The organism is Pseudomonas sp. EL_65y_Pfl2_R96, assembly GCF_963970905.1.
In the GTDB taxonomy this organism is placed as follows: domain Bacteria; phylum Pseudomonadota; class Gammaproteobacteria; order Pseudomonadales; family Pseudomonadaceae; genus Aquipseudomonas.
Window position 1 is genome coordinate 1 of the sequence record NZ_CAXAQH010000005.1, and the last position, 113,251, is coordinate 113,251.

Annotated in this window: 112 protein-coding genes and 2 pseudogenes (1 of these 114 cut by a window edge); 62 read left to right on the forward strand and 52 right to left on the reverse strand. The window is 59.5% G+C overall.

The genetic code is table 11. The features are described 5' to 3' along the window. Positions 1-210 precede the first annotated feature (210 nt). Together AACY49_RS07380 and AACY49_RS07385 are read right to left on the reverse strand one after the other, a co-directional pair. Positions 211-1,431: a CaiB/BaiF CoA transferase family protein gene (locus tag AACY49_RS07380; RefSeq protein ID WP_339522708.1), complete on the reverse strand. Its 1,221-nt coding sequence runs from the start codon at positions 1,429-1,431 to the stop codon at positions 211-213. Between the two features lie 13 nt (positions 1,432-1,444). Further along, positions 1,445-2,626 (reverse strand): acyl-CoA dehydrogenase, encoded by a 1,182-nt coding sequence (locus AACY49_RS07385; protein ID WP_258698428.1) that lies wholly within the window; start codon positions 2,624-2,626, stop codon positions 1,445-1,447. A gap of 157 nt (positions 2,627-2,783) precedes the next feature. Here AACY49_RS07385 and AACY49_RS07390 point away from each other — a divergent pair, with 157 nt between their 5' ends. The 11 genes and pseudogenes from AACY49_RS07390 (at position 2,784) to AACY49_RS07440 (ending at position 13,004) form a co-directional block, all read left to right on the forward strand. After that, positions 2,784-3,683: a LysR family transcriptional regulator gene (locus tag AACY49_RS07390; RefSeq protein WP_339522711.1), complete on the forward strand. Its 900-nt coding sequence runs from the start codon at positions 2,784-2,786 to the stop codon at positions 3,681-3,683. Positions 3,684-4,116: 433 nt separating this feature from the next. Beyond that, positions 4,117-5,238, forward strand: a complete 1,122-nt coding sequence (locus AACY49_RS07395) for a Re/Si-specific NAD(P)(+) transhydrogenase subunit alpha (RefSeq protein WP_258698426.1) — start codon at positions 4,117-4,119, stop codon at positions 5,236-5,238. Between the two features lie 15 nt (positions 5,239-5,253). Continuing rightward, positions 5,254-5,577, forward strand: a complete 324-nt coding sequence (locus AACY49_RS07400; RefSeq protein ID WP_003187010.1) for an NAD(P) transhydrogenase subunit alpha — start codon at positions 5,254-5,256, stop codon at positions 5,575-5,577. Beyond that, complete coding sequence (locus AACY49_RS07405) at positions 5,577-7,013, forward strand: NAD(P)(+) transhydrogenase (Re/Si-specific) subunit beta (RefSeq protein WP_320392872.1); 1,437 nt, start codon at positions 5,577-5,579, stop codon at positions 7,011-7,013. The genes AACY49_RS07400 and AACY49_RS07405 overlap by 1 nt, the downstream gene beginning before the upstream one ends. 188 nt (positions 7,014-7,201) lie before the next feature. Further along, positions 7,202-8,695 (forward strand): acetyl-CoA hydrolase/transferase family protein, encoded by a 1,494-nt coding sequence (locus AACY49_RS07410; protein WP_258698424.1) that lies wholly within the window; start codon positions 7,202-7,204, stop codon positions 8,693-8,695. Between the two features lie 319 nt (positions 8,696-9,014). Continuing rightward, entirely contained in the window at positions 9,015-9,230 is a 216-nt protein-coding gene (locus AACY49_RS07415) for a DUF1127 domain-containing protein (protein ID WP_008018491.1), read from the forward strand. A 261-nt stretch (positions 9,231-9,491) separates the two neighbouring features. Next, positions 9,492-9,695, forward strand: a pseudogene (locus AACY49_RS07420) (DUF1127 domain-containing protein); the annotation flags it as partial. A gap of 147 nt (positions 9,696-9,842) precedes the next feature. Then, entirely contained in the window at positions 9,843-10,160 is a 318-nt protein-coding gene (locus tag AACY49_RS07425) for a DUF2388 domain-containing protein (RefSeq protein WP_105342757.1), read from the forward strand. A 219-nt stretch (positions 10,161-10,379) separates the two neighbouring features. Then, complete coding sequence (locus AACY49_RS07430; RefSeq protein ID WP_258698423.1) at positions 10,380-10,697, forward strand: DUF2388 domain-containing protein; 318 nt, start codon at positions 10,380-10,382, stop codon at positions 10,695-10,697. Between the two features lie 28 nt (positions 10,698-10,725). After that, a complete protein-coding gene (locus AACY49_RS07435) occupies positions 10,726-11,046 on the forward strand; it encodes a DUF2388 domain-containing protein (RefSeq protein ID WP_258698422.1) in 321 nt (106 codons plus the stop codon). Beyond that, positions 11,043-13,004 carry a DUF4105 domain-containing protein gene (locus AACY49_RS07440; RefSeq protein WP_258698421.1) on the forward strand — a complete coding sequence of 654 codons (1,962 nt, stop codon included), beginning with the start codon at positions 11,043-11,045 and terminating at the stop codon, positions 13,002-13,004. The genes AACY49_RS07435 and AACY49_RS07440 overlap by 4 nt, the downstream gene beginning before the upstream one ends. 165 nt (positions 13,005-13,169) lie before the next feature. Here AACY49_RS07440 and AACY49_RS07445 read toward each other — a convergent pair whose 3' ends face one another. From AACY49_RS07445 to trpB, 3 genes are all read right to left on the reverse strand, one after another. Next, positions 13,170-13,625: an anti-virulence regulator CigR family protein gene (locus AACY49_RS07445; protein ID WP_339522727.1), complete on the reverse strand. Its 456-nt coding sequence runs from the start codon at positions 13,623-13,625 to the stop codon at positions 13,170-13,172. A gap of 121 nt (positions 13,626-13,746) precedes the next feature. After that, positions 13,747-14,559, reverse strand: a complete 813-nt coding sequence (trpA, locus tag AACY49_RS07450; protein ID WP_339522729.1) for a tryptophan synthase subunit alpha — start codon at positions 14,557-14,559, stop codon at positions 13,747-13,749. After that, positions 14,559-15,794 (reverse strand): tryptophan synthase subunit beta, encoded by a 1,236-nt coding sequence (gene trpB / locus AACY49_RS07455; protein WP_258698418.1) that lies wholly within the window; start codon positions 15,792-15,794, stop codon positions 14,559-14,561. The genes trpA and trpB overlap by 1 nt, the downstream gene beginning before the upstream one ends. A 112-nt stretch (positions 15,795-15,906) precedes the next feature. Between trpB and AACY49_RS07460 the strand changes: the two genes are divergently transcribed. Further along, complete coding sequence (locus tag AACY49_RS07460) at positions 15,907-16,800, forward strand: LysR family transcriptional regulator (protein WP_258698417.1); 894 nt, start codon at positions 15,907-15,909, stop codon at positions 16,798-16,800. Here the strand turns inward: AACY49_RS07460 and AACY49_RS07465 are convergent. Then, positions 16,797-17,123, reverse strand: a complete 327-nt coding sequence (locus AACY49_RS07465; RefSeq protein ID WP_007902771.1) for a DUF883 family protein — start codon at positions 17,121-17,123, stop codon at positions 16,797-16,799. The genes AACY49_RS07460 and AACY49_RS07465 overlap by 4 nt on opposite strands. Positions 17,124-17,280: 157 nt before the next feature. Between AACY49_RS07465 and AACY49_RS07470 the strand changes: the two genes are divergently transcribed. Together AACY49_RS07470 and AACY49_RS07475 are read left to right on the forward strand one after the other, a co-directional pair. Next, entirely contained in the window at positions 17,281-17,496 is a 216-nt protein-coding gene (locus tag AACY49_RS07470; protein WP_007902773.1) for a dodecin, read from the forward strand. A 130-nt stretch (positions 17,497-17,626) separates the two neighbouring features. Further along, positions 17,627-17,851: a DUF1161 domain-containing protein gene (locus tag AACY49_RS07475; protein WP_258698416.1), complete on the forward strand. Its 225-nt coding sequence runs from the start codon at positions 17,627-17,629 to the stop codon at positions 17,849-17,851. Between the two features lie 64 nt (positions 17,852-17,915). On the opposite strand, the gene AACY49_RS07480 is transcribed toward AACY49_RS07475, so the two are convergent. Beyond that, positions 17,916-18,917 (reverse strand): LLM class flavin-dependent oxidoreductase, encoded by a 1,002-nt coding sequence (locus tag AACY49_RS07480; RefSeq protein ID WP_339522734.1) that lies wholly within the window; start codon positions 18,915-18,917, stop codon positions 17,916-17,918. A 238-nt stretch (positions 18,918-19,155) separates the two neighbouring features. On the opposite strand from AACY49_RS07480, the gene AACY49_RS07485 reads away from it, so the two are divergent. Both AACY49_RS07485 and AACY49_RS07490 read left to right on the forward strand, forming a co-directional pair. Further along, the gene (locus tag AACY49_RS07485) at positions 19,156-19,587 is read left to right on the forward strand and encodes an OsmC family protein (RefSeq protein WP_339522736.1); all 432 of its coding nucleotides are present in this window, start codon (positions 19,156-19,158) and stop codon (positions 19,585-19,587) included. Positions 19,588-19,764: 177 nt separating this feature from the next. After that, positions 19,765-19,998 (forward strand): DUF1161 domain-containing protein, encoded by a 234-nt coding sequence (locus AACY49_RS07490; protein WP_258698414.1) that lies wholly within the window; start codon positions 19,765-19,767, stop codon positions 19,996-19,998. A 6-nt stretch (positions 19,999-20,004) separates the two neighbouring features. Here the strand turns inward: AACY49_RS07490 and AACY49_RS07495 are convergent, their stop codons facing one another. Further along, positions 20,005-20,424 (reverse strand): PA0061/PA0062 family lipoprotein, encoded by a 420-nt coding sequence (locus tag AACY49_RS07495; RefSeq protein WP_339522738.1) that lies wholly within the window; start codon positions 20,422-20,424, stop codon positions 20,005-20,007. Positions 20,425-20,464: 40 nt separating this feature from the next. Next, positions 20,465-20,881 carry a PA0061/PA0062 family lipoprotein gene (locus tag AACY49_RS07500; RefSeq protein WP_339522740.1) on the reverse strand — a complete coding sequence of 139 codons (417 nt, stop codon included), beginning with the start codon at positions 20,879-20,881 and terminating at the stop codon, positions 20,465-20,467. 58 nt (positions 20,882-20,939) lie between these two features. On the opposite strand from AACY49_RS07500, the gene AACY49_RS07505 reads away from it, so the two are divergent. Next, entirely contained in the window at positions 20,940-22,016 is a 1,077-nt protein-coding gene (locus AACY49_RS07505; protein ID WP_339522742.1) for an aminopeptidase, read from the forward strand. Positions 22,017-22,138: 122 nt separating this feature from the next. Here the strand turns inward: AACY49_RS07505 and AACY49_RS07510 are convergent, their stop codons facing one another. Both AACY49_RS07510 and AACY49_RS07515 read right to left on the reverse strand, forming a co-directional pair. Next, on the reverse strand, positions 22,139-22,789 hold the full coding sequence (locus tag AACY49_RS07510; protein ID WP_339522744.1) for an HAD family hydrolase: 651 nt from the start codon (positions 22,787-22,789) through the stop codon (positions 22,139-22,141). Positions 22,790-22,834: 45 nt separating this feature from the next. Then, the gene (locus AACY49_RS07515; protein WP_007902790.1) at positions 22,835-23,380 is read right to left on the reverse strand and encodes a gamma carbonic anhydrase family protein; all 546 of its coding nucleotides are present in this window, start codon (positions 23,378-23,380) and stop codon (positions 22,835-22,837) included. A gap of 62 nt (positions 23,381-23,442) precedes the next feature. Here AACY49_RS07515 and prlC point away from each other — a divergent pair, with 62 nt between their 5' ends. Then, the gene (prlC, locus tag AACY49_RS07520) at positions 23,443-25,533 is read left to right on the forward strand and encodes an oligopeptidase A (protein WP_339522747.1); all 2,091 of its coding nucleotides are present in this window, start codon (positions 23,443-23,445) and stop codon (positions 25,531-25,533) included. Further along, positions 25,530-25,817 carry a YheV family putative zinc ribbon protein gene (locus AACY49_RS07525; protein WP_258698409.1) on the forward strand — a complete coding sequence of 96 codons (288 nt, stop codon included), beginning with the start codon at positions 25,530-25,532 and terminating at the stop codon, positions 25,815-25,817. Before prlC ends, AACY49_RS07525 begins: the two co-directional genes overlap by 4 nt. A 46-nt stretch (positions 25,818-25,863) precedes the next feature. On the opposite strand, the gene AACY49_RS07530 is transcribed toward AACY49_RS07525, so the two are convergent. After that, the gene (locus tag AACY49_RS07530; RefSeq protein WP_258698408.1) at positions 25,864-26,508 is read right to left on the reverse strand and encodes a dual specificity protein phosphatase family protein; all 645 of its coding nucleotides are present in this window, start codon (positions 26,506-26,508) and stop codon (positions 25,864-25,866) included. Positions 26,509-26,725: 217 nt separating this feature from the next. On the opposite strand from AACY49_RS07530, the gene AACY49_RS07535 reads away from it, so the two are divergent. From AACY49_RS07535 to AACY49_RS07545, 3 genes are all read left to right on the forward strand, one after another. Further along, entirely contained in the window at positions 26,726-27,784 is a 1,059-nt protein-coding gene (locus tag AACY49_RS07535) for a PA0069 family radical SAM protein (protein ID WP_339522750.1), read from the forward strand. Positions 27,785-28,028: 244 nt separating this feature from the next. Next, positions 28,029-28,760 (forward strand): carbonic anhydrase, encoded by a 732-nt coding sequence (locus tag AACY49_RS07540; RefSeq protein ID WP_038980324.1) that lies wholly within the window; start codon positions 28,029-28,031, stop codon positions 28,758-28,760. Positions 28,761-28,840: 80 nt separating this feature from the next. Next, positions 28,841-30,367, forward strand: coding sequence for a SulP family inorganic anion transporter (locus AACY49_RS07545; protein WP_258698406.1), 1,527 nt, complete (start codon positions 28,841-28,843; stop codon positions 30,365-30,367). Positions 30,368-30,486: 119 nt separating this feature from the next. Here AACY49_RS07545 and AACY49_RS07550 read toward each other — a convergent pair whose 3' ends face one another. Continuing rightward, the gene (locus AACY49_RS07550; RefSeq protein ID WP_258698405.1) at positions 30,487-31,137 is read right to left on the reverse strand and encodes a hypothetical protein; all 651 of its coding nucleotides are present in this window, start codon (positions 31,135-31,137) and stop codon (positions 30,487-30,489) included. A gap of 372 nt (positions 31,138-31,509) precedes the next feature. Between AACY49_RS07550 and coxB the strand changes: the two genes are divergently transcribed. From coxB to AACY49_RS07570, 4 genes are all read left to right on the forward strand, one after another. After that, positions 31,510-32,637 (forward strand): cytochrome c oxidase subunit II, encoded by a 1,128-nt coding sequence (gene coxB, locus AACY49_RS07555; protein WP_258698404.1) that lies wholly within the window; start codon positions 31,510-31,512, stop codon positions 32,635-32,637. 82 nt (positions 32,638-32,719) lie between these two features. Beyond that, the gene (gene ctaD, locus AACY49_RS07560) at positions 32,720-34,312 is read left to right on the forward strand and encodes a cytochrome c oxidase subunit I (RefSeq protein ID WP_339522754.1); all 1,593 of its coding nucleotides are present in this window, start codon (positions 32,720-32,722) and stop codon (positions 34,310-34,312) included. 132 nt (positions 34,313-34,444) lie between these two features. Next, complete coding sequence (locus tag AACY49_RS07565; RefSeq protein ID WP_258698402.1) at positions 34,445-35,002, forward strand: cytochrome c oxidase assembly protein; 558 nt, start codon at positions 34,445-34,447, stop codon at positions 35,000-35,002. A 33-nt stretch (positions 35,003-35,035) separates the two neighbouring features. Next, the gene (locus AACY49_RS07570; protein WP_258698401.1) at positions 35,036-35,923 is read left to right on the forward strand and encodes a cytochrome c oxidase subunit 3; all 888 of its coding nucleotides are present in this window, start codon (positions 35,036-35,038) and stop codon (positions 35,921-35,923) included. A 16-nt stretch (positions 35,924-35,939) separates the two neighbouring features. Here the strand turns inward: AACY49_RS07570 and AACY49_RS07575 are convergent, their stop codons facing one another. Further along, positions 35,940-36,143, reverse strand: coding sequence for a twin transmembrane helix small protein (locus AACY49_RS07575; protein ID WP_030129650.1), 204 nt, complete (start codon positions 36,141-36,143; stop codon positions 35,940-35,942). 70 nt (positions 36,144-36,213) lie between these two features. On the opposite strand from AACY49_RS07575, the gene AACY49_RS07580 reads away from it, so the two are divergent. The 5 genes from AACY49_RS07580 to AACY49_RS07600 are packed head-to-tail and all read left to right on the forward strand — an operon-like array spanning position 36,214 to position 40,122. Beyond that, the gene (locus tag AACY49_RS07580) at positions 36,214-36,954 is read left to right on the forward strand and encodes an SURF1 family protein (RefSeq protein WP_339522758.1); all 741 of its coding nucleotides are present in this window, start codon (positions 36,214-36,216) and stop codon (positions 36,952-36,954) included. Next, positions 36,920-37,513, forward strand: a complete 594-nt coding sequence (locus tag AACY49_RS07585) for a hypothetical protein (protein ID WP_320392847.1) — start codon at positions 36,920-36,922, stop codon at positions 37,511-37,513. The genes AACY49_RS07580 and AACY49_RS07585 overlap by 35 nt, the downstream gene beginning before the upstream one ends. A 10-nt stretch (positions 37,514-37,523) precedes the next feature. Next, positions 37,524-38,603 (forward strand): COX15/CtaA family protein, encoded by a 1,080-nt coding sequence (locus AACY49_RS07590; protein WP_339522760.1) that lies wholly within the window; start codon positions 37,524-37,526, stop codon positions 38,601-38,603. Continuing rightward, positions 38,591-39,490, forward strand: a complete 900-nt coding sequence (gene cyoE / locus AACY49_RS07595; protein WP_258698397.1) for a heme o synthase — start codon at positions 38,591-38,593, stop codon at positions 39,488-39,490. The genes AACY49_RS07590 and cyoE overlap by 13 nt, the downstream gene beginning before the upstream one ends. Next, the gene (locus tag AACY49_RS07600; RefSeq protein ID WP_258698396.1) at positions 39,487-40,122 is read left to right on the forward strand and encodes an SCO family protein; all 636 of its coding nucleotides are present in this window, start codon (positions 39,487-39,489) and stop codon (positions 40,120-40,122) included. Before cyoE ends, AACY49_RS07600 begins: the two co-directional genes overlap by 4 nt. Positions 40,123-40,363: 241 nt before the next feature. Here AACY49_RS07600 and AACY49_RS07605 read toward each other — a convergent pair whose 3' ends face one another. From AACY49_RS07605 to zur, 7 genes are all read right to left on the reverse strand, one after another. After that, positions 40,364-41,137, reverse strand: coding sequence for a MetQ/NlpA family ABC transporter substrate-binding protein (locus tag AACY49_RS07605; RefSeq protein ID WP_008076235.1), 774 nt, complete (start codon positions 41,135-41,137; stop codon positions 40,364-40,366). Between the two features lie 71 nt (positions 41,138-41,208). Continuing rightward, positions 41,209-41,883 carry a methionine ABC transporter permease gene (locus AACY49_RS07610; protein ID WP_258698395.1) on the reverse strand — a complete coding sequence of 225 codons (675 nt, stop codon included), beginning with the start codon at positions 41,881-41,883 and terminating at the stop codon, positions 41,209-41,211. Continuing rightward, positions 41,883-42,890 (reverse strand): methionine ABC transporter ATP-binding protein, encoded by a 1,008-nt coding sequence (locus AACY49_RS07615; RefSeq protein ID WP_258698394.1) that lies wholly within the window; start codon positions 42,888-42,890, stop codon positions 41,883-41,885. Before AACY49_RS07615 ends, AACY49_RS07610 begins: the two co-directional genes overlap by 1 nt. A 248-nt stretch (positions 42,891-43,138) precedes the next feature. Then, positions 43,139-43,855: a PA5502 family lipoprotein gene (locus AACY49_RS07620; protein WP_339522767.1), complete on the reverse strand. Its 717-nt coding sequence runs from the start codon at positions 43,853-43,855 to the stop codon at positions 43,139-43,141. A 37-nt stretch (positions 43,856-43,892) separates the two neighbouring features. Next, positions 43,893-44,681: a zinc ABC transporter permease subunit ZnuB gene (gene znuB / locus AACY49_RS07625; protein ID WP_258698392.1), complete on the reverse strand. Its 789-nt coding sequence runs from the start codon at positions 44,679-44,681 to the stop codon at positions 43,893-43,895. Next, complete coding sequence (gene znuC / locus AACY49_RS07630; protein ID WP_258698391.1) at positions 44,674-45,459, reverse strand: zinc ABC transporter ATP-binding protein ZnuC; 786 nt, start codon at positions 45,457-45,459, stop codon at positions 44,674-44,676. The genes znuB and znuC overlap by 8 nt, the downstream gene beginning before the upstream one ends. Next, complete coding sequence (gene zur / locus AACY49_RS07635; protein ID WP_258698390.1) at positions 45,459-45,941, reverse strand: zinc uptake transcriptional repressor Zur; 483 nt, start codon at positions 45,939-45,941, stop codon at positions 45,459-45,461. The genes znuC and zur overlap by 1 nt, the downstream gene beginning before the upstream one ends. Positions 45,942-46,007: 66 nt before the next feature. Here zur and znuA point away from each other — a divergent pair, with 66 nt between their 5' ends. Then, positions 46,008-46,928: a zinc ABC transporter substrate-binding protein ZnuA gene (znuA, locus tag AACY49_RS07640; RefSeq protein WP_258698389.1), complete on the forward strand. Its 921-nt coding sequence runs from the start codon at positions 46,008-46,010 to the stop codon at positions 46,926-46,928. Positions 46,929-47,045: 117 nt separating this feature from the next. Here the strand turns inward: znuA and AACY49_RS07645 are convergent, their stop codons facing one another. Together AACY49_RS07645 and AACY49_RS07650 are read right to left on the reverse strand one after the other, a co-directional pair. Next, on the reverse strand, positions 47,046-47,996 hold the full coding sequence (locus AACY49_RS07645; protein ID WP_258698388.1) for a homoserine kinase: 951 nt from the start codon (positions 47,994-47,996) through the stop codon (positions 47,046-47,048). Between the two features lie 61 nt (positions 47,997-48,057). Further along, the gene (locus AACY49_RS07650; RefSeq protein ID WP_008076254.1) at positions 48,058-48,345 is read right to left on the reverse strand and encodes a DUF2782 domain-containing protein; all 288 of its coding nucleotides are present in this window, start codon (positions 48,343-48,345) and stop codon (positions 48,058-48,060) included. Positions 48,346-48,419: 74 nt separating this feature from the next. Here AACY49_RS07650 and polA point away from each other — a divergent pair, with 74 nt between their 5' ends. Next, complete coding sequence (gene polA / locus AACY49_RS07655) at positions 48,420-51,191, forward strand: DNA polymerase I (RefSeq protein WP_258698387.1); 2,772 nt, start codon at positions 48,420-48,422, stop codon at positions 51,189-51,191. Between the two features lie 298 nt (positions 51,192-51,489). On the opposite strand, the gene yihA is transcribed toward polA, so the two are convergent. After that, entirely contained in the window at positions 51,490-52,131 is a 642-nt protein-coding gene (gene yihA / locus AACY49_RS07660; RefSeq protein WP_258698386.1) for a ribosome biogenesis GTP-binding protein YihA/YsxC, read from the reverse strand. A 191-nt stretch (positions 52,132-52,322) separates the two neighbouring features. Here yihA and AACY49_RS07665 point away from each other — a divergent pair, with 191 nt between their 5' ends. The 7 genes from AACY49_RS07665 (at position 52,323) to AACY49_RS07695 (ending at position 59,594) form a co-directional block, all read left to right on the forward strand. Further along, entirely contained in the window at positions 52,323-52,613 is a 291-nt protein-coding gene (locus tag AACY49_RS07665) for a c-type cytochrome (RefSeq protein WP_258698385.1), read from the forward strand. A gap of 46 nt (positions 52,614-52,659) precedes the next feature. After that, positions 52,660-53,271 (forward strand): c-type cytochrome, encoded by a 612-nt coding sequence (locus AACY49_RS07670; RefSeq protein ID WP_258698384.1) that lies wholly within the window; start codon positions 52,660-52,662, stop codon positions 53,269-53,271. Between the two features lie 198 nt (positions 53,272-53,469). Beyond that, on the forward strand, positions 53,470-54,111 hold the full coding sequence (locus tag AACY49_RS07675; RefSeq protein WP_339522776.1) for a thiol:disulfide interchange protein DsbA/DsbL: 642 nt from the start codon (positions 53,470-53,472) through the stop codon (positions 54,109-54,111). Positions 54,112-54,125: 14 nt separating this feature from the next. Beyond that, positions 54,126-54,986, forward strand: a complete 861-nt coding sequence (locus AACY49_RS07680; RefSeq protein ID WP_258698382.1) for an endonuclease/exonuclease/phosphatase family protein — start codon at positions 54,126-54,128, stop codon at positions 54,984-54,986. After that, positions 54,987-57,020, forward strand: a complete 2,034-nt coding sequence (locus tag AACY49_RS07685) for a diguanylate cyclase (protein WP_339522779.1) — start codon at positions 54,987-54,989, stop codon at positions 57,018-57,020. 104 nt (positions 57,021-57,124) lie between these two features. After that, complete coding sequence (locus AACY49_RS07690) at positions 57,125-57,904, forward strand: N-acetylmuramoyl-L-alanine amidase (protein WP_339522781.1); 780 nt, start codon at positions 57,125-57,127, stop codon at positions 57,902-57,904. A gap of 73 nt (positions 57,905-57,977) precedes the next feature. Continuing rightward, positions 57,978-59,594, forward strand: a complete 1,617-nt coding sequence (locus AACY49_RS07695; protein WP_320392836.1) for an EAL domain-containing protein — start codon at positions 57,978-57,980, stop codon at positions 59,592-59,594. Between the two features lie 12 nt (positions 59,595-59,606). Here AACY49_RS07695 and AACY49_RS07700 read toward each other — a convergent pair whose 3' ends face one another. Together AACY49_RS07700 and algB are read right to left on the reverse strand one after the other, a co-directional pair. Further along, entirely contained in the window at positions 59,607-61,397 is a 1,791-nt protein-coding gene (locus tag AACY49_RS07700; RefSeq protein WP_339522784.1) for a KinB sensor domain-containing domain, read from the reverse strand. A 10-nt stretch (positions 61,398-61,407) separates the two neighbouring features. Next, complete coding sequence (algB, locus tag AACY49_RS07705; protein WP_258698377.1) at positions 61,408-62,754, reverse strand: sigma-54-dependent response regulator transcription factor AlgB; 1,347 nt, start codon at positions 62,752-62,754, stop codon at positions 61,408-61,410. Between the two features lie 435 nt (positions 62,755-63,189). On the opposite strand from algB, the gene AACY49_RS07710 reads away from it, so the two are divergent. The 4 genes from AACY49_RS07710 to AACY49_RS07725 all read left to right on the forward strand — a co-directional run bounded on the left by AACY49_RS07710 (position 63,190) and on the right by AACY49_RS07725 (position 67,146). Then, a complete protein-coding gene (locus tag AACY49_RS07710) occupies positions 63,190-63,477 on the forward strand; it encodes a hypothetical protein (RefSeq protein WP_258698376.1) in 288 nt (95 codons plus the stop codon). 81 nt (positions 63,478-63,558) lie between these two features. After that, positions 63,559-63,723 (forward strand): DUF1328 domain-containing protein, encoded by a 165-nt coding sequence (locus AACY49_RS07715; RefSeq protein WP_003177151.1) that lies wholly within the window; start codon positions 63,559-63,561, stop codon positions 63,721-63,723. 747 nt (positions 63,724-64,470) lie between these two features. After that, on the forward strand, positions 64,471-65,802 hold the full coding sequence (gltP, locus tag AACY49_RS07720; RefSeq protein ID WP_258698375.1) for a glutamate/aspartate:proton symporter GltP: 1,332 nt from the start codon (positions 64,471-64,473) through the stop codon (positions 65,800-65,802). A gap of 114 nt (positions 65,803-65,916) precedes the next feature. Beyond that, positions 65,917-67,146 (forward strand): nucleoside recognition domain-containing protein, encoded by a 1,230-nt coding sequence (locus tag AACY49_RS07725; RefSeq protein ID WP_339522787.1) that lies wholly within the window; start codon positions 65,917-65,919, stop codon positions 67,144-67,146. Between the two features lie 117 nt (positions 67,147-67,263). On the opposite strand, the gene AACY49_RS07730 is transcribed toward AACY49_RS07725, so the two are convergent. The 9 genes from AACY49_RS07730 to AACY49_RS07770 form a co-directional block, all read right to left on the reverse strand. Further along, positions 67,264-67,890, reverse strand: coding sequence for an ABC-type transport auxiliary lipoprotein family protein (locus tag AACY49_RS07730; RefSeq protein WP_258698373.1), 627 nt, complete (start codon positions 67,888-67,890; stop codon positions 67,264-67,266). Then, on the reverse strand, positions 67,887-68,825 hold the full coding sequence (locus AACY49_RS07735) for an MlaD family protein (RefSeq protein ID WP_258698372.1): 939 nt from the start codon (positions 68,823-68,825) through the stop codon (positions 67,887-67,889). Before AACY49_RS07735 ends, AACY49_RS07730 begins: the two co-directional genes overlap by 4 nt. A 1-nt stretch (position 68,826) precedes the next feature. After that, complete coding sequence (locus tag AACY49_RS07740) at positions 68,827-69,630, reverse strand: ABC transporter ATP-binding protein (protein WP_258698371.1); 804 nt, start codon at positions 69,628-69,630, stop codon at positions 68,827-68,829. Further along, the gene (locus tag AACY49_RS07745) at positions 69,627-70,775 is read right to left on the reverse strand and encodes an ABC transporter permease (protein WP_258698370.1); all 1,149 of its coding nucleotides are present in this window, start codon (positions 70,773-70,775) and stop codon (positions 69,627-69,629) included. The genes AACY49_RS07740 and AACY49_RS07745 overlap by 4 nt, the downstream gene beginning before the upstream one ends. Before the next feature lie 55 nt (positions 70,776-70,830). After that, a complete protein-coding gene (locus tag AACY49_RS07750) occupies positions 70,831-71,859 on the reverse strand; it encodes a DUF5924 family protein (protein WP_339522792.1) in 1,029 nt (342 codons plus the stop codon). A 239-nt stretch (positions 71,860-72,098) separates the two neighbouring features. Further along, positions 72,099-73,478: a M16 family metallopeptidase gene (locus tag AACY49_RS07755; protein WP_258698368.1), complete on the reverse strand. Its 1,380-nt coding sequence runs from the start codon at positions 73,476-73,478 to the stop codon at positions 72,099-72,101. A gap of 56 nt (positions 73,479-73,534) precedes the next feature. After that, positions 73,535-75,193, reverse strand: a complete 1,659-nt coding sequence (locus AACY49_RS07760) for a Na/Pi cotransporter family protein (RefSeq protein ID WP_320392824.1) — start codon at positions 75,191-75,193, stop codon at positions 73,535-73,537. 213 nt (positions 75,194-75,406) lie between these two features. Next, positions 75,407-76,174: a TerC family protein gene (locus tag AACY49_RS07765; RefSeq protein ID WP_258698366.1), complete on the reverse strand. Its 768-nt coding sequence runs from the start codon at positions 76,172-76,174 to the stop codon at positions 75,407-75,409. A gap of 86 nt (positions 76,175-76,260) precedes the next feature. Continuing rightward, complete coding sequence (locus tag AACY49_RS07770) at positions 76,261-77,568, reverse strand: CitMHS family transporter (RefSeq protein WP_018927294.1); 1,308 nt, start codon at positions 77,566-77,568, stop codon at positions 76,261-76,263. A 318-nt stretch (positions 77,569-77,886) separates the two neighbouring features. On the opposite strand from AACY49_RS07770, the gene AACY49_RS07775 reads away from it, so the two are divergent. Continuing rightward, positions 77,887-78,288 (forward strand): GFA family protein, encoded by a 402-nt coding sequence (locus AACY49_RS07775; protein ID WP_320392822.1) that lies wholly within the window; start codon positions 77,887-77,889, stop codon positions 78,286-78,288. Here the strand turns inward: AACY49_RS07775 and AACY49_RS07780 are convergent, their stop codons facing one another. Continuing rightward, complete coding sequence (locus tag AACY49_RS07780) at positions 78,289-78,615, reverse strand: DOPA 4,5-dioxygenase family protein (RefSeq protein ID WP_258698364.1); 327 nt, start codon at positions 78,613-78,615, stop codon at positions 78,289-78,291. Between the two features lie 83 nt (positions 78,616-78,698). Between AACY49_RS07780 and AACY49_RS07785 the strand changes: the two genes are divergently transcribed. After that, positions 78,699-79,352 carry an NAD(P)-dependent oxidoreductase gene (locus tag AACY49_RS07785; RefSeq protein ID WP_258698363.1) on the forward strand — a complete coding sequence of 218 codons (654 nt, stop codon included), beginning with the start codon at positions 78,699-78,701 and terminating at the stop codon, positions 79,350-79,352. 69 nt (positions 79,353-79,421) lie between these two features. Here the strand turns inward: AACY49_RS07785 and AACY49_RS07790 are convergent, their stop codons facing one another. Continuing rightward, positions 79,422-80,372 (reverse strand): choline sulfate utilization transcriptional regulator, encoded by a 951-nt coding sequence (locus AACY49_RS07790; RefSeq protein ID WP_339522801.1) that lies wholly within the window; start codon positions 80,370-80,372, stop codon positions 79,422-79,424. 114 nt (positions 80,373-80,486) lie between these two features. Between AACY49_RS07790 and betC the strand changes: the two genes are divergently transcribed. From betC to AACY49_RS07805, 3 genes are all read left to right on the forward strand, one after another. Beyond that, entirely contained in the window at positions 80,487-82,001 is a 1,515-nt protein-coding gene (betC, locus tag AACY49_RS07795) for a choline-sulfatase (RefSeq protein ID WP_339522803.1), read from the forward strand. Positions 82,002-82,017: 16 nt separating this feature from the next. After that, a complete protein-coding gene (gene choX / locus AACY49_RS07800) occupies positions 82,018-82,950 on the forward strand; it encodes a choline ABC transporter substrate-binding protein (protein WP_339522805.1) in 933 nt (310 codons plus the stop codon). Between the two features lie 201 nt (positions 82,951-83,151). Then, positions 83,152-84,720, forward strand: a complete 1,569-nt coding sequence (locus tag AACY49_RS07805) for a SulP family inorganic anion transporter (protein WP_320392817.1) — start codon at positions 83,152-83,154, stop codon at positions 84,718-84,720. Between the two features lie 126 nt (positions 84,721-84,846). On the opposite strand, the gene aroE is transcribed toward AACY49_RS07805, so the two are convergent. Both aroE and hemF read right to left on the reverse strand, forming a co-directional pair. Continuing rightward, the gene (gene aroE, locus AACY49_RS07810) at positions 84,847-85,668 is read right to left on the reverse strand and encodes a shikimate dehydrogenase (RefSeq protein ID WP_339522808.1); all 822 of its coding nucleotides are present in this window, start codon (positions 85,666-85,668) and stop codon (positions 84,847-84,849) included. Positions 85,669-85,681: 13 nt separating this feature from the next. Then, complete coding sequence (gene hemF / locus AACY49_RS07815) at positions 85,682-86,596, reverse strand: oxygen-dependent coproporphyrinogen oxidase (protein ID WP_339522810.1); 915 nt, start codon at positions 86,594-86,596, stop codon at positions 85,682-85,684. Between the two features lie 180 nt (positions 86,597-86,776). On the opposite strand from hemF, the gene AACY49_RS07820 reads away from it, so the two are divergent. After that, positions 86,777-87,754 (forward strand): NADPH:quinone reductase, encoded by a 978-nt coding sequence (locus AACY49_RS07820; protein WP_258698357.1) that lies wholly within the window; start codon positions 86,777-86,779, stop codon positions 87,752-87,754. A gap of 111 nt (positions 87,755-87,865) precedes the next feature. On the opposite strand, the gene AACY49_RS07825 is transcribed toward AACY49_RS07820, so the two are convergent. From AACY49_RS07825 to AACY49_RS07835, 3 genes are all read right to left on the reverse strand, one after another. Beyond that, positions 87,866-88,423 carry an L-threonylcarbamoyladenylate synthase gene (locus AACY49_RS07825; protein WP_223489481.1) on the reverse strand — a complete coding sequence of 186 codons (558 nt, stop codon included), beginning with the start codon at positions 88,421-88,423 and terminating at the stop codon, positions 87,866-87,868. A 54-nt stretch (positions 88,424-88,477) separates the two neighbouring features. Beyond that, positions 88,478-89,578, reverse strand: coding sequence for a DNA-processing protein DprA (dprA, locus tag AACY49_RS07830; protein WP_258698356.1), 1,101 nt, complete (start codon positions 89,576-89,578; stop codon positions 88,478-88,480). 81 nt (positions 89,579-89,659) lie between these two features. Then, positions 89,660-90,685 carry a LysM peptidoglycan-binding domain-containing protein gene (locus AACY49_RS07835; protein ID WP_258698355.1) on the reverse strand — a complete coding sequence of 342 codons (1,026 nt, stop codon included), beginning with the start codon at positions 90,683-90,685 and terminating at the stop codon, positions 89,660-89,662. A 169-nt stretch (positions 90,686-90,854) separates the two neighbouring features. Between AACY49_RS07835 and def the strand changes: the two genes are divergently transcribed. The 5 genes from def (at position 90,855) to AACY49_RS07860 (ending at position 95,584) form a co-directional block, all read left to right on the forward strand. After that, positions 90,855-91,361 (forward strand): peptide deformylase, encoded by a 507-nt coding sequence (gene def, locus AACY49_RS07840; RefSeq protein WP_258698354.1) that lies wholly within the window; start codon positions 90,855-90,857, stop codon positions 91,359-91,361. 70 nt (positions 91,362-91,431) lie between these two features. Beyond that, the gene (gene fmt, locus AACY49_RS07845; protein ID WP_339522814.1) at positions 91,432-92,391 is read left to right on the forward strand and encodes a methionyl-tRNA formyltransferase; all 960 of its coding nucleotides are present in this window, start codon (positions 91,432-91,434) and stop codon (positions 92,389-92,391) included. Then, a complete protein-coding gene (gene rsmB, locus AACY49_RS07850) occupies positions 92,388-93,698 on the forward strand; it encodes a 16S rRNA (cytosine(967)-C(5))-methyltransferase RsmB (RefSeq protein ID WP_339522816.1) in 1,311 nt (436 codons plus the stop codon). The genes fmt and rsmB overlap by 4 nt, the downstream gene beginning before the upstream one ends. A 22-nt stretch (positions 93,699-93,720) precedes the next feature. Beyond that, a complete protein-coding gene (gene trkA / locus AACY49_RS07855; RefSeq protein ID WP_258698351.1) occupies positions 93,721-95,094 on the forward strand; it encodes a Trk system potassium transporter TrkA in 1,374 nt (457 codons plus the stop codon). Positions 95,095-95,290: 196 nt separating this feature from the next. Continuing rightward, entirely contained in the window at positions 95,291-95,584 is a 294-nt protein-coding gene (locus AACY49_RS07860) for a tetratricopeptide repeat protein (RefSeq protein ID WP_339523005.1), read from the forward strand. On the opposite strand, the gene AACY49_RS07865 is transcribed toward AACY49_RS07860, so the two are convergent. The 3 genes from AACY49_RS07865 to tag form a co-directional block, all read right to left on the reverse strand. Beyond that, positions 95,585-95,824 (reverse strand): PilZ domain-containing protein, encoded by a 240-nt coding sequence (locus tag AACY49_RS07865; protein ID WP_258698350.1) that lies wholly within the window; start codon positions 95,822-95,824, stop codon positions 95,585-95,587. It abuts the gene before it with no gap. A gap of 101 nt (positions 95,825-95,925) precedes the next feature. Then, entirely contained in the window at positions 95,926-96,813 is an 888-nt protein-coding gene (locus AACY49_RS07870) for a lysophospholipid acyltransferase (protein ID WP_258698349.1), read from the reverse strand. A gap of 40 nt (positions 96,814-96,853) precedes the next feature. Next, positions 96,854-97,411, reverse strand: a complete 558-nt coding sequence (gene tag, locus AACY49_RS07875) for a DNA-3-methyladenine glycosylase I (protein WP_339522819.1) — start codon at positions 97,409-97,411, stop codon at positions 96,854-96,856. Between the two features lie 81 nt (positions 97,412-97,492). Between tag and glyQ the strand changes: the two genes are divergently transcribed. The 4 genes from glyQ to AACY49_RS07895 all read left to right on the forward strand — a co-directional run bounded on the left by glyQ (position 97,493) and on the right by AACY49_RS07895 (position 101,902). Beyond that, positions 97,493-98,446 (forward strand): glycine--tRNA ligase subunit alpha, encoded by a 954-nt coding sequence (glyQ, locus tag AACY49_RS07880; RefSeq protein WP_003213601.1) that lies wholly within the window; start codon positions 97,493-97,495, stop codon positions 98,444-98,446. Beyond that, positions 98,443-100,497, forward strand: coding sequence for a glycine--tRNA ligase subunit beta (gene glyS / locus AACY49_RS07885; protein ID WP_339522822.1), 2,055 nt, complete (start codon positions 98,443-98,445; stop codon positions 100,495-100,497). The genes glyQ and glyS overlap by 4 nt, the downstream gene beginning before the upstream one ends. Positions 100,498-100,501: 4 nt before the next feature. After that, positions 100,502-101,041 carry a D-glycero-beta-D-manno-heptose 1,7-bisphosphate 7-phosphatase gene (gmhB, locus tag AACY49_RS07890; protein ID WP_258700825.1) on the forward strand — a complete coding sequence of 180 codons (540 nt, stop codon included), beginning with the start codon at positions 100,502-100,504 and terminating at the stop codon, positions 101,039-101,041. An 81-nt stretch (positions 101,042-101,122) separates the two neighbouring features. Beyond that, positions 101,123-101,902, forward strand: coding sequence for a lysophospholipid acyltransferase family protein (locus AACY49_RS07895; RefSeq protein ID WP_258698346.1), 780 nt, complete (start codon positions 101,123-101,125; stop codon positions 101,900-101,902). 182 nt (positions 101,903-102,084) lie between these two features. Here AACY49_RS07895 and AACY49_RS07900 read toward each other — a convergent pair whose 3' ends face one another. Both AACY49_RS07900 and AACY49_RS07905 read right to left on the reverse strand, forming a co-directional pair. Continuing rightward, the gene (locus AACY49_RS07900; RefSeq protein WP_339522824.1) at positions 102,085-104,397 is read right to left on the reverse strand and encodes a CHASE2 domain-containing protein; all 2,313 of its coding nucleotides are present in this window, start codon (positions 104,395-104,397) and stop codon (positions 102,085-102,087) included. Between the two features lie 18 nt (positions 104,398-104,415). Next, positions 104,416-105,159 carry a hypothetical protein gene (locus tag AACY49_RS07905; RefSeq protein WP_445262629.1) on the reverse strand — a complete coding sequence of 248 codons (744 nt, stop codon included), beginning with the start codon at positions 105,157-105,159 and terminating at the stop codon, positions 104,416-104,418. A 515-nt stretch (positions 105,160-105,674) separates the two neighbouring features. Here AACY49_RS07905 and AACY49_RS07910 point away from each other — a divergent pair. Continuing rightward, a complete protein-coding gene (locus AACY49_RS07910) occupies positions 105,675-106,394 on the forward strand; it encodes a response regulator transcription factor (protein WP_339522826.1) in 720 nt (239 codons plus the stop codon). Between the two features lie 377 nt (positions 106,395-106,771). Here the strand turns inward: AACY49_RS07910 and AACY49_RS07915 are convergent. The 4 genes and pseudogenes from AACY49_RS07915 to AACY49_RS07930 all read right to left on the reverse strand — a co-directional run. Then, positions 106,772-107,039: pseudogene (locus AACY49_RS07915) on the reverse strand (IS66 family transposase); the annotation flags it as partial. Positions 107,040-107,256: 217 nt separating this feature from the next. After that, positions 107,257-108,342 (reverse strand): aromatic ring-hydroxylating dioxygenase subunit alpha, encoded by a 1,086-nt coding sequence (locus tag AACY49_RS07920; RefSeq protein ID WP_339522828.1) that lies wholly within the window; start codon positions 108,340-108,342, stop codon positions 107,257-107,259. Continuing rightward, positions 108,327-109,928 carry a GH3 family domain-containing protein gene (locus tag AACY49_RS07925; protein ID WP_339522830.1) on the reverse strand — a complete coding sequence of 534 codons (1,602 nt, stop codon included), beginning with the start codon at positions 109,926-109,928 and terminating at the stop codon, positions 108,327-108,329. The genes AACY49_RS07920 and AACY49_RS07925 overlap by 16 nt, the downstream gene beginning before the upstream one ends. Further along, a complete protein-coding gene (locus AACY49_RS07930; protein WP_258698340.1) occupies positions 109,928-110,857 on the reverse strand; it encodes a fatty acid desaturase family protein in 930 nt (309 codons plus the stop codon). The genes AACY49_RS07925 and AACY49_RS07930 overlap by 1 nt, the downstream gene beginning before the upstream one ends. 106 nt (positions 110,858-110,963) lie before the next feature. Between AACY49_RS07930 and AACY49_RS07935 the strand changes: the two genes are divergently transcribed. Both AACY49_RS07935 and AACY49_RS07940 read left to right on the forward strand, forming a co-directional pair. Continuing rightward, a complete protein-coding gene (locus tag AACY49_RS07935) occupies positions 110,964-111,842 on the forward strand; it encodes a metal-dependent hydrolase (RefSeq protein WP_258698339.1) in 879 nt (292 codons plus the stop codon). Continuing rightward, the gene (locus tag AACY49_RS07940; protein ID WP_258698338.1) at positions 111,839-112,750 is read left to right on the forward strand and encodes a hypothetical protein; all 912 of its coding nucleotides are present in this window, start codon (positions 111,839-111,841) and stop codon (positions 112,748-112,750) included. The genes AACY49_RS07935 and AACY49_RS07940 overlap by 4 nt, the downstream gene beginning before the upstream one ends. Here the strand turns inward: AACY49_RS07940 and AACY49_RS07945 are convergent. Next, on the reverse strand, positions 112,738-113,251 hold the end of the coding sequence (locus AACY49_RS07945; protein ID WP_258698337.1) for a hypothetical protein. 602 nt of this gene lie beyond the right edge of the window; the window shows 514 of its 1,116 coding nt (coding positions 603-1,116); the start codon falls outside the window, past its right edge — the gene reads right to left on this strand; it ends in the stop codon at positions 112,738-112,740. The two genes, AACY49_RS07940 and AACY49_RS07945, sit on opposite strands and share 13 nt — an antisense overlap.

Here is a 113,251-nt window from a genome sequence, read left to right on the forward strand (position 1 = left end):
TGGCCTCGATGAACTGAAGCGTAACCGCTGCCGAAAACTGCGTAACTCATTGTTTACCAAGGAGTTTTCCGTTTCGACTGCGCCGGAAGTGGGGCGAATTATAGACGTCCAGAATCTGCCGTCAACCGTTAATTTGATTTTTCTATCAATGACTTGCGAAAAGCACCTTATAGGAGAGCAAAGCTACGCCCCTCTATATAGAAAGGCTCCTCAAAGCACTCCCGCCTCCTTTAGCGCAGCAACGACGCCGACATCCAGACCCAACACCCGCTGCAGAACCTCCAGCGTGTGCTCGCCTAATAAAGGAGGCGCGCTACGGTATTCCACCGGCGTCTCGGACAGGCGTATCGGGCTCGCAACCTGCGGCACCATCCCGGCCAACGCATGAGGCAGCTCAATAGCCAACCCACGCGCCTGAACCTGAGGATCGGCAAACACCTGAGCCAGATCATTAATCGGCCCACACGGCACGCCCGCCTGCTCCAGCTGCGCCACCCATTCGGCAGTGGTCTTGAACACTGTCGCCTGACGGATCAGCGGAATCAGCACCCCTCGATTTGCCACCCGCAACTTGTTGGTCGCAAAACGCGGATCATCCGCCCACTGCGGCTGACCAGCCACTTCCGCAAACTTGCGGAACTGCCCGTCATTACCCACCGTGAGGATGAAGTCGCCATCCGCCGTAGGAAAGTCCTGATAAGGCACGATATTCGGATGAGCGTTGCCCAAGCGCTTGGGCGCATTGCCTGTAGTCAGGTAGTTCATCGCCTGGTTGGCCAGACAAGCCACCTGAACATCCAGCAATGCCATATCAACATGCTGACCGCCACCGCCATGATCCCGGTGAGCCAGCGCAGCCAGGATCGCTACCGCCGAATAGAGCCCGGTCAAAATGTCTGTCAACGCCACCCCGACTTTCACCGGACCAGCGCCCTCATCTCCTTCGGGGCGACCAGTCAAACTCATCAGGCCGCCCAAGCCCTGGATCATGAAGTCATAACCCGCACGCTTGGCATACGGACCGGTCTGACCGAACCCGGTGATCGAGCAATAGATCAGCTTCGGATTGGCCACCCTGAGCGACTCGTAGTCCAACCCATAAGCTGCAAGACCACCAACCTTGAAGTTCTCGATGAGGATGTCCGACTTCGCCGCCAACTCACGCACCAACTGTTGCCCCTCTGGCTGCGTGAAGTCGATGGTCACCGATTGCTTGTTGCGGTTGGCGGACAAGTAATAGGCCGCCTCACTGGTGTTCTCGCCATAGGCGTCTTTAAGGAACGGAGGTCCCCAGGCGCGCGTGTCATCACCATTACCCGGGCGCTCAACCTTGATGACTTCAGCGCCAAGGTCCGCCAGGATCTGCCCGGCCCAAGGCCCGGCAAGAACCCGCGATAAATCCAGTACCCGTAGATGCGAAAGCGCGCCCATGGCCGTTCTCCTATTAATAGAACGCCTGGATGCCGGTCTGCGCGCGACCGAGGATCAGCGCGTGGACGTCATGCGTACCTTCATAGGTATTCACCACTTCCAGGTTGACCAAGTGGCGAGCCACACCGAACTCATCGGAGATACCGTTGCCACCCAGCATGTCGCGCGCCATGCGGGCAATGTCGAGGGACTTGCCACAGGAGTTGCGCTTCATCATCGAAGTGATCTCGACCGCAGCAGTACCCTCATCTTTCATACGACCCAGACGCAGGCAACCTTGCAGCGCCAGAGTGATTTCGGTCTGCATGTCGGCCAGTTTCTTCTGGATCAACTGAGTGGCGGCCAATGGACGACCAAACTGCTGACGATCCAGAGTGTATTGGCGAGCGGTGTGCCAGCAGAACTCGGCAGCGCCCAGTGCACCCCAGGAGATGCCATAACGCGCCGAGTTAAGGCAGGTAAAAGGACCTTTCAAACCCCGGACATCCGGAAAGATGTTCTCTTCAGGGACAAACACGCTGTCCATGACGATCTCGCCGGTGATGGATGCACGCAGGCCAACTTTGCCGTGAATCGCCGGAGCGCTCAGGCCTTTCCAGCCCTTCTCCAGCACAAAGCCACGAATGTCGCCCGCATCGTCCTTGGCCCAGACCACGAACACATCGGCGATCGGGCTGTTGGTGATCCACATCTTGCTGCCGGTGAGGCTGTAGCCGCCTTCAACTTTGCGCGCACGAGTAATCATCGCGCCCGGGTCGGAACCGTGGTCAGGCTCGGTCAGACCGAAGCAACCGATCCATTCACCCGAGGCTAGCTTCGGCAGGTATTTCTGCTTCTGTGCTTCGGTACCGAATTCGTTGATCGGCACCATGACCAGCGAGGACTGCACGCTCATCATCGAGCGATAGCCGGAGTCGACACGCTCGACCTCACGGGCAATCAGACCGTAGCTGACGTAGTTAAGGCCGCTGCCACCGTATTGCTCAGGAATGGTCGCACCCAACAGACCCACTTCACCCATCTCGCGGAAGATCGCCGGGTCGGTCTTCTCATGACGGAAAGCTTCGAGAACGCGCGGCGCGAGCTTCTGCTGAGCGAATTGCTGAGCGGTGTCGCGAATCATGCGTTCTTCTTCAGTGAGCTGTTGATCCAGCAGCAGGGGATCGATCCAGTTGAAGCTAGCTTTACCGCCCATGAGTGAGTCCTCTCGAATCGGGTCAAATAACGTGGGTTGATCCTAGGCCGGGTTCGGCGCCACGACAAACGAGGATTTTGCATACTGCTGTGCTAATTTCTCACTTCGAAACATCGCCAAATAGCCTTTATGCGATGCATTAGTGAGGTTGACGTACATGCGCAGGAAGATTCCCAGCACAACGGCCTTGATCAGCTTTGAAGCGGCAGCGCGCCACGAGAGCTTTACCAAGGCTGCCCAGGAGCTTTCTCTCACTCAGGGAGCGATTTGCCGACAGATCGCCAGCCTCGAGGAGTTCCTCAACGTCGAACTGTTCCGACGCTCGCGGCGCGGAGTGAAGCTGACAGAGGCGGGGCTTTCCTACAGCCGCCGAGTAGCCACCCAACTCGATGCGGTTGAACGGGACACCTTGTCAGTGATGGGCCAGCAAGGCGCCAACGTGATCGAGCTGGCGGTGGTTCCAACCTTCGGCACGCAATGGCTGCTGCCACGACTCAAAGACTTTCAGCACAAGCACCCGGAAGTGACGGTCAATCTCACCAACCGCACGCGCCCCTTCCTTTTTGCCGACACCGACTTCGATGCCGCGATCTATTTCGGCGACGCCGACTGGCCGGGCACCGAATCCCACAGGCTAATGGGCGAAAATCCGATGCCAGTGTGCAGCCCCACGTTACTGGGCAAAAAAGCGAACCTGAGCCCCAGTGAAATCGCCGAACTGCCCCTGCTGCAACAAACCACACGCCCTTATGCCTGGCGTCAGTGGTTCAACGCCCAAAACCTGAATATCCCGCGAGACATGACAGGGCCGCGTTACGAGCTATTCTCCATGCTTGCCCAAGCGGCGACGCATGACATGGGGATCGCTTTGATTCCGCCGTTCCTGATTCAGCGCGAATTGGCGGAGAGGCGCCTGGTGATTGCCAATCCCCAAGCTTTATCGAGCATCAAGGCTTATTACCTGATGATTCCCGAACGAAAGGTCGAATCAGCCTCTTTAAAGGCATTTCGCGATTGGCTGGTGAGCCAGGCACAAAGCTACAACCTGGAAGGATAAAGGCTGCACCCATTAATTGACCCCGTAGTCAGCAAAACAAAAGCACTACAGATGTACGTATTTGTCGCATGTTGACAGACTGTACCGACAAACAGCACAAACGTCCCACAAGCTACTGAATACGTGGCCTTGAGCCTCTATTGGTAAGCAATGGCGATTCATTCACCGCGCCGATGTGTAAATTCTTGAATTTCGGCCAAAATCCTTACAGGCCACGGCCTGCAATGGATTTAACCGGACAGTGCGACATTCGGTCACGGGGTGACTTGTAGTTAATTTTCCGTCACCCGTCATAATCCCTTGAAGGGCACAAAGTTCGCCTGCAAAATGCCGCGCCCCGCCCTGATTTGGCGGGATCGTGCTGATCGGCCGCCCCAGACGCACCATCCGAAGTGCCTGGGTTTACTCAATAAGATCACGCAGGAGATTTGACGTGCACATTGGTGTTCCTCTCGAAACCCAGACGGGTGAAACACGGGTTGCTGCAACCCCGGAAACCATCAAGAAGCTGATCGGCCAGGGTCATAAAGTCACTGTGCAAAGCGGCGCCGGTATTAACGCCAGCGTTGTCGACAGTGCTTATGAAGCGGCAGGCGCGACCATTGGCAGTGCCAATGATGCATTTGGCGCAGAGCTGATTCTCAAGGTGGTCGCCCCCAGCGACAGCGAACTGACGCTGATAAAAAGCGGCACCGTTGTGGTGGGCATGCTCAATCCGTTCAGCAATGAAACCATTGCCAAGCTGGCTGAGTGCGGCATTACCGCTTTCGCACTGGAGGCCGCGCCGCGCACCTCCCGTGCTCAGAGCCTGGATGTGTTGTCCTCCCAGGCGAACATCGCCGGCTATAAGGCCGTGTTGCTGGCCGCTCACTACTATCCACGCTTCATGCCAATGCTGATGACGGCGGCGGGTACCGTGAAAGCAGCGCGCGTGCTGATTCTTGGCGCTGGCGTAGCCGGTTTGCAGGCGATTGCCACGGCGAAACGCCTGGGTGCCGTGATCGAAGCGTCCGACGTGCGTCCTGCCGTGAAGGAACAGATCGAATCTCTGGGTGCGAAATTCGTCGATGTGCCGTACGAAACCGATGAAGAGCGCGAATGCGCCGTCGGTGTCGGCGGTTACGCGCGCCCAATGCCGGCCAGCTGGATGCAGCGCCAGGCCTTGGCCGTGCACGAACGCGCCAAGCAGGCTGACATTGTCATCACCACCGCACTGATCCCGGGCCGCAAGGCGCCGACACTGTTGAGCGCCGAAACCGTGGCGCAGATGAAGCCAGGCTCCGTGGTCATCGACCTCGCGGCAGCCCAGGGCGGCAACTGCCCGCTGACCGTAGCGGACCAGGTAGTGATCGAGAATGGCGTGACCATTGTCGGCCCGACCAACCTGGCCGGCGCGGTCGCGGCAGACGCGTCAGCGCTGTACGCGCGCAACCTGCTGGACTTCCTGAAGCTGGTCTTCAACAAAGAAGGTCAGTTCGAAGTGAACCTCGAAGACGACATCGTCGCCGCGTGCCTGATGTGCCGCGACGGCCAAGTCATCCGCAAAAACGCCTAAGCAGGGATTCAGACGATGGAAGAGCTTATCTCCCCCGGTATCTACAACCTGATCATCTTCGTGCTGGCGATTTATGTCGGTTATCACGTGGTCTGGAACGTTACACCTGCACTGCACACGCCGTTGATGGCGGTGACCAACGCCATTTCGGCGATCGTGATCGTCGGCGCCATGCTGGCGGCGGCTTTGACCGTGACGCCACTGGGCAAGACCATGGGCACCCTGGCGGTGGCTCTGGCGGCCGTGAACGTGTTCGGTGGTTTTCTGGTAACGCGTCGCATGCTTGAGATGTTCAAGAAAAAAGCCCCGAAAGCCGTAAAAGAAGAGGCGCCCAAGTAATGAGCATGAATCTGGTAACGACGCTCTACCTGATCGCGTCGATCTGCTTCATCCAGGCCCTCAAAGGCCTGTCGCACCCAACCACGTCGCGGCGCGGCAATGTCTACGGCATGCTCGGCATGGCCCTGGCGATCCTCACCACGGTCGGCCTCATTTATAAGCTAGGGGCAGAGCTCGCTACTGCCGGCATCGGCTACGTCATCGTCGGCCTGTTGGTCGGCGGTACCGCCGGCTCGATCATGGCCAAGCGTGTTGAAATGACCAAAATGCCGGAACTGGTCGCCTTCATGCACAGCATGATCGGTCTGGCGGCGGTATTCATCGCCATTGCAGCCGTGGTCGAGCCGCAGTCCCTGGGCATCGTTAAACAGCTGGGGGATTCGATTCCGGCGGGTAACCGTCTGGAGCTGTTCCTCGGCGCGGCCATCGGTGCAATCACCTTCTCCGGTTCGGTGATCGCGTTCGGCAAGCTGTCGGGCAAGTACAAGTTCCGTCTGTTTCAGGGCGCACCGGTACAGTTCAGCGGTCAGCACAAACTGAACCTGCTGCTGGGCCTGGCCACTCTGGCTCTGGGCGTCACCTTCATGCTGACCGGCAACTTCAGCGCATTTGCTCTGATGCTGGCCCTGGCCTTCGTGATGGGTGTGCTGATCATCATCCCGATCGGCGGCGCCGACATGCCCGTCGTGGTGTCGATGCTCAACAGCTACTCCGGCTGGGCCGCAGCGGGTATCGGCTTCTCGCTGAACAACTCTATGCTGATCATTGCCGGCTCGCTGGTAGGTTCGTCTGGTGCGATCCTCTCGTACATCATGTGCAAGGCGATGAACCGTTCGTTCTTCAATGTGTTGCTCGGCGGTTTCGGCAACACAGCAGATGCCGCTGGCCCGGCAGGCTCGAAAGAAGCCCGCCCGGTGAAATCCGGCTCGGCTGATGACGCCACCTTCCTGCTGACCAACGCCGATACTGTGATCATCGTTCCAGGCTATGGCCTGGCGGTAGCGCGCGCGCAGCACGCGTTAAAAGAGCTGACCGAGAAGCTGACCCACCGTGGCGTGACCGTTAAGTACGCAATCCACCCGGTTGCCGGCCGCATGCCTGGCCACATGAACGTGTTGCTGGCCGAGGCCGAAGTGCCTTACGACCAGGTGTTCGAGATGGAAGACATCAACTCCGAGTTCGGTCAGGCCGATGTGGTGCTGGTGCTCGGCGCCAACGACGTGGTGAACCCGGCGGCCAAGAACGATCCGAAATCGCCGATCGCCGGCATGCCGATTCTCGAAGCATTCAAAGCCAAGACCATCATCGTCAACAAGCGCTCGATGGCCAGCGGCTATGCTGGTCTGGACAACGAGCTGTTCTATCTGGACAAGACCATGATGGTTTTCGGCGACGCCAAGAAAGTCATCGAAGACATGGTTAAAGCCGTCGAGTAAAGCCCTTCGGCAACCTGAACGCCCCGACTCGTCGGGGCGTTTTTGTTTGTGGACGTTACAGATCCTGTAAAGGTGTTTTACCTGAAAGCACCGGAATAGACACCTCGAATGCGACCTTGGTCGCGGGTCGGGCAGCGATCAAATTCACTAGACTGCGCACTCTGCTTCCGTTGCCCGAGATAACAATCATGTACCGTGACCGTATTCGCTTGCCTTCATTGTTGGACAAGGTGATGAGCGCCGCCGACGCTGCCGCTCTGATTCAGGACGGCATGACCGTCGGCATGAGCGGCTTTACCCGAGCCGGCGAAGCCAAGGCCGTGCCTCATGCACTGGCCGAACGCGCCAAGGTCACGCCGCTGAAAATCAGCCTGATGACCGGCGCCAGTCTGGGTAACGACCTCGACAAACAGCTGACTGAAGCCGGCGTACTGTCGCGACGCATGCCGTTCCAGGTGGACAGCACCCTGCGCAAGGCGATCAATGCCGGCGAGGTCATGTTCATCGACCAGCACCTGTCGGAAACCGTAGAGCAACTGCGTAACCAGCAACTCAAGCTGCCGGACATCGCGGTGATCGAAGCCGTGGCGATCACCGAGCAGGGCCATATCGTGCCGACCACCTCGGTGGGCAACTCGGCCAGCTTCGCGATTTTCGCCAAGCATGTGATCGTCGAGATCAATCTGGCGCACAACCAGAATCTTGAAGGCCTTCACGACATCTATATCCCCACCTACCGGCCGACCCGCACGCCTATTCCACTGGTGAAGGTCGACGATCGCATTGGAAGCACCGCCATTGCGATACCGCCGGAAAAGATCGTCGCTATCGTGATCACCCATCAGTCCGACTCGCCATCCACGGTGTTGCCGCCAGACAGCGACACCCAGGCCATCGCTGACCACCTGATCGACTTCTTCAAGCAAGAAGTGGCTGCCGGTCGCATGACCAACAAACTCGGCCCGCTGCAAGCCGGTATCGGCAGTATTGCCAACGCGGTGATGTGCGGCTTGATCGACTCCCCCTTCGAAGACCTGACCATGTACTCCGAAGTGCTGCAGGATTCGACCTTCGACCTGATCGACGCCGGCAAGTTGAGCTTTGCTTCGGGCAGTTCGATCACCCTGTCGAGCCGGCGCAATGCCGATGTATTCGGAAATCTGGAGCACTATAAGGACAAGCTGGTGCTGCGCCCCCAGGAAATCTCCAATCACCCCGAAGTAGTGCGGCGCCTGGGCATCATCGGCATCAACACTGCGCTGGAATTCGACCTGTACGGCAACGTCAACTCCACCCACGTCTGCGGAACGCGGATGATGAACGGTATCGGCGGCTCAGGCGACTTCGCACGCAATGCGCACCTGGCGATCTTTGTCACCAAGTCGATCGCCAAGGGCGGTGCGATTTCCAGCGTGGTCCCCATGGTCAGCCATGTCGACCACACAGAACATGACGTCGACATTCTCGTGACCGAGACAGGCTTGGCCGACCTGCGCGGCCTGGCGCCGCGAGAGCGCGCCCGTGTCATCATCGACAACTGTGTTCACCCGGACTATCGCCCAGCCTTGAATGATTACTTCACCGCCGCTTGTGCCGTCGGCGGGCACACCCCACACATCCTGCGCGATGCCCTGAGTTGGCACATAAATCTGGAAGAAACCGGGCGCATGCTGGCGGTGTAATTGATACAGATAGCGGCTGACGCAAACACAGTTTCGTCAGTTCGCTGTGGCAACGTCCAATTTTGTCAAAAACTGTACTGCTGTATCGGTCTTTTCCTACCGTAATCGCCTACACTTTCTGGTCGAACGACCAAAAACGCACCATGTTAGTGCTCATAGGTACAGTTGCCTCAATTTCGACCAGTACACTGCCATTTAACAGTTAACTGGCCCCTCACAATACAGGTGAACTGTATCTACAGAGACTGGCCAAACGAGAGGATCATGGGCACCAGTCAAACCACTACCTAATCCCGCCACAAGCGGAAGGATGTCAACCATGGAACGTACACTCAGTTCCGAACTGTTCTTCGAAGACACTGCTGCAAAAACCCAGGCTTCCCTGCCTTTGCGCGTTATCGCCAACCTGATGCTGTGGCAGCGCCGCATCACCAGCCGCCACCAACTGGCTCGTCTGGATTCGCGTCTGCTGGCTGACGCCGGGATTAGCGAAGCACAACGCTACGAAGAGCTGAGCAAGCCGTTCTGGCGCTAAGTTAGCGTCGCTGGCTCTGACCCACCGGGTCCACCGCCAGCAACCCGAATTGAACAAACAAAACCCGTCGTGGGAAACTACGACGGGTTTTGTCGTTTTGGGGCTTCTTATTGGCTCGTGCAGAAGAGAAAGCCACCAACAGGTACAGTTTATGAATTATAAGAATTTAACCAGTACAATTTCATCAAGGTGTGTCTGTGTCCGCAGACGTCACGGGGTCACCATTGAATCCCAAATAGCTGGCAACACGGACTACCCCCCATGAATAGCTTGCTAAATATTTCCGTCGTCACACCTCAAACCAAGCCCCGCCTGGGCAGGCTTCGACGCTTATTGAGAGCGCTCGCTGACAGCCTGGAAAGAGCTCGAACCCGGCGTTTGCTGGGCCAACTCAACGATCAACAGCTCTCGGAACTGGGCATCAGCCACGCCGACCGGCTCAATGAATTGGATAAACCGCTCTGGGGCCAGGCTTTGCCATTCACAGACGGGACTGTTCTAACCGATGTGCTCAGGCCTAATATTTAGACAGAACGTGGCGAACGCTTTAAGACGACAGGCGTCTGATCCTGCGCCACCTCTCAATCGGTTCATCCAAAGGAGTTATCCCCCATGTCCCGTCTTCGCCTGCTCAGCGCTGCCGCCCTGCTTGCCATGGCTGCCAATGCCCACGCCACCAGCTTTATCGTGACCACCGATTCCATTGTTGGTGGACTGAAGGCTTCCTCCGACGCGACTTCGGATGTCTCCTCTTCCTTTCGCGACGACAAAATTGTCCGTGCTGCCCGTGACGACGCCGCCAGCTTCGTTGCCAGTGAAGGTGCCATCCGTGGCGTGAAGCTGGAAAGTGCACTCGACCATATCCGCCAACAGGCTCCTCAACTGAATGCGACCGACGCACAATTGGCCCAGGCCATCCTGACGATCTAGGCGACAGCTCTAAAGCGGGCGCCCTAATGCTGGTCAGTTGAACGCATTCCATGTGGGAGCGGGCTTGCTCGAGAAGGCCTCAGTACATCCAACATTGATGTCGCCTGACACACCGCTTTCGCGAGCAAGCCCGCTCCCACAGGTGTCCCAATGTTTCGGCGCTGGCTCTAGCCCGGGCATTGCGCTAGCCTTGGGACTCGCTTTCAGCTATCGAGCCTCATGCGTTTTCTTTCAAATCTGTTGATCACTCCGGTTTTTCTTGCGGCCTGCTGGTCAGGTTCGGCCCATGCTTTCGACGCTTTCAACCTGTCTACACAAGGCACCGTAGCCAGTGGTTACGCCACCAGCATGGTGACCTCCGCCCCCTTCGACCATAAACTGCTGATCGCCGCCCGGGATGACGCTGCGGCGTTCATCGCCAGTGACGGCCAACTGCGAGGAGCACAACTGGAATCGGCCTTGATCTATCTGCGCCGGACCCAGCCAAAACTTCATGCCAGTGACCTTGAACTGGCGCAGGCAATTCTCGTCCAATAGTTATCCCCAGTTCCTCCGGAGTCATTCCATGCGTAGCCCGCTGATTGCTGCCACCCTTGGCTTGCTGTTATTGGCCGATGTGACCCAGGCGCACACCTTGGTTGCCACCAGTAACATCATCATTCGTGCCACCCAGCGCACGCTTGATTTCACTTCCGATACCACCACGTCCATCCGTGATTCGAAGATCGTCCGTGAAGCCCACGACGATGCGGCCAGCTTCGTCGCCAGCGACGGTGAAATCCGTGGCGCACACCTGGAAGCGGCCTTCGACACCTTGCGCACCCGCGTACCGGAAGCCCGCGACGCCAGTGATCAGGTTCTCGCCGAAGCCATCCTCGCACTGTGAGGTCGCTAGGCACCTGGCTGCTGGCCGGGGTCGTGTTGCTGCTTGGCAACACGGCTCAGGCCGGCCTGCAATTACGACTCAAGACCGACGGTCTGAGCCCTGCGCAACAGCAGGCCAGTCAGGCGCTGCTCGATGAAGCCATGCAGGCGTTGCCGCCGCGTTTCATCGAGCAACTGGACCGGCGTATCGACGTCGGCTGGACCGACGACATGCCGAGCGATGCCTACGGCCAGGCGTCGCTTGTGTCCGAGCTCGACCTGAATCGCAACCTGCTCGCCAGTCTCACCGACGGCAGCGCTGCGACCAAAAAGACGTATCGTCCCCACGGCACCGTGCGCCGGGAGATGCTCGCCACGGTGTTGCACGAACTCACCCACATCTATGACCGTGCGCGCCTGTGGCCAGACGCCGAGCGCACGCTCATCCAGCGCTGCACGCAACGCAACAGCAGCTCCGGGCTGATCGGCATCCCGGATCAATGCCGCGGGCAGACCGCACGACGCTGGACCCTCAGCGACGACCCTCGCCTGCTCGATCTCGCCGGCTGGCCGCAATACGTCGGCCGACGCGGCGAACGTGAACAGCACAACCGGCAGATTGCCCGCAGCCCGGACATCTACGAGACGAGCAACCCGAAGGAGTTCGTCGCGGTCAACATGGAGTACTTCCTCCTCGACCCAAGCTATGCCTGCCGTCGCCCTGCGCTGTACCGCTACTACAAAGAACATTTCGGTTGGGCACCTGCCGCCAAAGATAAATGCGCCCAATCATTCGCCTTCCTCAATGCGGGTAACGACTTCGCCAAGCAGCCCCTGGGCCAGGTCGATCCGGAGCGGGTTTACGCTGTCGACTATCTGCTGGCCGAAGCCAACCAGAACTGGGTCAGCCGCTGGGGCCACAGCATGCTGCGACTGGTGATCTGCGCACCGGGTCGGCCGCGCGGGCCGGATTGTCGACTGGATCTGGATCAGCATTTGGTGCTGTCCTACCGCGCCTTCGTCGGTGACGTACAGCTATCGAGCTGGGATGGGCTGGTGGGTAAATACCCTTCGCGTCTGTTTGTCTTGCCCCTGGCTCAGGTGATCGACGAATACACCAAGACTGAACTGCGCAGCCTGGCCTCGGTGCCGCTGAACCTGTCGCGAAGCGAGATCGAAGACGTGGTGGAGCACGCCGCGGAGATGCACTGGAGTTATGACGGCAACTATTTTTTCCTGTCCAACAACTGCGCGGTAGAAGGCCTGAAGTTACTGCGCAGCAGCACCAACAATGCGCAACTGGTCGGCCTGGACAGCATCATGCCCAACGGTTTGCTGGAAGTGCTCAAGGGCCGCGGACTGGCGGACACCAGCGTACTGGATGATCCTCGCGAAGCGTTACGCCTGGGCTATCGCTTCGATTCTTTCCGCGAGCGTTATCAAGCGATGTTCGAAGTGCTGAAAAAGCATTTGCCGATCAAGCAGGAAAAGGTCGAAGACTGGCTGTCATTGAAAGCTGAAGAACGCCGCAAATGGATTGACCAGGCAGACTTGCGCACCAGCGCGGCATTGCTGCTGCTGGAGCAGGCCAGTTTCCGTCAGCAGCTGGTGCTGGCCCAGGACGAAGTGAAACAGCGGTACCTGGGCGCTCGAGAATTGAGCAACGGCGGTATGGATAAGGCCAACGCGACCTTGCAGCAGATTCTCGCCAATAGCGGCTTCCTCAGCCGTCCGGCCGAATTGCTTGGCACCGGTGGTTATGGTTTGCCGCAGCCGAACGAGTGGACGCGCCTGGAGTCGGAGAGCAGCCTGCGCCAGAAACAGCTGCAAGCGCTGACCGGGGACCTCGACAAGGAAGTGCGAGCACTGCTCGATCCGAGCCGTGCCGCCGAGATGGCCGCCAACGAAGCCAACCTGAAGCAGGTTGGCGAACATCTGAGGAAGTTGCACAAGGCTGCGGGTGGGTTGGAACTGCCCTGAGACATAAGACCCCGAGAGAGCAAAATCCTCTGTGGCGAGGGAGCTTGCTCCCGTTCGACGGCGAAGCCGACGCGATAGGGTGCCTGGTCGATTTTGGGGCCGCTTCGCGCCCCAGCGGGAGCAGGCTCCCTCGCCACAGTGGTCGCCTGATTGCTTAGCTGTGGGTCAATACAAAACACCATCCAGAATCTCATAAACAATCCCGGTGCCTACGGCGATCAGCACAATATCGCCGCCCGCACGACGCCACTCGTAACCCGGGTAATGCGGCAGTCGGCCCAACACGCGGTTATCCAGGCGCTCGCCGTAATACCCGTGAGGCAACGGCCGGCCACGGACCAGATGAATGCCTGGAGGTGGCGGCGCACCGCGTACAAAATAACCACGATTGTCGTGAATGGTCTGACGCACCGGGCCGAAATCCCGTGGCGGACCGCCGCGACGATTGTCCTGCGGGCCACGGTGCTCGTCGCCACGATTGTCACTGCGGTTATCGTAATGACCCTGCTGCGGGTCGCCGCGGTCGTGATCGTCACGCTGATCGGCGCTGGCGTGCAGCAACGGGGTCGCACCGAGCATCAGCACGCCCAGGCCGGCAATCAGACGTTTCGGCATTTTCATCAGGTCTTTCCTCACGGCACATGCAGCAAAAAGGGCTTCAGAACGTAGTCCTGAAGCCCTAGGTCTTGCTGTTTAGTCTGTGCCGCGAGGCGCTAATTCCTCTGTATCAGGAACTTTACCTTTAGCTGACCCGCGCTTTACGCACGCCGTCGGACAAGGCCGCACACAGGCTGAGTACGCCCTCCACGGCCGCGTCCGGCGTCGAGGCACTGGCGATGTGATCGATCAGCGCCGACCCCACCACCACACCATCGGCCAGACGTGCGATGGACGCTGCCTGTTCCGGTGTACGAATGCCGAAGCCGATGCTGATCGGCAGATCAGTATGACGACGCAGACGAGTAACAGCTTCTTCGACATGTTCAAGTGTCGCCGCACCCGCACCGGTCACACCCGCCACCGACACGTAGTAAACAAAACCGGAACTGCCATTCAATACGGTCGGCAGACGCACGTCGTCGGTGGTCGGTGTGGTCAGACGGATGAAGTCCAGGCCCGCAGCCTGCGCCGGGTCGCACAACTCAGCGTTATGCTCCGGCGGCATGTCGACCACGATCAGACCATCGACACCGGCCTCTTTGGCTTCAGCGATGAAACGCGGCACGCCGTACATGTGAATCGGGTTGAAGTAGCCCATCAGCACCAGCGGAGTCTGACTGTTGCCTTCACGGAACTCGCGAACCATTTGCAGGGTTTTCGCCAGGTTCTGTTTGGCGCCCAAGGCACGAATGTTGGCCAGTTGAATCGCCGGGCCATCGGCCATCGGATCGGTGAAGGGCATGCCCAACTCGATCACGTCGGCACCCGCTCCCGGCAAGCCTTTGAGAATCGCCAGAGACGTGTCGTAACTCGGGTCGCCGGCGGTCACAAAGGTCACCAGGGCGGCGCGGTTCTGTTCCTTGAGTTCGGCAAAACGCGTTTGCAGGCGGCTCATCAGTGTTTCTCCTGCTGGGATTGCTCTTGTTGAGAGTGTTCCATATGGTGCATCACGGTCTGCATATCTTTGTCGCCACGGCCGGACAGGTTGACCACCATCAGGTGATCTTTCGGCAGTGTCGGTGCGCGTTTGAACACTTCGGCCAGGGCATGGGCGCTTTCCAGTGCAGGAATAATCCCTTCCAGGCGACAGCATTTGTGGAACGCGTCGAGGGCTTCGTCGTCGGTCACCGAGGTGTACTGGACGCGGCCGATGTCGTGCAACCAGGCGTGTTCCGGGCCGATGCCCGGATAGTCGAGACCGGCGGAAATCGAGTGGGCGTCGATGATCTGGCCGTCGTCATCCTGCAACAGGAACGTACGGTTGCCGTGCAGCACGCCCGGTACGCCGCCGTTCAGGCTGGCCGCGTGCTTGCCGGTTTCGATGCCATAACCGGCGGCTTCGACGCCGATGATCTCGACGCTCTTGTCATCGAGGAACGGATGGAACAGGCCCATGGCATTGGAACCCCCGCCGATGCACGCCACCAGGCTGTCGGGTAGACGCCCTTCCTGGGCTTGCAACTGCTCGCGGGTTTCCTTGCCGATCACAGCCTGGAAGTCGCGAACCATGGCGGGATACGGGTGCGGGCCGGCCACCGTGCCGATCAGGTAGAAGGTGCTATCGACGTTGGTCACCCAGTCACGCAAGGCTTCGTTCATCGCGTCTTTGAGGGTGCCGGTGCCAGCAACCACCGGGATCACTTCGGCGCCCAACAACTTCATGCGAAACACGTTGGCCTGCTGACGTTCGATGTCGGTGGTGCCCATGTAGATCACGCACTCCAGGCCGAATCGCGCCGCCACGGTGGCGGTCGCCACGCCGTGCATACCGGCGCCGGTCTCGGCAATGATGCGTTTCTTGCCCATGCGCCGCGCCAGCAGAATCTGACCGATGCAGTTGTTGATCTTGTGCGCGCCAGTGTGGTTCAACTCTTCACGCTTGAGATAAATCTTCGCGCCACCGCAGAACTCTGTCAGACGCTCGGCGAAATACAGTGGACTTGGACGTCCGACGTAATCACGCTGGAAGTAGGCCAATTCTTCTTTGAATGCCGGATCTTCCTTGGCCGCTTCGTATTCGCGGGCCAGATCGAGGATCAACGGCATCAGGGTTTCGGCGACGTAGCGGCCACCGAACGCGCCGAACAGGCCGTTGGCGTCGGGGCCGTTGCGCAGATTAGTCTGGGTCATGGGTCGCTCCAGTTGTATTCGAGAGGTGACGATGGGGTTCACTCTACCCCTGACGTCCCACGCTGAAAACCGATAAGATCGCCGCAACCTGTCAGGAAAACTCACAGATTCCATGAGCCATGACCTTCCTCCGCTGAACGCCCTTCGGGCCTTCGAAGCCACTGCCCGCCTAAACAGCGTCAGTCAGGCTGCTGAACAGCTGCACGTCACTCATGGGGCGGTCAGCCGGCAACTCAAGGTGCTGGAGGAGCATCTGGGCGTGAGTCTGTTCATCAAGGATGGACGCGGCCTGAAACTCACAGATGCCGGCGTTCGTTTGCGTGATGTCAGCGGCGAAGCCTTCGAGCGCTTGCGTAGCGTTTGCGCCGAATTGACCCAGAGCACCGCCGATGCGCCGTTCGTGCTCGGCTGCTCGGGCAGCCTGCTGGCGCGCTGGTTCATTCCGCGTTTGGGGCGACTCAATGCGGATTTGCCGGATCTGCGCTTGCACCTGTCGGCTGGCGAAGGCGATCTCGATCCACGGCGGCCCGGCCTGGATGCCTTGCTGGTGTTTGCCGAGCCGCCATGGCCAGCAGACATGCAAGTCTACGAATTGGCCAGCGAACGCATCGGCCCGGTCATGAGCCCACGATTCGTCGGTTACGAAAGGCTGCAGAACGCACCGGCAAGCGCACTGTTGACCGAACCCTTGCTGCACACCACTTCACGCCCTCAAGCCTGGCCGAGTTGGGCACAGCAAAGCGGCCTCGACGCCAAGGCGCTGAAGTACGGTCAGGGTTTCGAGCATTTGTATTATTTGCTGGAGGCGGCAGTGGCCGGGCTGGGTGTGGCCATCGCGCCCGAGCCACTGGTGGCCGAGGATTTGAAGGCCGGTCGCCTGGTTGCGCCATGGGGTTTCTGTGAAACCCCGGCGCAACTGGCGTTATGGCTACCCAAGCGCGCCGCGGACGGGCGCGCTCGGCAACTGGCGCAGTGGCTTAAAAACGAACTGCGCCAGGCACCTTAATTACCGCGCTTGCACAGCAGATAGGCCGCCAGAAGACCCAGCGCACCGACTGCGACACCGGCTGTAGTCCAAGGGTGTTCCTGAGCGTAGTCGCGAGTCGCGATCCCGGTTTCACGGGTTTTGACCTTGACCTCTTCATAGGCATCGGAGAGCAGATGACGCGAATGTTTCAGCGCATTCTCAGCGTTGATTTTCAGCGTTTTAAGGGTTTTACGCGACTCGTCCGAGGCGTCGTCCTTCAGGCTTTCCAACGATTTCAGCAGACTCTCGATCTCGGCTTCCATGCTTTGCAATGAGGCTTTGCGTAACGAGGTGTTGGCCATGGTGGCTCTCCTGCATTGTTGATGAGTGGCGTGTGTTGGTTGGGACTTCAGGCGTTCGAGAAAGTGCAGTAAATCTGAACCTCCACCTCGAATTGGTCGACAGAAGAAATAAGAAAAATCACTGCTAGGCTGTATTTCACACCCTTAGGAGAACGCCATGACTGACCATCACACCTACAAGAAAGTCGAGTTGGTTGGCTCATCCACCACCAGCATTGAAGACGCCATCAACAATGCCCTGGCCGAAGCCAACAAAAGCCTAAAGTACATGGAATGGTTTGAAGTGACCGAAACCCGTGGGCACATCAAGGACGGCAAAGCTGCGCACTTCCAGGTGACGCTCAAAGTCGGGTTCCGGATTGCCAGTAGCTGAGTTTGAGCTAGTCTTCTGAACTTGCGCGCTGGCCGAATGCCATAGGGAATGGCAAAGCGCTAAGTGGTGAGCGAATCCGGCGGATAGCTGGATGCGCTCACCCTATTGATCCGACCAGGGAGTGCAACCCATGAAGAAGTTTATTTTGGCGGTAGGTTTGTTGAGCCTTGCGGGAACAGCCTTTGCCGAGGGCAAGCCGTGCGAAGAGCTGAAAGCCGAAATCGCAGCGAAACTGGATGCCAAGGGTGTTTCCAATTACACACTGGAGATCATCGACAAAGGCGCTGCTGCTGACGGAAAAGTCGTCGGCTCCTGTGAGAAAGGCACCAAGCAAATCGTCTACAAGCAGGGCTGACCGCCCTCGAAAATGAAAAAGCCGACGCAATGGCGTCGGCTTTTTTGTGGGTGCCGCTTGAACGTCAGCCCTTCATGACCTGCGCCAACAGCTCATAGGAATGCACGCGATCAGCATGTTCGTATAGATCACAGGTAAAAATCAGCTCATCCGCCTGGGTCTGCTCGATCAGCACCTCAAGCTTGGCGCGGATTTTCTGCGGGCTGCCGACCATGGCCAGTCCCAGGAAATCACCGACCGCTTCTTTCTCATGGGGCAGCCACAGCCCGTCCATGGTCTTCACGGGCGGGCGTTGCACCAGGCTCTGACCACGCATTAACGCGAGAATCCGTTGGTACACCGAAGTGGCCAGGTAATCGGCCTGCTCATCGGTGTCTGCCGCCACCAGCGGCACACCAAGCATCACGTAAGGCTTATCCAAAACCGCTGAAGGCTTGAAGTGGTTGCGGTAGACGCGAATCGCCTCATGCATGAAGCGCGGTGCGAAATGTGAAGCGAAGGCGTAGGGCAAACCGCGCTCACCGGCCAGCTGCGCACTGAACAGGCTCGAACCCAGCAACCAGACCGGGACGTTGGTGCCGGTACCCGGCATGGCAATGATCCGCTGATCCGGCGTGCGTGGGCCGAGGTAGCGCATCAGTTCGGCCACGTCCTCCGGGAAGTCGTCGGCACTGCCGGAGCGCTCACGACGCAAGGCGCGGGCAGTCATCTGATCGGAGCCGGGCGCGCGGCCCAGGCCCAGGTCGATCCGGCCTGGATACAGACTTTCAAGGGTACCGAACTGCTCGGCGATCACCAACGGCGCGTGGTTGGGCAGCATCACGCCGCCCGAACCGACACGAATGGTCGAAGTGCCGCCGGCCAGATAACCCAGTAGAACCGAGGTCGCCGAACTGGCGATCCCGTCCATATTGTGGTGTTCAGCAACCCAGAAGCGGTGGTAGCCGAATTTTTCGACGTGCTGCGCCAGGTCCAGGGAATTGCGCAAGGACTGCTCCGCGCTGCCGTTTTCCCGCACGGGCACCAAATCGAGGGTCGAAAACTTGATATCAGACAATCGTTTCATAAACCTGCTTCTCCAATGGGTAAGCAGGTTTTTTCACGAACGAAAACCTGCCGAGTCTATAAGCGTGTTCTCTGCAATGAGGGCATATACCCGAGTTTCAATAGGAGAGACAAAATTCCTGCGTAATCAGAAGACTGATCAGATGAGGTGAACTTTGCCCGACGGTCTATCCTCAGAACCCTGGTAACCGAAAACCACGAAGGCGTGACGGTTCGCGCCGGACCTTGAGGAGGCAGACATGGCCATCACAAAGAAAGCATCGGCTCATTGGGAAGGTGATCTGAAGACCGGCATCGGCTCGATTTCCACGGAAACCGGTGTACTCAGAGAAGCGCCCTACGGCTTCAAAGCCCGTTTCGAGGGAGGTAAGGGCACCAATCCGGAAGAGCTGATCGGCGCGGCTCACGCGGGCTGTTTCTCCATGGCGTTTTCAATGATTCTCGGTGAGGCCGGCCTCAAGGCCGACAGCATCGACACCAACGCCGAAGTTACCCTGGACCAGGTGGACGGCGGCTTTGCAATCACCGCCGTGAAACTGATCCTCAAGGCGAAAATCCCTGGGGCGACCCAGGCGCAACTCGAGGAACTGAGCAACAAGGCCAAAGAGGGCTGCCCGGTGTCCAAAGTATTGAATGCGAAAATCAGCCTGGATGCGACGTTGGTCAGCTAAACCGATAAAAGATCGCAACCTTCGGCAGCGCCTACGGGATCGAGTGGCCTGTAGGAGCTGGCGCAGCCTGCGATCTTTTTTGCGCTGAAACAAAACCTGGTTGGCGAAACTGTGGTCGAATAAATGACAGCAGCTTAAGCGCATCACTGTGCGCGCTGCCTCAAGGGAGCTTCAACCATGAAACGTTTTGCCTTGGCGGTTATCTGTTGTGCGCTGGCCACATCAGCCCTCGCGGCACCAAAATCCTGTGAGGAACTCAAGGCCGAGATCGAAGCCAAGATCCAGGCCAATAACGTCTCGTCCTATACCCTGGAAATCGTCACTAACGACGAAGTGCACGATCAGAACATGGTCGTAGGCTCATGCGAAGGCGGCACCAAGAAAATCATCTACCAAAAAAATGACCGTTGATTCGTCTCACATGACGCAATTAGCCAGTCGATCCTCGGCGACAATCTCCCGCTTGGCGTTGTACAGCCGGGCGCTGGGGGTGAACGCTATAGAACGCGCTTCCAGCAGATAACGCTGTCCGGCCTCGAAATGGTCGTAGTTGATGGTCAAGTAGCACAGCCGCTCCAACGGAGCATTCATCAAGCCCGAGCCACCACCCATCACTTCAAAATCGAAACGTACTCTCAGTTCATGCCTACCCGGGGTGACCTGGAAGTAACGCCCGTCGCTCAGACGCTGGTTATCCAGCCGATCGGCCATCAGCAATTTACCGCCAGGGCTCGGTGTAGCGAAGTCGACCCAGGCCATCTGCGGATCGACCGCCGGCAACGGACCCGCGCAACCGACAAAGGCGCCAGTAGCAAGCAATAGCAACAACCTGCGCATGATGAATATCCCAAGGACTGATCGTTCAGCATAGCGCCGATCAGGTACGTTGGCAGCCTGCCGGTGTGCCCTGCCCAATCACTTTTCGCTGCTGATCGTAGAGCTTTGCCCACGGCCGAAAACCGATATTCCCCGCTTGCAGCTGATACCGCTGCCCGGCGTTGAAGTCCTTGAATTTCACATTCAACTGACAGTCACGCCACAACGGCTCGGCGGCGGGGCCAATGTTGGTCGGCTGGACCGCGAACAAATAGCGAACCTTCAGCTCATGGCTGCCGGGTTGCACCTCGAAATAGCGCTTGTCGATGGAAGCCTTGTTATCGACTTCCAGCGCCTGCAGCGCGGTGTCTTCCTGCCGTGAATCCAGATCGATCCAGGCCTGCGAAGGATCAGGGGTGGGCAATCCGGCACAACCGGCCAGCATCAGCAGGCCTCCCGTCAGCATCAACTTGCGCATAGCGGAGCTCCAATAGGCGGGATAGTCTTGCGGGCAGACTTTCCAGGGATTTTTTATTTTGATCAGGCCGCGTCCAAGCCTTGGGTTACTTGATCGCGTTTTACGCATTTTGTTTCCGGGTGTTTTTCTTTTGTTGCTCAATGGCTGCGCGAGCGTCAGCTATTACGGCCAATTGGCCAGTGGTCAGCTGCACTTGCTGCGGGCTCGGGAACCGGTTGCCAGAGTGATTGCCGATCCTGACCGCGATCAGCAATTGCGTGCGCATCTGGCCCAATCACAAAAGGCCCGAACGTTCGCCAGCCAACACCTGCACCTGCCGGACAACCAGAGCTACCGTTTGTACGCCGACATCGGCCGACCGTTTGTAGTCTGGAATGTCTTCGCCACGCCGGAGTTTTCGCTGAAGCCGCAGAACCATTGTTTCCCCGTCGCTGGCTGCGTCGCCTATCGCGGGTATTACAGCCAGAGCGCTGCCCGCGGTGAGGCCGCCTTGCAACGCCTGCAAGGTATGGACGTGTCGATTGGCGGCGTCGAGGCTTATTCGACGCTCGGTTGGTTCAACGACCCGATCATGAGCTCGATGATGGGTTGGGGCGACGAACGGTTGGCCACGCTGATTTTCCACGAACTCGCCCATCAACGTTTTTATGTGAAAGACGACACCGAGTTCAACGAGTCCTTCGCCACCTTCGTCGAGCAGGAAGGCACTCGGCAATGGCGCGCATTCCGAGGCATGCCGCCGGATAATGGAGCTTTGGAGCAGCAACGCGATCAGTTCATCCAGTTGGTGCTGGACACCCGCACCAGGTTGGAACGGCTTTACGCCCTGCCGCTGCCTGCCGAACAAATGCGCGAGCAAAAAGCGGCAGAGTTCGAACAATTGCGCCGTGAATACCGGACACTACGCGACAGCCAATGGGCTGGGAACAAACGCTACGATGCCTGGATCAACACCCCGATGAACAATGCTCGACTGCTCCCGTTTGGTTTGTACGACCAGTGGGTGCCGGCATTTGCCGCGTTGTTCGGGCAGGTCGATGGGGATTGGGTGCGGTTTTATGCAGCGGTGGAGAAGCTGGGCGCGTTACCGGTTGAGGAGCGTAAGGCGGCGTTGAAGGTGTTGGCCGGATCATGAATTTTTGGTGACTGAACGGGCCTCTTCGCGGGCAAGCCCCCACATTAGGTCGGTGTATGCCGATGTCCTTTGGACAGACATATAACCCTGTGGGAGCGGGCTTGCCCGCGAAGGCGCACTGATCAGCGCTGCAAAAACGCCTGATGCATCTCCTCCAGCGTTTCAAAGTGATACGCCGGTGCTTCAGCGCTCAACTCTTCCCGGCTGCCAAACCCATAACCCACCGCCGCTGCGTCCAGTCCATTGCTGCGAGCGCCGATCAGATCGTGTTTACGGTCGCCGATCATCAGGGTATTGGCCGGGTCCAGATCCTCTTCGCTCATCAAGTGCGCAATCAACTCGACCTTGTTGGTTCGCGTGCCATCCAGTTCGCTGCCGTAAATCACCTTGAAATGCTTGGCAAAGTCGAAGTGCCGGGCGATTTCCCGGGCGAAAACCCATGGCTTGGAGGTCGCGATGTACAGCTGTCGCCCTTGCCTACCGAGGGTTTCGAGCAGCGGCATAACCCCGTCGAATACGCGGTTTTCATACAGGCCGGTGACTTTGAAGCGTTCACGATAAAAGTTCACCGCTTCCCAGGCCTTGGGCTCGTCGAAGTCGTAAAACTGCATGAACGCCTGCAACAACGGCGGGCCGATGAAGTGCTCAAGCTTGCTCAGGTCCGGCTCATCGATGCCCAGTTTGCTCAGGGCGAACTGGATGGAGCGGGTGATGCCTTCACGCGGGTCGGTCAGCGTGCCATCTAGGTCGAACAGTACGGTTTGGTAATGCATGAAAATTCCTGAGCAATAGCGAGACACTTTCCGTTATCAAGAGGTTTAGAGCTGATCGTAGCCTTCGGCCAGATGCAGGTCCTTGAGCTTTACGTAGTTCGCCGCGCTGTAGGTGAAAAAGGCTTTTTCCTTGTCCGTCAGCGGTCGGATCTGTTTCACCGGGCTACCGACATAGAGAAAACCGCTTTCCAGGCGCTTGCCCGGGGGTACAAGGCTGCCGGCACCGATGATCACATCGTCCTCGACCACCGCGCCGTCCATGACGATGCTGCCCATGCCGATCAGAATCCGGTTGCCCACGGCACAACCATGCAGCATGACTTTATGTGCGATGGTCACATCGTCGCCGATCAGCAATGGGAAGCCATCGGGATTGAACGGACCGGCGTGAGTGATGTGCAGCACGCAGCCATCCTGCACGCTGGTGCGCGCACCGATTCGGATGCGATGCATGTCGCCACGGATCACTGTCAGCGGCCAGACGGAGCTGTCTTCGCCGATTTCAACGTCGCCGATCACCACCGCCGAGCCGTCGACAAAGGCGCCTTTGCCCAGCAGCGGCGTGTGGTTCTGATACTTGCGAAGGGTCACGATAGGCTCTCTCTCTTTTGCTGATAGCTGCGGTCGGCGTCGATTGTAATTAAGATGGGGCCATGTTTCTTCCCGCATGTTTTCCAGCCAAGGTGCCAACCGTGAGCGTGAACAACCCTCTTCTGCAGTCCTACGACCTGCCGCCGTTCTCGGCGATCCGTGCCGAACACGTGCAACCGGCCATTGAAAAGATCCTGGCTGACAACCGCGCCGCCATCGTCGATATCCTCAAAACCCAGGGCAAACAACCGACCTGGGCCGGCCTGGTGCTGGCGATGGACGAACTCAATGACCGTCTGGGCGCCGCCTGGAGCCCGGTCAGCCACCTCAATGCCGTGTGCAACAGTGCTGAGTTGCGCGAGGCTTACGAGTCCTGCCTGCCGGCCCTGAGTGCCTACGCCACCGAGCTGGGTCAGAACCGTGAACTGTTTCAGGCCTATGAAGCGCTGGCCAACAGCCCAGAGGCTGCCGGTTTCGACGTGGCGCAAAAAACGATCCTGGAGCACGCCCTGCGTGACTTCCGTCTGTCGGGTATCGACCTGCCTGCACCTGAGCAAAAGCGTTATGCCGATGTGCAGAGCAAACTGTCTGAGCTAGCCAGTCACTTCTCCAACCAGTTGCTCGACGCCACTCAGGCCTGGACCAAACACATCACCGACGAAGCCGCCCTCGCCGGCCTGACCGAGTCGGCCAAAGCGCAAATGGCCGCCGCCGCGCAAGCCAAAGACCTGGACGGCTGGCTGATCACCCTGGAATTCCCGAGTTACTACGCGGTAATGACCTACGCCCAGGACCGCACCCTGCGCGAAGAAGTCTACGCCGCCTACTGCACCCGTGCGTCGGACCAAGGCCCGAATGCCGGTCAGAACGATAACGGCCCGGTCATGGAAGAAATCCTCGACCTGCGTCAGGAGCTGGCAAAACTGTTGGGCTTCGCCAGCTTTTCGGAGTTGAGCCTGGCCACCAAAATGGCCGAGTCCAACGATCAGGTGCTGAGTTTCCTGCGCGACCTGGCAAAACGCAGCAAGCCTTTCGCCGCCCTGGATCTGCAACAGCTCAAGGCCTACGCCGCCGAACAAGGTTGCCCGGATCTGCAAAGCTGGGACAGCGGTTTCTACGGTGAAAAACTCCGCGAGCAGCGCTACAGCGTCGCCCAGGAAACCCTTCGCGCGTACTTCCCGATCGACAAGGTCTTGGGTGGACTGTTCAGCATCGTCCAGCGCCTGTATGGCATCGAGATCGCCGAGCTGAAAGGCTTCGACACTTGGCACCCGGACGTTCGCCTTTTCGAAATCAAGGAAAACGGCCAGCACGTCGGCCGCTTCTTCTTCGACCTGTATGCCCGCGCCAACAAGCGCGGCGGTGCCTGGATGGACGGCGCCCGCGATCATCGCCGCACGATCAATGGCGCGCTGCAAAGCCCGGTGGCAAACCTGGTGTGCAACTTCACCCCGGCCGATAGCGGTAAACCAGCCCTGCTGACCCACGACGAAGTCACCACCCTGTTCCACGAATTCGGTCATGGCCTGCATCACCTGCTGACCCGCGTCGAGCACGCCGGCGTGTCCGGCATCAACGGTGTGGCCTGGGACGCGGTCGAGCTGCCAAGCCAGTTCATGGAAAACTGGTGCTGGGAGCCGGAAGGCCTGGCGCTGATTTCCGGTCACTACGAAACCGGCGAGCCGCTGCCTCAAGACCTGCTGGAAAAAATGCTCGCGGCGAAGAACTTCCAGTCCGGCCTGATGATGGTCCGTCAGTTGGAGTTCTCGCTGTTCGACTTCGAACTGCACGCCACCCATGGCGACGGTCGTAGCGTGCTGCAAGTGCTCGAAGGCGTGCGCGACGAGGTTTCGGTCATGCGTCCACCGGCCTACAACCGTTTCCCCAACAGCTTCGCCCACATCTTCGCCGGTGGTTACGCGGCGGGTTACTACAGCTATAAATGGGCTGAAGTATTGTCGGCCGATGCCTTCTCCAAGTTCGAAGAAGACGGCGTGCTCAATGCCGAGACCGGTCGCGCCTTCCGCGAAGCGATCCTGGCGCGCGGTGGATCTCAGGAACCGATGGTGCTGTTCGTCGACTTCCGTGGCCGTGCGCCATCGATTGACGCACTCTTGCGCCACAGCGGCCTGAGTGAGGACGCGGCAGCATGAGAGAGGGACCTGTGATTACCAAAAAACGCTTTATCGCCGGGGCAGTCTGCCCGGCCTGCAGCGAGCCGGACAAGTTGATGATGTGGAACGAAGATACCGTTCCACATCGCGAGTGTGTGGCCTGCGGTTATTCCGACACGCTGAATGAACAAGGCCTGTCGGTGCCCAAGGAATTGGGCACCCGGGTCAACACCTCGGCACTCAAGGTGCCGGACGCCAAGGTTCAGGCTGTGCAGTTTTTCCCGAACCCGAAACTGAAGAAAAAGCCTGACGAACAGCACTGAGTGCTGGGACTCACCTTCCACTGCGCAATGCAGTGGAAGGTGTTACTTACTCGACATGAGCCGATTTGAACCAGTTCTTCATCGAGCAACTGGCAAACGGACTGGTGCTGCAATCACCATTGGCCAGCGCCGTACGAAGTTTGTCTACATCGGCCTGCATCATGTAGCGAATGCCGTCCTTGAAGTGGGTGCTATCGCCAAAACCACCCTGGGTCATTTCACTCAGCGCGTCTTCCTTGCTCCAGCCCTGCACCACCACCCGGTACATCGCCGCCATCAGGCCCGTGCGGTCCGAGCCGTGTTTGCAATGCATAAGTACAGGGCCTTTGGCTTCGGCGGTCTGAATCGTGCGAAGCGCCTTGAGCACATCACTGTCGTCCACGTGATTGGTGCGGTAGGGCAGCTGAATCTGGGTGATTCCGGGCGTGGACAACCAGCTTGAGTCCGGTTCAGGCAGGAAGTTGATGACGGTGGCGACCTTGAGTTTTTCCAGCAGCGGCACCGCCCCGCTGTCTGGCAATGCGCTGCGATAGAGGGTCGGGGACATCTGATAGAGGTTGTACTGAACCTCCACCGATTGAGCCCAATCCGCTGGCCGAGGCAGTGGCGTATCGTCGGCCCAAGCCAGTGAAAGAGTAAAAAACGCAACCAACGACAGACAAATCGCAGGGAAAAGGCGGAATTGGGACATGCTCGGGCGACCGTATGGGAAGAGACAGCTGGATGACACTCAGATTGAGCCTTGAGCGGTCAAAGTCCCGTGAGCCACCTGTCAAAGAATCGTGAATATGCCGATCCGCGATAGGGGAAGTAACGAATATCGTCCGGGTTCGACCAAGCGCCCAGTGGCACTAGTCATATGAGTGACGCCCCTATACTGTATATAAAAACAGTACCGAGGCGTTTTCATGTCTACCCCTCTTCCCCCGCGCGGTCGCGGCACCGCCACCAACCCGCACAACCGCTTCGCGCCGAACCGTTCGGTGGCCGAGGATGACGGCTGGTATCAGGAAGCACCGATCACCCAAGGCACCGAGGTGCGCATCGAGACGGCAAAATCCATCATTACCCGCAACAATTCGCCGGACTTGCCCTTCGACCGTTCGATCAATCCTTACCGCGGCTGCGAGCATGGCTGCATCTATTGCTATGCGCGGCCAAGCCACGCCTATTGGGACCTGTCGCCGGGGCTGGATTTCGAAACCAAGCTGATCGCCAAGACCAACGCCGCCGATGTGCTGGAAGAACAACTGTCCAAACGCGGCTATCAATGCGCACCGATCAACCTGGGCTCCAACACCGACCCTTATCAACCGATCGAGCGTGAACACAGAATCACCCGCAAGACCCTCGAAGTGCTGCTGCGCTACCGTCACCCAGTGACCATCATCACCAAGGGTTCGCTGATTCTGCGCGATCTGGACCTGCTGGCCGAACTCGCCGAGCAAAGGCTGGTGGCGGTGATGATCAGCCTCACCACCCTGGACGATGAACTCAAACGCATCCTCGAACCCCGTGCAGCAGCGCCCAAGGCGCGACTGCGGGCGATCCGGGTGATGCGCGAAGCCGGGATTACCGTGGGCGTTTTGTGTTCACCGATGATTCCGATGATCAACGACAGCGAACTCGAAAGCCTGCTGACCGAAGCTCATGCGGCGGGTGCCCAGAGTGCCGCTTACATGATGTTGCGCTTGCCTCTGGAAGTGGCGCCACTGTTCGAAGAGTGGCTGGCCGCCCACTATCCCCAGCGCGCAGCTCATGTGATGAGCCTGATCCGCCAAAGCCGTGGTGGCGAGCTCTACGACAGCCGGTTTGGCGCCAGAATGCGCGGTGAAGGGCCGTTTGCCGATCTGTTGGCACAACGCTTCGCCAAAACCATCAAGCGCCTGGGGCTCAATCGTCGGGAAGGCTTCAACCTGGATTGCACAGCCTTTTGTCCGCCGGGTCGCCAGATGCCGTTGATTTAACGACAGTTGGCCCTATGGTGAGTAGAGAAAACGATACACCGCGTTTAGGCTGGTCACGTTTTTTTGTGACCTGGAACACCCGTTCTAGAGCGTTTTATTCAGTTTGAGTTAAGTTTCAACGACTACCTTGTTCATCGAGTGACTGACGGGTCTGGCTTTTCGACCTGGATGTTTTTTATACAGCCACTGGCTTCACATCGGACAAAACGGGAAAACTCCCTGACTCCGCCAAAGAGGATGAATCATGAGTGACAAGGATAAACAGCCGTTGGCTGTGTCGGCTTCAGCCCAACCCGAGGCGGAAACCGCCGACGCAGCGCTGCAGCATATCGTTGACGGCTTTTTACATTTTCATCACGAGATCTTTCCGCAGCAGGAAGAACTCTTCAAAAAACTCGCCACGGCCCAACGGCCTCGGGCGATGTTCATCGCGTGCGCCGATTCACGCATCGTTCCCGAACTGATCACCCAGAGCGCCCCCGGCGACTTGTTCGTGACCCGTAACGTCGGCAACGTCGTGCCGCCTTACGGGCAAATGAACGGCGGTGTTTCCACCGCCATCGAATATGCAGTGCTGGCCCTCGGCGTGCAGCACATCATCATCTGCGGGCATTCTGACTGTGGCGCCATGCGCGCGGTGCTCAACCCGCAGAGCCTGGAGAAAATGCCCACGGTCAAAGCCTGGCTGCGCCATGCGGAAGTGGCGAAAACCATGGTCCAGGACAACTGCCATTGCACTGATGAAAACGAGAGCATGCACATCCTCACCGAGGAGAATGTGATCGCTCAGTTGCAGCATTTGCGCACGCACCCGTCGGTGGCCTCGCGCATGGCCAATGGTCAGCTGTTTATCCATGGTTGGGTCTACAACATCGAAACCAGCGAAATCAAAGCTTACGACGCCGATCAGGGGTGTTTCCTGCCGCTCGATGGCAGTCATCCGATTCCGGTGGCGACGCCTAAAGCGCGCTTCTAAATCCTCCGTGTGGTTTAGCCGAGGCTGCTGATATTGCAGCCTGCTTTGCCATGCCTGAAGAAAACTTCGGGAGAGTCACCATGCGTGCTGCTCAACTAAAAGCTGTTTTGCCACGGGAGCTACTGGCTTCGGTGGTTGTGTTTCTGGTCGCCCTGCCCTTGTGCATGGGCATCGCCATCGCCTCGGGACTGCCACCGTCCAAAGGCCTGATCACCGGTATCATCGGTGGCCTGGTGGTCGGTTGGCTTGCCGGGTCGCCGCTGCAAGTCAGCGGCCCGGCGGCGGGTCTGGCGGTATTGGTGTTCGAACTGGTTCGCCAGCATGGTATTGCCATGCTTGGGCCGATCCTGCTGCTGGCCGGTTTTCTGCAATTGGTGGCCGGGCGTTTGAAACTGGGTTGCTGGTTTCGGGTCACGGCGCCGGCTGTGGTGTATGGCATGCTCGCCGGGATCGGAGTACTGATCGTGCTGTCACAGGTGCATGTGATGCTCGACGCCGTGCCCAAGCCGTCGGGGCTGGATAACCTGGCAGCCTTCCCCGCTGCGGTGATTCAGGCTTTGCCTTCGTTTGGCTGGCAAGCGGGCTTGCTCGGGCTGTCGACCATTGCCGTGATGTGGCTGTGGGAAAAATTCCGTCCGCACTCCCTGCGTTTCGTTCCTGGAGCATTGCTTGGGGTCGGTCTGGCAACGGTCGCCAGCCTCGTGCTCGCATTGCAGGTCAAACGTGTAGAGGTCCCGGCCAACCTGGCAGAAGCCATCGATTGGCTGCGCCCGGCGGACCTGCTCAATCTGGCAGACCCGACTCTGCTGATCGCCGCCTTCGCCGTGGCCTTTATCGCCAGCGCCGAAACCCTGCTCTCGGCCGCCGCCGTGGATCGCATGCACAGCGGCCAGCGCTCGGACTTCGACCGTGAATTGTCGGCGCAAGGTGTGGGCAACATGCTCTGCGGGTTGCTCGGTGCGTTACCGATGACCGGAGTGATCGTACGCAGTTCGGCCAACGTGCAGGCCGGCGCCACCACCCGACTGTCGACGGTGTTCCATGGTCTGTGGTTGCTGGCTTTCGTGCTGCTGCTTTCCAGCGTGCTGCAAAGCATCCCGGTGGCGAGCCTGGCAGGCGTCCTGGTTTATACCGGTTTCAAACTGGTGGACCTCAAGGCCTTTCGCGGCCTGGGTCGTTATGGCCGGATGCCGATGTTTACTTATGCGGCGACCGCACTGGCAATCATCTTCACCGACCTGCTGACCGGCGTGCTGATCGGCTTTGGCCTGACGCTGGCCAAACTGGCCTGGAAGGCTTCGCGCCTGAAAATCAGCCTGATCGATCTGCCGGCGGACGGTGAGATGGAGCTGCGACTGGTAGGGGCGGCGACCTTCCTCAAGGTGCCGGCATTGACCCAAGTGCTGGGGACCATTCCGGCGGGCACAACGGTGCATGTGCCGCTCAATAACCTGAGCTACATCGATCACTCGTGCCTTGAGTTGCTGGAGGAGTGGGGTCGGGCCAATGCGGCCAAGGGTTCGAAGCTGCTGATTGAGGCGCGGGGGTTGAAGCGCAGGCTTGAAGGACGGTTGCGTACGACCACCGGAGTAGGTTCAGCCGCTTAAAAACAGTGTGAGAGCGGGCTTGCTCGCGAAAGCGGCGGGTCAGTCGACATTAATGTTGAATGATTGACCGCATTCGCGAGCAAGCCCGCTCCCACAGTTGTTCGATTTCTACCGTTAAATCAAGCCGCTGGCTGATCCAGCTCCAGCTCCACGCCCAATTGGCGCGACAGGCACGGCCAGCGCTTCCACGCGGCGCCGGTGTCCGGGCTGTTGAGTTTCTCGCGGTAGGCCTCCACCGACTCCAGCGCGAAACTTTCATTGTTAAGCATCTCGTCCACAGCGTGATGCACCGCCTCATCCAGTTGATTGGCAAATTCTTCGCCGATCAGTTGGTGGGCAATCAGGTTGGCGACAGTCATGTCCAAGGGGATCAATGGCTGGCCAAAATGCTTGATGTACAGATCGTTGACCTCTTCGACCAACCGATGCGCCAGATAAGCTTCGTCCAGCAGGCTGTCCAGGCCGACGTGACCGGTCATGATCGCTGGCGGCTGAAGGAAAAACTGCTCGGCGATCTTCAGTACCGGCTTGATCTGCGATTCGATGCCCGCTTCCCTGGCAACTTCATTGGCTGCGTCCAGCAGGTCCGGCACTTGTTCTATATACGCGGCCACAAAACGCGTCATCACGCCGTTGGCGTCGACATCCGGCAATTGGATGGCGGAGTGAAGGTGCGGCAGTTGGGTTTCCAGCTGACGAGTCAGCAGGCCGGTCTCGGCCTCATGTTGTTGGGCTTTTTGGATCTGCTCGCGCAATGCGGCGGTGTTCATGAAAACTCCAGGAAACAAAGGCAATGAAATAGGGAAGACATAACTTAGCTGGGTTGCGAAAAAGGCTAAGACGCATTTGTCATAATTATTTCATCCTTGAGACATCTGCGTTATATCGATTTGCCACCACCCGTCTACATCCTTCTCCATTCGTGACCTGGAACGCAAGCCCAGGCTGTTTCAGTTGATTTACGCCATCGCGTTGCGAGGTGGCAGTCGCTGTCTATACTCGGTTCTGAATGGAGTTAGCTGATGACGCCCGACTGCATATGCAGCAAGGCTCGGCGATTCAAGTTCGTGGTCTGAAAAAGCCGCTCCCTTGCCGCAGGCGTTACGCCTACGGGATAACAAGAACGATAAGGGGAACCCGCAATGATGCGACATCCACATGTCTGGATGGGCCTCCTGTTGTGGTCGATTTTCAGTCAGGCGCAAGCGGCCTGGACTGTCAATATGGCGCCTGGAGCGACTGAGATCAGTCACGCAGTATTCGATCTGCACATGACCATTTTCTGGATCTGTGTGGTGATCGGCATCATCGTCTTCGGCGCCATGTTCTGGTCGATGATGGTCCACCGCCGCTCGACCGGGCAGGTGGCCGCCAAATTTCATGAAAGCACGACCGTTGAAATCCTCTGGACCATCGTGCCCCTGCTTATTCTGGTGGCGATGGCGGTTCCCGCAACGATCACGCTGATCAAGATGTACGACAACACTGAGTCGGACCTCGATATCCAGGTCACCGGTTATCAGTGGAAGTGGCACTACAAATACCTGGGTCAGGACGTCGAGTTTTTCAGCAACCTGAACACCCCCGCCGATCAGATCCACAACAAAGAAGCCAAGGGCGAACATTACCTGCTGGAGGTCGACAAGCCGCTGGTGCTGCCGATCGGTGCCAAGGTGCGCTTTCTGGTGACCTCCGCCGACGTCATCCACTCCTGGTGGGTGCCGGCCTTCGCGGTCAAGCGCGATGCGATTCCGGGCTTCGTCAATGAATCCTGGACCCGTATCGATAAACCCGGCATCTACCGTGGTCAATGCGCCGAGCTGTGCGGCAAGGACCACGGCTTCATGCCGATCGTGGTCGAGGTCAAGACCAAGGCCGATTACGAAACCTGGCTGGGCGAGCGCAAGGCGGAAGCCGCGCAGCTCAAAGAGCTGACCAGCAAGGAATGGACCCTCGACGAACTCAAGGAGCGCGGCGACAAGGTCTATCACACCACTTGCGTAGCCTGTCACCAGGCTGAAGGCCAGGGCCTGCCGCCGATGTTCCCGGCACTCAAGGGCTCGAAAATCGCCACCGGGCCGATCAAGGATCACCTGAACATCGTCTTCCACGGCAAGCCCGGCACCTCCATGGCGGCGTTCGGCAAGCAGCTCTCGGAAGTTGATATCGCAGCGGTCGTGACCTACGAACGTAACGCCTGGGGCAACAACAAAGGCGACATGGTCACCCCTAAAGAAGTGCTGGAGCTGAAACAGGCGGAAAGCAAATGACCCGGTCTATTGCGTACGTAAGGAATCGCTCGGGGCATGACGCTCCGCCCCGCCCAGCCCATCCGTTTGCAGGAGACAGGCCATGACAGTTGTAGTCGATGACCATGTTCATACCGGCACCGCCCACGCCCACGGCCCCGCCAAAGGCCTGATGCGCTGGGTGCTGACCACCAACCACAAGGACATCGGCACGCTGTACCTGTGGTTTGCGTTCACCATGTTCCTGCTGGGCGGCTCGTTCGCCATGGTAATCCGTGCCGAACTGTTCCAGCCGGGACTGCAAATCGTCCAGCCGGAGTTCTTCAACCAGATGACCACCATGCACGGTCTGGTGATGGTCTTCGGTGCCGTAATGCCGGCCTTCGTCGGCCTCGCCAACTGGATGATCCCGTTGATGATCGGCGCGCCGGACATGGCCCTGCCGCGCATGAACAACTTCAGCTTCTGGCTGTTGCCGGCAGCGTTTCTACTGCTAGTGTCGACCCTGTTCAGCCCCGGCGGCGGTCCGAACTTCGGCTGGACCTTCTATGCCCCCCTGTCGACGACCTACGCGCCGGAAAGCGTGACGTTCTTCATCTTCGCCATCCACTTGATGGGGATCAGTTCGATCATGGGGGCGATCAACGTGATCGCGACCATCCTCAACCTGCGCGCCCCCGGCATGACGTTGATGAAAATGCCGCTGTTCGTCTGGACCTGGCTGATCACCGCGTTCCTGCTGATCGCGGTGATGCCGGTGCTGGCCGGCTGCGTGACCATGATGCTGATGGACATCCACTTCGGCACCAGTTTCTTCAGCGCCGCCGGTGGCGGAGACCCGGTGCTGTTCCAGCATGTGTTCTGGTTCTTCGGTCACCCCGAGGTGTACATCATGATCCTGCCGGCCTTCGGTGCCGTCAGCTCGATCATCCCGGCGTTTTCGCGCAAGCCTTTGTTCGGCTACACCTCGATGGTCTACGCCACGGCGAGTATTGCGTTCCTGTCGTTCATCGTCTGGGCGCACCACATGTTCGTGGTCGGCATTCCGCTGGTGGGCGAGTTGTTCTTCATGTACGCCACGCTGCTGATCGCGGTGCCCACCGGGGTCAAGGTGTTCAACTGGGCCAGCACCATGTGGCAAGGCTCGCTGACCTTCGAGACGCCGATGCTGTTCGCCGTGGCGTTCGTCATTCTGTTCTCCATTGGCGGGTTCTCCGGGTTGATGCTGGCCATCGCCCCGGCGGACTTCCAGTACCAGGACACCTACTTCGTGGTCGCGCACTTCCATTACGTGCTGGTGCCGGGGGCGATCTTCGGGATCTTCGCCTCGGCCTACTACTGGCTGCCGAAATGGACCGGCCACATGTACGACGAAACCCTCGGCAAATTGCACTTCTGGCTCTCGTTCATCGGCATGAACATGGCGTTCTTCCCGATGCACTTCGTGGGCCTGGCGGGCATGCCGCGGCGGATTCCGGACTACAACCTGCAATTCGCCGACTTCAACATGGTGTCGTCGATCGGTGCGTTCATGTTCGGGGCCACGCAGATCTTCTTCCTGTTCATCGTGATCAAGACCATTCGTGGCGGCGAGCCGGCACCGGCCAAGCCGTGGGATGGCGCCGAAGGTCTGGAATGGAGCATCCCGTCACCGGCGCCGTATCACACCTTCACCACACCGCCGGAAGTGAAATGAAACGCCTCGGTCTTGTGGGAGCTGGCTTGCCTGCGATGAGCCGGGGTCGCGCTCGACCGACGCAGGGTGCCAGATGCACCGATATCGCGGGCAAGCCCGCTCCCACAGGATCGTGGGTGGAGGTTGGAAATCATGGCTGATTCGATTTCGATGAAAAAACTGGTCACCCGCCTGTTGCTGGTGGTGGCGGCGATGTTTGTCTTCGGCTTTGCCCTGGTGCCGATCTACGACGTGATGTGCAAGGTGTTCGGCATCAATGGCAAAACCGCCGGGCAGTATGAAGGCGAACAAACGGTCGACGCCTCGCGACAGGTTCGCGTGCAGTTTCTGTCGACCAACGCCGCTGACATGACCTGGGATTTCTATCCCAAGACGGATGAGCTGACCGCTCACCCGGGGGCGGTGAACGAGATGATTTTTATCGCTCATAACCCGACCGATCGACCGATGAGCGCCCAGGCGGTTCCGAGCATCGCGCCCAGCGCAGCCGCGGCGTACTTCCACAAGACCGAATGTTTCTGCTTCACCCAGCAGGTGCTGCAGCCCGGCCAACGAATCGAGATGCCGGTACGGTTCATCATTGACCGCGACATGCCCAAGGATGTGAAGCACCTGACGCTGTCCTACACGCTGTTCGATATCACCGCACGTCATCCGCCCGTGGCTGTTGCAGCAAGCACCGGCGGCTAGGCGTTAAAGCGTGCCCGATAAGGAGAACAATAAATGGCAACTCATGAACATTATTACGTTCCAGCCCAGAGCAAATGGCCGATCATTGCCACGGTCGGCATGTTCGTCACGGTGTTCGGCCTGGGCACCTGGTTCAACGACCTGAAGGCTGCGCGGCCGGAATCCCACGGCCCGCTGATCTTTTTCGTCGGCGGATTGCTGCTGGCCTACATGCTGTTCGGCTGGTTCGGTACGGTGATCAAGGAAAGTCGCCAAGGGTTGTACAGTGCACAGATGGACCGCTCGTTCCGCTGGGGCATGAGCTGGTTCATTTTCTCGGAGGTGATGTTCTTCATCGCCTTTTTCGGTGCGCTGTTTTATGTGCGCAACATCGCCGGCCCGGCACTGGGCGGTGAAGGCTCCAAAGGCCTCGCTCACATGCTGTGGCCGGCGTTTGAATTCACCTGGCCGCTGCTGAACAACCCAGACCCGAAACTCTTTCCCCCCCCCAAGGAAGTCATCAGCCCCTGGGGCCTGCCGCTGCTCAATACCGTGCTGCTGGTGAGTTCCAGCGTCACCGTGACCATCGCTCACCACGCCTTGAAGAAGGGCCATCGCGGCGCACTGAAAATCTGGCTGGCGCTGACCGTGTTGCTCGGTTGCGCGTTTCTCGGTTTCCAGGCCGAAGAATACCTGCACGCCTACCACGAGCTGGGCCTGACCTTGGGTTCCGGCATCTACGGCGCGACCTTCTTCATGCTCACCGGCTTCCACGGCGCCCACGTGACCATGGGTACCATCATTCTGTTCGTGATGCTGATGCGGATCATGCGCGGGCACTTCGATGCCGATCATCAATTCGGCTTCGAGGCGGCGAGTTGGTACTGGCACTTCGTGGACGTGGTGTGGATCGGTCTGTTCGTTTTCGTCTACGTGCTCTGAGCGTTGGCTTTCATGACTACCAAGGCACGTGAGACACCAACTGGCCACTGAAAAACCCCCAGGCGATCAAGCCGACAGTGGTGGCGGCCAGCGCAACACGAACACTCAAGGCGATGACCAGGCGATTGGAGTGGCTGTCGTCCTTGACCAGAAAAAACAGGCCGCTGAACAGGCTGACAACCGTGGCAATCAGCATCAGGACGATGGCTGCTTTGAGCATGGTGACACTCCGGGGGACGGGCGATGCATTTGAGTATAGCTATCGCGACTACCGACTTTATGGCAACGCCATGAAACGCTTCCGGCCGGGCCTCGTGCCGACCCTGGTGGTCGCGATGCTGCTGCCTTTGCTGGTGTCACTCGGGTTCTGGCAGTTGAGCCGGGGCGCGGAGAAAAGCGCGCTGCTGCAAAGCTACGCCGAGCGCCGGGCGGCCGAACCGATGGCCAGCACCGAACTGCAACACACCGAAGATCCGGCCTTCCGCCGGGTTCGCCTGCACGGCCAGTTCGATGCCGAACACAGCCTGCTGCTGGACAACCGTCAGCGCGACGGCAAGGTCGGGGTCGAGCTGCTGCAACCGTTCCAGGATCAGGCAACCGGGCTCTGGCTGCTGGTCAATCGCGGCTGGCTGCCATGGCCGGACCGGCGCACACCGCCGTCATTCACCACACCGACTCAGGCATTGAGCCTCGACGCCTGGGTCTACGTCTCCCCTGGCGCAACGTTCCAATTGCACGCCGACCCAAACGCCACGACCTGGCCACAGCTGATCACCGCCGTTGAGCCGGCCAGGCTGTGGACGGCACTTGAGCGTGACGGCTTCGCCTACGAATTACGCGCGCAAAGCGGTCCCGCGACCTACCGGGCCGATTGGCCGGTGGTGGCCATGGGGCCGGAAAAACATTTGGGTTATGCCGTGCAGTGGTTCGCCATGGCGATCGCACTGTTCGGCCTTTATCTCTATCTCGGCTTGCACAACGCAAAGGAGAACAATAATGGGAGTGGCCATGAATCCACCCGGCATGTCTGAGGCGAAAACGCCGGTCAATCGGCGGCGCGGGCGCTTGCAGTTGTTGCTGATCGTATTGGGGGTGATCGGTCCGATGATCCTCGCCACCGGCATGTACAAATTGCAGTTCTGGGTGCCAGAGGGCCGCAGTTATCACGGCGAACTGATCGGCAACGGCCAGACCCGCGCCGACATCGGCGTACAGGCGCAAGAAGACCGCTGGCAATTGCTGGTGACGGCGCCCAAGGACTGCTCGGTGGACTGCCAACAGCTGGTTTATCTGGCGCGGCAGATCCAGATCGGCCTCGGGCGCGATGCCCCTCGCGCCAGCCATGCGCTGGCCGCCGCGCAGCCGCTGAATAGCGATTACGAGACTAAACTTCAACGCGAGTACCCGCAGTTGCAACGCTATTCACTGGACCTGCCGACCTACACCAAAGGCGCGCAGAGCAATGACACACCGCACCTGTGGATCATCGACCCTCACGGCAATCTGGTACTGCGCTACGACCCGACCGTGAAGGGCAAGGACCTGCTCAACGACCTGCGCCACCTGCTGAAACTGTCGAACATCGGATAAGGGCATCGTCATGGCCAAACCTGGATTTCGCCTCGCGCTGTTTGCCACCTTGCTGGCACTGATTGTGGTGTTGCTCGGCGCCTACACGCGCTTGACCCACGCCGGCCTCGGCTGCCCGGACTGGCCCGGCTGCTACGGTTTTATCAGCGTGCCGAAGAGCGAAGCCCAACTGGCCCATGCCGAACTGCATTTTCCCGACACCCCGGTGGAAGCCCACAAGGGCTGGAACGAGATGGTCCACCGCTACTTCGCCGGCACCCTGGGGCTGCTGATCGCAGTGCTGGCGGGCCGCGCCTGGGTCCATCGTCATCATCCGGGGCAGCCGGTGAAATTGCCGCTTTTCCTGCTGGCATTGGTGATTGCCCAAGCGGCCTTCGGCATGTGGACGGTGACGCTCAAGCTGTGGCCGCAAGTGGTCACCGGGCATTTGCTCGGTGGTTTTGCGACCTTGAGCCTGTTATTTCTGCTGACCTTGCGCCTGTCCGGCGTGCTGCCGGCACTGACTGTGCCTCGACGTTTGCAGTACTGGGCGACCGCCGGCTTGCTGCTGGTGATCGGGCAGATCGCCCTCGGCGGCTGGGTCAGCGCCAATTACGCGGCGGTAGCCTGCATCGACTTTCCGACGTGCCACGGGCAATGGTTGCCACCGGCTGATTTCGCCAACGGCTTTCACCTGACCCAACACATCGGCCCGAATTATCTGGGCGGGCAGCTGGACAGCGATGCCCGCACCGCGATTCACCTGACTCACCGCATCGGCGCGTTGCTGGTCACCCTCGTTCTGTTTGGCCTGGCCTGGCAATTGAAGGTCGTCGGCATGACGCGCCTGGCCACCATGGTGCTGATCGCCCTGGCAGCACAAATCACCCTGGGCATCAGCAACGTGCTGTTTCATCTACCGCTGCCGATGGCCGTCGCGCACAACGCGGGGGGCGCGGCGCTGTTGCTGACGATGGTGCTGGTCAATTACCACGCGCGAACCAGTCTGGTTCGGGTCAAGCATCAGCCCCCTGTACGTTGGCGTCTCAGCCCGCGTAAACACTCGGCCGGGCCCATAACAATAAAAGGAGAGATGCCATGGCGACCCTGATCGGCGAACGTCACAGCCAGGCCATCTGGCGGGATTACCTGGAGCTGACCAAGCCGAAAGTGGTGGTGCTGATGCTCATCACCTCGCTGGTCGGCATGTTCCTCGCCACCCGGGCCGGGGTGCCATGGACGGTGCTGGTGTTCGGCAACCTGGGGATCGCCTTGTGTGCCGGCGGTGCAGCGGCGGTCAACCATGTGGTGGACCGGCGCATCGACGCGGTCATGGCCCGGACCCACAAACGGCCCTTGGCCGAAGGTCGGGTATCTCCGAGCGCGGCGCTGACCTTCGCCCTGGTGCTGGCGGTACTTGGCCAGGCCTTGCTGCTGGCCTTCACCAACCCGTTGACGGCGTGGCTGACGCTGGCGTCCTTGCTCGGTTACGCCGTGGTTTACACCGGTTTTCTGAAACGCGCGACGCCGCAGAACATCGTCATCGGCGGCCTCGCCGGTGCGGCCCCGCCGCTGCTTGGCTGGACCGCCGCCACCGGTCATGTCGGCGCAGAACCGTTGCTGCTGGTGCTGATCATCTTCGCCTGGACCCCACCGCACTTCTGGGCGCTGGCGATTCACCGCAAGGAGGAATACGCCAAGGCTGACATTCCGATGCTGCCGGTGACCCATGGCGAGCACTACACCAAAGTCCACATCCTGCTTTATACCTGTGCGTTGCTGGCCGTCAGCCTGATGCCCTACGTGATCCACATGAGCGGCGCGCTTTACCTGATGTGTGCCCTCGTACTGGGCGCGAGGTTTCTGCAATGGGCCGTGGTGCTGTACCGTGGCACTCGGCCGCATGCGGCGATCAACACGTTCAAGTACTCTATCTACTACTTGTTCCTGCTGTTTATCGCGCTGCTCGTAGACCACTACTTACTGTTGATCCTATGACTCGAACCCAGAAAACCGTCTTCATCCTCGTTGCCCTGATCGCGCTGATCCTGGGCCTGACCGTCAATAAAGTGCTGACCGGGAAAAACCAGGGCGACCCGACGGCGCTGATCGATGCGGGGATCATCCTGTTGCCCCAAAGCCGTAATCTGCCGGACGTGAAGATGACCGATCAGGACGGCAAGCCAGTGGCGGTCAACGAGCTGAAAGGCAAGTGGAGTTTGCTGTTCTTCGGCTACACCTTTTGCCCGGACATCTGCCCGACCACCCTCGCCCAGCTGCGACAGATCAAGAGCGAACTGCCGGCGGATGCGGTGGACAAGTTGCAGGTCATCCTGGTCAGCGTCGACCCGAACCGCGACACGCCCAAGCAACTCAAGCAGTACCTGGGCTACTTCGATCCGCAGTTCATCGGGCTGACCGCGTCATCGGTGGAAGACATTCAGAAACTGGCGAATGCGGTGAGTATTCCGTTCATTCCGGCGGACACCAGCAAGCCTAACTACACCGTCGACCACAGCGGCAACCTGGCGGTGATCGGACCGGACGGGGCGCAGCGTGGGTTTATTCGCGCACCGTTGAACAATCAGAAACTGGTGGCGCAGTTGCCGGTGATGCTCAGCCGCCAATAAGCACCACAAAACCCTGTGGGAGCGGGCTTGCCCGCGATGACGGAGCATCATTCAACATTGATGTCGACTGGTTCAACGCCATCGCGGGCAAGCCCGCTCCCACAGGTACGGTGTTTCAATGTCTAGTCCTGAAAATAGATTAGAGGTGTAAACCTTATTCAGGACGGGACAATTCAGGACGGGACACAGGCACAAAAAAGGGGCGCAGTGATTGCGCCCCTTTTTCGTTTACGTCAGCTGATCAGAACGCCGGCAATACCGCGCCTTTGTACTTTTCAAGAATGAAGGCTTTCACTTCCGGGCTGTGCAGCGCAGCAACCAGTTTCTGCATCGCCGCGCTGTCCTTGTCGTCTGGACGGGCAACGAGAATGTTCACATACGGCGAGTCGCTGCCTTCGATGACCAGCGCGTCCTTGGACGGATCGAGCTTGGCTTCCAGCGCGTAGTTGGTGTTGATCAGCGCCAGGTCGACCTGAGTCAGCACACGCGGGATGGTCGCGGCTTCCAGTTCACGGAATTTCAGGTCCTTGGTGTTCTCGGTAATGTCCTTGACGGTCGACAGGATGTTGTTCGAATCCTTCAACTTGATCAGGCCAGCCTTCGCCAGCAGCAACAGCGCACGACCGCCGTTGGTGGCGTCGTTCGGGATCACCACGTTGGCGCCGCCTGGCAGCTCGGTCAGCGCTTTGTACTTGCTGGAGTAAGCGCCCAGCGGCTCCAGGTGCACACCGGCAACGCTGACAAGGTTGGTGCCCTTGGCCTTGTTGAACTCATCCAGGTACGGTTGGTGCTGGAAGAAGTTGGCGTCCAGACGCTTCTCGGCCACCTGCACGTTCGGCTGGATGTAGTCGGTGAAGACTTTGACCTTCAGGTCCACGCCTTCTTTGGCCAGGGCCGGCTTAACGAATTCGAGGATTTCCGCGTGCGGCACCGGAGTGGCCGCGACGGTCAGTGTGTCGGCAGCGTGTGCGGAAAAGGCTGCAACGGCAGCGAACGCGACGAGTAGTTTTTTCATTCAGCTAACTCCTTGTGAGGCGCCAGTCTTCGGCGCCTGCCAGCGAATGGCCGGCTCATGTCTTAGTGACGTTATTTGCGGGAGAAATGAACCACCAGCTTGTCGCCGACGGTTTGCAGCACTTGAACCAGCACCAGCAGCAACACCACGGTGACCACCATCACGTCAGTCTGGAAACGCTGGTAACCAAAACGGATCGCCAGGTCGCCCAGACCGCCAGCGCCGACCACACCGGCCATTGCCGTGTAGGACACCAGTGTAATCGCTGTCACCGTAATCGCCGCAAAGATGCCCGGACGGGCTTCCGGCAGCAAGGCGTTGATGATGATCTGACGCGTCGTCGCGCCCATGGCCTGGGTCGCCTCGATGATGCCGCGATCCACTTCACGCAGGGCGGTTTCCACCAGTCGCGCGAAGAACGGCGTGGCGCCCACCACCAAGGGTGGAATCGCACCGGCGACACCCAGGGAGGTGCCCGTGATCAACACGGTGAACGGAATCATCACGATCAGTAGAATGATGAACGGCAGTGAACGCAGAATGTTCACCACCAGCGACAGCATCGCGTAAACGCCTTTGGCTTCCAGCAACTGACGCGGGCTGCACAGGAACAACAGCACGCCCAGCGGCAGGCCCAATAGCACGGTGAACAACAGCGAACCGCTGAGCATCAGCAGGGTGTCGCCGGTGGCCAGCCAGATTTCATACCAGTCGATATTGGAAAAGAAACTCATCAGGACTTCCATCAGCGCAGCACCTCCATGTGGACATCAGCTGCGGTGAAGTGAGCAAACGCCGCTTCCATGTCGCCACCGGTGACGGCCAGGGTCAATTGCCCGTACGGGACTTCTTTGATGCGATCGATACGACCGGCCAGGATGCTGTAGTCCACGCCCGTCTCCCGGGCGACGGTACCCAGCAACGGCGCGTAGGTCGCATCGCCCTGGAAGGTCAGGCGCACGATGCGCCCCGGTACGTGAGCGAAGTCGTCGCGCTGTTCGCTTTCGTCGATTTGCTCGTCTTCCTGCACGAAGCGCTTGGTGGTCGGGTGCTTGGGATGCAGGAACACCTCGGCCACCGAACCTTGCTCGACGATCTCGCCGGCATCCATCACCGCCACTTGATCGCAGACCCGACGAATCACGTCCATCTCGTGGGTGATCAGCACGATGGTCAGCTTCAACTCGCGATTGATCTCGGCCAGCAATTGCAGAACCGACGCCGTGGTCTGTGGGTCCAGGGCACTGGTGGCTTCATCGCACAGCAGGATTTTCGGCTTGGTCGCCAGGGCGCGGGCGATGCCGACACGCTGTTTCTGACCGCCAGACAGTTGCGCCGGGTATTTTTTCGCATGGTCGGCCAGGCCAACCCGCGCCAGCAACTGCGCAACACGCTGGTCAATCTCGCTGCGCGACAGCTCACCGGCGAGGGTCAGCGGCAACGCGACATTGTCAGCCACGGTCTTGGACGCCAGCAGGTTGAAGTGCTGGAAAATCATCCCGACCTGCTGACGGAAGCGACGCAGACTATTGGCATCCAGCGCGGTGACTTCTTCGCCATCGACGATGATCTTGCCGCCACTGGAGTTTTCCAGGCGATTGATCAGACGCAGCAAGGTACTTTTTCCCGCACCGGAATGGCCGATCAGGCCAAAGACCTGACCGTTCTCAATCGTCAGACTGGTCGGATGCAGGGCGGGAATATCCTTACCGGCGACGCGGTAAGTTTTGTGGACGTTTTGAAACTCGATCACGTAGCGAACCTTGTGGGGCGCGTTAGAAAAGGATCAGCGGTTAGCCGGGCGCGCATTTTAGCCTGTCCGTATAGAGGTTCTTAGCATTTATTTCGCTTTAAACCAGCGATTTGGCAATAAGGCGATCAAAGGTTAGGAACCTGGGACCAAGGCAATTCCGGCCTGATGCATTTAGAAAAGCAAAAGATCGCAGCCTGCGGCAGCGCCTACACGGTCCGTAGGAGCTGCCGCAGGCTGCGATCTTTTCTTTATGGCTTGCGAGGGCTCAAAACCATCTGCGCCGGGATGTTGCGCAGAATCTGCTTCTCCAGTTTCAGATCAAACCCCGAATCCAGCTTCTTCACCCGCTTGGTCAGCAACGTGGCCAGCCATGGGTAATCCTGGGTGCGAGGAGCCTGAATGCTCACATCGCACTGATAATTCACCACATCGGCGGCGATGGCATCCAGTTGACGACGAAGCTTGCTCATATCGGTGAGGTTCAACGCCACCGTCGTGCTTTCAGCCGTCGGGTCGATGACCTTGGCCTGCGGCTTGGCTTCGGCAGCCTTGAGGGCCGCTTCGGCTTTATCCAGCTCAGCCTTGCGCGCATGAACGATAGCGCTGTTGACGCCACCGGTCAGTGCTGGCGCCTTGGGCATCAACACCCGGGCACGGCTGAGGGCAGTGGCCGCCGCATTCACATCACCTTTTTGCAACACGATCTGGCTGCGCAGCAAATAGGCTTCGGCCAATTGCCGCTGGTATTGCTCAAGGGATTGATCGTTGGGCGACTCGGCCTGCAAGGCCGCCAATTGATCCTCGGCGGTGGCCAGCTCGCTGCTGGCCAGGCTTTGTTCCAGCTGTGCGATAGCCGTGGCCCGCGCATCGGGGGCCACGGTGGCCGCCGGTGGCGTGCTTTGACAAGCGCCCAGTAGCAGCGAAAATGCGACAAGGAGCAGATAACGGGAGGCGAACGGCTTCATTCCTGCGACTCTCTATTTGCGCAAAAAACGAGCAAGTCTACACCCCTCGACGGGGCAGGACAAAACTCAGCAGAAACAGCGCGGCGGCCGTCACCACAATCGACGGGCCGGCCGGGGTGTCCTTGAACCAGGACAATGCCAGCCCGCCACACACCGCGAGCATACCCAGCAGGCTCGCGCCCAGCGCCATCTGCTCCGGCGAGCGGGCGTGACGCTGTGCCGCAGCCGCCGGAATAATCAGTAACGAGGTAATCAACAGAACGCCGACAATTTTCATCGCCACCGCGATCACCACAGCAATCAGCAACATCAGGACCAGGCGCAACGCCGCCACCGGCAAACCTTCCACCTTGGCCAGTTCTTCGTGCACCGTGATCGCCAGCAAGGGTCGCCACAGCGTGACCAGCAATACCAGCACCGCCGCGCTACCGCCGAGGATCCAGGCCAGATCGGTCGGGCTGATCGCCAGCAGGTCGCCGAACAGATAGGCCATCAGGTCGATCCGCACTTCATGCATGAAGCTTAGTACCACCAAGCCCAGAGAGAGTGTGCTCGGTGCGAGAATTCCCAACAGCGTGTCAGACGCCAGTGGCTGCCGTTGTTGCAACGTCACCAGCAACACCGCCAGCAACAGGCAGCCTACAGTGACGGCCACGGTCGGGCTGACATCCAGCAGAAAACCCAGCGCCACGCCGAGCAGTGCGGCGTGCGACAGGGTGTCGCCGAAATAGGCCATGCGCCGCCAGACCACGAACGAACCCAACGGGCCCGCGACCAGCGCCAGGGCCAGACCTGCAAGCAGGGCGAAGAGCAGAAAATCAGCCATGCTTGCAGCTATCTCCATGAACGTGGGTAGGGGTCGAGGGGGTCGCGCTGACCACCGAGCCATGCAGGTCGTGGGCGTGGTCGTGATGGTGGTGATAAATCGCCAGGCTTTGGGCGTTCTTTCCGAACAACTCGACAAACGCCGGATCGCCACTGACCTGCTCGGGATGCCCGGAGCAGCAGACGTGGCGATTCAGGCACACCACCTGGTCGGTGGTGCTCATCACCAGATGCAGATCGTGAGAAACCATCAATACGCCGCAACCATGACGGTCGCGCAGTCGTGTGATCAGACTGTAAAGCTCGGCTTGACCGGCCACGTCGACGCCTTGCACCGGCTCATCAAGCACCAGCAACTCCGGCTCACGCAGTAACGCCCGCGCCAGCAGCACCCGTTGCATCTCACCACCGGAAACACTTTGCACCGGGCTGTCGATGACCTGTTCGGCGCCGACTTCCTTGAGGGCCGCCAAGGCCCGAGCGCGGTCCACACCAGGGACCAGACGCAAGAAGCGCAGCACCGAAAGCGGTAGGGTCGGATCGACATGGAGTTTTTGCGGCATGTAACCGACGCGCAACTTCGGCTTGCGCCAGACGCTGCCGCTGTCCGGTTTCAACAGACCGAGTACCGCGCGCACCAATGTGGTTTTGCCGGCACCGTTGGGGCCGATCAGAGTGACGATCTGCCCCGGCTCGACGCTCAGCTCGATGTTATCCAGCACGTTTTGCCCGGCAAAGGTGACGGCCACCTTTTCGAGGCGAATCAGCGCATTGCTCATCAAGCCCCCTGGCAACCCGAGCAGAGACCGATGACTTCAACGGTCTGGGCCTCGACGACAAATCCGACATCCTTGGCGCTACCGATGATCGCGTCGCTGATGGATTTCTGTTCGAGTTCGATGGCGGCATGGCATTCGCGGCAGATCAGGAACTGGCCCTGGTGGGCGTGTTCCGGGTGATTGCAGCCAACGAAGGCGTTCAGCGAGGAGATGCGGTGCACCAGACCGTTTTCCAGCAGGAAATCCAGCGCGCGGTACACGGTCGGCGGCGCGGCGCGGCGGCCGTCCTGCTCGCTGAGCACCGCCAGAATGTCATAGGCACCCAGCGGTTTGTGGCTTTGCCACACCAGTTCCAGCACCCGCCGGCGCAAAGCGGTCAGGCGCAGCCCCTGACGTGCGCACAAGGCATCGGCCTCAGACAATGCGCTATGGACGCAATGAGAGTGGTCGTGGGGACGGCTGGCAATCGGTGTTTTAGGCATGAGCGGCGACGAGTGTTGTGAGAGACGTTATTATGTTACCCGTTCTCGCCTCTTCGAGTGGTCATCGTGTCTCGACTTTTTTCTATCTTTGTCGCATTTGTCGCAAGTTTTCTGCTGACTGGTTCAGCTCAAGCCGAAGTCAAAGTCCTCACCAGCATCAAGCCCCTGCAACTGATCGCCGCGGCGGTGCAGGACGGTGTTGCGGTTCCGGAAGTCTTGCTCCCGCCCGGCGCCTCGCCGCATAACTATGCCTTGCGCCCGTCCGACGTACGGAAAGTGCAATCGGTGGATCTGGTGTACTGGATCGGCCCGGACATGGAAGGTTTCCTGCCTCGCGTGCTGAAAGGTCGTACGCTGCCCAGCGTCGCAGTGCAGGATTTGCCTGGCCTGAAACTGCGACATTTCGCCGAAGACAACCATTCCCACGCCGAAGATGCCGACGAGCATGACCACGATCACCGTCCTGGCAGCCTGGATGCGCACTTGTGGTTGTCACCGATAAACGCCCGAGTAATCGCCAGCAAAATGGCCGCCGATCTGAGTGCTGTCGATCCGGCCAACGCGGCGCGCTATCAGAGCAACCTCAAGGCATTCGATGAGCGTCTGGATGCTCTGGACCGGCGCCTGAAGGCCCGTCTGGCGGGTATCGCGGGCAAGCCTTATTTCGTGTTCCACGAAGCCTTCGATTACTTCGAAGACGCTTACGGCCTCAAGCACACCGGCGTGTTCAGCGTCGCTGCCGAAGTGCAACCCGGCGCCCAACACGTGGCGGCGATGCGCACGCGGTTGCAGGAAATCGGCAAGACCTGCGTGTTCAGCGAACCTCCATTGCGCCCACGCCTGGCAGAAACTCTGGTGGCCGGGCTGCCAGTGAAGCTGGCGGAACTGGATGCGCTGGGCGGGTACACGCCAGCGACCGCTCAGGGGTATGAGCAGGTATTGGAAAAGCTGGGGAATGATTTGGCGGGGTGTCTGGAGTCGTTGTAAGCGCTGATTTTCGGCGCCCCCACTCGCGGGCAAGCCTCGCTCCTACAGGATGAGTGCCGTTCATAATATTGGTGAACGACACAAATCCTGTAGGAGCGAGGCTTGCCCGCGAAGCTTTTAAAGCGCGAACGGCAACGGCGTGCTGACCTTCTGCCGTTGCGTCAGCCGCAACTGAAATTCCATCGGATCGTGAATCAACACGTCCTGCCCGGCGAAAGACTCCGCAGCGATCAAGCGCGACAACCAGAACCGTACGCACGCCACGCGCAGCATGGTCGGCCATAGCTCGGCTTCGGCAGCGGTAAACGGTCGCAGCGCGGCATACGCGCCCAGCAATGCCCGCGCCCGAGCGCCATCAAGCTGCCCTTGTTCGTCCGAGCACCAATCGTTCAAGGCAATTGCCACGTCATAGAGCATCGGCCCCGAACAGGCGTTGTAGAAGTCGATCAACCCGGTCAGGTGTGTGCCTTCGAACATCGCGTTATCGCGGAACAGGTCCGCGTGGATGTTGGCTCGCGGCAGCGCCAGAATTTTCGTCTTCTGCTGGGTAATTTCATCCAGCGCCCGTTGCAGCAAATCGCTTTGCTCGGCATTCAGGTGCGAGAGTAGCTGTGTGCCCTCTTCCATCATCCAATCCAGGCCGCGATCGGTTTTGCGTTTGATCATGTTGGCCTGGGTCGCCAGGTGCAGATGAGCCAGCAGCTCGCCGACCTGAGCGCAATGCTGCGCGTTGGCGTCCTTGATGTGCTTGCCCGCCAGACGCGGCTGCAACAGCGCAGGTTTACCGGCCAGCTCGCGCAAAGCGACGCCGTCGGTGGTACGCAGGGCATAAGGTACCGGCAGGTCAGCGTCGTGCAGTACATCGAGCAATTCGATGAAAAACGGCATTTCCTGCACCGGACCGCGCTCGACCAGGGTCAGGACAAATTCGCCCTGCTCCAGGCTGATAAAGAAATTGGTGTTTTCGCTACCGGCGGCGATCCCCTGGAAATCAAGCAGGCGGCCGAGCCCATAAGGGGCGAGAAAGGTTTCCAGCTCGGGCCGAGCCAGGGGGGTGAACACAGACATGGTTAAAACTGCCAGTACGGGCGCCGCGGTTGAGCCAGCGCCGATTAAAGTTAAGAACGGCTTACCACTCGAATATTTTCCACGACGGAATCAGCATATCCGGCTGATCCGAGCGAATGAAGTTACCGTCCGAGCCATCAGCGCGCACCAGGAAATACGGTTTACCGACCTTTGGGGTGACCTTGATGGCATACAAAAAGCCATTTTGCCGATATTCCTGAATGGTTTTATCGCCTTCCGTGCGGATCGTTACATCCGGGTCCGCCGAGGGCGCGTCGTCCGCCGCCATGACAGCCAATGGAGTGATTGCAAACAAGCCAGCCAGCAACAAGCGATTTAGTGTGCGCATGATAACCTTGTCCCTTTGTCGTCAACGGTCCCGCTATTCTAGCGCCGGACCCGCCGAAAAGGTTGATCCTGCTCATGAGCCAAGCCCCCCTCGTCCTGGTGGACGGTTCTTCTTACCTGTACCGCGCTTTTCACGCGTTGCCACCGCTGACCACATCCAAAGGCCTGCCCACCGGTGCGGTCAAAGGCGTATTGAACATGCTCAAGAGTCTGCGCAAGCAGTACCCGGACAGCCCGTTCGCCGTAGTATTCGACGCCAAGGGCGGGACGTTCCGCGACGCGATGTTCGCCGAATACAAGGCCAATCGCCCAAGCATGCCCGACGACATGCGGGTCCAGATCGAGCCGCTGCACGCCAGCGTCAAGGCCCTGGGCTTCCCGCTGCTGTGCGTGGACAACGTTGAAGCGGACGACGTGATTGGCACCCTGGCCCGCAGTAGCGCGGCCGCCGACCGCCCGGTGGTGATCTCCACCGGCGACAAGGACATGGCGCAACTGGTCGACGGGCACATTACCTTGGTCAATACGATGACCGGTAGCGCGCTGGACGTGGAAGGCGTGAAGGAGAAATTCGGCGTCGCTCCCGAGCAGATCATCGATTACCTGGCGCTGATGGGCGATTCGTCCGACAACATTCCAGGCGTTCCGGGTATCGGTCCCAAGACCGCTTCCGGCCTGCTGGTCGGCGTGAACGGCGGCCTGACCGAGCTCTATGCGCAGCTCGACATCGTCCCGACCCTGCCGATTCGCGGCGCCAAAACCCTGCCGGCCAAGCTTGAAGAGCACAAGGAGATGGCGTTTCTCTCCTATCAACTGGCGACGATCAAGATCGACGTGCCGCTGGACATCGGCCTCGATGACCTGCAAATGGGCAAGCCGGATCACGACAAGCTCGCCGAGCTCTACACACTGCTGGAATTCAAGAGCTGGTTCGAAGAGAACCAGCGCGACGCCAAGCGCTCCGGCCAGGAAGTCACCGCGCCAGTCGCCGAAGAAACCATCGCCGGGACTGAACCCAAATACACCACGGTCCTCACCCAGGCGGATTTCGACCTGTGGCTGAAGAAACTCAACGACGCCAAGCTGATTGCCTTCGACACCGAAACTACCGGTATAGACGCTCAGCAAGCGCAGTTGGTAGGCCTGTCCTTCGCGGTACAAGCCAACGAAGCGGCCTACATCCCGTTGACCCACTCCTACATGGGCGTGCCGGATCAGCTTGATCGCGACACCGTGTTGCGGGCACTGAAACCGATTCTGGAAGACCCAGGCAAGCTCAAAGTCGGCCAGCACGCCAAGTTCGACATGAACATCCTGGCCAACTGCGCCATCGGTGGCGATCAGGCTTGCGGCATTACCGTCCAGGGCATTGCCTTCGACACCATGCTCGAATCCTATGTACTGGATTCCACCGCGACCCGCCACGACATGGACAGCCTGGCGCTCAAGTACCTGAGTCACACCACCACCAGTTTTCAGGACATTGCCGGCAAGGGCGCCAAACAGCTGACCTTTGATCAGATATCCCTGGAGCTGGCCGGGCCTTACGCCGCCGAAGACGCCGACATCACTCTGCGCCTGCACCAAACATTGCAAGAAAAGCTCAACGCCATTCCGAGCCTGAGCAAAGTCCTGAGCGAAATCGAAATGCCGCTGGTGCCGGTACTGGCACGGATCGAACGCCAGGGCGCGCTGGTCGATGCCAACCTGCTGGGCATCCAGAGCGTGGAGCTGGGCGAGAAAATGGTCGCTCTGGAGCGTGAGGCGTTTGCCATCGCCGGCGAAGAATTCAACCTCGGGTCGCCGAAGCAACTGGGCGTGATCCTGTACGAAAAACTCGGCTTGCCAATCCTCAACAAAACCGCCAAAGGCCAGGCCTCCACCGCCGAAGCCGTGCTGGCGGAACTGGCCGAGCAGGATTTCCCGCTGCCCAAAGTACTGATGCAGTACCGCTCGATGAGCAAGCTGAAAAGCACCTACACCGACCGGCTGCCAGAGCAGATCAACCCGCGCACCGGGCGGATTCATACCTCGTATCATCAAGCCGTGGCGGCAACCGGGCGCTTGTCATCCAGCGATCCGAACCTGCAGAACATTCCGATACGCACCGCCGAAGGTCGTCGGATTCGTCAGGCGTTCGTCGCCCCCAAAGGCTACAAGCTGCTGGCAGCGGACTACTCGCAGATCGAACTGCGGATCATGGCTCACCTGGCCAAGGACGAAGGCTTGCTGCACGCCTTCCGCAATGACCTGGACGTACACAAAGCCACGGCGGCCGAAGTCTTCGGGGTTGAGTTGGCCGATGTCACCACTGATCAGCGTCGTAGCGCCAAGGCCATCAACTTCGGCCTGATCTATGGAATGAGCGCGTTTGGCCTGGCCAAACAGATCGGCGTTGACCGCAAACAGTCCCAAGCGTACATCGACCGTTACTTCGCCCGTTATCCCGGGGTACTCGAATACATGGAGCGCACGCGCGCCCAGGCCGCCGAACAAGGTTTCGTCGAAACCATCTTCGGTCGTCGTCTGTACTTGCCGGAAATCAACGCCAAGAACCAGGCCCTGCGCAAAGCTGCCGAGCGCACGGCAATCAACGCCCCGATGCAAGGCACCGCGGCGGACATCATCAAGAAAGCCATGGTGGCGGTGGACAACTGGCTGACATCGTCTGGCCTGGACGCCAAAGTCATCCTGCAGGTACACGATGAATTGGTGCTCGAGGTGCGTGAGGACCTGATCGACCAGGTACGGGAGGAGATTCGCGTGCACATGAGCAACGCCGCACAACTGGACGTACCGCTTCTGGTCGAGGTAGGCGTAGGCAACAACTGGGATGAGGCGCACTGAGCCGCCTGAAAAGACATGTGTGCTGCGGCCTGGTGCCGCAGCACATGACGAAGGGCTATAGAGCGGAAAATGACGACGATTATTTCCAATGGTTTTTGAAAATAGTCTGAACTAAATCCGTGAACCGCCACTCAGAGATACTGAATGGCTGGTGAAGCCCTTCGATGCTCCTATGTTGTGTTAAGTGTTGGCAGATATCTGGACCCCGCCCTAGCGGTCTGGAACTTGAACCCCGGAACTTCTCCCTCCCCATATGAAGTCCGGGGTTTTTTTTGCCTGCCGATTTGTCTCGAGAGCTTTACTCGGCAACCTCGGCACCTTTGTCCGCCAACTCCATCCAGCCTGCCAGCACAGTGTAGGCGTCTTCCAGGCCCATGCGTTTGGGAGCCGAAAACAGCTGGATAGTGACCGTATCGCCCCAACCCTTGCGAATTTCCGACTGAACCTTGAGCAGCGTGTTTTTCGCCGCGCCGTAGGTCAGCTTGTCTGCCTTGGTCAGCAGAATATGCATCGGCATGCCGCTGGCGACGGCCCAATCGAGCATCAGCAAGTCGAAATCGGTCATTGGATGACGGATGTCCATCATCAGAATCAAACCTTTCAAACTCTCGCGACCGCCCAGATAGGCTTCCAGGTGACGCTGCCAGTGCATCTTCAACGGGATCGGCACTTTCGCATAACCGTAACCCGGCAGGTCGACCAGACGGCGTTCATCGTCTAGCTTGAAGAAGTTCAACAGCTGCGTGCGACCTGGCGTTTTTGAGGTCCGCGCGAGGCTGGCGTGCGTCAGGGTGTTCAACGCGCTGGACTTGCCGGCGTTGGAACGCCCGGCGAAGGCCACTTCAAAGCCTTCGTCGTCGGGGCATTGGTCGACTTTGGCGGCGCTGAGCATAAAGGTGGACTGTTGGCACAGGCCGAGGATGGGATTCTTGAGTTGCATGGGATTTCCGATGTGGGCGGCGCCGGGAATGGACGCGGCAAGCAGTGTCGTTTCCGTTTCAGTGACGCCAGTATATAATGCCGCAGATTTTGTGTGCGCTTTGTCCCAGCGTAGGATGAAGTTCACGAGAGCGATTGACCTTGAATGCGCACTAGAACGCAGCACGCTCTCAACCCTGAAAAGGTCGTTTTATGACGAAATGGCTGCTAGCTGCCGGTGTCTTGATGCCGCTTTACAGCGCTCAGGCTACACAGGATCCGGAAGCTGTGTACAACCGTGTTTGTGGTGCCTGTCATTCCGGCCAACTACCCATGGCCCCCCGCAAGGGCGATCAGCAAGCCTGGACGCCGAGGCTGGCGAAAGGTATGGAGACGCTGGTGCAACACGTGACCCAGGGTTTCAAGGCGATGCCGCCGCGTGGTTTGTGCATGGACTGCAGTACCGAGGATTACCAAGCCATCATCCAGTGGATGAGCGAGTAAACCCGGTCCATAACTCTTTAACCCTTAGCCGTAGTTGGATTAGCTGATGAACAAATTGATCGTGAGTCTGCTGTTGACCGTGGGGATCTCCGGCATTGCCCATGCTGCAGGTGATGCGGCTGCTGGCCAGGCGAAAGCCGCAGTATGTGGCGCCTGTCATGGCCCGGATGGCAATAGCATGGCGCCTAACTTTCCGAAACTGGCAGGTCAGGGCGAGCGTTATCTGAACAAGCAGCTGCACGACATCAAGTCCGGCAAACGTACGGTGCTGGAAATGACCGGCCTGCTGACCAACCTGAGCGATCAGGACCTGGCCGATATCGCCGCCTACTTCGCCAGCCAGAAAGGCAGCGTCGGCGCCGCCGACCCTAAAGTCGTGGCTCGCGGTGAAGCACTGTTCCGTGGTGGCGATTTGGCCAAAGGGCTGCCAGCCTGTACCGGTTGCCACTCGCCGAACGGCGCAGGCAACGCAGCAGCGGGCTTCCCGCACCTGGGCGGCCAGCATGCTCAGTACGTCGGCAAGCAACTGGCCGACTTCAGAAAAGAAGAAGGTGGCCGGACCAACGACGGCGATACCAAACCGATGCAAAGCATTGCTAAAAAGCTGAGCGACGAAGATATCGCTGCAGTCTCCAGCTATATTCAAGGCTTGCACTAAGGCCTGTGATCGTGCGTTGTGAGAGATGTACATCTCTTGCAACGTTAACACTCGATTAATCCGTCGATGCAAACATAAAAAGGGTAGCTTTGGCTGCCCTTTTTTGTGGCCGCTGCCGTTACACTACAGAACTCAAGCCCGCCGGAATCTGTTTGAAAACAGGTCGCGCGAGGCGCCCAAATTGTCCAGGAGTAAAGCATGCGTAATCTGATCATCAGCGCCGCACTCGTCGCTGTCAGCCTGTTCGGCATGACCGCCCAAGCCGCCGAAAAACCTGAAGCGCCCTATGTCGAACTGAGCAATCCGGTCCCGGTGGCCGAGCCTGGCAAGATCGAAGTCGTGGAGCTGTTCTGGTACGGCTGTCCGCACTGCTATGCCTTCGAACCCGTCATTAACCCATGGGTTGAAAAGCTGCCTTCCGACGTGAATTTCGTGCGTATCCCGGCCATGTTTGGCGGCCCTTGGGATGCACACGGCCAGATGTTCCTGACCCTTGAAGCCATGGGTGTCGAGAGCAAGGTTCACGCTGCCGTGTTCAACGCAATTCAGAAAGAACACAAGAAGCTGACTGACAAAGAAGAGATGGCGGAATTCCTGGCGACCCAAGGTGTAGACAAGGAAAAATTCCTGGCCACCTTCGACTCCTTCGCCATCAAGGGCCAGATCAACAAAGCCAAAGAGCTTGCAAAGAAATATGAAATCACCGGCGTGCCTACCATGATCGTCAACGGCAAGTATCGCTTTGACATCGGCTCTGCCGGCGGTGCCGAACAAGCGCTGAAACTGGCCGACCAACTGGTCGCCAAAGAGCGAGCGGCAACCAAGGCCGTCGCCAACTAAGCGCGGCACCTGCCATGCGCCGCTGGGGAACTGAACGCATCGTTGGCCTGCATGACCCGCGGGTCAACGAGCATCACCTGGAATCGACGGGGTTGCCCGTGGACAGCCGTCTGCGTTTGCTCAGTTTCAATATCCAGGTCGGCATCAGTACCGAGCGTTATCGGCACTATCTGACCCGCGGCTGGCAGCATCTGTTGCCGCATACCGGGCGTGCCGACAACCTGCAAAAAATCGGTAATCTGCTGGGCGACTTCGACCTGGTTGCCTTGCAGGAAGTCGATGGCGGCAGCCTGCGATCAGGCTACGTCAATCAGGTCGAACATCTGGCGCAGCTCGGCGCCTTTCCCTACTGGTATCAGCAACTCAATCGCAATCTCGGTCATCTCGGCCAGCACAGCAATGGCGTACTCAGCCGCCTGCGCCCGTGGGCGATTGAAGATCATCCGCTGCCGGGGCCCAAGGGTCGCGGGGCCATTCTGGTGCGCTTCGGCGAAGGTCCGGAGGCGCTTGTGGTGGTGATGATGCACCTGGCGCTGGGCGCTCGCGCCCGTAGCATGCAACTGGCTTACATCCGCGAGTTGATCGGCGGTTATAAACATCAGGTGCTGATGGGCGATATGAACACCCATGCCAGTGACTTGCTGCAACATTCCCCGTTGCGTGACTTAGGCCTGCTCGCGCCGCAACTGGAAGCGACCTTCCCCAGCTGGCGCCCACAGCGTTGCCTGGACCATATTCTGCTGAGCCCCACCCTGACCCTTGAAAAGGTCGAGGTGCTGGCACAACCCATTTCCGATCACCTGCCGGTCGCGGTAGAGATACGTCTGCCGGGCTCGCTCACGGCCGATGCACTCCCCGCGTTGAGTCCTGCCTGAATGAGCGACGAAGCACAGCGCTGGAAAGAGAAATACCTCAAAAGCATCGAACTACAGGAAAAGCTCGAACGTCGATGGGACGCCCGGCTCGACCTGCTGCGTCGCGGGCTGGTGCGCAGCACCCTGGCCGCGGAAGGTACCGATCGCGCCGTTGACCAATGCATGAAGGAAATGCGCGAAGTCGTACGAACCGACGACATGGACGCCGGCCTGGCCGCCTTGCTGCCGCGCCTGGAAAAAGCCGTGCTCGACTCCGAGCAGCGCCGGGAAACCCGGGTCGATCAAGTCAGCGCTGCACTGACGGCACTGGTCTCTCAGCTGCAAGCATTGCCGTTGCCCCGGGAAGTGAGCCGGCCACTGAAGCGTTTCGCCAAGCAACTGGACGGACGCGTAGGTCAGGCCCGAGAAATACCCTTATTGCTCAGCGAACTGAGTGGCCTGCAAGGCAAAGCCTTGAGCCTGCTGGAGAACCCCACAGAGCCTGGCCGCCCGGGTTTGCTGCAGCGCCTGTTCGGTAGCCGGGAAGCGGATGAGACCGCGCCACAGATCGCCGCCCCCGAATTGCAACTGCCTGCCCGGCAAACGCTCGAAACGGTTGCAGCACCACTGGCCGAGCCCCCACAAGCGACGGTCAATCTCGCGCCAGCCACCGATAAGCCGCAAGTGGTGTTGCCAGCCGTAGAAGCCCCCTCGCCCACTGCTGCATCCCCTGAGCCACTGGAAATTCAGGCGCCAACAGCGGCACCTGCTGCTGAAGTCGTGGCGTTTGTGCCGCCCATCCTCGAGCCTGAGGCTACGAACAGCCAGGCTCCAGAGCCACAAACCCAGCCGAACATCGAACAGCCGCAAGAGCCGGCTCCATCTATCGCCGTGTCGGCCACTCAAGCTCCGCCGGCAATCAACCCAGATGAGCTGACGCCTGAGGCCGTCGATCCAGAACCGTCAGAACACGACATTCTGTATGCCCTGCCGGACTCACCGGAACCGTCCTACAGCTCTGTCGCCAAGCATATCGAAGACACGCTGCTGGGCCTCCTCGACGACCTGACGCTGCCCGAGCGCCATCGACCGCAAGCCGAGGCGATGCGTAATCGTCTTCAAAACGGCTTGAATTGGTACGAACTGCTACCCATCCTCGACGATCTGGCAACATTGATGCTGGCAATCACCGACAACGGCCAGCACGAATTCGAAGCGTATTTGCAGCGACTCAACGAACGCCTCGAGTCTTTCCAGAGCAACCTGCAAGCCGCGAGCGAAGGCCACGCCGACAACCGCTCTGCCGCGCGGGAGATGGACACGCAGATTCGCGAGCAAGTCGACGGCTTGCAGAGCAGCATGCAGGAAGCGGCGGACCTTGATGATCTAAAACTGGTGCTGGAAAACCATCTCGAAGGCCTGCTCGGCACCATGGACCAGCACCAGAAGCAGCGCGACGAGCGCGAACAGGAAGTCGCAGCCCGCCTGCAAAGCCTGGCCGAAAGGGTTGCCCACATGGAGCAGGAAGCGCTGGGCTACCGCGAGCATCTCGAAGAACAGCGCCAGAAGGCTTTGATCGATCCATTGACCGGCCTGCCGAATCGGGCGGCCTGGAGCGAACGACTGGACCACGAAATCGGTCAATGGCAACAACACGGCAACACCCTGTTGCTGGCGATGCTCGACCTCGACCATTTCAAACGCATCAACGACAACTACGGCCATCTGGCGGGCGACAAGGTACTGAAAATCATCGCCAGCGTGCTACGCAAGCGTCTGCGCGGAACAGACTTCATTGCCAGGTTCGGCGGTGAGGAGTTTGTGCTGTTGATGCCTGCCACGGCGCCAATGGTCGGCGCGAAATTGCTGGAAACCTTGCGCGCATCGATTGAAGCCTGCCCGTTCCACTTCAAGGGTGAGCGAGTCACCATTACCATCTCCATGGGGCTGACCGCATTCAAACCAGGCGAACATAGCGATCTTGTACTTAAAAGAGCCGATCAGGCGCTATATCGTGCGAAAAATACTGGCCGCAATCGGATAGAACTTGGCTGACGGTCAATTGTTCCATTTTGTTTAAAAGAGCGCTTTTGCCGTCGGCGCCGCAAGGCAATACGTTACACTGTTGCATTATTGTCTTGCGTGTATTGCCTCCCGCCATGAAATGTCTTGCTCTTATCGCGTCGCTGCTTCTATTAGCCGGTTGTGCCAGCGGCCCCCGGATTGACACCAGCCACCCTTCAGCCAATCACGACAGCCGTATTCAGTTCGTGGTGATGCATTACACCTCCGCATCTCTGGAGAACTCGCTGCAATTGCTGACTCATGGCGAGGTCAGCAGCCATTACCTGATCGGCGACGACGAGCACGCCACCATTTATAAGCTGATGGATGAAAATCTTCGGGCCTGGCACGCGGGTGAAAGCGAATGGCAAGGCCGGACCTGGCTGAACTCCAGTTCCATTGGCATCGAAATCGTCAATCCAGGCTTCCAGGACACCCCGACCGGGCGCCTCTGGTATCCCTACAGCGAAGCCCAGGTTCAGTCGATGATCTTCCTGCTCAAGGACATCAGCAAACGCCATGGCATCACCCCCCGCCATATCATCGGCCATAGCGACATCGCCCCCATGCGCAAGCTCGATCCCGGCCCGCTGTTTCCCTGGCAGCGCCTGGCTGCCGAAGGCCTGGGAATCTGGCCGAATGAGCAGGCCGTGGCGCGTCAGCAAGCGCAGTTCGCCGTACAGCTGCCAAGCATCAGCTGGTTTCAGGAACAGCTTGCCCGCCTGGGCTACGCCACGCCGCAAACCGGCGAACTGGATGACGCAACACGCAATGTGCTGGCGGCCTTTCAGCTGCATTTCCGCCCGTCCCGTTTCGACGGCACGCCGGACGCGCAAACCGCGGCGCTGCTGCAGGTGTTGAACCAGACAAAATAATGACGCCCGCCCGACGGTCAGGGCTTTTTCTCAATCAGCAGCTATAACTCATTGGTAATTCTTCGGATATTCCATGATGCCTGCTGCTCGAGAGAGACTGCATAGCTGGTTTTATCGCCCTTGGTTTCTGGCGATGCTGGCTACTGCCTTGAGCGCAACGCTATTGATGACCGGCAGTCTTTTCGTGGCGATGAATCAGGTCGAGCAGAACGAAAGCCAGGAAATGAATGCCCAGGGGGAGCGCTTCCTGGCCCGCCTGGAGCAGCTATTTGGGCAGCTGCGCGAAAGTCTCGATGACCTGGAAGCCCAACCGCTGCGAGGCTGCGATGACGAAATGATCGCTACCTTGCAGCAAGTCAGCTTCAATTACCGCTTCGTTTACGAAGCTGCTTATATGGACGCTTCGCGAATCTGCTCCAACCGCCCCCGCCAGGAAGGGCTGTCACTGATCCGACCGCCGGACATCAAGGGCCCCACCTACAGCTATTGGCTGAACACCACCACCGAACCCGATGAGAACCGCGCCGCGCTGATGCTTGGGCGTGGCAATTTCCGGGTTGCGACGTCCCGCGGGCATTTGACCGACATGGTTGATCTGTCTCCGGGGAGCAGCCTGCTGGTGGTACTCGACCACGACACCCGCGCCATTCCGGTACTCGGTGTCGCGCAGGTCTGGCCCCCGACAGAGCCCTGGCCCCCCAAAAGCCATGATGCACTGCAAATCACCCCTACCCGCCTGATTTATCGAATGCCAACCAACACCCCTGAGTACCAACTGGTACTGATCACTCCGCGCACCGGGATGCATGTACCGGCGGTATGGTGGTGGCTGCTGCCGGCCAGCCTCGCGCTGAGTGCTTCTGTAGGCATTCTGGTGTTTCTGCTGGTGCGCCAGCGTCAGTCACTGGATGCCGAACTGCAAGGCGCCATACGGCGAGGCGAGTTGCAGGTGCTGTATCAACCGATCTTCGACCTCGACAGCCGCAACTGCGTCGGCGCCGAAGCCTTGCTGCGCTGGCGAAGACCGGACGGTACGCTGACCAGCCCCGATCTGTTCATTCCGATGGCAGAGAACACCGGCCAGATCCGCCAGATGACCGACTTCGTATTGCAGCGCCTGCTGGAACAGCTCGGGCAACTGTTGCGCGCCAATCCGCAGCTGTACATCTCGGTCAACCTGGCGGCCTGCGACGTCATGGTGCCGCGTATCGGCGAGGTCATCGCGCGCTTGCTGACCTTGCACCGGGTAGCCGCCAGGCAGATTGCCTTCGAGGTGACCGAGCGCGGACTGGTGGATGTCGTGGTGGCCAGAGAAAACCTGCAAGCCTTGCGCGATGTCGGGCATCAGGTGCTGATCGATGACTTTGGTACCGGCTATTGCAGCCTCGCCTACCTGCAAACCCTGCCGGTGGACTGCCTGAAAATCGACAAGGCGTTTATCGACGCACTGGGCCATGACGCCGCCAGTAGCGGCGTGGCGCCGCACATCATTCGCATGGCCCAGGCCCTGCAACTCAAGGTGATTGCAGAAGGCATCGAACATGAAGCCCAAGCGGTGTTTCTGAGCAGCGAAGGAGTGAAGTTCGGTCAGGGCTGGCTGTTCGCACATGCCTTGAGCGCTGTGCAGTTCATCGAACTGATTACCCGTGGCCGCCGACTGACCGCGCGACGTCTGGATGACGAAGCCTGAAATGGCTCAGGCTTATACCGCCAGCGCCATGTAGAACTGCGAACCCTGCCCCGGCCGCGAATAAACACCCATCCGCCCACCGTGCAGCTGCACGATTTCCTTGCACAGTGCCAGCCCGAGCCCGGCGCCGCCCTTCTTGCGGCCGACCTGAACAAAGGGCTCGAAGATCCGTCCCTGTTGGCCGTAGGCAATGCCTTCGCCGTTGTCCTCGACACTGATAATCACTCGCTCACCATGGCGCCGGGCCTGCAAACGTATCAGCCCGTCGCGGGAGGTATGGCGCAAGGCGTTGTCGATCAGGTTGTCGAGCACCCGCTCCAGTTGCGCCTGATCGGCTTGCAGTCGCGGCAACGGCCCTTGCACTTCCACCAGCAGCTCAATGCCTTTTTCCCGCGCCGGGCCGGAAAAACGTGCCTGGGCCTGATCCAGCAAATCCTCAATGGAGCATGGCGCCAGCGTGAGTTTTTGCAGGCCGTTCTGATAGCGAGAGAAATTCAGCAGGTCGTTGATCAACTGCATCAAGCGCTGCATTTCTTCATTCACAGTATCCAGCAGGTCGGCTTCGCGGGAGTCTTCGGCAAAATGCGTCCGCTCGCGGAACAGGCCGAATGCCATGTGCATCCCGGTGACGGGCGTGCGCAATTCATGAGAAGCACGCAAAACGAACTCGCTGCGCACCCGTTCGAAGGCACGCTGTTCCGTGACGTCATGCAGCACCATCACCGCGCCGAGAATATGACCCTGGGTATGGCTGACCGGCGTCAGGCTATACGTCAGCAATCGTGACTCACCATCGACCTCGATGCTCAAGTCGTCCGGCGCTCGCTCCAGAGTGCCGCCGCGCAGCACCAGTTGCAGTTGCTCATCCAGTTCGGGACGCTCAAGCGCCGTGCCCAGCCCTTGGCCGAGACGATCGGTGTCCCAGCCTAACTGGCGCTGAGCCACCGGATTGAGGCGCTCGAGATGCCCTTGGCGATCGATCATCAACAACCCGTCGTCGATGCTGTCGAGCACCGCCTGCAAGCGTTGCTGGCCGGCGAGCAGCTCGTCGATATTGGTCGCCTGATGCTCTCGCAGGGCCTCGGCCATGATCCCGAAACGTCGGGTCAGCTGGCTCATTTCCACCGCCGAGGAAATCGGCAGGGTCACTTCGAAATTGCCTTGGCCAATGTTGTCAGCCGCCGCCGCCAGGGCCTCGATCGGGGCCCCGAAACGCTGGGCGATCCCATGGGCGGTAATGAACCCGATGAACAGCACCGCCACCCCGACCAGCCCAATCAGGCCGGCAATCAGCAACGCCCGTTCCCGGGCCTGGCGTTCGGTCTCATTGATGTTGTCGAGTGCGCGCTTCTGTTCGGAGATCAAACCGTTGCGCAGCACGTTGAATTTTTCCGTGAGATCCCCGCTGCCACTGAGTACCTGTACCGGAGCGCGGGAAAGATCGACGGCCTGCAATAAGCTCTGATAATCAGCCTTGGCCTTTTTGAAGCCGGACTGGGCTCCCTCGCTGGGCGGCTCATGGGCAATGCCTTCGTCAAGCAATTCGAGGGAACGCTGCCTGGATGCCTCGAACGCCGCAGGATCAGGGGTCTCGCCAAGCATCATGATCAGTTGGTCGCCCAGGGTCTGACGCAGTTTCAACCCCAGGTCCAGTCTGACGAAATTGTCACGGATCAGCGCCTCCTGAGTCCCGGCCATCTGCATCACACTGACCAGCCCGAGCAGGAGCCCGAGCAGCGCCACCGTAATCAGAGCGGAAATACTCAGAAACAGCCGAGTGCGCAACGTCATCGCCAGTTTCATCAGGTACGGCTCACAGGTTGTACTGCTTGCGTTTGCGGTACAGGGTCGAGGCATCGATACCCAAAGTCTTGGCCGCCTGATCCAGCGTGTCGGCCGTGGCCAGGACCGCGCCGATGTGGGCTTTCTCCAACTCATCCAGGCTTAACGCAGCGCCAATTCGCGGCGCAGTGTTGACCGGGGTCTCGGCCATGCCCAGGTGGCTGAGTTCGACTCGTTCCTGCGGACAAATTATGCTCGCGCGCTCCACCACGTTGCGCAGCTCACGGATATTACCCGGCCATCGGTAGCTGAGCAGCGCTTCACGGGCCTCGTCGCTGAAACACCGGGCCGGACGCGAGTACTCCTTGACGAAGCGCGCCAGGAAACGCTCAGCCAGGGTCAGAATGTCTTCCCTGCGTTCGCGAAGCGGCGGCAGGTGCAAGGTGATGACATTCAGCCGATAGAGCAAGTCTTCACGAAAACGGCCGTCGCGGACCATGTCTTCAAGATTGAGGTTAGTGGCCGCGAGGATTCGCACGTCGGCACGGCGGGTCACCGGATCACCTACTCGTTCGTATTCCTTGTCCTGAATGAAGCGTAGCAACTTGGGCTGCAAGGTCAGCGGAAAATCGCCGATCTCGTCGAGAAACAAGGTTCCCCCGTCGGCCTGATTGACACGCCCCAAGGTGCTTTCGCTGGCCCCGGTGAACGCGCCACGACTGTGACCGAAGAGCTCGCTGTCCATCAATTCTGCTGTCAGGGATGGGCAGTTGATGGTGACGCAAGATTTCTTCTGGCGTTTGCTCCAGCCGTGAATGGCCTGTGACAGTTCACCTTTACCGGTGCCCGACTCGCCGAGAATAAGGATGTTGGCGTCCGTACTGGCGACCTGGCGTGCGGTTTCAAGCACCACCTTCATGGCCGGGCTGTGGGAATCCAGACCCTCCTTGGGTTTACGCACCTCACCTTCGAGGGCTTCCAGGCGCGCCGAGAGCTGCCGCACTTCCAGTTGCTTGGCGGTGGCCAGACGCAACTGGTCGGGACTGCAAGGTTTGACCAGATAGTCGGCGGCACCGGCCTGAATCGAGTCCACGGCAGTGTCCACGGCCGAGTGGGCAGTGACGATCACCACCCGCATCCAGGGCGCCTGGATACGCATCTGGGCCAGCACATCGAGCCCGTTATCTTCGCCAAGGCGCAAATCGAGGAAGCACAAATCGAAAACCTGACGCTGCAACAAGGCTTCGGCCTGGGCAGCGCTGGTCGCGGTGGCCACGCTGTAGCCTTCGTCTTCGAGGCAATAGCGAAAGGTTCGAAGGATGGCGGACTCATCATCCACCAGCAGAATACGGCCTTGATGCTCAGTGGCTGATTCCATGTTCCTACGCTCCTTTGGTTGATGATCTTGGTTAGGCCCGGAAAAATCGGGCAAGTTGCATGATTGATTCTGGTCGATTCCAGCCACAACAGAGCAGCTATCTGCTCAGTACCTGGCTAACCAACAAATTTATTTGGTTTTTTATTAATTGATCATTCTTTCGGCGATTGCCTGCGTCCCTTTCTGACATCTGCGCCCTTCCCTCAATTCCAAAAACATTGAAAGTTTCGGTGAGCTCATCGTGCATTACGCACGACCTCAGAAGAGCCATCGTGCAGGATGCGTCCAAAACGATTTCCATAAATCATTTAACCCATTGATTTTAATAATATTTATTCTGATAAAAAGCTGGCATGCAGGCTGCAATTGTCTGAGTAGTCAGGGCAAGGACCAGTGCCCGTCACCAGATCACCACCCGTGTGGGAGGACTTCAGGATGAATCACCAACGTGCCGCCCAATTGCGTATCTCGCCACTGCATGTCCAGCAAGGCTTGTTTGCCCTGCTGGCGCTGTTGATCACCTTGATTGTCGGTCAGCAGTTCTTGCGTTGGGAGCAGAGCCAGCAGCCAGATGCGCCGCAGCTGTCGATTCCACACGCATCCCAAACCCACTTCAGCGCCGTCAGCAGCGACCAGGCAGACAGCGCCTCGATGCGAATGATGAGCGTCGACCAGGCCCGGCCTGTGGATGAAACGTCCCCGCAGGAACGTTGGGTGTTTTAAGCAAATGAACTTGGCGCGCCTGATGCGCCGGGAAAGGCACCACAAGCAACACCTTTAAACAGAAGTGTAAGGAGAATCGCCATGTTGAGCTGGGCAATCACATTCCTGATCATTGCCATCATCGCCGCAGTACTGGGCTTCGGTGGTATCGCGGGCACCGCCACGGGTATCGCCAAGATTCTCTTTGTCGTATTCCTGGTGATGTTTATCGCTTCTTTCTTCTTTGGCCGTCGCGGTCGAGGCTGAGTATCAGCGTTTCGAAGACACTCGCGACAAGTACCGGGTCGGGGCCGTTCTGCGAAACGCAACAGACGAAATACGAAAGAGGCCTTGGCGCTTCTTTTCACTGCGCTACCCGAGGACGGTAGACGCATGACCAAGGGGTCGGGACGTTCTGACTGCTTCAGGGTCGGAGTGACCTACGGATACAGGGAGTGCCTGCGCAAGGGCCGGGTCAGGTAAAGCTGCGACGCAAGTTCGACGGGGCCAGAGTGGCTCGACGGGCTTGCGGAGAGCTTCAACGTGCAAAACGTTGATCTAGAGCAGTCAGCTCATCTCGCTTTACTGCATATTCCCCGCAAAACCGTTTCGCGGTGTTTCTTCGTGACCGTATATCGAGAAAGCCCAAACTTTCACGCGAAGAAAATTCGCAGCCAAATGTAGGCTTTTTCCCAGTTTTCCGCCTGTTCAAAAAACATCAACCTGCGCTGAAATGGCCGGTTCACGGCACTTATGCCCGCCCAAATGTCGTATTCGAACCGGTTGGGACGCGGGTTTGAGTTAAAAGATCTCATGCCGATTCGGCATAGGGTAGGCGCTTACGGCATTAGACGGCGCTTCCCGGCATCGGAATAGTTGCGCCTTTTTCGCTGCCTGAGAGCTGTAAATGCTCGCTCGCGGGGACCTTATACGGGGGCCGATGCAAAACTTCTTCGCCATTGAGCGTTTCAGTTCATGCATCAGCCTGAGTCAAACGCAAGTAAGGGTAAAGATATGAAGAAGGCAAAGCTTAGCCTCGCCTGGCAGATCCTCATCGGTCTGGTTCTGGGGATAGCAATTGGTGCACTGCTCAACCATTTCAGTGCCGAAAAAGCCTGGTGGATCAGCAACGTCCTGCAACCGGCGGGCGATATCTTTATCCGTCTGATCAAGATGATCGTGATCCCGATCGTGATTTCCTCGCTCGTCGTCGGCATTGCTGGCGTGGGCGACGCGAAGAAACTCGGTCGCATCGGTCTGAAGACCATCATTTACTTCGAGATCGTCACCACCATCGCCATTCTGGTCGGTCTGGTGCTGGCCAACGTGGTTCATCCGGGCAGCGGCATCGACATGAGCACCCTGGGTACGGTGGATATCTCCAAGTACCAGGCCACCGCCGCCGAGGTTCAGCATGAACACGCGTTCATCCAGACCATCCTTAACCTGATCCCGTCGAACATCTTTGCCGCCATGGTCCGCGGCGAGATGCTGCCGATCATCTTCTTCTCCGTATTGTTCGGTCTCGGTCTGTCGAGCCTGCAATCGGACCTGCGCGATCCGCTGGTGAAGATGTTCCAGGGCGTGTCGGAAAGCATGTTCAAGGTCACCCACATGATCATGAACTACGCCCCGATCGGCGTGTTCGCATTGATCGCGGTGACCGTGGCCAACTTCGGCTTCGCCTCTCTGCTGCCGCTGGCCAAACTGGTCGTCCTGGTTTACTTCGCCGTCGCCTTCTTCGCCTTTGTGGTGTTGGGCCTGATCGCCCGCCTGTTCGGCTTCTCGGTGATCAAGCTGATGCGCATCTTCAAGGATGAGCTGGTACTGGCCTACTCCACCGCCAGTTCCGAAACCGTGCTGCCGCGCGTGATCGAGAAGATGGAAGCCTACGGCGCGCCGAAAGCCATTTGCAGCTTCGTGGTGCCGACCGGCTACTCGTTCAACCTCGACGGTTCGACCCTGTACCAGAGCATCGCGGCGATCTTCATTGCCCAGCTCTACGGCATCGACCTGTCGATCAGCCAACAGTTGCTGCTGGTGCTGACGCTGATGGTCACCTCCAAAGGTATCGCCGGCGTACCGGGCGTGTCCTTCGTGGTGCTGCTGGCTACTTTGGGCAGCGTTGGCATTCCGCTGGAAGGCCTGGCGTTCATCGCCGGTGTCGACCGCATCATGGACATGGCCCGTACTGCGCTGAACGTGATCGGCAATGCCTTGGCCGTATTGGTCATCGCTCGCTGGGAAGGCATGTACGACGACGCCAAGGGCCAGCGCTACTGGAACTCCCTGCCGCACTGGCGCAGCAAGGAAAAGCTGCCGGTTGGCGAGATTTCCAGCAACTGACGCTCCCACATTGGTCTTTTGCTAGCAGTACTAAACAAACCCCGGAGAAATCCGGGGTTTGTCGTTTCTGCCTGCCCCGCTATCATTCGCCGCATCTTCCGGGGGATTTGACTGATGCTTAATGGCCTGTGGCTTGGCTTCTTCATCGTGGCTGCCGTTTCGGCGCTGGCGCAATGGCTGATCGGCGGCAACGCCGGGATCTTCGCGGCGATGGTGGAAAGCATTTTCGCCATGGCCAAATTGTCGGTCGAGGTCATGGTCCTGCTGTTCGGCACCCTCACCCTCTGGCTGGGCTTTTTGCGGATCGCCGAAAAGGCCGGGATCGTCGAGTGGCTGGCCAAGGCACTGGGCCCGCTGTTCCTGCGCCTGATGCCGGAAGTGCCGCCCGGGCACCCGGCCATCGGCCTGATCACACTCAACTTCGCCGCCAATGGCCTGGGCCTGGACAACGCCGCCACGCCTATCGGCCTCAAGGCCATGCGCGCGTTGCAGGAACTCAATCCCAGCGAGACGATTGCCAGCAACGCGCAGATCCTCTTTCTGGTGCTCAACGCCTCCTCCCTGACCCTGCTGCCGGTGACGATCTTCATGTACCGCGCCCAGCAAGGCGCGCCCGATCCGACCCTGGTGTTCCTGCCGATCCTGCTGGCGACCAGCTGCTCGACCCTGGTCGGCCTGTTGTCGGTGGCGTTCATGCAGCGTCTGCGCCTGTGGGACCCGGTGGTGCTCGCTTACCTGATTCCCGGCGCCTTGGCCCTCGGTGGCTTCATGGCGTTGCTGGCGACGCTCTCAGCAACCGCGCTGGCGAGCCTGTCATCGATCCTCGGCAACGTGACGCTGTTCGGCTTGATCATGCTGTTTCTGATCATCGGCGCGTTACGCAAGGTGAAGGTCTACGAAGCGTTCGTCGAAGGCGCGAAAGAAGGCTTCGACGTCGCCAAGAACCTGCTGCCGTATCTGGTGGCGATGCTCTGCGCCGTGGGGGTCCTGCGGGCGTCCGGAGCGCTGGACTTCGGCCTGGACGGGATTCGTCATCTGGTGGAGTGGGCCGGTTGGGACACGCGCTTCGTCGATGCGCTGCCGACGGCCATGGTCAAACCCTTCTCCGGCAGCGCCGCACGGGCAATGCTGATCGAAACCATGAAGACCTCCGGGGTCGACAGCTTCCCGGCACTGGTGGCGGCGACGGTCCAGGGCAGTACCGAAACGACCTTCTATGTGTTGGCGGTGTACTTCGGCGCGGTGGGCATTCAGCGCGCACGGCATGCGGTGGGCTGTGCGCTGTTGGCGGAGTTGGCCGGGGTGCTTGGCGCGATCGGGGTTTGCTACTGGTTCTTCGGCTGACCGAGAACCCTGTGGGAGCGGGCTTGCCCGCGATGGCGGTCTAACCGTTAACAGAAATGTTGAATGTTCCGGCCTCATCGCGGGCAAGCCCGCTCCCACAGGGGTTCGGCGGCGTCTTCAAGGCCTCAGCGGTGGCGCAACCTTCTGACCTTGTTCCACCGTCCAGGCCACCACCTGCGCCGTCAACTGGTCGCTGGCCAGGCCAAACCCGGCGACAACCGCCGGCACCTTCACATCGCTCAACGGCTGACGCACTTCAAAGCGCCGGCTGGCGAGGATTCGCTGGTCATACCCACGCACCAACAACGCATCCAGGCGCACGACCACGCTCGCCGCCGTGCCTTGGTACTCGGTCTGGAACGCTTGCAGGTTGCCGCCCAGTTCCAGGTCTGCCTGGAAATTGCTGTCATCGGTGCTGAGCAACGGCACGCGACCGTCACGCTGGAAACCATCGAGCAGACGATTGCGCAACAGCACCGGTGCCGGGTCGCTCCAGCGTGAAGCCTTGTAGCTGCTGATCAGATCACCCTGAGGGATTACGGCGATTTTCGGGTTGTTCAAGGCTTCGCTGGTCTGAGGCTTGGCCAGCCGCAACGACCAGCGCTGCGGCGTGCCGTGTTGGGCCGATGCGTCGCGCTGTGCCGACGGCAGTCGGTAGACATCGGACGGCTCGGCCTTGGGGAAAATCGAACAGGAAGCGACCAACGCAAAACCGGCGAGGAGGGCGAGATGAGCCAGCTTCATGGCGTGAACTCCTTGTTCTTGTCACTGCCCAGCAGGTAACCGCTGGGGTTGGCCTCAAGCCGCTGGGAAATGGTTCGCAACGAACTCAAGGTATCGCGCAGCTCACGCACCGCCGGTGCCAGGCCATTGAGGCCCTGCATGCCGTTGTTGAGGGAATCCTGATTGGCGGAGAGCAACGTGTTGATGGTCGCGCTGCTTTGTTCCAGGGACTTCATGGCTTGCTCGGCACTGCCGAACATCTGCTTGCCCTGATCGTTGAGCAGGCCGTTGGCGTTGCGCATCAACGCGGTGGTCTGTTCCAGGGTGGCGCTGGCCTGCTTGCCAACCGAAGCCAGTTGCTGCATCGCCTGACGAATGTCCCCGCGCTGGTCGGCGATGGTGCCGGTGGTTTGCTCCAGGTGCTCCAGGGTGCTGCTGATGCGCGCGACGTTCTCCGAGGAAAACAACTGATTGGCGTTGTGCATCAACACGTTCACGCCCTCCATCAGATCGTTACTGTCATTCATCAACCGGGCAATGGGCGAGGGCGACGCAACGATTGTCGGCAAATTGCCGTCCTTGCCCCTGAGGGTCGGACTTTGCGGCGTGCCACCGCTGAGCTGGATGATCGAGGTCCCGGTGATCCCGGTCAGTGTCAGCTTGGCCTGGGTGTCTTCTTTGATCGGCGTGTCTCCGCCCAGGCGAATCCGCGCCAACACCCGGCGCGGATCGTTCGGGTCCAGGCGCAGCATCACCACGTCGCCGACCTTGATCCCGCTGTACTGCACCGCGCTGCCCTTGGACAAACCGCTGACCGCCTCGTTGAAGACGATTTCGTAATCCTTGAATTCGGTATCAACGCTGGACTTGGCCAGCCACAGACCGAAGAGCAGGGCGCCTGCCACCACTATGACGGTGAACAGGCCGATCAATACGTGATGGGCTCGGGTTTCCATGTCAGACCTCGTTGAGCTGGTTAGCGGCCGTCAGCGCCGCGCGGCCGCGAGGGCCATGGAAGTATTCGTGAATCCACGCGTCGTCGGTTTGCGCAACCTTGTCGATGGCATCCGCCACCAGCACTTTCTTCTGCGCCAGCACCGCCACCCGATCGGTGATGGTGTAGAGCGTGTCGAGGTCGTGGGTCACCAGAAACACGCTCAAACCCAACGCATCGCGCAGGGTCAGAATTAACTGATCGAACGCCGCCGCGCCAATCGGATCGAGACCGGCGGTGGGCTCGTCGAGAAACAGGATGTCCGGGTCCAGCGCCAGCGCCCGAGCCAGGGCGGCGCGCTTGATCATGCCACCGGACAGCGACGCGGGGTACTTGTCAGCCGCCGACAACGGCAGCCCGGCCAACGCCATTTTCACTGCCGCCAGGTGCTCGGCGTCGGCACGGCTCAGGCCGGCGTGTTCGATCAGGGGCAGGGCGACGTTCTCGGTCACGGTGAGTGAAGAGAACAGGGCGCCTTTCTGGAACAGCACACCGAACCGCCGTTCGACCAGCGAGCGCTCGTGCTCCGACAGGCTCGGCAAGTTCTTGCCGAAGACCTTCACCAGCCCCTCGCTGGGTTGGCGCAAGCCGACGATGCTGCGCAACAGCACCGATTTGCCACTGCCGGAACCTCCGACCACCGCGAGGATTTCGCCTTTGTACAAATCCAGGTCGAGGTTCTCGTGCACGCTCTGGCGGCCGAAACGATTGCACAGCCCACGGACTTCGATCACCGCCTCGGAAGGCGCTCGGGGTAGACGACTCACCAGCCCATCTCCATGAAAAACAACGCAGCCACCGCGTCGAGCACGATCACCACGAAAATCGACTGCACCACACTGGACGTGGTGTGCGCGCCGACGGACTCGGCGCTGCCGCTGACCTTGAAGCCCTCGAGGCAGCCGATGGCGGCAATCAGGAACGCAAAAATCGGCGCTTTGACGATCCCCACCAGGAAGTGCTGCACGCCAATGTCCGATTGCAGCAGCGACAGGAACATAGCCGGCGAGATATCCAGCGACAGCGCACACACCACGCCACCGCCGACAATCCCCGACAACATCGCCAGAAAGGTCAGCATCGGCAGCGCCACCAGCAATGCCAATACCCGCGGCACCACCAGCAGCTCCATCGGATCGAGGCCGAGGGTGCGGATCGCGTCGATTTCTTCGTTGGCCTTCATCGAACCGATCTGCGCGGTGAACGCACTGGCGGTGCGGCCCGCCATCAGGATCGCCGTGAGCAACACGCCGAACTCCCGCAGAAAAGAGAACGCGACCAGGTCCACGGTGAAAATACTCGCGCCAAAACTCGCCAGCACCGTCGCCCCGAGAAACGCCACCACCGCCCCCACCAGAAAGGTCAGCAGGGCGACGATGGGCGCGGCGTCGAGACCGGTCTGTTCGATGTGGGCGACCATCGGCGTAAGGCGCCAGCGCTTGGGGCGAAACAGCTCGCGCGCGATGGTTTCCAGGATCAGGCCGACGAAACCCAGCAGCTGCAGGGTGTCCTGCCAGACCGCGTCGACCGCCCGGCCGATGCGGGTCAGCAGTTGAATGCCGACGCTGATTTCCGGCTCTTTGATCGGCACGCAAAAATCGGTCAGCGAGCAGTACACCGTCTGCAACAAGGCGCGATCAGCGGAGGAAAGGGTGCAATCGGGGTGTTCGGCAGATTTACCCAAGCGCTCAGAACCCAGCAGCTCCACCAGCAATGACGCACCCGCCGTATCAAGCGCGCCGAGACCATTGAGATCGACAGGGGTGCTGTCGTCGTATTGGCCGTGGAGCTTTTCGCTCAGGCGTTTGAGATCGGCGTAATGGGCAAGCGTCCAGTCACCCGTGACCCGCAACAGGGCAGGGCTGTGCGAGGTGTCCAGTCGGGCACTGCCGGGCATTGTGCTGCTAGTCATAAGCTCCCGTGCTTGTTCGGCTATTACGCAGACCTGACTAATAGCACGAACCGCGTTACTTTTCTTTGACGGGTGTGCTGTCCATGACCTTGAAGCGCAACACGCCGATCAACTGGCCGTCTTCGGTGAGCACCCGGACCTGCCATTTTCCTGCGGGGTTGCCGGGGAAGTTCTGCTTGTGGGTCCAGGCGCGGTAGCCTTCCTTGCGCCCCCCGTTGATGTCCAGCGGGATACGGTCGACTTCTTTACCGTTGAACATCCAGACGTGATAAATCCGCTCGGCCAGCCCCCGCGGAGCGTTGATCGCGGTGTACGCGTACAGCCCACCTCCGCGAATCTGCTCGGCGCTGACTTCTTCCAGACTCTTGCCGGGGGTGCGGTCCTGCATTTGGGTGCTGATCGCCACATCGGTCATCCACAGGGTCGCCGGTGGCACCCAGGAGCGCAGCACCCAACCGGCGGCGCCGATGCCGACGGTGATGCTGAGGATCGCCAACGCATTGCGCACGGTGCGAATCGGGAAGATCGAGGCCAGGCTTGGGAATGACAGCACCATGGCAATGCCCAGCGCCAGCTTGAAGCTCTGGGCGGTGGTCAGGTGCAGGATGACGGGCAGGGCGGTCAGCAGGGCCGCGAACAGGGTCAGGGTGTGCAGCGCCAAAAATGCCCAGCGGCGCGGTGCCAGCCATTTGTAGTAGAGCGGGTCGATGATCGAAATCAGCGCCGCCATGCTCAGTAGTCCAGTGAAGAATAACTGGCCGCTGTTCCAGGTGGTGGTGATTAAAAAGAACGGCAGGACGAAGAACAGGCTTTCCTGATGGATCATCTGCGTCGCGTAACGCAGCAGGGGCTGGGGTATTTCGCGCTTGAAGACCCTGGCGAACAGCTTGGTGAGGCTGTTTTCCAGCATCAGCCAGACCCAGCTGACCAGCATGATGGTGGTGATCCAGGACGCCAGACCTTGTTGGCGATCCACCAGCATGAAACTGCCGACCCCGGAAATGAAACCGCCAAGCGCGATGACCCCGGGGTAGCGCTTCATCAATTCCAGGATGCGCTGTATGTACAGGGTCAGAGTCGGCATTCGGCGGTTCACAATAGTCGTGGGGAAAAACCCCGACAGGGTACCGTCCGAGGGGCTGTGTGGCGAGGTGTTCCGGTCACGTTGACCGAACCGAAAACCCTGTGGCGAGGGAGCTTGCTCCCGCTCGGCTGCGCAGCAGTCGCAGTATCGGTTATATGCGGTGTGTCTGATAAACCGGGGTGCCGTTTTCAGGGCCGCTTCGCAGCCCAACGGGAGCAAGCTCCCTCGCCACAGGGAAATTATTGCTTTCTGCGGTGAACACGCCACCCCAATATTCCGAGCACCATCAACCCAAATCCCCCGACAATCGCCCACATCACCTGGTCATAACTCATCAGCGGCTTCTCGATCCGCAAAAACCCCGGCTGCAGCAGCAACTCACGCATCGCCTTGTTCGCCTCGGCCAGTGTCACGTCTTGCAGTGCCTTGGCCGGGTTGACGAAATGGCCGTCCTCGTAGTCGCCAAGGGCGCTCCAGTAATAGTCCGCCAGGGCGCTGTTGCCTTGCACAGCCCAGGCCTGGCGAGCGATGGCGGCTTGCTTGAGACGGGCGAAGGTGGCGGCGTCGAGGCCGTTCTTGAGCAGATCGGCTTTAAGCTCATCCAGCACCTGTTCCGCTGCCAGCACGTCGTCGCGATCAAGGTCGGCGTTCAGGCTCATGAAGCCCACCCCGCCAAATACCTCGCGCTCGGCCGAGGGCCCATAAGACAACCCATGGGCCAGGCGCAATTGGCGATAGAGCGCCCAATCCAGATAGTCCTTGAGCAGGTCGAAGGTTTCGTCATGCTGGTCTTCCAGCACCGGTTCCGGCACCAGCCAATGCAACTTGGCACCGCCGCCGACGAAACCGTTACTCAAATTGCGCTCGTGGGCCGCGCTGGCCTGAATGTCTGGCAGCGGCAGGTGAGCGCTAGGCTCAACCGCTTCGAGCGCACCATAGGCCCGTTCCAGATAGGCCGGCAGCAAGCGGTCGAGGTCGCCGACCACGATCAGGGTCATGTTGTTGGGCGCGTACCAGTCCTTGCGCACCTTCTCCAATTGCTCGCGGGTCAGGTGATCGACTTCGGCACGCTCGGGGCATTTGAGGCCCAGCTCCACCGCCAACTGATTGCTGGCGGTGTGGCCCAGGTCCTGGCGATCCAGCCAGCGTTGCAGGTGCGAATAATGGCCACCGTCTTCGCGCTCGACCACCTGCTTGGCGACGTTGATAGCGTTGTCGTCGATACGGGTCTGGGTCAGCAGCGCCAACAACAGATCGAGGGCCTGACGCTGGTTTTTCGCCGGTACTTCGATGACGAACGTGGTGTCGGCGTTGCTGGTGTAAGCGTTCCACTCACCACCCAGGGCCTGCATGCGCTCTTCCAGACCACCTTCGCCGGTGGCGTCGATGCCGCTGAACAGCAAGTGTTCGAGCAGGTGCGGCAGCTCCTTGTCGGCGCAGCTGAAATCATCCAGCCCGACACCGACCACCAGCCGAATCGCCACGTGCCCGCGCTCGGTGCCCGGTTTGAGGACCAATTGCAGGCCGTTGGGCAGCGTATAGCCCTCGACCTGAAAGCGATCCAGGGCAAATGAAGGCAGGGCGCCGAGCAACAGACAAGCGAACAGCAGACAACGCATAACGAGTTTCCGTACGACCAGCGTAAGTACAACAGACTTCAAGTAACTGTGGACGTTCAGGGTGAATGAGTGATGTCAGCCATATCGTCGACCGCCAGAGCGCCAGTATCCGAAGTGCCCAACACCACATAGGCACTGCTGCAAAACAGCGAATTCAAGCGTCTCATGTCGGCGATCAGCTCCAGGTGCAGCGAACTGGTCTCGATACTTTGCACGACCTTACGTTGCAAACGGCTGACGTGAGCATGGGCCAGGCGGCGTTCCTGTGCACGAAAGCGACGTTTCTCACGCAGCAACTGGCGGGCACTTTCCGGGTCGGCACTGAGGAACACCGACAACCCCAGACGCAGGTTGGCAATCAGCTGGCTGTGCAGCCCCGCCAACTCCTCCAGACCGACCTCGGAAAAAGACCGGCGTTGCGAGGTTTTCTGTTGCTGAACCTTGCGCAGCATGCGTTCGATCAGGTCGCTGGCAAGTTTCAGGTTGATCGCCAGCTCGATGATTTCCGCCCAGCGCCGGCTGTCCTGTTCGCTGAGGTCTTCCCGGGGCATTTGCGCCAGATAGAGTTTGATAGCACTGTAGAGCGCTTCGACATCATCGGTCAGGCGCCGTATTTCCTGGGTGACGGCAGTCTGTTTGCCGCGCAGCACGGCGAGCATCGCTTCGAGCATGTTGTCGATCAGATCGCCGATGCGCAGGGTTTCCCGGGCAGCATTGGCCAGCGCCAGGCTGGGGGTCACCAACGCCGTCGGGTCAAGATGCCGTGGTTTGGCCGTGCCGTTGACGTCCGGCCGCTCCGGCAGCAACCACGCACAAAGCCTGGCCATCAGCCCGACACTGGGCAACAGGATCAGGCAGCGCACGGTGTTGTAGAGCAGGTGGAAGCCGATGACCATTTCCTGAGCGCTGAAGTCGAAGCTGTCGATCCAGTGCACCAGCGGATCGAGCACTGGAATGATCAGCAACAGGCCGATCAGTTTGTACAACAGGCTGCCCAGCGCCACCTGACGGCCGGCCGCGTTCTGCATGCTGGTGCTGAGAAAAGCAAGAATGCCGCTGCCGATGTTGGCGCCGATCACCAGGCCAATGGCCACTGGCAAACTGATCACGCTGGCACCGGCGAGGGTCGCGGTCAGCAGGACGGCGGCCAGGCTGGAGTAGGAAATCATCGCGAACAGCGCGCCGACCAACGCATCGAGCAGGATGTCGCCGGTCAGTGAGGCAAAAATAACCTTCACGCCCTGAGCATGAGTGATCGGCGTGGCAGCCTCGACGATCAGTTGCAGCGCCAGAATGATCAGCCCCAGACCGATACTGACCCGGCCCATCTGCCCGACCCGGGTCTGCTTGCGCGACAGGAAGAAAATCACCCCGAGGAAGATCAGCAGCGGCGAGAGCCACGACAGATCGAGGGTCAATACCCGCGCCATCAGTGCGGTACCGACGTCGGCGCCGAGCATGGTCGCCAGGGCCGGGGTCAACGCCATCAGGCCCTGACCGACAAACGAGGTGACGAGCATGGCGGTGGCGTTGCTGCTCTGGACCATGGCGGTCACCATGATCCCGGCGATAAACGCCAGCCAGCGCCTGGACATGTTCTGGGCAATCACATGGCGCAGGTTGGAACCATAAACCCGCAGGATGCCGGTTCGGACGATGTGCGTGCCCCAGATCAACAGGGCCACGGCCGATAACAAATTGAGCAGGGTGAGCATAAGGGCCCCCTGTGGTGGTAGCGCCCCAGTGGGGCAAGTCGACGGTGCCGCGCGTTTTTCTACGTTCTGTACTTAAGCTGTAGTTGGCTAACGGTCTGGGCGCCAGCATCGCATAGCTAAAGAGGCGATTGAAACAAAACTGTCATGAAAACAGTTTGCTGCAGAGATGACAAAGGGGCCCGAAGGCCCCTTTGTCATCGCAGGGTGTTCGGGTTACTGACCCGGAACATCCTTGCGCAGTTTCACCGGATCCTGCTGTTTGCGCTTTCTCGCCATGGCGGTGCGCAACTTGATGTTGATCGCTTCCACCGCCAACGAGAACGCCATCGCGAAGTAGACGTAGCCTTTTGGCAAGTGCACGTCGAGCGATTCGGCAATCAGTACGGTACCCACCAGCAACAGGAACGACAGCGCCAGCATCTTCAGCGACGGGTGCTTGTCGATGAACTCGCTGATGGTGCCAGAAGCCCACATCATCACTAGCACTGCAACGACAATCGCCGCGACCATGACCGGTACGTGGGACACCATGCCAACGGCGGTGATGACCGAGTCCAGCGAGAACACAATGTCGATGATCGCGATCTGAATAATGGTGTAGAGGAAGTTGCCGCCCTTGCCGCTCGGCTCGTCGCTGGTTTCGTCTTCACCTTCCAGCGCGTGGTACATCTCTTGCGAGCTTTTCCACAGCAGGAACAGGCCACCGAAGAACAGGATCAGGTCACGCCCGGAAATACCCTGGCCGAACACTTCGAACAGGTCTGCGGTGAGGCGCATGACCCAGGTGATCGACAGCAGCAACAGGATCCGCGTGATCATGGCCAGCGCCAGGCCGAAGATCCGGGTGCGCGCCTGCATGTGCTTGGGCATGCGGCTGACCAGGATCGAGATCATGATGATGTTGTCGATGCCCAGAACGATCTCCAGGGCAGTCAGGGTGAAGAAGGCAACCCAGATTTCAGGGTTGGTCAGCCATTCCATGTGTATTCCTTTGAGCGAGTGTTTAAACCACGAAGGGTCCAGGCTTCAAACAACAAAGCCTGGACCCTTCATGGTGAGTCTTGGGCTTATAGAGTGCTGAACAGCGGGAAAATCCCCATCAGCAAAGCAGCGACCAGTATGCACAGGCAAACCAGCACTGCCCACTTCAAGGTGAACCGCTGATGGTCACCGAATTCGATACCGGCCAGGGCCACCAACAGGTAGGTCGATGGTACCAGCGGGCTCAGCAAGTGGACGGGCTGACCGACGATCGAGGCACGTGCCATTTCCACCGCGGTTATACCGTAATGACTGGCAGCTTCGGCAAGTACCGGTAACACGCCGTAATAAAATGCATCGTTCGACATGAAGAACGTGAACGGCATGCTCACCAGCGCGGTGATCACGGCCAGGTATGGGCCGAGGAAATCCGGGATGACCGCCAGCAAGCTTTTCGACATGGCGTCGACCATGCCAGTGCCCGTCAGGATACCGGTGAAGATGCCTGCGGCAAAGATCAAACCGACCACCGCCAGCACGCTACCGGCGTGGGCCGCAACGCGATCTTTCTGCTGTTGCAGGCATGGGTAGTTGACGATCATCGCGATACTGAACGCCACCATGAACAGTACCGGCAGCGGCAACAGGCCGGCGATCAAGGTGCCCATCAACGCCAGGGTCAGCGCGCCGTTGAACCAGATCAGCTTTGGACGACGGGCGTCCGGGAACTGCGAAACGCTGATTTCGCTGTGGTCGATTTCATCACCGACCAGATGCAGTTCACCCAGACGCGCACGCTCGCGTTTACCGTAGACGTAGGCAATCGCCAGAATCGCCACCACGCCAGCCAGCATCGCCGGAATCATCGGCACGAAGATCGCGGACGGGTCCACATGCAGCGCACTGGCCGCACGAGCGGTCGGACCACCCCATGGCGTCATGTTCATCACACCACCGGCGAGGATGATCAGGCCGGCCATGATCCGCGGGCTCATGCCGATACGGCTGTAGAGCGGCAGCATGGCGGCCACGCAGATCATGTAAGTGGTGGCACCATCACCGTCCATGGACACGATCAGCGCCAGTACGGCGGTACCGACCGAAACCTTCAGCGGGTCGCCCTTGACCAGTTTGAGGATCTTGCGCACGGCCGGGTCGAACAGGCCGGAGTCGATCATCAGGGCGAAGTAGAGAATGGCGAACATCAGCATCACACCGGTCGGCGCGAGCTTGGTGATGCCTTCGAGCATCATCGGGCCGATCTTCGGCGAGAAACCGCCGAACAGGGCGAAGATGATCGGAATGATGATCAGAGCGATCAGCGCGGACAGGCGCTTGGTCATGATCAGGAACATGAACGTGATGACCATGGCAAAGCCAAGGAAAGTCAGCATAGGAATACTCCAGGCGTAGCGCGGCTAGTAAATGGGCGAACCGGATGGTCAGCGCAGAACGGGAAGCACGAGACGTACGGGCGGAGTTGCAGCGAAAAGGCGGATAGGAGTGGACATCAGAATCACCATTGTTGTTGTTAAATGGGCCAGGCGGGCGATAAAACACTCGCATTGGCCAACCGGTCTGTTGCCGGCAGTGGGGCGATCCTAATAGGGGAAGCTTTCAGCCAGCTTTCGCGGATGAAAGCATTGACCGAATGTGCAACCGCTCGTCGGCCGAGTTTAGAGCCCGTAAACACGGGGTCAGGAGGAAAAAACATGGGCGAACTTCACACCGGCGGTTGCCACTGCGGACAAATTAGCTATCAATTCAGCGGACCGTTGCAGGATATCGCTCACTGCCATTGCTCGATTTGCCGGCGGGTCAGCGGCGGGATCGTGACCACCTGGATCACCGTCCCCGCCTCAGTATTTGCCTGGGTGGCAGGTACGCCATCCCGATATGACTCATCATCCACTTGCACGCGGTATTTCTGCCCCAACTGCGGGGCGCAACTGGCGCTGACGACAAAGCTCAGTCCCGAGAGCATCGACGTGACCATCGCCACCCTCGACCATCCCGAGCAGGCGCCGGCCGAGCGGCATATCTGGACCGACAGTCGTTTGCCCTGGCTGCATCTGGACGAACATTTGCCCGGCGAGGCCGAGGAACAACTCTGATCAGAACACAGACAGATTCAGCGGCCGGATCGCGCCCATCCAGATCGCATGCTCGGTGTGGTCGAGCAGATCGTCGCCTGTGTTCGGATGCAGGAATACCACCAACCCCTTGCGGTTAAGCGCCAGCCACGGCAACACCGCACCAATGTATTGCGGTTCAAAAGACAATTGGCAACTCCAGTCCGGATGGGGACCGACCGGGCGCTCGTGCACGCGACCCATCTTCAGTGGAAACAATTGCGCTGCCTGCTCACACAAGGCCCGTGCCTGCGGGAGGGTGCTGGCGTCGAAATAGACGTGGGCGTGGTAGCCCTTGATCTGTTGCATCTGAAACCCCTTTTAACCTGGTCGAACCCACACCGCTCTCCGCAGGTCACACGTTATATAGGCAGGAAGTTCGGAGCACAGCCATGAAAAATGCCGAAACCCCGGTAGTGAAGGTAGTGCTTTATGGTGCCATGAGTAGCCTGGGCAGTGCGCTGATGGCTGAGATGCTGCGGCGCCAGCATGAAGTGATCGCGATTCTCGATGACCTGACGGCACTCGCGCCACGCCCGGGATTGCGCACCAAGTCCGGCGACCTGTTCGATGCCAAGCGGGTCAAGCAGAGCGTGGCCGGCTGTTCGGCGGTGATCTGCCTGCTCGATGCGCCAGGGTTGCCGATGAACAGTGAACATATCGAAAAAACCATTGTGCCCGGCCCGGTCGAGCAGGTGCTGGCGGTGGATGCACTGATCGACGGCATGCAGGCCGCGGGCATTACCCGGCTGTTTCTGGTGGGTGATTTCCAGGTGCTGGACGATCCGGAGATAGAAGACCCATTGCAACGCCACGCCGCCGAAGAAATCCGTGAGGCCCTGCAAAGCAGCCCATTGCACTGGACCCTGGTGAACGCACCACGCGGTGCACCCGGGCTGACCCTTGAGCATTTCAGTCACGTCAGCACCGGCCTGGCCGAACCGCTGGAACAATTGAACCGCGTTGCCGTGGGGATTGCCGATGAGTTATGGCTTAACCTGCATGTTGGTCAGCATGTGAGTTTTGTTGCGACTTCGCAATCGTAAAAAGATCGCAGCCTGCGGCAGCTCCTACGCGCCTGTGGGCGCTGCCGAAGGCTGCGATCTTTTATGCGTTCACACCGCAATCGAAGGCAAAGGAAGGCCATTGAGCGATTGCGCGCTGCTGGCCTGTTCCGCCATCAACCAATCCACAAACAGCTGAATCAACGCCCCACGCCGTTTGCGCTGGGGCAGAACCACGTAATAGCCCAGCCGGGAAATCACCGTGTCGGCAATCGGGCGGCACAACAGACCTTGCGCCAACAAGTTATCCACAAGGTGCCGCCATCCGATCGCAACGCCTTGGCCGCCAATCGCCGCCTGAATCAGCAGGGTGTAGTTGTCAAAGCGCAGTTGCCCCGGCGCTGGGGCCGAGGTGATTCCCAACTCGCGAAACACGCCGCTCCAGTCAAACCAGTTGCTGCTGTGTTCGCCTCGCAGGTGCAGCAGCGGAAACTCCAGCAATGCCCGAGCCGGCAAGGGCAGGGGACGGTCTTTCAATAGCAGCGGGCTGCATACCGGAAACACCTCTTCGCTGAACAGCCAGTGGCTCTCGCCCTGCTTGAACCGGCCATCGCCGAACAGCACCGCCACATCGATATCGGTGCGCAACATGTTGTGGCTGCGTTCGCTGGTGACCAGGCTGACGTCCACTTGAGGGTTGCCGGTATGGAAGCGGTGCAGACGCGGCATCAGCCAGTACGCAGCGAAGGCGAAGTCGGTGGCCACCTGCAACACTTCGTGCTGTTGTTGTGCGCTGATTGCATTCAATCCTGCGTCGATATTCTGTAAACCGAGCTGAACTTGCTCGAACAGAATGGTCCCGGCCTCGGTCAGTTCGATACCGCGATAGATGCGATCGAACAACCGTGTAGCGAGCTGTTCTTCCAATCGTTTGATCTGCTGACTGACGGCCGGTTGCGTGGTGCCAAGCTCCACCGCGGCGGCGGTGAAGCTGCGTTGCCGGGCCGCGGCTTCGAAGGCGCGAAGCAGGTCCAGGGACAAATCACCGAGGGCGTCATACATAAGCTGTGCTTATCCTAGTCATTGCCTGGCATGGGCTTTACCACAAGGTTTATGGACTCCATGCTCGATCACAGCACTTTCGCATAAATATCCACTATGGAATGCCGCGATCACATGAAGCGCAAAAATATTCTTTTCATCATGGCCGATCAAATGGCCGCGCCAATGTTGCCGTTCTACGGCCCTTCGCCCATCAAACTGCCGAATCTCAGCCGCCTCGCCGCCGAAGGCGTGGTGTTCGACGCCGCTTATTGCAATAGCCCGCTTTGCGCGCCGTCGCGTTTTACTCTGGTCAGTGGTCAGTTGCCGAGCAAGATCGGCGCCTACGACAACGCGGCCGATTTCCCCGCAGATGTTCCGACCTATGCCCATTACCTGCGGCGCCTCGGTTATCGCACCGCGCTGTCAGGCAAGATGCATTTCTGCGGCCCGGACCAGTTGCACGGCTATGAAGAACGCCTGACCAGCGACATCTACCCGGCCGACTACGGTTGGGCCGTGAACTGGGACGAGCCGGACGTGCGGCCGACCTGGTACCACAACATGTCGTCGGTCCTGCAAGCCGGGCCCTGCGTGCGCACCAATCAACTGGATTTCGACGAAGAGGTGGTGTTCAAGGCCCAGCAGTACCTGTTCGATCACATCCGCGAGGATGGCGATCAGCCGTTCTGCCTGACCGTGTCGATGACTCACCCACACGATCCGTACACGATTCCCAAAACATTCTGGGAGATGTACGACGACGCCGACATCCCTCTACCCGAAACACCCGCACAGGATGAACTCGACCCTCACTCCCAGCGCTTGCTCAAAGTCTATGACCTGTGGGACAAGCCGCTGCCTGTGGATAAGATTCGCGATGCGCGCCGGGCCTATTTCGGTGCGTGCAGCTATATCGACAGCAACGTCGGCAAACTTCTGCAAACACTCGAGGAAACCGGGCTGATCGGCGACACCATCATCGTATTCTCCGGTGACCACGGCGACATGCTCGGCGAGCGCGGCCTCTGGTACAAAATGCACTGGTACGAAATGGCTGCCCGGGTGCCGCTGCTGATCAGTGCACCGGGGCAATTCAGGGCCGGGCGGGTCAGCGCGGCGGTGTCCACCGCGGACCTGCTGCCGACCTTTGTGGAATTGGCCGGCGGCTCATTGGAGCCGGGTCTGCCGCTGGACGGCCGTTCGCTGGTTTCGCATCTGCAAGGGCAGGGCGGTCACGACGAGGTGTTCGGCGAATACATGGCCGAAGGCACCATCAGCCCACTGATGATGATTCGCCGCGGGGCCTACAAATTCATCTACAGCGAAGACGACCCTTGCCTGCTCTTCGATGTACACAACGACCCGGTGGAACAGGAAGAACTCAGCCAATCGCCGCAACATCATCAGCTTTTCGATGATTTTCTCGCCGAAGCACGGGCCAAATGGAATATCCCGGCGATTCACCAACAGGTGCTCGCCAGTCAGCGGCGCCGGCGTTTCGTCGCCGATGCCCTGACCATCGGCAAGCGGAAGAGCTGGGATCACCAGCCGCTGGTGGACGCCAGTCAGCAGTACATGCGCAACCACATCGACCTCGACGATCTGGAGCGTAAAGCCCGTTATCCACAACCCTGCCAAAACCAATAATGTTAAGGGGACGTCCATGCAAAAGTTATCCACAGTACTGACAGTCGGGCTTCTGGCTCTGGGCAGCGCCTCGTCCTATGCCGAGCAAAGCTGCGAAACGGTGAAGATGGCCGACCCTGGCTGGAGCGACATCGCCGCCACCAACGCCATCACCGGGTTTCTGCTGGACGGCATGGGCTACAAGGCCAAGGTCGACACGCTGGCGGTGCCAATCACCTTTGGCGGTCTGAAGGATGGCCAGGTGGACGTGTTCCTGGGTAACTGGATGCCGGCGCAACAAGGCTTCTACGACAAGTTCGTGGCCAACGGCGACGTGACTCAACTGGCGAAAAACCTCGACGGCACCGAGTTCACGCTGGCGGTCCCGGATTACGTTTGGGACGCGGGTGTGCATAACTTTAACGACTTGAACAAGTACGCCGAGCTACACCCAAAAGAAGTCGACAAGAAGATCTATGGCATCGGCTCCGGCGCCCCGGCGAACATTTCGCTGCAAGAGATCATCAAGAAGAACGACTTCGATATGGGTCAGTGGAAGCTGGTCGAATCCAGCGAACAGGCGATGCTGGCCGAAGTGTCTCGCGCGGTGAAGAAACAGAAGTTCGTGACCTTCCTCGGCTGGACGCCGCATCCGATGAACGTGCAGCTGAAAATGCATTATCTGAAGGGCGGCGAGAAATACTTTGGTGACACCGGCAGCGTTTATACACTGACCCGCAAAGGTTATGCACAGGCCTGCCCGAACGTCGGCAAGTTGCTCACCAACCTGAGTTTTACCCAGGAAATGGAGAACAGCATCATGGCCGAGGTGGTGAACAAGAAGGTCAGCAATGCCGAGGCGGCCAAGGCATGGATCAAGGCCAATCCGGTGGTGCTGGCTAAGTGGCTGGACGGGGTGAAGACGGTGGACGGGAAGGATGCGTTGCCGGCCGTGAAAGCCAAGTTGTAAGGTTCTCTGTGGCGAGGGAGCTTGCTCCCGCTGGAGTGCGTAGCGCTCCCATTTCGGCAAACACGGTTTATCTGTTTCACCGAGTTGTCTGGATTTGCGGCTGCTGCGCAACCGAGCGGGAGCAAGCTCCCTCGCCACAATGATCTGCCCGCTGTAGGTCAATGCTTTACCCTGACGATTTACCCCTTGCCGAGAGGACCCATGGCCTTCCCCAGCCGCCATTCACTCTTTCCCTTCCTGACCTGGTTGCCCCGGCAAACCCGCGCCAGCGTCGGACGTGACCTGATCGTGGGCCTGAGCGGCGCGATTCTCGCGCTGCCACAATCGATTGCCTACGCCCTGATCGCCGGCCTCCCACCGGAATACGGTTTGTACGCCGCCATCATCCCGGTGCTGATCGCCTGCCTCTGGGGTTCGTCGTGGCATTTGATCTGCGGCCCTACGGCGGCCATTTCCATCGTCCTGTACGCCAGCGTCAGTCCTCTGGCCGTTCCCGCGTCGCAGGACTATGTCACGCTGATCCTGCTTCTGACCCTCCTTGCGGGCATTTTCCAGTGGTTGCTGGGTTTGCTGCGTTTCGGCGCCTTGGTGAATTTCGTCTCTCACTCGGTGGTGCTGGGCTTCACCCTCGGCGCGGCGGTGGTGATTGCCATTGGGCAACTGCCAAACCTGCTGGGGCTGGATGTGCCCAACCAGGCTACGGCGCTGAACAGTTTGATGATGTTGTTCAATCATCTCAGCGAGGTGGATAAGCCCTCGCTACTGCTGGGCCTGGCAACCGTAGTGATAGGCGTCGCGCTGAAACTGCTATTGCCACGCTGGCCGACGCTGTTGATCGCTCTGGCCCTGAGCGGATTGCTGGTATGGCTGTGGCCAGCGATGTTCGGTCATGTGAAGTTGGTCAGCGCATTTGTCGGGCGGCTACCGCCCTTCAGCCCGCTGCCGCTGGATCTGGACCTGGTGTTGCGCCTGCTGCCCAGCGCGGTGGCGGTCGGCATGCTCGGGCTGGTGACGAGCCTGTCGATTGCCCGCTCCTTGTCGGCGCGTTCTCAGCAGCTGCTCGACGCCAATCAGGAAGTCCGGGCCCAGGGTTTCTCGAACATGGTCGGGGCGTTTTTTTCCGGCTCGCTGTCAGCCGGTTCCTTCACCCGCTCGGGCCTGAGCTACGACGCCGGTGCCTGTTCACCGCTGGCGGGCGTTTTTTCGGCGTTGTGGGTGGCACTGTTCGCTATCTTCGGTGCAGTGTTGATCGCCCACATTCCGATCCCGGCCATGGCCGGCAGTATTTTGTTGATCGCCTGGGGACTGGTGGACCATCGCGGCATTCGCGCCTTGTTGCGGGTCAGCCGTGCCGAGTTTTTGGTCATGGCCCTGACCTGTGTCGCCACGCTGTTGCTGGAGTTGCAAACGGCGATCTACGCCGGGGTGCTCGCCTCGCTGTTCTTCTACCTCAAACGCACCTCGCAGCCACGGGTACAACACTGGCGTGAGGGCGACGAAGACATTCTGAGAGTCGGCGGTTCGATCTTTTTCGGCGCCAGCCATTACCTGCAAGTGCGTTTGCAACGGATGCACGGCGCGCGGGTAGTGATCGAGGCGCAGCAGATCAACTTCATCGATTATTCAGGGGTGGAAATGCTGCATCAAGAGGCGCGACGGCTGCTGCGCCAGAATCGCAGCCTGACCCTGCGACGGGCACGACCGCAGGTGGTGGAGGAATTGAGGAAGCTCGAAGGCGCGGAGAAATGCCCGATTCGGTTCGAAGATTGAAACACCGGCGTTGAGGCAACGGCATAACCTGTGGCGAGGGAGCTTGCTCCCGCTGGGTTGCGGAGCAGCCCTAAAATCTGCGGGCGCTTCGCACCCGAGCGGGAGCAAGCTCCCTCGCCACAAAAGCTAGAACGCGAGCTGGCGGCGGAGTTCGGCCAGCACCGGCGCCGTATCCGGGCGTACACCTCGCCAAAGATAGAAAGCTTCTGCCGCCTGCTCGGCCAACATGCCCAAGCCATCCATCGCCACCGCCGCGCCGTGCTCACTGGCCCAGCGGCAGAACGAGGTCGATTCCTTGCCGTACATCATGTCGTAGCACACCGTCTTGCCTGGCTCGATCAAGCTGCCGGCAATCGGCGGTACATCGCCTGACAAACTGGCGGACGTAGCGTTGATGATCAGGTCCACCGGTTCGCGCAACCAATCGAAACCACTGGCCGACACCGGCCCCAGGTCGGCGAACAACTCCGCCAGCAATTCGGCTTTTTCCACCGTGCGGTTGGCGATGATCACCGACGCCGGTTGCTCCGCCAGCAGCGGCTCCAGCGCACCGCGCACCGCACCGCCGGCCCCGAGCAGCAGGATGCGTTTTCCCGCAAGGCTGAATCCGGCGTTGACCGTCAGGTCCCGCACCAGACCGGCGCCATCGGTGTTGTCACCCAGCAAACTGCCATCGGCCAGTTTGCTCAGGGTATTCACCGCGCCGGCTCGCTGCGCCCGCTTGGTCAAACTGTTCGCCAAACGATAGGCGTCTTCCTTGAACGGCACCGTCACATTCGCCCCACGCCCTTCGCGGAAAAATGCCTGGGCACAGCCGGAAAAATCATCCAGGGGCGCCAGCAAAGTGCTGTAGTCCAGTTTTTGCCCCGTCTGCTCGGCGAACAAACGGTGGATCAGTGGCGACTTGCTGTGGCCAATCGGGTTACCGAATACGACGTAACGGTCCATCAGAATTCCTCGTTCAGGCCTTGGCCAACCAATCACGGTCTTGCAGGAAGTAATCGGTCAGGCGCGCTTCTTCACTGCCCGGCTCGGCCTTCCAGTCGTAGGCCCAGCGCACCTGCGGTGGCAGCGACATCAGGATCGATTCTGTACGCCCGCCCGATTGCAGGCCGAACAGCGTGCCACGGTCGTAGACCAGGTTGAATTCAACGTAACGGCCACGGCGAAATTCCTGGAATTCACGCTGTTTGGCGGTGAACGCATCGTTTTTGCGACGTTGCACGATCGGCAGGTATGCGTCGATGAACGCGTCACCGATGGCACGCATGAAGGCGAAGCTGGTGTCGAAATCCCACTCGTTCAAGTCATCGAAAAACAGGCCACCGATGCCCCGTGGCTCGTGGCGATGCTTGATGTGGAAATAGCTGTCGCACCAGGCCTTGTAGCGTGGGTAGACGTCCGGGCCGAACGGCGCGCAGGCCTGTTCGGCGACGCGGTGCCAGTGCACGCAGTCTTCTTCATTGCCGTAATAAGGGGTCAGGTCAAAGCCGCCACCGAACCACCAGACCGGCTCTTCACCTTCTTTTTCGGCGATGAAAAAACGCACATTGGCGTGGGACGTCGGTACATGCGGGTTGTGCGGGTGAATCACCAAAGACACGCCCAAGGCTTCGAAGCCTCGGCCGGCCAGTTCTGGCCGATGAGCACTGGCGGAGGGTGGGAGACCGCTACCAAAGACGTGGGAAAAGTTGACGCCGCCCTTTTCGATGACCGCGCCGTTTTCGATCACCCGGGTGCGACCGCCACCACCGGCAGGGCGGGTCCAGGCGTCTTCGACGAAGTCCGCGCCGCCGTCTTCAGCTTCCAGGGCAGCGCAAATGCGGTCTTGCAGGTCGAGCAGGTAGGCTTTTACGGCCTCGGTGCGGGTCGTCATGTCATCACCTTGAATCGGGCAAAGCTACGCGGCGCTCCATCGGAGCGGGGGGCCGGCGCAAATGGGCCCGTAGCATAACATCGCAGGCGAGCGTGCCGCAGTTGACGAAGGTCAAGCTTGGGAGTTCGATAGGGCGCTTGACGCTACAACTCTAGAAGCCAAGACCTAAGGAGAGTGCAAATGGCAAAGCGTATCCAGTTCCGCGCCCATGGCGGCCCCGAAGTGCTCGAATACGTGGACTACCAACCCGCCGAGCCCGGCCCGCAACAGGTACGCGTGACCAACAAGGCCATCGGCTTGAACTTCATCGACACCTATTACCGCAGTGGCCTGTATGCGCCGCCAGCCCTGCCATCGGGCCTGGGCGCAGAGGGTGCGGGCGTAGTCGAAGCGGTCGGTAGCGAAGTCACCCGCTTCAAGGTTGGTGATCGCGTGGCCTACGGCAGCGGCCCGTTGGGCGCCTACAGCGATGTTCATGTATTGCCGCAAGACAACCTGGTGCACTTGCCGGACGCCATCAGCTTCGAACAGGCCGCCGGCGTGATGCTCAAGGGCCTGACCGTGCAGTATCTGCTGCGTCAGACGTATGAACTCAAGGGTGGCGAAACCATCCTGTTCCACGCCGCGGCTGGCGGCGTCGGTTCCCTGGCCTGCCAATGGGCCAAGGCCTTGGGTGTGAAGGTGATCGGCACGGTCAGCTCAGCGGAGAAAGCCGCCCTGGCGAAAGCCAATGGTGCCTGGGCGACCATCGATTACAGCCATGAAAACGTCGCACAACGGGTGCTGGAATTGACTGACGGTAAAAAAGTCCCGGTGGTGTACGACGGTGTAGGCAAAGATACCTGGCTGACGTCGCTCGACAGCGTCGCGCCTCGGGGGCTGGTGGTGAGTTTTGGCAATGCTTCAGGCGCAGTCGATGGCGTGAATCTGGGGATTCTCGCGGCGAAGGGCTCGCTGTACGTGACCCGGCCGACCCTGGCGACCTACGCCAACAACGCGCAAAACCTGCAACGCATGGCCGATGAGCTGTTCGAGATGATCATCAGCGGCAAGCTGAAGGTGGACATCAGTCAGCGCTATCCATTGGCTGAAGCGGCGAAAGCGCAGACCGAATTGTCAGCGCGGCGCACCACGGGCTCGACCGTTTTGTTGCCTTGAGGACGCCATCGCGGGCAAGCCCGCTCCCACAGGATTTCGGTCGTTCACATTATTCGTATACGACTCGGATCTGTGGGAGCGAGGCTTGCCCGCGATGAACGATGACGCGGTCTAATCCGGGCGCACCACGTGGCCGGTCGCCAGATCGCGAATCACGCTCGGATTCTTGCGCCCACCCAGATTGCCACCCAACACCCAATCAACCTGCCCACGGAAATACTGCTCCACGCGTATCCGCGTCCGCGCCGCCGGCCGCCCCTGAGGGTTAGCCGAGGTCGACACCAGCGGCCCGACCAGCGCACACAAATCCCGCACCAATGGGTGATCGCTAACCCGCAACGCTACCGTTTCATGCACACCGGTAATCCACTGGGGCAACAGATTCTGATGGGGCACCAGCCAGGTGTTGGGACCCGGCCAGGTGCTGGCCATGCGGTCCATCCACAATTCCGGGAAGTCTTCGAAGAGAAAATCGAACTGACGAATGTTGTCGGCCACCAGAATCAGGCCTTTATCCACAGACCGTCCCTTGATCAGCAGCAAACGATCCACCGCCTCTTCATCCCACGGGTCGCAACCCAAGCCCCAGACAGCTTCGGTTGGGTAGGCAATGACCGCCCCGGCGCGAATTTCTCGTGCGGCTTGTTGCACACGCCAACTGTTAACCATGAAAGACTCTCCGGAATAAGGCTCTGCGCAGTTTACCGATCTTCCATGTAAAACCTAGTTTACCCGCGCAAACCATCGACCGCTTTCGCAGACCGCACGGCCATCCATTTCCAGTTCAGTCAGCGCGGCCAGCACTTTCGACAACGCCCAGCCACTGGTGATCGCCAAGGCTTCGCTGGTATGGGGCGCCGCGTGGAGCAACAGGAGCAGCGGATGGGTCACCGTCGGCGCTTCTGTGGATAACGGCAGCCGTTGCCAGCCGCGCAAGGCTTCGAGGATATGCTCGATGGTCTCCACCAGCACCGCACCATCGCGGATCAACTGATGACAACCCTTTGCGCCGGGATGGTGGATCGACCCAGGAATCGCATACACCTCACGCCCCTGTTCCGCCGCCAGCCTCGCCGTGATCAACGAACCGCTGGCAACGCTCGCCTCGACCACCAGTACCCCAAGGGACAAACCACTGATGATTCGATTGCGCCGGGGAAAATTGCTGGGGGAAGGGCCAGCGTCCAGCGGGAACTCTGAAAGTACCGCGCTTCCGGAAGCGATCATGGCGTCCGCCAGTCGACGATTGCGCTGTGGATAAAAATTTTCAAGCCCCGTGCCAAGCACACCGACCGTTTGTCCGCCAACGTCCAGAGCCGCCTGATGCGCGGCGGCATCGATGCCCAAGGCCAGACCGCTGTTAATGACAAAACCGGCACCGGCCAGACTGCGGGAAAACGCGGCAGCAGTGTCCATGCCCGGTCGCGAAGCGCGACGACTGCCAACCATCGCCAATTGCGGTTTTTCCAGAATGCCAGGATCGCCTGCAACGAATATCAGCGGCGGCGCATCACTGATTTGCGCCAGCAGCGCGGGGTAGTCTGGTTGGTCCCACATCAGTAAATGCTGGCCCGGACGCGCTAACCAGGCCAATGCGTGACTGGCGCCATCACGGATTTCACTGGAGCGCCGAGCTTCTGCGCAGGCGAGGGGCAGGCCCAGTGCACGCCACGCGCTGGCCGGTGCGCTGATGGCTTTGGAGGCAGAACCAAAGGCCTCAAGCAACTTCTTGAAACGTGCCGGACCCAGTTCCGGCAAACGGTGCAGGCGTAAACGGGCTTCCAGTTCCGCAGGGGAAACCGGCATACAGGCAGACAGCGACATGGATCATCCTTGATCGTTATAAAGTCCCATCGAATCGGGAATAAGCTGTGGATAACTCTGTTGGTAACTTGTGGAGCAGGCTTAAGGATTTCGCACCTTGTCCATCACCGCCAAAGAACGCGATGCGTTAAGGACCAGTCCGTAGCTGAGCTTGTCGTAGGTGCGGAAAACCATCAGCAGACCCGCCCGTTCATCGGGGATTTTCAATGGTTGTCCGGTAATCCGGTCACGCACGGTTTCACCGGTTTTCATTACCGCCAGCACATTGCCTTCGGCTAGGCCGTCGCGTTGTCCTTTGTTCAGCGTGACGACGTCCAACGCACCAATCTGGGTAACCCCGCGTGGCACATCGATGATCAAGCCGTCGATTTCGGTTGTTGGCGCACTGGGCATGAAGGTCGAATTGATCGAGCGTTCTTCGCCGCTGAACAGCCGGTCGCCAAGTCGCACTTCCTGAGTGGTACGTTGCAAGGCCAGGGTAGCGACATCGCCTTCAGTGGCAATGATCTCGCCACCGCCGATATCGTCGGCGTTGATCCCCAGAAACTCCTTGCTCTGCGGGTCGGTGTAGACCTTGCCCTGGCGGAAGATGCCGTACACCGGTTGTGCCGGGTCGAAATGGCCGCGCGCGAATATTCGATCACCGGTGCCGCTGAGCACCCGTTCGGCATCGCCGGCAACGATGTACGGCGCCTTGTCGAAATCCTCGGCCTTGTCGACGATGCGATTGCTCAGCAGAAAGCTGTTGATCGATTTCAGCGGAATACTCGGGATGGCGTCGGCCATCGGCGAACTGCGAATGCGTGGCGAAAGCTTGATGGTGCCCCGGGAAGCGCCGCGATTGAGGGTCAGGCGTGGCTGACCGTTGACGTAGACCAGCGACAGCGTATCGCCGGGGTAGATGAGATTGGGGTTTTCGATCTGTGGATTGGCCTGCCAAAGCTGCGGCCACTGCCACGGCTCACGCAGGTATTTGCCGGAAATGTCCCAGAGTGTGTCCCCTGCCACCACGGTGTATTGCTGTGGGAAACCTTCCCTGAGTTGCACTTGCCCATGCGCAAAACCGGCCGAGGCCAGAAGGAGCAAGGCGAGTAGTGATTTCCTCATGCGGTGAATCCCTTTATTATGTACGTTCGCGTGAAACGTCAGAGCCCTCGTGGCTCGCTTCCAGCTCATTATTGAAAAGCCGGAAGCTACGTTCACAACGGTAGCCTGCATCCTCGGACTCGCCAGGCCATCGACCCGACTTTACCTCACACGTGCAGCAATTGAGCTTATGGCCATTTTAGACATCCTCGAATTCCCCGATTCGCGCCTGCGCACTATCGCCAAACCAGTGGCCGTAGTGGACGACGAAGTGCGTCAGTTGGTCGATGACATGTTTGAAACAATGTATGAAGCGCCAGGCATCGGCCTCGCCGCGACCCAGGTCAACGTGCACAAACGTATCGTCGTGATGGACCTCTCCGAAGACCGCAGCGAACCACGGGTGTTCATCAACCCCGAGTTCGAAACCCTGACCGACGAGATGGGCCAGTACCAGGAAGGCTGCCTTTCGGTGCCGGGCTTCTACGAAAACGTCGATCGCCCGCAAAAGGTCAAGATCAAGGCCCTGGACCGCGACGGTCAACCGTATGAATTGATCGCCGAAGACCTGCTCGCCGTGTGCATCCAGCATGAATGCGACCACCTCAACGGCAAATTGTTCGTCGATTACCTGTCCACGCTCAAACGCGACCGGATCAAGAAGAAACTGGAAAAGCTCCATCGCCAGAACGCTTGATGCCCTTCTTTCAAAGGCTTGCCGCGGCAAGCCTTTTTCTTTTCAAGATGCTTTGCAATTGAGAGCTTCCATGACTGAGCCACTGCGCATTGTCTTTGCCGGCACCCCTGAATTCGCCGCCGAACACCTCAAGGCCCTGCTCGACAGCCCTTATGAGATCGTTGCGGTCTACACCCAACCGGACCGTCCGGCAGGCCGTGGGCAGAAGCTGATGCCGAGCCCGGTCAAGCAGTTGGCGTTGGAAAACAACATCCCGGTGTTGCAGCCGCCAACTCTGCGCAACGAAGACGCTCAAGCGGAGCTGGCCGCGCTGAAGCCAGATTTGATGGTGGTGGTCGCCTACGGCCTGATCCTGCCGCAAGTGGTGCTGGATATTCCGCGCCTGGGTTGCATCAACAGCCACGCCTCCTTGCTGCCACGCTGGCGCGGTGCGGCGCCGATCCAGCGCGCCGTTGAAGCGGGCGACAACGAAAGCGGCGTGACCGTGATGCGCATGGAAGCCGGCCTGGATACCGGGCCGATGCTGCTCAAGGTGACCACGCCGATCAGCGCCGAAGACACCGGCGGCAGCCTCCATGATCGCCTCGCAGAAATGGGCCCGCCGGCCGTGATTCAGGCGATTGCCGGCCTGGCTGCGGGCACTCTGGAAGGCGAAGTGCAGGACGACAGCCTCGCCACTTATGCTCACAAATTGAACAAGGACGAAGCGCGCATCGACTGGAACCGTCCGGCGGTTGAGCTGGAGCGTCTGGTTCGCGCCTTCAATCCATGGCCGATCTGCCACAGCACGCTGAACGGCGAAGCGCTGAAAGTGCTGGCCGCAAGCCAGGCTGAAGGGAAGGGCGCCCCGGGTGAAATCCTCGGCGCCAGCAAGGACGGCTTGATCGTCGCCTGCAGTGAACAGGCGCTGTGCCTGACCCGTCTGCAATTGCCTGGCGGCAAGGCGCTGAACTTCAGCGACCTGTTCAACAGCCGTCGTGAGAAATTCGCCCTCGGCACCGTCCTTGGTCAGACGGCGGACGCTCAATGAATCCACGTCTGGCCGCCGCCAAGGCACTTGCTGCAGTTCTTAACGGAAAAGCCTCACTCAACAGTTCTCTGCCGACACAAATGGACAAGGTTGAAGACCGCGATCGCGGTTTCACCCAGGACCTGGCGTTCGGCACGGCTCGCTGGCAGCCGCGCTTGTCGGCGCTGGCGGCCAAATTGCTGCAAAAGCCATTCAAGGCAGCGGATGCCGATGTCGAGGCGCTGTTGCTGGTGGGGCTTTACCAACTGCTCTATACCCGCGTCCCGGCTCACGCCGCCATCGGCGAAACCGTCGGTTGCGCCGACAAACTGAAAAAACCGTGGGCCAAAGCCTTGCTCAACGCCGTGCTGCGCCGCGCCCAACGGGAAAGCGAGGCGCTGCTGGCGGAGCTGGAACACGACCCGGTGGTGCGCACCGCCCACCCACGCTGGCTGCAAAAATCCCTGAAGGCTTTCTGGCCGCAGCAGTGGGAAGCCATTTGTGCGGCGAACAACGCGCACCCGCCGATGATTCTGCGGGTCAACCGTCGCCATCACACTCGCGATGCTTACCTCGGCTTGTTGACTGAAGCGGGTATCGCTGCCGCGCCGTGCGTTTACAGTCGCGACGGCATCATCCTCGACACCGCCGCCGACGTGCGCAGCTTGCCGGGGTTCGCTGAAGGCTGGATCAGCGTGCAGGACGAAGCCGCGCAACTGGCCGCCGATCTGCTGGACCTGGCGCCGGGCCAACGGGTGCTGGACGCCTGCTGCGCACCGGGCGGCAAAACCTGCCACATCCTTGAGGCCGAGCCCAAACTGGCCGGCGTGGTGGCCGTGGATCTGGAAGCCAAGCGTCTGGTGCGGGTGCGGGAAAACCTCGCGCGCCTGGGCCTGAGCGCCGAACTGATCGCCGCCGACGGTCGCGACACCGCGACGTGGTGGGATGGCAAACCATTCCAGCGCATTCTGCTGGACGCGCCATGCTCGGCCACCGGGGTGATCCGCCGTCACCCGGACATCAAACTGACCCGCCAACCCGACGACATTGCCGCACTGGCGGTGCTTCAGAGTGAGCTGCTCGACGCCATGTGGATAACTCTGGAAGTGGGCGGCATTCTGCTTTACGCCACCTGCTCCACGCTGCCGACCGAAAACACCGAAGTCATCGAAGCGTTCCTCGCCCGCACGCCGGGCGCCCGTGAACTGGACCTCGCCACAGCGGCAGGCATCAAACAGCCCCATGGCCGCCAATTGCTGGCCCAGGAAGGCGGCCACGACGGGTTCTACTACGCCAAGTTGATCAAGATTGCCGCCGCGCGCGGTTAACCGGATTTAAGGGAGTGACCGGATGAAAATCATCATCCTCGGCGCAGGGCAGGTCGGCGGTTCGCTGGCGGAACACTTGGCCAGCGAGGCCAACGACATCACCGTGGTCGACACCGACGGCGAACGCCTGCGCGACCTCGGCGATCGGCTGGACATCCGTACCGTACAGGGCCGTGGGTCGCTGCCGACCGTACTGCGTCAGGCCGGTGCCGACGACGCCGACATGTTGGTGGCCGTGACCAACAGTGACGAAACCAACATGGTCGCCTGTCAGGTCGCCCATACCCTGTTCCATACACCGACCAAGATCGCCCGGGTCCGCGAAGCCGCGTACCTGACCCGCGCCGAACTGTTCGATAACGAAGCGATTCCGGTCGACGTGCTGATCAGTCCGGAGCAAGTCGTCACCAACTACATCAAACGCCTGATCCAGCATCCGGGTGCGTTGCAGGTGATCGACTTCGCCGAAGGCAAGGCGCAACTGGTGGCGGTCAAGGCCTACTACGGCGGGCCATTGGTAGGTCAGCAACTGCGGCAGTTGCGCGAACACATGCCGAATGTCGAAACCCGTGTCGCGGCGATTTTCCGTCGTGACCGGCCGATCCTGCCCCAGGGCGATACGGTGATCGAAGCCGACGACGAAGTGTTTTTCATCGCCGCCAAAGCGAACATTCGCGCAGTGATGAGCGAAATGCGCCGCCTCGATGAAAGCTACAAACGCATCGTCATTGCCGGTGGCGGGCAGATCGGCGAACGCTTGGCCGAGGCCATCGAAAGCCGTTATCAGGTGAAGATCATCGAGATGAACCCGGCCCGCTGCCGTTACCTCTCCGATAACCTCGACAGCACTGTGGTGTTACAGGGCAGTGCCTCGGACCGGGACCTGCTGCTGGAAGAAAACATCGCCGACGCCGATATTTTCCTTGCCCTGACCAACGATGACGAAGCCAACATCATGTCGTCGCTGCTGGCCAAGCGCCTGGGCGCGAAGAAAGTGATGACGATCATCAATAACCCGGCCTATGTCGACCTGATTCAGGGTGGCGACATCGACATCGCCATCAGTCCGCAACTGGCGACCATCGGCACCTTGCTGGCCCACGTGCGCCGCGGCGATATCGTCAGCGTTCACTCATTGCGCAGGGGCGCAGCGGAAGCCATCGAGGCGATTGCCCACGGCGATGCGAAGTCAAGCAAGGTGATCGGCAAGGCCATCGAAAACATCGGCCTGCCGCCGGGCACCACCATCGGCGCGATCATCCGCGACGAAGAGGTGATCATCGCCCACGACGACACGGTGATCGAAGCAGGCGATCATGTGATTCTGTTCCTTGTGGATAAGAAGCATATTCGGGATGTGGAAAAGCTGTTCCATGTGGGGTTGAGCTTTTTCTGATCCGGCATTTGCAGTGGCTGGACGGGCCTCTTCGCGGGCAAGCCCGCTCCCACAGTGTTTTGCAGCGAACACATATTTTGTGTACGACCGAGACTCCTGTGGGAGCGGGCTTGCCCGCGAAAGCAATCTCAATAACAAACAGGCATCCCTGAATAACCTCAATAAGGAATCCACCGTGATCGAATCCCTGGAAAAAATGCTCGCCAAGGGTGTGGATAACTCATTGCTGCGCTTCGGCCTGGGCAAGGGTTATCTGGATCTTGGGGAAAACGCCAAGGCTGCAGAACATTTCCAGCGCTGCATCGAGTTCGATCCGAAGTATTCGGCGGCCTGGAAACTGCTGGGCAAGGCCCATCTGGCGCTGGCGGATTACGCGGCGGCGCGTCAGGCCTGGGAACAGGGCCAGGAAGCCGCCCGTGCCCATGGCGACAAGCAGGCGGAGAAGGAAATGACGGTGTTTCTGAAAAAGCTCGAGCGTCAGGCGCACTGATCAGAGGTAACGCAGGCCAATGCCTTCGGCATCCACCAGCACCACTTCCATGCGCACTTGTGGCGCGCCTATGGGTAAATCCTGCACCTGACCATAAACCACCGTGCCTTTGGGCAATACAGCCAAGGCCGGATGCTTGACGTAGACGCCTGTGGTCGACAGGTTGCGGGTCTGGCCCAGGCACTCACCGATGCTTTCGTGACTGATCTTGATGCGAAACGATTGGCGCTGTTCGGACATCTGGTGCGTCCTTGAATGAACGTGTTGTGGATAACTGAAAGCAAGATCAAAAGATCGCAGCCATCGGCAGCTCCTACGGTTATCCACAGATCGTGCCAGCATCAGTACCAGCGAGCCTCACCGGGCGGACGTTTCTTGAAACGCTTCATGCTCCACATGTACTGGCTCGGATAGGCCCGCACGTAACGCTCCACCACCTGGCTCATGGCCGCGCAGGATGTCTCGGTGTCGGTGCTGTACATGGCCTCGGGCGCGGCTTCGAGGATCACTTTGTAACCCGAACCGTCCGGCAGCCGCAGGGCATGCAGGAACACGCCGACCGCTTTGCCGCCGGCCAGCATGTTCGGTACGAATTTGCTGGTCAGGGCCTGGGTGGCGAAGAACGGCACGAAGATCCCGGCGGATTCGGCCGGTTCCGGGTCGGCCGGAATGCCCACTGCACCACCTTTGCGCACTTCCTTGATGACACTGAGGATGCCTTCCTTGGTGGAAGCGGCCACCCGATTGCCCAATTGCACCCGCTGTTTGCGCAGTAACTCATCCACCGCCTTGAGCTTGGGCGGACGGTAGAAAATGATCGGTTTGCACTGGTTGCAATAGAAGTGGTTCAACACTTCCCAGTTGCCCAGGTGGCTGGTGATGCCGACCACGCCTTTGCCGGAGGCGAGGGCGTCCTTGAGCACATCGAGACCTTCGACTTCACGCACCAGATCAATGGAACGCTGAGCGGGCCAGATCCATGCACAGGCGCTTTCGGTGAGGGACTTGCCGATGTCTTTCAGGCTCTGGCCCACCAGACGCTCGCGTTCGGCCGGGTCCATCTGCGGAAAGCACTTGGCGAGGTTGATCCGTACCACGTCGCGGGAACGGTTGGGGGTTTTCCACATGATCCAGCCAATTGCCGAACCCACTGCCTGCACTGCCCGCCACGGCAGCAGGGCAAACAGCCGCAGAGCGCCTACCAGCAAGGCGCCTTTCAACTTATCCACAGGTCACTCCTGATCTTGTGCTGTGCGCGAGGCGGCTATTCTAACCGCCGTTCGCCAAGGTGGCGTAGCGATCGCAATCCCGGGTGTGGTCCATGACCATGCCCGAGGCCTGCATCAACGCGTAACAAATGGTCGGGCCGACGAACGTGAAGCCGGCTTTTTTCAGGCCTTTGCTCATCTCGACGGCGGCCGGTGTCACCGCCGGTACTTCACTGCGATCCTTGAAATGATTGATCACCGGCGTGCCGCCGACAAACGACCAGAGAAACGCCACCGGGTCCTCCAGCGCCAGCCAGGCCTGGGCATTACGCCGGGCCGCATCGAGTTTGAGGCGATTGCGGATGATCCCCGGATCGAGCATCAATTCATCGATTTCTGCGTCGCTCATCTGTGCCACACGCTGTACGTCGAAGCCGAACAGTACCTCGCGATAATGCTCTCGTTTGCGCAACACGGTGATCCAGGAAAGCCCGGCCTGGAACCCTTCGAGCAAAAGCAACTCGAACAATCCCTGCGCATCGCGTAGCGGCGTGCCCCACTCCTGATCGTGATAAGCCATGTACAGCGGATCTTCGGTACACCAAAAGCAGCGTGGCATAAGGCTCCAGGGGGCGTGCGCAGCAATGAATCGGGTATACTCCCGCTCTTTAAATCGCAGCCCAAGAAACAGGTGAATTTCGTGAGCCAGCCTACGCCAGCCGTGCGTACCTTCCAAGACTTGATCCTCGCCCTCCAGCAATACTGGGCCGAGCAAGGTTGTGTGGTACTTCAGCCCTACGATATGGAAGTAGGCGCCGGCACTTTCCACACTGCCACGTTCCTGCGCGCCATCGGCCCGGAAACCTGGAACGCCGCTTATGTGCAGCCCAGTCGTCGCCCGACTGACGGCCGCTACGGCGAAAACCCGAACCGTCTGCAGCACTACTATCAGTTCCAGGTAGTCTTGAAGCCGAACCCGGACAACTTCCAGGAACTGTACCTGGGCTCCCTCAAGCACGTCGGTCTGGACCCGTTGGTCCACGACATCCGTTTCGTCGAAGACAACTGGGAGTCGCCAACACTGGGCGCCTGGGGTCTGGGCTGGGAAGTCTGGCTCAACGGCATGGAAGTGACGCAGTTCACTTACTTCCAGCAAGCGGGCGGCATCGAGTGCTACCCGGTGACCGGCGAGATCACTTACGGTCTGGAGCGTCTGGCCATGTACCTGCAAGGCGTGGACTCGGTCTACGACCTGGTCTGGGCTGACGGTCCGTTCGGCAAGGTGACCTACGGCGACGTGTTCCACCAGAACGAAGTGGAGCAGTCGACCTACAACTTCGAACACGCCAACGTCGAGAAGCTGTTCGAGTTGTTCGACTTCTACGAAAGCGAAGCCAAGCGCCTGATCGAACTCGACCAGCCGCTGCCGTTGCCGAGCTATGAAATGGTGTTGAAGGCGTCCCACACCTTCAACCTGCTGGATGCGCGCCGGGCGATCTCGGTGACTGCGCGTCAGCAATACATTCTGCGTGTACGCACCCTGGCGCGTTCCGTTGCGCAAGCCTACTTGCTGGCTCGCGCCAAGCTGGGCTTCCCGATGGCGACCCCGGATCTGCGTGATGAAGTGTTGGCTAAGCTGGAGGCTGCACAATGAGTGCTCAAGATTTTCTGGTTGAACTGGGCACCGAAGAACTGCCACCCAAAGCCCTGAACACCCTGGCCGAAGCGTTTATGGCCGGTATCGACAAAGGCCTGCAAGCTGCCGGCCTGAACTACGAAACCAAAACCGTCTACGCCGCGCCACGTCGTCTGGCCGTGCTGATCACCGCGCTGGCGACCCAGCAGCCGGATCGCAGCATCAACCTCGACGGCCCACCGCGTCAGGCAGCGTTCGATGCCGAAGGCAACCCGACTCAAGCGGCCCTGGGCTTCGCCAAGAAGTGCGGCGTCGAGCTGAGCGAAATCGATCAGAGCGGCCCGAAGCTGCGCTACAGCCAAAGCATCGCCGGCAAGCCGACCGCGAGCCTGCTGCCGACCATCGTCGAAGATTCCCTGAACGACCTGCCGATCCCCAAGCGTATGCGCTGGGGTGCTCGCAAGGAAGAATTCGTTCGCCCGACCCAATGGCTGGTGATGCTGCTCGGTGACCATGTCATCGACTGCACGATCCTCGCCCAAAAGGCCGGCCGCGATTCCCGTGGTCACCGCTTCCACCATCCGGAAAGCGTGCGCATCACCTCGCCGGCCAACTATCTGAGCGATCTGCGTGCTGCCTATGTGCTGGCCGACGCCAACGAGCGTCGCGAGCTGATCAGCAAGCGCACCGAAGAACTGGCGACAATGCAGGAAGGTACGGCGATCGTTCCTCCAGCCTTGCTCGACGAAGTGACCGCGCTGGTTGAATGGCCGGTGCCGCTGGTGTGCTCGTTCGAAGAGCGTTTCCTCGACGTGCCGCAAGAAGCCCTGATCACCACCATGCAGGACAACCAGAAGTACTTCTGCCTGCTGGATGCCGACGGCAAGTTGCTGCCTCGTTTCATCACCGTGGCCAACATCGAAAGCAAGGATCCGCAGCAGATCATCGCCGGTAACGAGAAAGTGGTTCGCCCACGCCTGACCGACGCCGAGTTCTTCTTCAAGCAAGACAAGAAGCAAAAACTCGAAGACTTCAACCTGCGTCTGCAGAACGTGGTGTTCCAGGAAAAACTCGGCAGCGTCTACGACAAGGCCGAACGCGTTTCCAAACTCGCTGCGTTCATCGCTCAACGCATTGGCGGCAACGCTGCCTGGGCTTCCCGTGCAGGCCTTCTGTCCAAGTGCGACCTGGCGACCGAGATGGTCGGCGAGTTCCCGGAGATGCAAGGTGTCGCTGGTTACTACTACGCCCTCAACGACGGCGAGCCGCAAGACGTCGCCCTGGCGCTGAACGAGCAGTACATGCCACGCGGTGCCGGCGCTGAACTGCCGACTACCCTGACCGGTGCGGCCGTGGCCATCGCCGACAAGCTCGACACGCTGGTGGGTATTTTCGGTATCGGCATGCTGCCTACCGGGAGCAAAGACCCGTATGCCCTGCGCCGTGCTGCGCTGGGTGTGTTGCGGATCCTGATCGACAAGAAGCTCGACCTCGACCTGAACGACGCCGTGGCGTTTGCCGTGAATGCGTTCGGTACCAAGATCAAGGCCGCCGGCCTGAATGACTCGGTGCTGGAATTCATCTTCGACCGTCTGCGTGCCCGTTATGAAGACGAAGGCGTTGACGTCGGGACTTACCTGTCGGTCCGTGCCCTGAAGCCGGGTTCGGCACTGGACTTCGATCAGCGCGTACAAGCTGTGGAAGCCTTCCGCAAACTGCCGGAAGCTGCAGCCCTGGCCGCCGTGAACAAACGCGTTTCGAACTTGCTGAGCAAGATCGAAGGCAGCGTTCCGTCGGTCGTTGAAGCCAAGTACTTCGACAACGCCAACGAGTTCTCGCTGTATTCGGCGATCCAGCAGGCTGACCAGGCTGTGCAGCCAATGGCGGCGGCCCGTCAGTACAGCGAATCGCTGGCACGTCTGGCCGCCTTGCGCGAGCCGGTGGATGCGTTCTTCGAAGCCGTGATGGTCAACGCTGAAGACGCCAAGGTGCGAGCCAACCGCTATGCGCTGCTGGCGCGTCTGCGTGGGTTGTTCCTGGGCGTCGCTGACATTTCGCTGCTGGGCTGAGGGGCTGCTGTTGAAACTGCTGATTCTCGATCGGGACGGAGTGATCAATTACGACTCCGACGCGTACATCAAGTCGGTGGAGGAGTGGATTCCGCTCCCCGGTTCGATCGAAGCCATCGCGCAGTTGAGCAAGGCTGGCTGGACGGTAGCGGTCGCTACCAACCAGTCGGGCATCGCTCGCGGCTATTACGACATCGCCACCCTGAATGCCATGCACGCTCGCTTGCGCGAGTTAGTAGCGGAGCAGGGCGGCGAAGTCGGGCTGATCGTCTATTGCCCGCACGGGCCAGACGATGGCTGCGATTGCCGCAAACCAAAACCCGGGATGTTGAAAACCATCGCCGCGCATTACAACGTTTCGCTGACGAATCTATGGTTCGTCGGCGATACTCTCGGTGACCTGGAAGCCGCCAGAGCCGTCGACTCTCAGCCAGTTTTGGTAAAGACCGGGAAAGGCGAAAAGACCCTGGGCAAGACCCTACCCGCGGGCACCTTGATTTTTGACGATCTGGCGGCGATTGCCGCAGAACTTATCCACAACTAAGGCTCTTCTGACATCCTGGCCAAGGACTGATCGGGAGTGCGCTTGAATAGGCGGGCAATGCCCGCAACGGTAAATGTCGCCATGTCGATACTGCAGGCCATCAGATCTTTCCTCTTTTACCTGCTGCTGGGCACCAGCTCTTTGCTCTGGTGCAGCCTGAGCTTTTTTATCGCACCGTTTCTGCCGTTCAAGGCGCGCTATCGCTTTATCAACGTGTATTGGTGCCGCTGCGCCTTGTGGCTGAGCAAAGTCTTTCTGGGTATTCGCTACGAAGTTAAAGGTGCCGAGAACGTTCCTGACAGGCCCTGCGTGATTCAGTCGAACCACCAGAGCACTTGGGAGACGTTCTTTCTCTCGGCCTATTTCTCGCCTCTGAGCCAGGTGCTCAAGCGCGAACTGCTCTACGTTCCGTTCTTCGGCTGGGCCATGGCCATGCTGCGGCCGATCGCCATCGACCGTGGCAACCCAAAAGCGGCGCTCAAGCATGTGGCGAAGAAGGGCGATGAGCTGCTCAAGGACAATGTCTGGGTACTGATCTTCCCGGAAGGGACTCGTGTTCCCTACGGCACCATCGGCAAGTTCTCCCGTGGTGGCACCGCGTTGGCGGTCAATGCGTCATTACCCGTGCTGCCGATTGCGCACAATGCCGGCAAGTTCTGGCCGAAAACCGGTTGGGCCAAACAGCAAGGCGTGATCACCGTGATCATCGGCGCGCCGATGTACGCCGAGGGCAGCGGGCCACGAGCCATTGCCGACCTGAATGACCGGGTGCAGGCCTGGAACGAACAGATGCAGCGCGAGATGGGCTCGCTGCCAGCAGCCCCGGCGGCACCCAATGCCACCGATCAAGTGACTGTCTGAGATTCTGTGGATAACCTGTGTACCGTTTTGTTGAAAAACGTCGTTTTTAGTTTTTAAGCTTATGATTTACATACATATTTCTTAAGTAAATAAAACGTCGAAAAAGGTGCATAAGTTTATTTCGGACTAAAAAAAACCGGCTGATATAGCCGGTTTTTTTATGCCCGTTGAAAGCATCTGGCTCACTCGCTCAATAGCGGTAACTGGACACTGAACGTAGTGCCTTGCCCCACTACGCTATGACAGAAAATACGCCCGCCGTGACGATCCACCACAGCCTTGACCATGGACAAACCCAGCCCCAGGCCATCACTGCCGTGAGCCGAGGTAAAACGCCGATACTGACTGAACAACTCGGGAAGTTCTTCGACGGCAATCCCTCGGCCCTGATCGGTGATCTCGCACATCAACCAGCCCTCGGCACAACTCACCCGCACGGAAATCCGCGAACCCGCCGGACTGTACTTGATAGCGTTTTCCAGGAGGTTGAACAGGGCCCGTGTCAGTAGCGACTGATCGGCCAGAACCAGCGCTTCAGCGTCTTCGTCGAGGTCATGTTGCAATTGAATGTTCTTCAGATGAGCGATGCTCGACGCCTGGTCGAAGGTGTCGAGCAGCAACATCGCGAACATGCTCGGCTGAAACTGGTAAGCCTCGGACTCAGCCTTTGCCAACTGCACAAAAGCTTCGGTGAGGTTCAGCGCCTTGCGCACCTGTAACTCGATCTGGCTGAACACTTGCGTGTCGCCGGACACCTGATGCCGCTGAACGTCGAGCAAGGCCAGAATCGCCGAGTGGGGGGCCCTAAGGTCATGGGATAAAAAGCGCAGCAACACGGCACGCTGCTCCTCGGCATCTCGCTCGATGCTCAGATCAGTAAGGCTCAGTAACCAGCCAATCACAGAGTCGCCTTCGGCCGGCAGCAGCGGTTCCAGGTCCAGACGCAGGCTGCGTGCCTGGGTGTCACGAAACTCCAGCGGCTCCAGGGTCGACAACGCAGGAGGCGTTCCGGCGGACGGCACCGGGTAACCCAGGTCGCTCAGTTGCTTGAGCATGTCCTCACCCACCAGGCCACGGCAAAACACCTCTCGAGCCTTACGGTTGGCCAGTAGAATGCGCCCGTTCGGATCGCTGATCAGCGTCGCCACCGGCAGGTATTCAAGGCCATCGGAAATGAAACGTCGGGTATCGCGGGTTCGGCTCATGGCCTGCTCCAACGCGACGATTTGCCCTTGCAGCACATCGCCGGCCGGAGCCTGGGTGCGGCGACGTTCGGGAAAGACTTTCGGCTCGCTATCCAGGCGCGCCAGTTCCCAGCCGAAATAGGCGAGCACCGCGTTCAACCTTCGCCAATTCCAGATCAGGTAACCCAGCAACATACCCAGCAGGCTCGCAGCCGGCGACCACCACCAGCCAAGGCGCAACAACAAGCTCGAACCCAGCAGAGCGGCCGCCATTGCCCCCAGGGTCAGCCACAGGGCACGACGCGGACGCACCAGCAGCAGGCCCAGCAACTCACCGACAATCACCACCGATAGCAACGCCGCCTGGCGCTGATCGAGAACCACGATGTTGCGCTGTTGCAACAGCCCGTTGAGGATGTTCGCCTGAATCTCGATGCCCGGTGTGGTGCCAATCCTGACCGATTGCGGCGTCACATAACGGTCCCCCAGGCCAGGCGCGGTCGACCCGATCAGGATCAAGCGATCACGCAGCAACTCAGGCGGGACTTCGCCGCGCAATACGCTGACGTAGGGCACGCTGGGAAAGCCCGCGTCGGAATGGATGAAAGGAATCCTGATTTCGTGGGCTCGCTGCCAGCCTTGCACCGATGGCGGGGCAGGGGTATCGGGCATCGGGACATTTCCCTTGTCGGCAAGCATCTCTTCGTACAGCAGCCAGGCCAGTTGCGGGCGTGCTTTTTGCGCCGGTCCTTCGCTTAAATACACGCTGCGCACGATCCCGTCGGTATCCGCTTCGGCATTGATGTGGCCGACGCCTTTGACGCAATGGCTCAGCGAAGCCACCGGTTCAATTTCCCCCAAAGGCTGCCCATAACGCGCGACACCTTCGCGCAACAGCGGCACGAAGACATTTCCGGCCCGGCAGGCCGCCTGGGCCAGAAGCTGATCGTTGCCGGGATGGCTATCGGGCTCGCTGAAGATCACATCGAACAGAACACCTTTGACGTGCGCGGCGCTGAGCCGATCAAGCAACTGCGCATGCATGGCCCGCGACCACGGCCATTGGCCAAGCTGCTGCAAGCTGTAGTCGTCGATCGTGACGATGAGTATTCGCGGATCGACCGGCAGCGGGTTCAGCCGGCGCAGATTGTCGTACAACAAATTGCTCAAGATCAGGCCCTGAGTCATGGATAGCATCGCCGTCAGAGGCAGCAGGATCAGACTGACCCACAGCCACTCGCGGACCATTCGCCGAAACAGCCGCTGAGCCTGGGTCGGCTCGCGATCGTCCTTCCTTGGCCGACCCTTCATCGCTCGCCGTCCGGGGTGCTATTGAACATGCGTGGTCCTGGGGTAATAGAAAATGTCATACACCCCGGCTTCTCCCTCTAACCCCTGAGCGTCATACGCCGACAGGCGAACATGGTAGAAAAACGCTTTCAACCCGCTGAACTTTACCTCTGGCGTGCTGGAAAACTGCTCTTGCTTGATGTCCAGAAAGGCTGCATCGGTGGCAACTTGCGCCCGGTAACGCGTGGCCCCTTCAATGGGCTTCATGATCAACTGCCAGACAGGCACATTATCCGTTTGGCCGGACTGCCCCAACAAACGCGGGGCGGGTAACAAGTCGATTGGCGTCAACGTGCCTTGTTTCTGAATACGCACCCCCTGACGGGCCATGACCTGGACCTCGTCAGCTTCAGCGCCCTCAGGGCGTTTGGCGTTGAGGTGCAGCGTGATGTGGGAGCTGGAAGGTAGCACCACCCGCGAGCCATCACCCAGGGACAGGCTGACAAACGCCGAGGGTGAGGTCTTGACGCCTTCCTGCTCGTCGATCGACATACCTTCCTGCAGTGGCGTCTTCTTGCCTTTGACGTCCAGCTTCCAGGCTTCGCCGGTCAGATGCTCGACAGTCGCGGGCAGCGGTTGACCACGGCATTGCTGGTTTTCATCGATATAAGGCAGAGGTTTTGCCGAAGCGGCAGGCGCCGATGCAATCTGAGTGAGCAATCCCATCAGGCCGGCAACCAGTAAAAAACAGACACCAGAACGGCGTGGGAGCAATAAGGTCATGGGATTCATGGATTGGCTTTTTATGCTCTTTTGGAAATCATGCCGGGTAAACGCGCGCGCTTGACGCACGATACCTGACCGGACGCTCTGGCAGATAGCCATAGGCGCAACGGACATGAGATGACACATCCTTGTGTCGGCGCCGAGCAGGCACTCCGTGTATTTCCCCCTGAACTGCAGACCGTCGAAAACCGGCGATCGACGGTCCTGCCAGGTTGGCGTTGACGCTCCCTGCGTCGGGCACATCCCAATGCCCCTGTGCCGCTCAGCGAGATCGAATCTACCGGCTAGGGAGCCTTGCGAGGTAATTCTCAATATTTGTTCAGAATTGGCCGAGGGCTAAACCCAACGTTGTTGTGCTGAGTAAATGTCAGCGCGGCGAAGCGAAATCAGCGTAGCCGTCCTTGGGAAATTCGCAGCAATTCACCACAATTGTTCAGATTCAATCAATCAGCCTAAACTCCCGTGGGAATTTTTTTAAACTTTGCACTTACGAGATGAAGGAAACACTCGGCATGCGTGTCGCAATACTGGATGACGAACCCGCTGAACTCCGCCGTGTAGAACAGACACTGCGGCAGATCCCCGTAACGGGAGAGCAGGCGTGGACGTTGCACAGCTTCGAGCGGGGAGAGGACTTGCTACGACAACTTCGACGGGAAACCTTCGACTTGCTGATCCTCGACTGGCAACTGCCCGATATCAGCGGCCTGTCGTTGTTGCGCTGGACCCGTGAACACATGGACGCACCACCGGCCGCGATCATGCTCACCAGTCGCGATACCGAAAGCGATATCGTCCAGGCCTTAAACGCCGGAGCCGACGATTACGTGAGCAAACCGTTTCGCCCCAACGAGCTGATGGCTCGGGTCAGCGCGGTACTTCGTCGGCATGGACTGCAACGCACGGCAGCCACCGAAATACTGACATTCAATGACCTAGAATTCGACGATGCCGAATTAACCGTCACCCGCGCCTCCACCCCTATCAGCCTGACCGAACGGGAATACCGTCTTGCCCGCTGCCTGTTCGCCAATCTGGGCCGACCTTTGTCCCGTGAATATTTGTATGAACGCTTTTGGACCCATGAAGAAATAGTGTCCTCTCGCCCGTTAGATACTCATATTTATCGCCTGCGCAACAAGCTGGGCCTGACGGCTGATCGCGGTTGGCAACTGCTGACGATTTACGGGTATGGGTATCGGCTGGAGAGTGTAGCGACTGCTAGCGAATGACGACGTTTCGACGATCAATAGAAAAGGCCAACGCTGAGCGTTGGCCTTTTTTGTTTTAGCGGTTCTGCCGGTGTAGGTTCACAAAATAGATGATTCTGGAGGCCCAGCAAACGCTGGGAGAAAATCATTTTTTCTGTGAGTGTGAAGCGCGAAAATCACAGAAAAGATGAGAAAAGCCTACTGGACTCACAAAATAGATGCTCTCTCGGTCCGACAGGATTGTCGTGTTGATGCTGACCCCGGATTGACCCAATTGCCGACGCAAGACTGCCCCATCTCCAAAACTGCAACAATCGAGCACAGACAATGATTCACGAGGAGTCAGACTGGGTCAGTGAAATCTCGGCAACTGGGTCAACTCGGCATCGGCGCCAACAATCCAAGGCTTTTACCGTTGCAGATCCATTGGGCACCAGATCGCGCTGGGCCAACATCCAGTCATGTAGCGTTTTGATTATCGGCGCTGCCTTTTCCTGGCGTATTCGCCACGTGCAGATCGAAAAACTTGCGGCGGGCGTGAGCCATGCAGCCGATTTCGGTCATGCCTTTCTCGAACCCGGCTTTGTAGCCAGCAAAGTCGTCGCACACCAACTTGCCGTTCCAGGAGCCGAGGAAGTTACGCGCATGCTCGCCAGCCCGGCGCGGCCAAAGATTTTCTCCTGCCGGTACAGCGGCAAGTGGTCAGCGAACTTCGCCACCTGTAGGCGCTGATGTGGAATTTCCCCACCTGCTGGGGCAAGACTGCCCCAACTTAAATAAGTAAATACCCAGCACAGAGGGCCATAGCCTTGAAGGCTACCTAGGTCAACGATTTCTCGGCAGCTGGGTCAACTCCTCATCAGCGCCAATAGATCAGGTTCCCTCAGAGCGCAAATCGTATCCGGGATTCACGGCGTTGTGCCGGAGGTAACGCTTCTCCCCGTCTCACGGCGGCCAGTAGCTGATCGACCCCGATATGCACGGCATCGGCTTGCACGTTGGACGGCTTGAAATTCGCTACATTATCGAGACCTTGCCGGTGCGCCTGAATGATCTTCACGTCCTGACGAATAACGATACGGGTGTACAGATGAATGAACGGACGCAACAGGCGTAGTACCCAGCGGGGTAACCGGAAGCGGTAGGCGATGTAGGTATAGACGCGCGACTGTCGTGAATCCATGGGTGTGATCTGGCTGATGATGAAGAACGCCGAACTGTCGCCCCAGCGGTAGTCACAGCGCGTGACGTTGGGCGCGAAAAAACGATCCGTGTGCACCAATGGCTCGCCGTCGGGATTACTGAGCCAGTTCAGGAAACCGATCTTGTCGCCGTCATCGTGATAGGTCACTTCAATGCTCTGCGCTTTACACGCGAGCGTGGCCTCCATTGTTCGCCCAGTGCTGGATCTGAAGATGCCTTCGTGCACAAACACAGTGTGCGGTACGTCCATGAAGTTCTGCACGAGGCTGCCGACATCGGCCTCGAACGTGTTGATCATGAAATAGGACTGCCAGGGTTTTTCGCCGTAGACCGGTAGCTTGAACACAGGTTTTTTCTGCGGGTTGCCCCTGCCGGTGTAGACCCAGACCAGTCCGTCCTGTTCTTGCACCGCAAAGTGACGCTGGCGGTATCGATACGCGGGCGAAGTCGAGGAACACGGCAGATCGCCGACGCTGGGGATATGCATCACTTGCCCCTGAGCGTCGTAGCGCCAGCCGTGGTAAGGGCACACCAGGCAATCGTCGGCAATCTTGCCCGCCGATAAGCGCGTTCCGCGGTGCACGCACTGGTCGAGCAACGCTGCTGCCCGGCCGTCACGCTGGCGAAAAAGCACCAGGTTCAGGCCCAGAATCTTCGCCCGGTAAGGTTTGTTTTTGCGCAGTTCTTTCTGTGCGCACGCCACATACCATTGTTCGAGGGTGCCATCGTCCGGCGTCTCAAGAAGATTGTTCAAAGGTGCCGACATGAGCTTTCCGTAAGAGCGAGAAGGGCTTCGGCTGTCTCCAGCCGATTGATAAGTGAACGCGGCTTGAAGTCGCCCGCACGGATGCCGCTCAACTCCGCCGCCTGCTGCAATACATGCGCGAGCTGATCAGCACCGCCGTCGAGCAGGCGCACCTGCACAGGTCCCAGTTGCCCGAGTCGGCGTGCCTGGCAGTAATGAAAGGCGTCGGACAGTGCCGCCTCGATCGTCAGCACCAAGGCACTGGCATCAAGGTGGCGGGATGTCGCAACCAGCGCCGTGTAATGCGGTGGCGACGCGTAGGCATTGGGGATCAGGCAGACGGCGCCTTTTGTGGCCAGGCATCGGTCGAACAGGTTCTGCACGATTTGCTCATCGAGTTTTTCTCCGACCAGATCACTGGTTCCCGTGGCACGTCCCACGAACTCGACCCGTGGCGTGGCCCCCGACATGCCGACGACGCGGACCCGATCGCCCAATGCATAGCGGTACAAGCCGCCACCGGTGGTCAGCAGGACCTGCGCCGTTTCCCCCAGGCGTAACGAATGAGCATGGCGCAGGGCGCCGTCTTCGCAGAGAAATTCCAGATAATGGCTGCCGATCGCCAACGGGCATCCAGGCCCGTCGCCGAATGGAATGCTCACGACGCCTTCGGTGGCAAAAAGACTTTTCGGGAGCCACTGCGTTTGCGGAAAACGCACGGCCAGTTGCGTGAAGTAGTGGCGGCTGGGGCCCTCCATCCAGCAACTGACGGCGGCCAGTCGTGGCCATAATTCGGTGCATACTCCTTGGGATCTCGCTCGGCGCAATGCTGACTGGCGCGACGCGGGAAGCGCGGCCTCCAGCCATGCAAACGTCTGCGCATGTTCGGGCGTTTCGCCGTCGAACAGTGGCTGCAACAGGCTGGTCAGGAAGGTCGGGCTCCACACACTGATAAAGCTCAGATCGGCATCGGCCAGCAAAGCGAGGAGGGTCTGTCGGCGCCATTGCGACAACGCACCGCTGAACTCGGGAATCAACAAAGTCCCTGCCAGACCGGCCAGATGACTGCCGTGCAAATACTCCAGATCACTGGCCGACCCGATGCAAATGCCATTGGGTCCCGCCACTGGCATTTGCAAGGGCGGCGACATCGACCAGTAGCTTGATCCGTGGCTGATTCCGGGCACCTGACGATGCATGTCGGCGAGCCACACGGTCAGCGCGCTGTGCATTTCTGCGAGGAAGGCGCGCGTATAGGGAATCGCTTTATGCAGCGCGCTGTTTCCGCTCGTACGCTCGAAGAACAGCGGCGGGGAGGAGGTCAGAATCGCTTCGGATTCATTTTGCGCGCGCTCGATCCAGGGCTGCAGTTGCATGTAAGTGTGGATCGGGACGTTGTCGCGAAACTGCGTCGAGTCACGCAGCCGAGCAAAGTGGTGGGCGCGGCCGAATGCGCAATCACGATTGGCTTCGAGCAGTCGCTGCAATGCCCGCTCTTGCGTCGATTGCGGTTGCTCAAGTTGCGCGTGCCATTGATCGAGCGTGGGCTTGGCGCGTTCCAGAAAGGTCTGCCATAGCGCGCGCTTGACATCCATGTGGGCGCTCATCAGAAGTAAGTCTTATCCAGTTGCGTCAAGTCATCGGGTAACCGCTGGGGCGGCAGAAAAACCTGCAGCCAGCCATACCAGAGCGGCCGCGTTTCTTTCAGGTTGGAGGCTTCATGCATCTGCTGCCAATGCATGGCCGAGTGGCGATGATGGGTCAGGTTGTAGTTGAAGTTCAAAAACGCCCAGCGCACCAGACGCGGGGTCCGCATGTTATAGGCGCCCTCGACGACATCCAGCGGCGTGCGCATGTGGTACACCCACTGCAGCGACGACCAGGAAAATGCAAAAGCGAGGTAGGCGATGAGCACAACATGCCACGTCCATCCCAGCAAGAGTCCGATCGATAACCACGCGGCGACGCCGGCAATGACTTCCAGGCGGATGCGTTTGAAGTCGGCGCTGGAGAAATCCTTGAAGGCCGCGGCATAAGTGTTGACCTCTGCGGTTTGCGACCACTTGTCCGTGATGCGGGCCGGCAGCACCGGCAATAAAAGGCTGCCGACAAACGCCGCCAGCCAGATACCGCCGAGCACCGCAAAATAGTACTCGATACGCTTGCGCCACAGCGACTCATCCGCGACCGCGAAGTCGGCTAGCTCTGCGCGTGTGCGATTGCGCACATGATGCCCCAGATGGTTGATATGGATCAGCGTGGCCGAGGCGCCAAAAAGGGTAGAAGCCCACCACATGACGAAGTAGTTGAGTGATTTGCGACTGTGCGCCAAGCCATGAAAGGACTCGTGCATCATCGAGAAGACACCTTGCATGACCAGGCAGAACGGAACGAGCACCAGCCATTTGAGCCAACCTGCTTCTGTGTGGGAAAGCCACGTCAGGGTCGTGCCCCAAAACAGCGTCTGCAGCGCCAGAACACACAGATTGCCCACGTCGAAACGACGCGTTTGCGAAATGTCACTGGAACTGCGCATATGGGCTCCTTGAGAAAGGTCGAGTCAAAAAAGTATACCGCCCTGACCACTTCGCCAACGATCAAATGCTGAGGCGTCGGGGCAACGAGGAACCGCAGAAAACGTTATGTCGTATCTAAAACGCCTTTTAACCAGACGCTCGGCGGCAATATCCGGTGGCGCCCACATCCCCCGGCGCAACCTGCGTTTCGCACTCGATGAGCAGATTCCTCGCTATTGGTATCGTGGCTGGCCGCACGTGACGCGCTTTTTCGATGGCCTGTCGATCATGTTTCCACTCGGCGAAAAACTCTTCATCGACAGTGTCGTGCACTTTCGAAAAGCGATCGAAAATGACCCGGCGCTGGCCGAAGCCGTTGACGCGTTCGTTTATCAGGAAGCGTCGCATATTCGCGAGCATCGTTCGTATAACCAGCTACTCGCGGCACAAGGCGCACCTATCGATGCCCTCGAACAACTGCTCTTGCGCCGTCAGGAGGTGGGCAACAAATTTTCACCGGCGATGCGTCTGGCCATGACGGCCAGCCTGGAGCATTTCACCGCGATTCTCTCCGATCAACTCCTGCGCAATCCCGCGGTCCTCAAAGGTGCCGATGGAAAGATGGCCATGCTATGGCGCTGGCATGCGATCGAAGAAACCGAACACAAGGCCGTCGCCTACGATGTGCTGGGCGTGGTGGTTAGCAATCCGCTCTGGCGATACCTGATGCGATGCGGGGTCATGCTGATCATGACCGGCTACTTTGCAGTCGATGTCATGTACTTCATTTATCGACTTTCCGGTAATGACGGGCAACGCCGCAACGGGCGCGAGTGGCTGCGTTTGCTCGGCTGGTTATTCGTAAGTCCCGGTCCGCTGACCCGTGTGTTTCCGAGATGGCTGGCCTGGTTCATTCCGGGGTTTCATCCCAACCACCTCGACACCCGTGAAGCGCTGGAAGCGGCGCGGCAAACGCTGGACGAAAATGCTGGGCGCACACTATGAAGCGACTTTCGGCGACAACACAAGCCTGGACGCCGAAGGGGTTTGACGACTGGCCACTGCATTTTCCGGCAACCGAATTCGCAGCGCCCGAGGCACGGCTGAACTGGACGGAACAATTTATCGCGTCCTGGCACAAGCCCATGCCCAGCCTTCCCCCAGGCACGTTGGTGGTACTGGTTGCGGGACTGTTTTCCGAATGGTTGCCCGGCTGTTTTCAGGATTGTGCGCGGACGTTGCGGCGCCTCGGCTATCCGGTTCTGCGCATGCCTGTGCGTTCATCTCGGGGCGTCATGACGCAGGGGCGGCATATCAGTAAGGTGCTGATGGCCGAACTCAGGCAAGGGCAACGATTTGTCGTATTGGCGCACAGCAAGGGTGGTCTCGACGCGCTCGCGGCATTGGCACAGAACAAGGCATTGAGCGAGGCATGTGATGGCGTGGCGCTGGTGCAACCGCCGACAGGTCCGTCGACGGTCATGGATGACGTGTTGGCTGGTAGCGCAGGGCAGTCGAGCATCAACTACCCGTTCGATCGCGTTCGCCGCGTGCTGGCGAAAACCCCTTGGGTGGCCGATGGCGCGCGGGATATCAGCAGTCTGCGCGACCCGCGCATTACCCACCTGCTCAAACACCTGCCCGCCGCCGTGCAGTGCGTGCACGTCGTCAGTTGGAGCGCTGCCCCCAGTTCGCGCCTCGATACCCATCATGCCCGCCTCAATGCCCGGCGACCCGGTTGGGCTCATGACGGGCAGTTTTACCTCGATCATCAACGCATCGAGGGTATGCCGCAGATCTGTCTGCCCCGGCTCGATCATGGTCAACCGGTGCTGGGCGGCGGTGGCTTTGACGCCACACGCTTCTGGCTGACGCTATTGGCTGTCGTGCACGGACGCGCTCAGACGAGATAGATTTCAAAGCCCGGGATGCACTCGGCGTCTTGCGCCGTCAACGCTGCGGCACTCCCCACACAGGGTGCCGTGTACAGGTCCATTGGAATGGACACGACGCGATAGCGCGTCATGGCCATCCAGAGCGGGTCATGGTCATACAGACACAATTGCATCAACGCGTACTGACCGCGAACGCGCATCCACGCCGCATCCAGCAGTGCTGCAAAGACCTGCGGGTCGCGCTGTCGTACGTGCAAGTGGGTCAAGTAAACGTCGCGCAATGCCTCGCCGGGCGCGGCAATGGCAGGGCGCCCCAACAGCGGCGCACAGGTATTGAACGCGAGGCGAAGGGCCTGGTGCGCCAAGGGCATTGTTTCAAGCACCACCCGTTTGATCCGCCCGGCATCCCAAGGCGCGACACAGCCCAGCAGATTGTCTTGGGCGTCCAGTGCCAGCAGAAATGACGAGAGGCCGAAGTCCGGCCAGGTGTCCAGGCGCCGTGCAAACTGCGCTTCACTG

Coding starts and splice junctions, on each gene's coding strand:
- AACY49_RS07380 (WP_339522708.1), bottom strand. CDS start 1,431: ATGGGCGCGCTTTCGCATCTACGGGTACTGGATTTATCGCGGGTTCTT.
- AACY49_RS07385 (WP_258698428.1), bottom strand. CDS start 2,626: ATGGGCGGTAAAGCTAGCTTCAACTGGATCGATCCCCTGCTGCTGGAT.
- AACY49_RS07390 (WP_339522711.1), top strand. CDS start 2,784: ATGCGCAGGAAGATTCCCAGCACAACGGCCTTGATCAGCTTTGAAGCG.
- AACY49_RS07400 (WP_003187010.1), top strand. CDS start 5,254: ATGGAAGAGCTTATCTCCCCCGGTATCTACAACCTGATCATCTTCGTG.
- AACY49_RS07405 (WP_320392872.1), top strand. CDS start 5,577: ATGAGCATGAATCTGGTAACGACGCTCTACCTGATCGCGTCGATCTGC.
- AACY49_RS07410 (WP_258698424.1), top strand. CDS start 7,202: ATGTACCGTGACCGTATTCGCTTGCCTTCATTGTTGGACAAGGTGATG.
- AACY49_RS07415 (WP_008018491.1), top strand. CDS start 9,015: ATGGAACGTACACTCAGTTCCGAACTGTTCTTCGAAGACACTGCTGCA.
- AACY49_RS07425 (WP_105342757.1), top strand. CDS start 9,843: ATGTCCCGTCTTCGCCTGCTCAGCGCTGCCGCCCTGCTTGCCATGGCT.
- AACY49_RS07430 (WP_258698423.1), top strand. CDS start 10,380: ATGCGTTTTCTTTCAAATCTGTTGATCACTCCGGTTTTTCTTGCGGCC.
- AACY49_RS07435 (WP_258698422.1), top strand. CDS start 10,726: ATGCGTAGCCCGCTGATTGCTGCCACCCTTGGCTTGCTGTTATTGGCC.
- AACY49_RS07445 (WP_339522727.1), bottom strand. CDS start 13,625: ATGAAAATGCCGAAACGTCTGATTGCCGGCCTGGGCGTGCTGATGCTC.
- trpA (WP_339522729.1), bottom strand. CDS start 14,559: ATGAGCCGCCTGCAAACGCGTTTTGCCGAACTCAAGGAACAGAACCGC.
- trpB (WP_258698418.1), bottom strand. CDS start 15,794: ATGACCCAGACTAATCTGCGCAACGGCCCCGACGCCAACGGCCTGTTC.
- AACY49_RS07460 (WP_258698417.1), top strand. CDS start 15,907: ATGAGCCATGACCTTCCTCCGCTGAACGCCCTTCGGGCCTTCGAAGCC.
- AACY49_RS07465 (WP_007902771.1), bottom strand. CDS start 17,123: ATGGCCAACACCTCGTTACGCAAAGCCTCATTGCAAAGCATGGAAGCC.
- AACY49_RS07470 (WP_007902773.1), top strand. CDS start 17,281: ATGACTGACCATCACACCTACAAGAAAGTCGAGTTGGTTGGCTCATCC.
- AACY49_RS07475 (WP_258698416.1), top strand. CDS start 17,627: ATGAAGAAGTTTATTTTGGCGGTAGGTTTGTTGAGCCTTGCGGGAACA.
- AACY49_RS07480 (WP_339522734.1), bottom strand. CDS start 18,917: ATGAAACGATTGTCTGATATCAAGTTTTCGACCCTCGATTTGGTGCCC.
- AACY49_RS07485 (WP_339522736.1), top strand. CDS start 19,156: ATGGCCATCACAAAGAAAGCATCGGCTCATTGGGAAGGTGATCTGAAG.
- AACY49_RS07490 (WP_258698414.1), top strand. CDS start 19,765: ATGAAACGTTTTGCCTTGGCGGTTATCTGTTGTGCGCTGGCCACATCA.
- AACY49_RS07495 (WP_339522738.1), bottom strand. CDS start 20,424: ATGCGCAGGTTGTTGCTATTGCTTGCTACTGGCGCCTTTGTCGGTTGC.
- AACY49_RS07500 (WP_339522740.1), bottom strand. CDS start 20,881: ATGCGCAAGTTGATGCTGACGGGAGGCCTGCTGATGCTGGCCGGTTGT.
- AACY49_RS07510 (WP_339522744.1), bottom strand. CDS start 22,789: ATGCATTACCAAACCGTACTGTTCGACCTAGATGGCACGCTGACCGAC.
- prlC (WP_339522747.1), top strand. CDS start 23,443: ATGTTTCTTCCCGCATGTTTTCCAGCCAAGGTGCCAACCGTGAGCGTG.
- AACY49_RS07525 (WP_258698409.1), top strand. CDS start 25,530: ATGAGAGAGGGACCTGTGATTACCAAAAAACGCTTTATCGCCGGGGCA.
- AACY49_RS07530 (WP_258698408.1), bottom strand. CDS start 26,508: ATGTCCCAATTCCGCCTTTTCCCTGCGATTTGTCTGTCGTTGGTTGCG.
- AACY49_RS07535 (WP_339522750.1), top strand. CDS start 26,726: ATGTCTACCCCTCTTCCCCCGCGCGGTCGCGGCACCGCCACCAACCCG.
- AACY49_RS07540 (WP_038980324.1), top strand. CDS start 28,029: ATGAGTGACAAGGATAAACAGCCGTTGGCTGTGTCGGCTTCAGCCCAA.
- AACY49_RS07545 (WP_258698406.1), top strand. CDS start 28,841: ATGCGTGCTGCTCAACTAAAAGCTGTTTTGCCACGGGAGCTACTGGCT.
- AACY49_RS07550 (WP_258698405.1), bottom strand. CDS start 31,137: ATGAACACCGCCGCATTGCGCGAGCAGATCCAAAAAGCCCAACAACAT.
- coxB (WP_258698404.1), top strand. CDS start 31,510: ATGATGCGACATCCACATGTCTGGATGGGCCTCCTGTTGTGGTCGATT.
- ctaD (WP_339522754.1), top strand. CDS start 32,720: ATGACAGTTGTAGTCGATGACCATGTTCATACCGGCACCGCCCACGCC.
- AACY49_RS07565 (WP_258698402.1), top strand. CDS start 34,445: ATGGCTGATTCGATTTCGATGAAAAAACTGGTCACCCGCCTGTTGCTG.
- AACY49_RS07570 (WP_258698401.1), top strand. CDS start 35,036: ATGGCAACTCATGAACATTATTACGTTCCAGCCCAGAGCAAATGGCCG.
- AACY49_RS07575 (WP_030129650.1), bottom strand. CDS start 36,143: ATGCTCAAAGCAGCCATCGTCCTGATGCTGATTGCCACGGTTGTCAGC.
- AACY49_RS07580 (WP_339522758.1), top strand. CDS start 36,214: ATGAAACGCTTCCGGCCGGGCCTCGTGCCGACCCTGGTGGTCGCGATG.
- AACY49_RS07585 (WP_320392847.1), top strand. CDS start 36,920: ATGGGAGTGGCCATGAATCCACCCGGCATGTCTGAGGCGAAAACGCCG.
- AACY49_RS07590 (WP_339522760.1), top strand. CDS start 37,524: ATGGCCAAACCTGGATTTCGCCTCGCGCTGTTTGCCACCTTGCTGGCA.
- cyoE (WP_258698397.1), top strand. CDS start 38,591: ATGGCGACCCTGATCGGCGAACGTCACAGCCAGGCCATCTGGCGGGAT.
- AACY49_RS07600 (WP_258698396.1), top strand. CDS start 39,487: ATGACTCGAACCCAGAAAACCGTCTTCATCCTCGTTGCCCTGATCGCG.
- AACY49_RS07605 (WP_008076235.1), bottom strand. CDS start 41,137: ATGAAAAAACTACTCGTCGCGTTCGCTGCCGTTGCAGCCTTTTCCGCA.
- AACY49_RS07610 (WP_258698395.1), bottom strand. CDS start 41,883: ATGGAAGTCCTGATGAGTTTCTTTTCCAATATCGACTGGTATGAAATC.
- AACY49_RS07620 (WP_339522767.1), bottom strand. CDS start 43,855: ATGAAGCCGTTCGCCTCCCGTTATCTGCTCCTTGTCGCATTTTCGCTG.
- znuB (WP_258698392.1), bottom strand. CDS start 44,681: ATGGCTGATTTTCTGCTCTTCGCCCTGCTTGCAGGTCTGGCCCTGGCG.
- znuC (WP_258698391.1), bottom strand. CDS start 45,459: ATGAGCAATGCGCTGATTCGCCTCGAAAAGGTGGCCGTCACCTTTGCC.
- zur (WP_258698390.1), bottom strand. CDS start 45,941: ATGCCTAAAACACCGATTGCCAGCCGTCCCCACGACCACTCTCATTGC.
- AACY49_RS07645 (WP_258698388.1), bottom strand. CDS start 47,996: ATGTCTGTGTTCACCCCCCTGGCTCGGCCCGAGCTGGAAACCTTTCTC.
- AACY49_RS07650 (WP_008076254.1), bottom strand. CDS start 48,345: ATGCGCACACTAAATCGCTTGTTGCTGGCTGGCTTGTTTGCAATCACT.
- polA (WP_258698387.1), top strand. CDS start 48,420: ATGAGCCAAGCCCCCCTCGTCCTGGTGGACGGTTCTTCTTACCTGTAC.
- yihA (WP_258698386.1), bottom strand. CDS start 52,131: ATGCAACTCAAGAATCCCATCCTCGGCCTGTGCCAACAGTCCACCTTT.
- AACY49_RS07665 (WP_258698385.1), top strand. CDS start 52,323: ATGACGAAATGGCTGCTAGCTGCCGGTGTCTTGATGCCGCTTTACAGC.
- AACY49_RS07670 (WP_258698384.1), top strand. CDS start 52,660: ATGAACAAATTGATCGTGAGTCTGCTGTTGACCGTGGGGATCTCCGGC.
- AACY49_RS07675 (WP_339522776.1), top strand. CDS start 53,470: ATGCGTAATCTGATCATCAGCGCCGCACTCGTCGCTGTCAGCCTGTTC.
- AACY49_RS07680 (WP_258698382.1), top strand. CDS start 54,126: ATGCGCCGCTGGGGAACTGAACGCATCGTTGGCCTGCATGACCCGCGG.
- AACY49_RS07685 (WP_339522779.1), top strand. CDS start 54,987: ATGAGCGACGAAGCACAGCGCTGGAAAGAGAAATACCTCAAAAGCATC.
- AACY49_RS07690 (WP_339522781.1), top strand. CDS start 57,125: ATGAAATGTCTTGCTCTTATCGCGTCGCTGCTTCTATTAGCCGGTTGT.
- AACY49_RS07695 (WP_320392836.1), top strand. CDS start 57,978: ATGATGCCTGCTGCTCGAGAGAGACTGCATAGCTGGTTTTATCGCCCT.
- AACY49_RS07700 (WP_339522784.1), bottom strand. CDS start 61,397: ATGAAACTGGCGATGACGTTGCGCACTCGGCTGTTTCTGAGTATTTCC.
- algB (WP_258698377.1), bottom strand. CDS start 62,754: ATGGAATCAGCCACTGAGCATCAAGGCCGTATTCTGCTGGTGGATGAT.
- AACY49_RS07710 (WP_258698376.1), top strand. CDS start 63,190: ATGAATCACCAACGTGCCGCCCAATTGCGTATCTCGCCACTGCATGTC.
- AACY49_RS07715 (WP_003177151.1), top strand. CDS start 63,559: ATGTTGAGCTGGGCAATCACATTCCTGATCATTGCCATCATCGCCGCA.
- gltP (WP_258698375.1), top strand. CDS start 64,471: ATGAAGAAGGCAAAGCTTAGCCTCGCCTGGCAGATCCTCATCGGTCTG.
- AACY49_RS07725 (WP_339522787.1), top strand. CDS start 65,917: ATGCTTAATGGCCTGTGGCTTGGCTTCTTCATCGTGGCTGCCGTTTCG.
- AACY49_RS07730 (WP_258698373.1), bottom strand. CDS start 67,890: ATGAAGCTGGCTCATCTCGCCCTCCTCGCCGGTTTTGCGTTGGTCGCT.
- AACY49_RS07735 (WP_258698372.1), bottom strand. CDS start 68,825: ATGGAAACCCGAGCCCATCACGTATTGATCGGCCTGTTCACCGTCATA.
- AACY49_RS07745 (WP_258698370.1), bottom strand. CDS start 70,775: ATGACTAGCAGCACAATGCCCGGCAGTGCCCGACTGGACACCTCGCAC.
- AACY49_RS07750 (WP_339522792.1), bottom strand. CDS start 71,859: ATGCCGACTCTGACCCTGTACATACAGCGCATCCTGGAATTGATGAAG.
- AACY49_RS07755 (WP_258698368.1), bottom strand. CDS start 73,478: ATGCGTTGTCTGCTGTTCGCTTGTCTGTTGCTCGGCGCCCTGCCTTCA.
- AACY49_RS07760 (WP_320392824.1), bottom strand. CDS start 75,193: ATGCTCACCCTGCTCAATTTGTTATCGGCCGTGGCCCTGTTGATCTGG.
- AACY49_RS07765 (WP_258698366.1), bottom strand. CDS start 76,174: ATGGAATGGCTGACCAACCCTGAAATCTGGGTTGCCTTCTTCACCCTG.
- AACY49_RS07770 (WP_018927294.1), bottom strand. CDS start 77,568: ATGCTGACTTTCCTTGGCTTTGCCATGGTCATCACGTTCATGTTCCTG.
- AACY49_RS07775 (WP_320392822.1), top strand. CDS start 77,887: ATGGGCGAACTTCACACCGGCGGTTGCCACTGCGGACAAATTAGCTAT.
- AACY49_RS07780 (WP_258698364.1), bottom strand. CDS start 78,615: ATGCAACAGATCAAGGGCTACCACGCCCACGTCTATTTCGACGCCAGC.
- AACY49_RS07785 (WP_258698363.1), top strand. CDS start 78,699: ATGAAAAATGCCGAAACCCCGGTAGTGAAGGTAGTGCTTTATGGTGCC.
- AACY49_RS07790 (WP_339522801.1), bottom strand. CDS start 80,372: ATGTATGACGCCCTCGGTGATTTGTCCCTGGACCTGCTTCGCGCCTTC.
- betC (WP_339522803.1), top strand. CDS start 80,487: ATGAAGCGCAAAAATATTCTTTTCATCATGGCCGATCAAATGGCCGCG.
- choX (WP_339522805.1), top strand. CDS start 82,018: ATGCAAAAGTTATCCACAGTACTGACAGTCGGGCTTCTGGCTCTGGGC.
- AACY49_RS07805 (WP_320392817.1), top strand. CDS start 83,152: ATGGCCTTCCCCAGCCGCCATTCACTCTTTCCCTTCCTGACCTGGTTG.
- aroE (WP_339522808.1), bottom strand. CDS start 85,668: ATGGACCGTTACGTCGTATTCGGTAACCCGATTGGCCACAGCAAGTCG.
- hemF (WP_339522810.1), bottom strand. CDS start 86,596: ATGACGACCCGCACCGAGGCCGTAAAAGCCTACCTGCTCGACCTGCAA.
- AACY49_RS07820 (WP_258698357.1), top strand. CDS start 86,777: ATGGCAAAGCGTATCCAGTTCCGCGCCCATGGCGGCCCCGAAGTGCTC.
- AACY49_RS07825 (WP_223489481.1), bottom strand. CDS start 88,423: ATGGTTAACAGTTGGCGTGTGCAACAAGCCGCACGAGAAATTCGCGCC.
- dprA (WP_258698356.1), bottom strand. CDS start 89,578: ATGTCGCTGTCTGCCTGTATGCCGGTTTCCCCTGCGGAACTGGAAGCC.
- AACY49_RS07835 (WP_258698355.1), bottom strand. CDS start 90,685: ATGAGGAAATCACTACTCGCCTTGCTCCTTCTGGCCTCGGCCGGTTTT.
- def (WP_258698354.1), top strand. CDS start 90,855: ATGGCCATTTTAGACATCCTCGAATTCCCCGATTCGCGCCTGCGCACT.
- fmt (WP_339522814.1), top strand. CDS start 91,432: ATGACTGAGCCACTGCGCATTGTCTTTGCCGGCACCCCTGAATTCGCC.
- rsmB (WP_339522816.1), top strand. CDS start 92,388: ATGAATCCACGTCTGGCCGCCGCCAAGGCACTTGCTGCAGTTCTTAAC.
- trkA (WP_258698351.1), top strand. CDS start 93,721: ATGAAAATCATCATCCTCGGCGCAGGGCAGGTCGGCGGTTCGCTGGCG.
- AACY49_RS07860 (WP_339523005.1), top strand. CDS start 95,291: ATGCTCGCCAAGGGTGTGGATAACTCATTGCTGCGCTTCGGCCTGGGC.
- AACY49_RS07865 (WP_258698350.1), bottom strand. CDS start 95,824: ATGTCCGAACAGCGCCAATCGTTTCGCATCAAGATCAGTCACGAAAGC.
- tag (WP_339522819.1), bottom strand. CDS start 97,411: ATGCCACGCTGCTTTTGGTGTACCGAAGATCCGCTGTACATGGCTTAT.
- glyS (WP_339522822.1), top strand. CDS start 98,443: ATGAGTGCTCAAGATTTTCTGGTTGAACTGGGCACCGAAGAACTGCCA.
- AACY49_RS07895 (WP_258698346.1), top strand. CDS start 101,123: ATGTCGATACTGCAGGCCATCAGATCTTTCCTCTTTTACCTGCTGCTG.
- AACY49_RS07900 (WP_339522824.1), bottom strand. CDS start 104,397: ATGAAGGGTCGGCCAAGGAAGGACGATCGCGAGCCGACCCAGGCTCAG.
- AACY49_RS07905 (WP_445262629.1), bottom strand. CDS start 105,159: ATGACCTTATTGCTCCCACGCCGTTCTGGTGTCTGTTTTTTACTGGTT.
- AACY49_RS07910 (WP_339522826.1), top strand. CDS start 105,675: ATGCGTGTCGCAATACTGGATGACGAACCCGCTGAACTCCGCCGTGTA.
- AACY49_RS07920 (WP_339522828.1), bottom strand. CDS start 108,342: ATGTCGGCACCTTTGAACAATCTTCTTGAGACGCCGGACGATGGCACC.
- AACY49_RS07925 (WP_339522830.1), bottom strand. CDS start 109,928: ATGAGCGCCCACATGGATGTCAAGCGCGCGCTATGGCAGACCTTTCTG.
- AACY49_RS07930 (WP_258698340.1), bottom strand. CDS start 110,857: ATGCGCAGTTCCAGTGACATTTCGCAAACGCGTCGTTTCGACGTGGGC.
- AACY49_RS07935 (WP_258698339.1), top strand. CDS start 110,964: ATGTCGTATCTAAAACGCCTTTTAACCAGACGCTCGGCGGCAATATCC.
- AACY49_RS07940 (WP_258698338.1), top strand. CDS start 111,839: ATGAAGCGACTTTCGGCGACAACACAAGCCTGGACGCCGAAGGGGTTT.